At 62.0% G+C, this 111,929-nt stretch carries 110 protein-coding genes and 2 tRNA genes (2 of these 112 cut by a window edge); 65 read left to right on the top strand and 47 right to left on the bottom strand.

What is annotated here, in order from left to right:
• Positions 1-9, top strand: partial view of a hypothetical protein gene (locus ACZ5U1_RS07865; protein WP_464777924.1) — the final stretch only. Its footprint begins 654 nt before the window's first position; the window shows 9 of its 663 coding nt (coding positions 655-663); its start codon lies beyond the left edge, outside the window; its stop codon occupies positions 7-9.
• Between the two features lie 71 nt (positions 10-80).
• Here the strand turns inward: ACZ5U1_RS07865 and ACZ5U1_RS07860 are convergent, their stop codons facing one another.
• Positions 81-497, bottom strand: coding sequence for a hypothetical protein (locus ACZ5U1_RS07860; protein ID WP_464777923.1), 417 nt, complete (start codon positions 495-497; stop codon positions 81-83).
• Here ACZ5U1_RS07860 and ACZ5U1_RS07855 point away from each other — a divergent pair.
• The 4 genes from ACZ5U1_RS07855 to ACZ5U1_RS07840 all read left to right on the top strand — a co-directional run bounded on the left by ACZ5U1_RS07855 (position 484) and on the right by ACZ5U1_RS07840 (position 3,770).
• Positions 484-1,161 (top strand): LuxR family transcriptional regulator, encoded by a 678-nt coding sequence (locus tag ACZ5U1_RS07855; protein WP_464777922.1) that lies wholly within the window; start codon positions 484-486, stop codon positions 1,159-1,161. The genes ACZ5U1_RS07860 and ACZ5U1_RS07855 overlap by 14 nt on opposite strands.
• 327 nt (positions 1,162-1,488) lie before the next feature.
• Complete coding sequence (locus tag ACZ5U1_RS07850; RefSeq protein WP_464777921.1) at positions 1,489-2,100, top strand: acyl-homoserine-lactone synthase; 612 nt, start codon at positions 1,489-1,491, stop codon at positions 2,098-2,100.
• Positions 2,097-2,960, top strand: a complete 864-nt coding sequence (locus tag ACZ5U1_RS07845; protein WP_464777920.1) for a phytanoyl-CoA dioxygenase family protein — start codon at positions 2,097-2,099, stop codon at positions 2,958-2,960. The genes ACZ5U1_RS07850 and ACZ5U1_RS07845 overlap by 4 nt, the downstream gene beginning before the upstream one ends.
• A 21-nt stretch (positions 2,961-2,981) precedes the next feature.
• Positions 2,982-3,770 carry a DNA -binding domain-containing protein gene (locus ACZ5U1_RS07840; RefSeq protein WP_464777919.1) on the top strand — a complete coding sequence of 263 codons (789 nt, stop codon included), beginning with the start codon at positions 2,982-2,984 and terminating at the stop codon, positions 3,768-3,770.
• 39 nt (positions 3,771-3,809) lie between these two features.
• On the opposite strand, the gene ACZ5U1_RS07835 is transcribed toward ACZ5U1_RS07840, so the two are convergent.
• Positions 3,810-4,067 (bottom strand): helix-turn-helix domain-containing protein, encoded by a 258-nt coding sequence (locus ACZ5U1_RS07835; RefSeq protein ID WP_464777918.1) that lies wholly within the window; start codon positions 4,065-4,067, stop codon positions 3,810-3,812.
• 81 nt (positions 4,068-4,148) lie between these two features.
• Between ACZ5U1_RS07835 and ACZ5U1_RS07830 the strand changes: the two genes are divergently transcribed.
• On the top strand, positions 4,149-4,415 hold the full coding sequence (locus ACZ5U1_RS07830; protein WP_464777917.1) for a hypothetical protein: 267 nt from the start codon (positions 4,149-4,151) through the stop codon (positions 4,413-4,415).
• Positions 4,416-4,686: 271 nt separating this feature from the next.
• Here the strand turns inward: ACZ5U1_RS07830 and ACZ5U1_RS07825 are convergent, their stop codons facing one another.
• Both ACZ5U1_RS07825 and ACZ5U1_RS07820 read right to left on the bottom strand, forming a co-directional pair.
• Positions 4,687-5,604, bottom strand: a complete 918-nt coding sequence (locus ACZ5U1_RS07825) for a hypothetical protein (protein ID WP_464777916.1) — start codon at positions 5,602-5,604, stop codon at positions 4,687-4,689.
• Complete coding sequence (locus ACZ5U1_RS07820; protein WP_464777915.1) at positions 5,601-7,034, bottom strand: glycosyltransferase family 2 protein; 1,434 nt, start codon at positions 7,032-7,034, stop codon at positions 5,601-5,603. The genes ACZ5U1_RS07825 and ACZ5U1_RS07820 overlap by 4 nt, the downstream gene beginning before the upstream one ends.
• A gap of 766 nt (positions 7,035-7,800) precedes the next feature.
• On the opposite strand from ACZ5U1_RS07820, the gene ACZ5U1_RS07815 reads away from it, so the two are divergent.
• From ACZ5U1_RS07815 to ACZ5U1_RS07780, 8 genes are all read left to right on the top strand, one after another.
• Positions 7,801-8,769 (top strand): ArdC family protein, encoded by a 969-nt coding sequence (locus ACZ5U1_RS07815; RefSeq protein WP_464777914.1) that lies wholly within the window; start codon positions 7,801-7,803, stop codon positions 8,767-8,769.
• The gene (locus tag ACZ5U1_RS07810; RefSeq protein WP_464777913.1) at positions 8,766-9,194 is read left to right on the top strand and encodes a DUF2958 domain-containing protein; all 429 of its coding nucleotides are present in this window, start codon (positions 8,766-8,768) and stop codon (positions 9,192-9,194) included. Before ACZ5U1_RS07815 ends, ACZ5U1_RS07810 begins: the two co-directional genes overlap by 4 nt.
• Positions 9,195-9,285: 91 nt before the next feature.
• The gene (locus tag ACZ5U1_RS07805) at positions 9,286-11,073 is read left to right on the top strand and encodes a ParB/RepB/Spo0J family partition protein (protein WP_464777912.1); all 1,788 of its coding nucleotides are present in this window, start codon (positions 9,286-9,288) and stop codon (positions 11,071-11,073) included.
• Positions 11,074-11,882: 809 nt separating this feature from the next.
• The gene (locus tag ACZ5U1_RS07800; protein WP_464777911.1) at positions 11,883-12,182 is read left to right on the top strand and encodes a DUF736 domain-containing protein; all 300 of its coding nucleotides are present in this window, start codon (positions 11,883-11,885) and stop codon (positions 12,180-12,182) included.
• Between the two features lie 159 nt (positions 12,183-12,341).
• Positions 12,342-12,572, top strand: a complete 231-nt coding sequence (locus ACZ5U1_RS07795; RefSeq protein WP_464777910.1) for a helix-turn-helix domain-containing protein — start codon at positions 12,342-12,344, stop codon at positions 12,570-12,572.
• Positions 12,569-13,150 (top strand): S26 family signal peptidase, encoded by a 582-nt coding sequence (locus ACZ5U1_RS07790; RefSeq protein ID WP_464777909.1) that lies wholly within the window; start codon positions 12,569-12,571, stop codon positions 13,148-13,150. The genes ACZ5U1_RS07795 and ACZ5U1_RS07790 overlap by 4 nt, the downstream gene beginning before the upstream one ends.
• Entirely contained in the window at positions 13,138-13,749 is a 612-nt protein-coding gene (locus ACZ5U1_RS07785; RefSeq protein WP_464777908.1) for a lytic transglycosylase domain-containing protein, read from the top strand. Before ACZ5U1_RS07790 ends, ACZ5U1_RS07785 begins: the two co-directional genes overlap by 13 nt.
• A 232-nt stretch (positions 13,750-13,981) precedes the next feature.
• Positions 13,982-14,341 (top strand): hypothetical protein, encoded by a 360-nt coding sequence (locus tag ACZ5U1_RS07780; RefSeq protein ID WP_464777907.1) that lies wholly within the window; start codon positions 13,982-13,984, stop codon positions 14,339-14,341.
• Between the two features lie 106 nt (positions 14,342-14,447).
• On the opposite strand, the gene tnpC is transcribed toward ACZ5U1_RS07780, so the two are convergent.
• The 3 genes from tnpC to tnpA are packed head-to-tail and all read right to left on the bottom strand — an operon-like array spanning position 14,448 to position 17,257.
• Positions 14,448-15,977, bottom strand: a complete 1,530-nt coding sequence (gene tnpC / locus ACZ5U1_RS07775; RefSeq protein WP_464779994.1) for an IS66 family transposase — start codon at positions 15,975-15,977, stop codon at positions 14,448-14,450.
• A gap of 60 nt (positions 15,978-16,037) precedes the next feature.
• Positions 16,038-16,391: an IS66 family insertion sequence element accessory protein TnpB gene (tnpB, locus tag ACZ5U1_RS07770; RefSeq protein ID WP_464777906.1), complete on the bottom strand. Its 354-nt coding sequence runs from the start codon at positions 16,389-16,391 to the stop codon at positions 16,038-16,040.
• Positions 16,388-17,257: an IS66 family insertion sequence element accessory protein TnpA gene (tnpA, locus tag ACZ5U1_RS07765; RefSeq protein WP_464777905.1), complete on the bottom strand. Its 870-nt coding sequence runs from the start codon at positions 17,255-17,257 to the stop codon at positions 16,388-16,390. The genes tnpB and tnpA overlap by 4 nt, the downstream gene beginning before the upstream one ends.
• A 254-nt stretch (positions 17,258-17,511) precedes the next feature.
• Between tnpA and rlxS the strand changes: the two genes are divergently transcribed.
• Together rlxS and ACZ5U1_RS07755 are read left to right on the top strand one after the other, a co-directional pair.
• Positions 17,512-19,476: a relaxase/mobilization nuclease RlxS gene (gene rlxS, locus ACZ5U1_RS07760; RefSeq protein WP_464777904.1), complete on the top strand. Its 1,965-nt coding sequence runs from the start codon at positions 17,512-17,514 to the stop codon at positions 19,474-19,476.
• A gap of 183 nt (positions 19,477-19,659) precedes the next feature.
• A complete protein-coding gene (locus ACZ5U1_RS07755) occupies positions 19,660-20,553 on the top strand; it encodes a class I SAM-dependent methyltransferase (protein WP_464777903.1) in 894 nt (297 codons plus the stop codon).
• Between the two features lie 47 nt (positions 20,554-20,600).
• Here the strand turns inward: ACZ5U1_RS07755 and ACZ5U1_RS07750 are convergent, their stop codons facing one another.
• The 18 genes from ACZ5U1_RS07750 to ACZ5U1_RS07665 form a co-directional block, all read right to left on the bottom strand.
• Positions 20,601-21,674, bottom strand: a complete 1,074-nt coding sequence (locus ACZ5U1_RS07750) for an FkbM family methyltransferase (protein ID WP_464777902.1) — start codon at positions 21,672-21,674, stop codon at positions 20,601-20,603.
• Entirely contained in the window at positions 21,661-22,104 is a 444-nt protein-coding gene (locus ACZ5U1_RS07745) for a GtrA family protein (protein ID WP_464777901.1), read from the bottom strand. The genes ACZ5U1_RS07750 and ACZ5U1_RS07745 overlap by 14 nt, the downstream gene beginning before the upstream one ends.
• A 3-nt stretch (positions 22,105-22,107) precedes the next feature.
• Positions 22,108-23,055 carry a glycosyltransferase family 2 protein gene (locus ACZ5U1_RS07740; protein WP_464777900.1) on the bottom strand — a complete coding sequence of 316 codons (948 nt, stop codon included), beginning with the start codon at positions 23,053-23,055 and terminating at the stop codon, positions 22,108-22,110.
• Positions 23,048-24,019, bottom strand: a complete 972-nt coding sequence (locus ACZ5U1_RS07735) for an NAD-dependent epimerase/dehydratase family protein (RefSeq protein ID WP_464777899.1) — start codon at positions 24,017-24,019, stop codon at positions 23,048-23,050. The genes ACZ5U1_RS07740 and ACZ5U1_RS07735 overlap by 8 nt, the downstream gene beginning before the upstream one ends.
• Before the next feature lie 16 nt (positions 24,020-24,035).
• The gene (locus tag ACZ5U1_RS07730) at positions 24,036-24,719 is read right to left on the bottom strand and encodes an HAD family hydrolase (RefSeq protein WP_464777898.1); all 684 of its coding nucleotides are present in this window, start codon (positions 24,717-24,719) and stop codon (positions 24,036-24,038) included.
• Positions 24,719-26,620 carry a thiamine pyrophosphate-binding protein gene (locus ACZ5U1_RS07725; RefSeq protein ID WP_464777897.1) on the bottom strand — a complete coding sequence of 634 codons (1,902 nt, stop codon included), beginning with the start codon at positions 26,618-26,620 and terminating at the stop codon, positions 24,719-24,721. Before ACZ5U1_RS07725 ends, ACZ5U1_RS07730 begins: the two co-directional genes overlap by 1 nt.
• Positions 26,620-27,732, bottom strand: a complete 1,113-nt coding sequence (locus tag ACZ5U1_RS07720) for an N-acetylneuraminate synthase family protein (protein WP_464777896.1) — start codon at positions 27,730-27,732, stop codon at positions 26,620-26,622. The genes ACZ5U1_RS07725 and ACZ5U1_RS07720 overlap by 1 nt, the downstream gene beginning before the upstream one ends.
• A gap of 45 nt (positions 27,733-27,777) precedes the next feature.
• The gene (gene rfbH / locus ACZ5U1_RS07715) at positions 27,778-29,145 is read right to left on the bottom strand and encodes a lipopolysaccharide biosynthesis protein RfbH (protein WP_464777895.1); all 1,368 of its coding nucleotides are present in this window, start codon (positions 29,143-29,145) and stop codon (positions 27,778-27,780) included.
• Positions 29,142-30,221, bottom strand: a complete 1,080-nt coding sequence (gene rfbG / locus ACZ5U1_RS07710; protein ID WP_464777894.1) for a CDP-glucose 4,6-dehydratase — start codon at positions 30,219-30,221, stop codon at positions 29,142-29,144. Before rfbG ends, rfbH begins: the two co-directional genes overlap by 4 nt.
• Positions 30,218-30,985, bottom strand: coding sequence for a glucose-1-phosphate cytidylyltransferase (gene rfbF / locus ACZ5U1_RS07705; protein ID WP_464777893.1), 768 nt, complete (start codon positions 30,983-30,985; stop codon positions 30,218-30,220). Before rfbF ends, rfbG begins: the two co-directional genes overlap by 4 nt.
• Positions 30,986-31,129: 144 nt before the next feature.
• Positions 31,130-32,608 (bottom strand): hypothetical protein, encoded by a 1,479-nt coding sequence (locus ACZ5U1_RS07700; protein ID WP_464777892.1) that lies wholly within the window; start codon positions 32,606-32,608, stop codon positions 31,130-31,132.
• Positions 32,609-32,878: 270 nt separating this feature from the next.
• The gene (locus ACZ5U1_RS07695; protein WP_464777891.1) at positions 32,879-33,034 is read right to left on the bottom strand and encodes a hypothetical protein; all 156 of its coding nucleotides are present in this window, start codon (positions 33,032-33,034) and stop codon (positions 32,879-32,881) included.
• 49 nt (positions 33,035-33,083) lie between these two features.
• Complete coding sequence (locus tag ACZ5U1_RS07690) at positions 33,084-33,464, bottom strand: type II toxin-antitoxin system death-on-curing family toxin (RefSeq protein ID WP_464779993.1); 381 nt, start codon at positions 33,462-33,464, stop codon at positions 33,084-33,086.
• Positions 33,465-33,468: 4 nt separating this feature from the next.
• Complete coding sequence (locus ACZ5U1_RS07685) at positions 33,469-33,696, bottom strand: AbrB/MazE/SpoVT family DNA-binding domain-containing protein (RefSeq protein ID WP_464777890.1); 228 nt, start codon at positions 33,694-33,696, stop codon at positions 33,469-33,471.
• Positions 33,697-33,855: 159 nt separating this feature from the next.
• Complete coding sequence (locus ACZ5U1_RS07680) at positions 33,856-34,353, bottom strand: NIF family HAD-type phosphatase (protein ID WP_464777889.1); 498 nt, start codon at positions 34,351-34,353, stop codon at positions 33,856-33,858.
• A 157-nt stretch (positions 34,354-34,510) separates the two neighbouring features.
• The gene (locus ACZ5U1_RS07675; protein ID WP_464777888.1) at positions 34,511-35,746 is read right to left on the bottom strand and encodes a Fic family protein; all 1,236 of its coding nucleotides are present in this window, start codon (positions 35,744-35,746) and stop codon (positions 34,511-34,513) included.
• A 376-nt stretch (positions 35,747-36,122) separates the two neighbouring features.
• On the bottom strand, positions 36,123-37,160 hold the full coding sequence (locus ACZ5U1_RS07670; protein WP_464777887.1) for a tyrosine-type recombinase/integrase: 1,038 nt from the start codon (positions 37,158-37,160) through the stop codon (positions 36,123-36,125).
• A gap of 545 nt (positions 37,161-37,705) precedes the next feature.
• Positions 37,706-37,780 (bottom strand) — tRNA-Val (locus ACZ5U1_RS07665).
• Positions 37,781-37,907: 127 nt separating this feature from the next.
• Between ACZ5U1_RS07665 and ACZ5U1_RS07660 the strand changes: the two genes are divergently transcribed.
• Positions 37,908-39,242: a dicarboxylate/amino acid:cation symporter gene (locus ACZ5U1_RS07660; protein WP_464777886.1), complete on the top strand. Its 1,335-nt coding sequence runs from the start codon at positions 37,908-37,910 to the stop codon at positions 39,240-39,242.
• A gap of 7 nt (positions 39,243-39,249) precedes the next feature.
• On the opposite strand, the gene cpdR is transcribed toward ACZ5U1_RS07660, so the two are convergent.
• Complete coding sequence (gene cpdR / locus ACZ5U1_RS07655) at positions 39,250-39,627, bottom strand: cell cycle two-component system response regulator CpdR (protein ID WP_449473629.1); 378 nt, start codon at positions 39,625-39,627, stop codon at positions 39,250-39,252.
• A gap of 147 nt (positions 39,628-39,774) precedes the next feature.
• Here cpdR and ACZ5U1_RS07650 point away from each other — a divergent pair, with 147 nt between their 5' ends.
• Positions 39,775-40,668, top strand: coding sequence for an N-formylglutamate amidohydrolase (locus tag ACZ5U1_RS07650; protein ID WP_464777885.1), 894 nt, complete (start codon positions 39,775-39,777; stop codon positions 40,666-40,668).
• Positions 40,669-40,734: 66 nt separating this feature from the next.
• Here the strand turns inward: ACZ5U1_RS07650 and ACZ5U1_RS07645 are convergent, their stop codons facing one another.
• Positions 40,735-42,039 (bottom strand): sugar MFS transporter, encoded by a 1,305-nt coding sequence (locus tag ACZ5U1_RS07645; protein WP_464777884.1) that lies wholly within the window; start codon positions 42,037-42,039, stop codon positions 40,735-40,737.
• 165 nt (positions 42,040-42,204) lie between these two features.
• On the opposite strand from ACZ5U1_RS07645, the gene ACZ5U1_RS07640 reads away from it, so the two are divergent.
• Together ACZ5U1_RS07640 and ACZ5U1_RS07635 are read left to right on the top strand one after the other, a co-directional pair.
• The gene (locus ACZ5U1_RS07640; RefSeq protein ID WP_464777883.1) at positions 42,205-43,299 is read left to right on the top strand and encodes an aldose epimerase family protein; all 1,095 of its coding nucleotides are present in this window, start codon (positions 42,205-42,207) and stop codon (positions 43,297-43,299) included.
• A gap of 3 nt (positions 43,300-43,302) precedes the next feature.
• The gene (locus tag ACZ5U1_RS07635) at positions 43,303-44,160 is read left to right on the top strand and encodes an SMP-30/gluconolactonase/LRE family protein (RefSeq protein WP_464777882.1); all 858 of its coding nucleotides are present in this window, start codon (positions 43,303-43,305) and stop codon (positions 44,158-44,160) included.
• 14 nt (positions 44,161-44,174) lie between these two features.
• Here ACZ5U1_RS07635 and ACZ5U1_RS07630 read toward each other — a convergent pair whose 3' ends face one another.
• Both ACZ5U1_RS07630 and ACZ5U1_RS07625 read right to left on the bottom strand, forming a co-directional pair.
• Positions 44,175-45,116, bottom strand: coding sequence for an IS110 family RNA-guided transposase (locus ACZ5U1_RS07630; protein ID WP_464777874.1), 942 nt, complete (start codon positions 45,114-45,116; stop codon positions 44,175-44,177).
• Positions 45,117-45,420: 304 nt separating this feature from the next.
• On the bottom strand, positions 45,421-46,410 hold the full coding sequence (locus tag ACZ5U1_RS07625) for a LacI family DNA-binding transcriptional regulator (RefSeq protein WP_464777881.1): 990 nt from the start codon (positions 46,408-46,410) through the stop codon (positions 45,421-45,423).
• Between the two features lie 547 nt (positions 46,411-46,957).
• On the opposite strand from ACZ5U1_RS07625, the gene ACZ5U1_RS07620 reads away from it, so the two are divergent.
• Entirely contained in the window at positions 46,958-49,621 is a 2,664-nt protein-coding gene (locus ACZ5U1_RS07620; protein WP_464779992.1) for a GAF domain-containing hybrid sensor histidine kinase/response regulator, read from the top strand.
• Positions 49,622-49,946: 325 nt separating this feature from the next.
• On the opposite strand, the gene ACZ5U1_RS07615 is transcribed toward ACZ5U1_RS07620, so the two are convergent.
• Genes ACZ5U1_RS07615 through ACZ5U1_RS07605 form a run of 3 tightly spaced genes read right to left on the bottom strand, consistent with a single transcriptional unit; the run spans position 49,947 to position 53,472 of the window.
• Complete coding sequence (locus tag ACZ5U1_RS07615) at positions 49,947-50,711, bottom strand: FadR/GntR family transcriptional regulator (RefSeq protein ID WP_464777880.1); 765 nt, start codon at positions 50,709-50,711, stop codon at positions 49,947-49,949.
• A gap of 11 nt (positions 50,712-50,722) precedes the next feature.
• Positions 50,723-51,652, bottom strand: coding sequence for a Gfo/Idh/MocA family protein (locus ACZ5U1_RS07610; RefSeq protein ID WP_464777879.1), 930 nt, complete (start codon positions 51,650-51,652; stop codon positions 50,723-50,725).
• Between the two features lie 17 nt (positions 51,653-51,669).
• Positions 51,670-53,472 (bottom strand): IlvD/Edd family dehydratase, encoded by a 1,803-nt coding sequence (locus ACZ5U1_RS07605; protein ID WP_464777878.1) that lies wholly within the window; start codon positions 53,470-53,472, stop codon positions 51,670-51,672.
• A 99-nt stretch (positions 53,473-53,571) separates the two neighbouring features.
• On the opposite strand from ACZ5U1_RS07605, the gene ACZ5U1_RS07600 reads away from it, so the two are divergent.
• Positions 53,572-54,474: a 2-dehydro-3-deoxygalactonokinase gene (locus ACZ5U1_RS07600; protein ID WP_464777877.1), complete on the top strand. Its 903-nt coding sequence runs from the start codon at positions 53,572-53,574 to the stop codon at positions 54,472-54,474.
• A complete protein-coding gene (locus ACZ5U1_RS07595; RefSeq protein ID WP_464777876.1) occupies positions 54,471-55,100 on the top strand; it encodes a 2-dehydro-3-deoxy-6-phosphogalactonate aldolase in 630 nt (209 codons plus the stop codon). Before ACZ5U1_RS07600 ends, ACZ5U1_RS07595 begins: the two co-directional genes overlap by 4 nt.
• A gap of 12 nt (positions 55,101-55,112) precedes the next feature.
• Here the strand turns inward: ACZ5U1_RS07595 and ACZ5U1_RS07590 are convergent.
• Positions 55,113-56,059, bottom strand: a protein-coding gene (locus ACZ5U1_RS07590; RefSeq protein ID WP_464777875.1) for an IS630 family transposase whose coding sequence is annotated in 2 segments (ribosomal slippage) — positions 55,113-55,723 and positions 55,723-56,059 — 948 coding nt in all. Because the reading frame shifts where the segments join, the coding sequence is not laid out codon by codon here.
• A 297-nt stretch (positions 56,060-56,356) separates the two neighbouring features.
• Between ACZ5U1_RS07590 and ACZ5U1_RS07585 the strand changes: the two genes are divergently transcribed.
• The gene (locus tag ACZ5U1_RS07585; protein WP_464777874.1) at positions 56,357-57,298 is read left to right on the top strand and encodes an IS110 family RNA-guided transposase; all 942 of its coding nucleotides are present in this window, start codon (positions 56,357-56,359) and stop codon (positions 57,296-57,298) included.
• 205 nt (positions 57,299-57,503) lie between these two features.
• Here the strand turns inward: ACZ5U1_RS07585 and ACZ5U1_RS07580 are convergent, their stop codons facing one another.
• A complete protein-coding gene (locus ACZ5U1_RS07580) occupies positions 57,504-59,540 on the bottom strand; it encodes a hybrid sensor histidine kinase/response regulator (protein ID WP_464777873.1) in 2,037 nt (678 codons plus the stop codon).
• Positions 59,541-59,680: 140 nt separating this feature from the next.
• On the opposite strand from ACZ5U1_RS07580, the gene ACZ5U1_RS07575 reads away from it, so the two are divergent.
• The 5 genes from ACZ5U1_RS07575 to ACZ5U1_RS07555 all read left to right on the top strand — a co-directional run bounded on the left by ACZ5U1_RS07575 (position 59,681) and on the right by ACZ5U1_RS07555 (position 62,507).
• The gene (locus ACZ5U1_RS07575; protein ID WP_464777872.1) at positions 59,681-60,724 is read left to right on the top strand and encodes a COX15/CtaA family protein; all 1,044 of its coding nucleotides are present in this window, start codon (positions 59,681-59,683) and stop codon (positions 60,722-60,724) included.
• Positions 60,721-61,041 (top strand): divalent-cation tolerance protein CutA, encoded by a 321-nt coding sequence (cutA, locus tag ACZ5U1_RS07570; RefSeq protein WP_464777871.1) that lies wholly within the window; start codon positions 60,721-60,723, stop codon positions 61,039-61,041. The genes ACZ5U1_RS07575 and cutA overlap by 4 nt, the downstream gene beginning before the upstream one ends.
• A 131-nt stretch (positions 61,042-61,172) precedes the next feature.
• Positions 61,173-61,652: a 50S ribosomal protein L13 gene (rplM, locus tag ACZ5U1_RS07565; protein WP_097092068.1), complete on the top strand. Its 480-nt coding sequence runs from the start codon at positions 61,173-61,175 to the stop codon at positions 61,650-61,652.
• On the top strand, positions 61,652-62,185 hold the full coding sequence (gene rpsI, locus ACZ5U1_RS07560; RefSeq protein WP_464777870.1) for a 30S ribosomal protein S9: 534 nt from the start codon (positions 61,652-61,654) through the stop codon (positions 62,183-62,185). The genes rplM and rpsI overlap by 1 nt, the downstream gene beginning before the upstream one ends.
• A 139-nt stretch (positions 62,186-62,324) precedes the next feature.
• Entirely contained in the window at positions 62,325-62,507 is a 183-nt protein-coding gene (locus ACZ5U1_RS07555) for a CsbD family protein (protein ID WP_464777869.1), read from the top strand.
• A gap of 64 nt (positions 62,508-62,571) precedes the next feature.
• Here the strand turns inward: ACZ5U1_RS07555 and ACZ5U1_RS07550 are convergent, their stop codons facing one another.
• Complete coding sequence (locus tag ACZ5U1_RS07550; RefSeq protein ID WP_464777868.1) at positions 62,572-63,969, bottom strand: alanine/glycine:cation symporter family protein; 1,398 nt, start codon at positions 63,967-63,969, stop codon at positions 62,572-62,574.
• 89 nt (positions 63,970-64,058) lie between these two features.
• Between ACZ5U1_RS07550 and glmM the strand changes: the two genes are divergently transcribed.
• The 5 genes from glmM (at position 64,059) to ACZ5U1_RS07525 (ending at position 67,938) form a co-directional block, all read left to right on the top strand.
• Complete coding sequence (gene glmM / locus ACZ5U1_RS07545) at positions 64,059-65,399, top strand: phosphoglucosamine mutase (RefSeq protein WP_464777867.1); 1,341 nt, start codon at positions 64,059-64,061, stop codon at positions 65,397-65,399.
• Entirely contained in the window at positions 65,399-65,623 is a 225-nt protein-coding gene (locus ACZ5U1_RS07540; protein ID WP_464777866.1) for a DUF1272 domain-containing protein, read from the top strand. Before glmM ends, ACZ5U1_RS07540 begins: the two co-directional genes overlap by 1 nt.
• Positions 65,620-66,381: a bifunctional hydroxymethylpyrimidine kinase/phosphomethylpyrimidine kinase gene (gene thiD, locus ACZ5U1_RS07535; protein WP_464777865.1), complete on the top strand. Its 762-nt coding sequence runs from the start codon at positions 65,620-65,622 to the stop codon at positions 66,379-66,381. The genes ACZ5U1_RS07540 and thiD overlap by 4 nt, the downstream gene beginning before the upstream one ends.
• A complete protein-coding gene (locus tag ACZ5U1_RS07530) occupies positions 66,374-66,973 on the top strand; it encodes a ribonuclease HII (RefSeq protein ID WP_464777864.1) in 600 nt (199 codons plus the stop codon). Before thiD ends, ACZ5U1_RS07530 begins: the two co-directional genes overlap by 8 nt.
• A 347-nt stretch (positions 66,974-67,320) precedes the next feature.
• Entirely contained in the window at positions 67,321-67,938 is a 618-nt protein-coding gene (locus ACZ5U1_RS07525) for a L,D-transpeptidase family protein (RefSeq protein WP_464779991.1), read from the top strand.
• 234 nt (positions 67,939-68,172) lie between these two features.
• Here ACZ5U1_RS07525 and folP read toward each other — a convergent pair whose 3' ends face one another.
• Positions 68,173-69,297, bottom strand: a complete 1,125-nt coding sequence (gene folP / locus ACZ5U1_RS07520; protein ID WP_464777863.1) for a dihydropteroate synthase — start codon at positions 69,295-69,297, stop codon at positions 68,173-68,175.
• A gap of 100 nt (positions 69,298-69,397) precedes the next feature.
• The gene (locus tag ACZ5U1_RS07515; RefSeq protein WP_464777862.1) at positions 69,398-70,537 is read right to left on the bottom strand and encodes a DNA methyltransferase; all 1,140 of its coding nucleotides are present in this window, start codon (positions 70,535-70,537) and stop codon (positions 69,398-69,400) included.
• 287 nt (positions 70,538-70,824) lie between these two features.
• Here ACZ5U1_RS07515 and ACZ5U1_RS07510 point away from each other — a divergent pair, with 287 nt between their 5' ends.
• The 4 genes from ACZ5U1_RS07510 (at position 70,825) to ahpF (ending at position 74,390) form a co-directional block, all read left to right on the top strand.
• On the top strand, positions 70,825-71,169 hold the full coding sequence (locus tag ACZ5U1_RS07510; protein WP_464777861.1) for an ArsR/SmtB family transcription factor: 345 nt from the start codon (positions 70,825-70,827) through the stop codon (positions 71,167-71,169).
• 134 nt (positions 71,170-71,303) lie between these two features.
• Positions 71,304-71,975: a transcriptional regulator BetI gene (gene betI, locus ACZ5U1_RS07505; RefSeq protein ID WP_464777860.1), complete on the top strand. Its 672-nt coding sequence runs from the start codon at positions 71,304-71,306 to the stop codon at positions 71,973-71,975.
• 106 nt (positions 71,976-72,081) lie between these two features.
• Positions 72,082-72,645: an alkyl hydroperoxide reductase subunit C gene (ahpC, locus tag ACZ5U1_RS07500; RefSeq protein WP_449473588.1), complete on the top strand. Its 564-nt coding sequence runs from the start codon at positions 72,082-72,084 to the stop codon at positions 72,643-72,645.
• A gap of 164 nt (positions 72,646-72,809) precedes the next feature.
• Complete coding sequence (gene ahpF / locus ACZ5U1_RS07495) at positions 72,810-74,390, top strand: alkyl hydroperoxide reductase subunit F (protein WP_464777859.1); 1,581 nt, start codon at positions 72,810-72,812, stop codon at positions 74,388-74,390.
• A 309-nt stretch (positions 74,391-74,699) separates the two neighbouring features.
• Here ahpF and ubiG read toward each other — a convergent pair whose 3' ends face one another.
• Together ubiG and ACZ5U1_RS07485 are read right to left on the bottom strand one after the other, a co-directional pair.
• Complete coding sequence (ubiG, locus tag ACZ5U1_RS07490; protein ID WP_464777858.1) at positions 74,700-75,437, bottom strand: bifunctional 2-polyprenyl-6-hydroxyphenol methylase/3-demethylubiquinol 3-O-methyltransferase UbiG; 738 nt, start codon at positions 75,435-75,437, stop codon at positions 74,700-74,702.
• Between the two features lie 42 nt (positions 75,438-75,479).
• On the bottom strand, positions 75,480-75,686 hold the full coding sequence (locus tag ACZ5U1_RS07485) for a hypothetical protein (RefSeq protein ID WP_464777857.1): 207 nt from the start codon (positions 75,684-75,686) through the stop codon (positions 75,480-75,482).
• Between the two features lie 167 nt (positions 75,687-75,853).
• Between ACZ5U1_RS07485 and ACZ5U1_RS07480 the strand changes: the two genes are divergently transcribed.
• The 3 genes from ACZ5U1_RS07480 (at position 75,854) to ACZ5U1_RS07470 (ending at position 79,224) form a co-directional block, all read left to right on the top strand.
• Positions 75,854-77,119, top strand: a complete 1,266-nt coding sequence (locus tag ACZ5U1_RS07480) for an aspartate kinase (protein WP_196224203.1) — start codon at positions 75,854-75,856, stop codon at positions 77,117-77,119.
• 132 nt (positions 77,120-77,251) lie between these two features.
• Complete coding sequence (locus ACZ5U1_RS07475; RefSeq protein ID WP_464777856.1) at positions 77,252-78,265, top strand: NAD(P)H-dependent flavin oxidoreductase; 1,014 nt, start codon at positions 77,252-77,254, stop codon at positions 78,263-78,265.
• A gap of 176 nt (positions 78,266-78,441) precedes the next feature.
• The gene (locus ACZ5U1_RS07470) at positions 78,442-79,224 is read left to right on the top strand and encodes a hypothetical protein (protein WP_464777855.1); all 783 of its coding nucleotides are present in this window, start codon (positions 78,442-78,444) and stop codon (positions 79,222-79,224) included.
• Here the strand turns inward: ACZ5U1_RS07470 and ACZ5U1_RS07465 are convergent.
• Entirely contained in the window at positions 79,221-79,889 is a 669-nt protein-coding gene (locus ACZ5U1_RS07465) for a winged helix-turn-helix transcriptional regulator (protein ID WP_464777854.1), read from the bottom strand. The two genes, ACZ5U1_RS07470 and ACZ5U1_RS07465, sit on opposite strands and share 4 nt — an antisense overlap.
• 123 nt (positions 79,890-80,012) lie before the next feature.
• Between ACZ5U1_RS07465 and ACZ5U1_RS07460 the strand changes: the two genes are divergently transcribed.
• From ACZ5U1_RS07460 to ACZ5U1_RS07390, 15 genes are all read left to right on the top strand, one after another.
• On the top strand, positions 80,013-80,456 hold the full coding sequence (locus ACZ5U1_RS07460) for a VOC family protein (protein WP_464777853.1): 444 nt from the start codon (positions 80,013-80,015) through the stop codon (positions 80,454-80,456).
• Positions 80,457-80,484: 28 nt separating this feature from the next.
• Positions 80,485-80,847, top strand: a complete 363-nt coding sequence (locus ACZ5U1_RS07455; RefSeq protein ID WP_464777852.1) for a DUF1428 domain-containing protein — start codon at positions 80,485-80,487, stop codon at positions 80,845-80,847.
• Positions 80,848-80,860: 13 nt separating this feature from the next.
• Positions 80,861-81,664, top strand: coding sequence for a VOC family protein (locus ACZ5U1_RS07450; protein WP_464777851.1), 804 nt, complete (start codon positions 80,861-80,863; stop codon positions 81,662-81,664).
• Positions 81,665-81,675: 11 nt separating this feature from the next.
• Positions 81,676-82,164, top strand: a complete 489-nt coding sequence (locus ACZ5U1_RS07445) for a VOC family protein (RefSeq protein ID WP_464777850.1) — start codon at positions 81,676-81,678, stop codon at positions 82,162-82,164.
• Positions 82,161-82,628: an SRPBCC domain-containing protein gene (locus tag ACZ5U1_RS07440; protein ID WP_464777849.1), complete on the top strand. Its 468-nt coding sequence runs from the start codon at positions 82,161-82,163 to the stop codon at positions 82,626-82,628. The genes ACZ5U1_RS07445 and ACZ5U1_RS07440 overlap by 4 nt, the downstream gene beginning before the upstream one ends.
• A 210-nt stretch (positions 82,629-82,838) precedes the next feature.
• A complete protein-coding gene (gene ptsP, locus ACZ5U1_RS07435) occupies positions 82,839-85,115 on the top strand; it encodes a phosphoenolpyruvate--protein phosphotransferase (RefSeq protein ID WP_464777848.1) in 2,277 nt (758 codons plus the stop codon).
• A gap of 90 nt (positions 85,116-85,205) precedes the next feature.
• Positions 85,206-86,138 carry a helix-turn-helix domain-containing protein gene (locus tag ACZ5U1_RS07430; RefSeq protein ID WP_464777847.1) on the top strand — a complete coding sequence of 311 codons (933 nt, stop codon included), beginning with the start codon at positions 85,206-85,208 and terminating at the stop codon, positions 86,136-86,138.
• Positions 86,139-86,270: 132 nt separating this feature from the next.
• Positions 86,271-87,176 (top strand): hypothetical protein, encoded by a 906-nt coding sequence (locus tag ACZ5U1_RS07425; RefSeq protein WP_464777846.1) that lies wholly within the window; start codon positions 86,271-86,273, stop codon positions 87,174-87,176.
• 9 nt (positions 87,177-87,185) lie between these two features.
• Positions 87,186-88,136: a tRNA lysidine(34) synthetase TilS gene (gene tilS / locus ACZ5U1_RS07420; protein ID WP_464777845.1), complete on the top strand. Its 951-nt coding sequence runs from the start codon at positions 87,186-87,188 to the stop codon at positions 88,134-88,136.
• A gap of 211 nt (positions 88,137-88,347) precedes the next feature.
• Entirely contained in the window at positions 88,348-88,539 is a 192-nt protein-coding gene (locus tag ACZ5U1_RS07415) for a hypothetical protein (RefSeq protein WP_464777844.1), read from the top strand.
• Between the two features lie 73 nt (positions 88,540-88,612).
• A complete protein-coding gene (gene ftsH, locus ACZ5U1_RS07410; protein WP_464777843.1) occupies positions 88,613-90,562 on the top strand; it encodes an ATP-dependent zinc metalloprotease FtsH in 1,950 nt (649 codons plus the stop codon).
• An 89-nt stretch (positions 90,563-90,651) separates the two neighbouring features.
• On the top strand, positions 90,652-91,002 hold the full coding sequence (locus ACZ5U1_RS07405) for a hypothetical protein (protein WP_464777842.1): 351 nt from the start codon (positions 90,652-90,654) through the stop codon (positions 91,000-91,002).
• 145 nt (positions 91,003-91,147) lie between these two features.
• Positions 91,148-92,605 (top strand): IMP dehydrogenase, encoded by a 1,458-nt coding sequence (gene guaB, locus ACZ5U1_RS07400; protein WP_464777841.1) that lies wholly within the window; start codon positions 91,148-91,150, stop codon positions 92,603-92,605.
• A gap of 12 nt (positions 92,606-92,617) precedes the next feature.
• On the top strand, positions 92,618-93,793 hold the full coding sequence (locus ACZ5U1_RS07395; protein ID WP_464777840.1) for an RsmB/NOP family class I SAM-dependent RNA methyltransferase: 1,176 nt from the start codon (positions 92,618-92,620) through the stop codon (positions 93,791-93,793).
• A gap of 77 nt (positions 93,794-93,870) precedes the next feature.
• Entirely contained in the window at positions 93,871-94,389 is a 519-nt protein-coding gene (locus ACZ5U1_RS07390) for a tetratricopeptide repeat protein (RefSeq protein ID WP_464777839.1), read from the top strand.
• A 390-nt stretch (positions 94,390-94,779) separates the two neighbouring features.
• Here the strand turns inward: ACZ5U1_RS07390 and ACZ5U1_RS07385 are convergent, their stop codons facing one another.
• The 5 genes from ACZ5U1_RS07385 to ACZ5U1_RS07365 form a co-directional block, all read right to left on the bottom strand.
• Positions 94,780-95,853: a hypothetical protein gene (locus ACZ5U1_RS07385; protein ID WP_464777838.1), complete on the bottom strand. Its 1,074-nt coding sequence runs from the start codon at positions 95,851-95,853 to the stop codon at positions 94,780-94,782.
• Positions 95,854-95,904: 51 nt separating this feature from the next.
• A complete protein-coding gene (gene rsmA / locus ACZ5U1_RS07380; protein ID WP_464777837.1) occupies positions 95,905-96,753 on the bottom strand; it encodes a 16S rRNA (adenine(1518)-N(6)/adenine(1519)-N(6))-dimethyltransferase RsmA in 849 nt (282 codons plus the stop codon).
• A complete protein-coding gene (gene pdxA / locus ACZ5U1_RS07375; RefSeq protein ID WP_464779990.1) occupies positions 96,743-97,780 on the bottom strand; it encodes a 4-hydroxythreonine-4-phosphate dehydrogenase PdxA in 1,038 nt (345 codons plus the stop codon). The genes rsmA and pdxA overlap by 11 nt, the downstream gene beginning before the upstream one ends.
• Positions 97,758-99,143, bottom strand: a complete 1,386-nt coding sequence (locus ACZ5U1_RS07370; protein ID WP_449473555.1) for a peptidylprolyl isomerase — start codon at positions 99,141-99,143, stop codon at positions 97,758-97,760. Before ACZ5U1_RS07370 ends, pdxA begins: the two co-directional genes overlap by 23 nt.
• A gap of 100 nt (positions 99,144-99,243) precedes the next feature.
• Positions 99,244-101,478: an LPS-assembly protein LptD gene (locus ACZ5U1_RS07365; protein ID WP_464779989.1), complete on the bottom strand. Its 2,235-nt coding sequence runs from the start codon at positions 101,476-101,478 to the stop codon at positions 99,244-99,246.
• A 225-nt stretch (positions 101,479-101,703) separates the two neighbouring features.
• Here ACZ5U1_RS07365 and ACZ5U1_RS07360 point away from each other — a divergent pair, with 225 nt between their 5' ends.
• The 3 genes from ACZ5U1_RS07360 (at position 101,704) to ndk (ending at position 104,098) form a co-directional block, all read left to right on the top strand.
• Positions 101,704-103,149, top strand: a complete 1,446-nt coding sequence (locus ACZ5U1_RS07360; RefSeq protein WP_464777836.1) for a leucyl aminopeptidase — start codon at positions 101,704-101,706, stop codon at positions 103,147-103,149.
• Positions 103,149-103,586 carry a DNA polymerase III subunit chi gene (locus ACZ5U1_RS07355; RefSeq protein WP_464777835.1) on the top strand — a complete coding sequence of 146 codons (438 nt, stop codon included), beginning with the start codon at positions 103,149-103,151 and terminating at the stop codon, positions 103,584-103,586. Before ACZ5U1_RS07360 ends, ACZ5U1_RS07355 begins: the two co-directional genes overlap by 1 nt.
• 89 nt (positions 103,587-103,675) lie before the next feature.
• Positions 103,676-104,098: a nucleoside-diphosphate kinase gene (gene ndk, locus ACZ5U1_RS07350; RefSeq protein ID WP_037461517.1), complete on the top strand. Its 423-nt coding sequence runs from the start codon at positions 103,676-103,678 to the stop codon at positions 104,096-104,098.
• 180 nt (positions 104,099-104,278) lie between these two features.
• On the opposite strand, the gene ACZ5U1_RS07345 is transcribed toward ndk, so the two are convergent.
• A complete protein-coding gene (locus tag ACZ5U1_RS07345; RefSeq protein WP_196224182.1) occupies positions 104,279-104,953 on the bottom strand; it encodes a glutathione S-transferase family protein in 675 nt (224 codons plus the stop codon).
• A 166-nt stretch (positions 104,954-105,119) separates the two neighbouring features.
• Here ACZ5U1_RS07345 and ACZ5U1_RS07340 point away from each other — a divergent pair, with 166 nt between their 5' ends.
• The gene (locus tag ACZ5U1_RS07340) at positions 105,120-105,914 is read left to right on the top strand and encodes a sulfite exporter TauE/SafE family protein (RefSeq protein ID WP_464777834.1); all 795 of its coding nucleotides are present in this window, start codon (positions 105,120-105,122) and stop codon (positions 105,912-105,914) included.
• An 8-nt stretch (positions 105,915-105,922) separates the two neighbouring features.
• Here ACZ5U1_RS07340 and ACZ5U1_RS07335 read toward each other — a convergent pair.
• Positions 105,923-105,996, bottom strand: a tRNA-Cys gene (locus tag ACZ5U1_RS07335).
• A gap of 189 nt (positions 105,997-106,185) precedes the next feature.
• Here ACZ5U1_RS07335 and ACZ5U1_RS07330 point away from each other — a divergent pair.
• The 5 genes from ACZ5U1_RS07330 to ACZ5U1_RS07310 form a co-directional block, all read left to right on the top strand.
• Positions 106,186-106,818, top strand: coding sequence for a protein-L-isoaspartate O-methyltransferase family protein (locus ACZ5U1_RS07330; protein WP_464777833.1), 633 nt, complete (start codon positions 106,186-106,188; stop codon positions 106,816-106,818).
• Between the two features lie 15 nt (positions 106,819-106,833).
• Positions 106,834-108,294, top strand: coding sequence for a TolC family outer membrane protein (locus ACZ5U1_RS07325; RefSeq protein ID WP_464777832.1), 1,461 nt, complete (start codon positions 106,834-106,836; stop codon positions 108,292-108,294).
• 18 nt (positions 108,295-108,312) lie between these two features.
• On the top strand, positions 108,313-108,789 hold the full coding sequence (locus tag ACZ5U1_RS07320) for a DUF2497 domain-containing protein (protein ID WP_464777831.1): 477 nt from the start codon (positions 108,313-108,315) through the stop codon (positions 108,787-108,789).
• Positions 108,790-108,897: 108 nt separating this feature from the next.
• A complete protein-coding gene (locus tag ACZ5U1_RS07315; RefSeq protein WP_464777830.1) occupies positions 108,898-111,750 on the top strand; it encodes a valine--tRNA ligase in 2,853 nt (950 codons plus the stop codon).
• A gap of 36 nt (positions 111,751-111,786) precedes the next feature.
• Positions 111,787-111,929, top strand: partial view of an MATE family efflux transporter gene (locus tag ACZ5U1_RS07310; protein WP_464777829.1) — the 5' portion only. It continues 1,309 nt past the right edge of the window; 143 of the gene's 1,452 nt are visible here — the first part of the coding sequence; its start codon is at positions 111,787-111,789; its stop codon lies beyond the right edge, outside the window.

The following is a 111,929-nucleotide window of genomic DNA, read 5'->3' as shown; positions in this document are numbered from 1 at the left end:
GCCTGTTGAAGCTAAGACCTGTTTGATCGCTTCAATAGCCATCTGACGACAGGGTGATCCCTGGAGACCTGGCCCGATCCTCAGGACGGGTCAGGTCGACCGGTAACGCCATGGTCGTCCAGCATCCAGAGCCGATCATCATAATGATGGTTTTCCCCGGCTTTCGAAAGCGGATGCAACGCGCCGTGGTTCGGGACAGCATCAGGGATGTTGCGATTCGTTCGCATCAAGGGCATTGTCGCGTCCTGTGCTGTAAGGAGGAATAGCGTCATTGCCCGCCATTGCTGCAGAGTTGCCAGATGACCCCCATGAAAGCGAGGCTTTCCGGCAGCATTGCGCCCGTCATCTAAGCTCACCGGTGAAAGCTGCATGACATCGACTTCCGGACGAAATCGCTTTGGAATCGCCAGTTCCGTGCCGGTTACAGAGGGCATATTGACGGCGCTCGCAAAGTCGGCAAGCCCGCCCGACCTGGCTGCTCTCATGACCGACATCACGCGTGAACTGGGTTTCCGCTACTATGCTCTCATTCATCATGTGGATCTGCGGGGATCGCCTCCTGATCGTGTGAAGCTTCTGGACTATCCCGCGTCGGTCGAGGAACGCATTATCGGGAATGGCACGTGGCGGCGCGATCCGGTCATACGCGCTTGCGCCTTTTCAGACAGGGCGTTCAGCTGGTCCGAGATTTCCGATATCATCGACCTTAACCGCCGCGATCGCGACTGCCTGGATTTTGGCGGGAAGTTAGGACTTACCGAAGGTATCACCGTTCCCTGCAATCTGCTTGGCGATTACACCGCATCCTGCACCTTTGCTGGTTCGGATACGCCGAAATGGGTTGGGCGCCGACTGGGCATGGCGCAAATGATCGGCATCTTCGCCTTTCAGGCTGCCCGACGCCTGTTTTGCGAGGAAAGGCCGAAACCGCAGCAGCCGCGCCTCCACCCGCGGGTTCGTGACTGCGTCATTCTTGTCGGACGCGGCTATTCGAACAAGGAGATCGCGCGCGCACTTTCGATAACCCCGCGGACAGTCGGCGGATATCTCACCCAAGCCGGGCTGCTGCTTGATGCACATGGCCGCACCGAGCTCGTGGTGAGCGCGATATTCGCAGGTGAAATCGGTCTTGGCGAGCTTGCCCGGGATCATTCCGCTTAAACTGACGCATTGGGCCGAATTTCCGGCTAGCTCTGGTAATTAGAGATGTCCTGGTGACGAGCACAGTCTCCACATATCTGTCATGCTCCAGCAAGGGGACAGATCACACCCCTTGAGCGCAGTGCCTGATGTGCCCGTGAAGGGTTGGTGGCCTTCCAGCCAATGTCGCATTTCAGAGGACGCTGGACTGCTGGTCGTGCCTCGGCGGTGCTCAGGAAAAATGCTGCTTGCTTGCCGCTCCGTGTCAACCCGGGCAATTGCCCGGGCTAGCGACCGCTGCGCACCTTGACGCATCCTTCGGGGTAATAGCCGCAAGTGGAGGCCCCCTTGATCCACGTCATTGACAACCCTCTGGCGCCCGACGTCCGGCCGCTCCTCCAGTCCATGTTTGCTGACCGCAAGCGCCTGTTCGTCGACCTGTTCGGCTGGGACGTGCCCGTCGTCGACGGCCAATATGAGATCGACCAGTTCGATACGGCCGACGCCATCTATCTCATCGCCGAGGAGGAAAAGGAGAGCAGCGTGCACGCAGCCTCGCTGCGGCTCCTGCCCACTACCAAACCGCACATGCTGGGCATCGTCTTCCGGCACCTGTGCCCGCTGGGCGTGCCCGAGGGAGAGGGTATATGGGAGAGCACCCGGCTTTGCCTGCCCCAGCGCCATGGAGCCGCACGCCGCAAGGCGCTGCGCAACCAGCTGATCTCGGCCATGGTGGACGTGGCGCTCGCGCGCGGCATCCACCACTATACCGGACTCCTTCCGGAAGCCTTCAGAAAGGAGGTGCTGGCGATGGGCTGGAAGGGCGAGCCGCTCGGCCCGGTGGTGCGGATGCCTGGCGGGCCGGTGGGCGCGTTCATGGTTCAGATCGACCGGGACACGCCACGGCGGCTGTGCTGGACCCAGACCTATGTCGGGAACGGCGGCGAGGTGACGGCATGAACAGCGTGGCGCTTCACACCGCTTCCCTTGGCCGCGATGGATGGTGTGTCGTCGAGCGCGCTTTGCCTGCTTCGGTTCTGCGCGGCCTGGAAGACGATCTTGCTGTCCCCTTTGCTGTCACGCCGCTCTGCCAGGGGCCATTCTATGGCGAGCGGACGTGGCGCTTCGGATCGCTGCTGGTCCGCTCGCCCCGAACGGCCAGCCTGGTTATGCATCCCTTGATCCTCGCCATTGCCGAGCAACTGCTTCTGCCTTGGTGCAAGCGCATCGCCCTCAATCTCACCCAGGCCATCGAAATTGCGCCGGGTGCTTTGCCCCAGTTGCCGCACCGGGACCAGGATATGTGGCAGGGGCCGAAGGGGAGGGTGGAATATCTGGTCAATGTGATGTGGCCACTTACCCCTTTTATGCGGGAGAATGGCGGCACCCGGCTGTGGACCGGCAGCCATATCGACCAGAACGTGTCGACGTTGCCGGAGGAGAACAGCGTCGTTCCCTTGGTCGCTCCGGGCGATGCCCTGATGTTCCTGGGATCGACGCTGCACGGAGGTGGCGGAAACAGCAGCGCGGTCCGCAGGCGCGGTATCATCATCAGCTACTGCCTGGGATGGCTCAAGCCCTTCGAACTCCAGTGGCTCGTCTACCCGCCAGCCGTCGCCCGCCATTTTTCGCCGGAGTTGGCCGCGCTGGTCGGCTATGTTCAGCACCGGCCCAACCTCGGCAATGTCGAGGGTCAGTGTCCGTCAGTCCTCCTGCGGGATGTCGTTCCCGACCTGCTCGGCGCGGTGGATGCTCTCCGGCCGGACCAGGCGGACGCTGCCGAGTTTTTCGTCCGCTCGCAAATGGGCGAGCTGGGATAAGCATGGCTTGGGCCAGCGGCGATGCCGGGTTTTCCGCATCACCGCTGGCCCGTCGATCAGGCCTATCGCTATCTTGAGGACATCTGCCCTGCAGGCGTCGCATGGGAGTGGCTTCGCCGTGATCCGGAGTATCGTCGGCTGAAACCGGCGCGACGTTGCGCGGGTCTCGCTGGCGTCACCCTGATCGAGCATGCGGCGCATGACGTCGTGTCCCGCTGGGGCTGCCTCAATGTTGAGGATCACTCGCTGCCCGCGCCGGAAGGAGCAATACTTTGGTCGAGCGCCCTTGATCCCTCGGTACTGTCCTGTGTTGCGGTGCCTGCTGCCATTGGACAGGCAGAGGCCTTCAATCTTGAGCATTGTCGGGAAAAGGCCGTCGTGGTGGAAGGTGGTGCAGCCGCCGAGCATATCCTGATCGGAGGCAAATCCAGTGGCTTGCGCCTCGATGTCTTGGAGGGGACGCTGCTCCACGGGCCGGTGTCGCTTCGTTACGACTTCTCAGGGGTCGGCGACATCAAGCCGTTGCTCGCGCCGCTGCGGGCCTTTCATAATCTCTGTCGTACGGGCAGATTGTCTCTCCCGCTGCCGCGAAAGCGGCAGCGGGACCGACGGGTCGTCGATGCGCTGCGGACGCATGATGCCCTCCAGGCAGGTGCCAGCATACGCGACGTCGGTATATTGTTGTTCGGCGCGCGGCGGGTGGCTGAGGAGTGGGGCGCGCCGGGAGAGGCGCTCAAGTCACATTGCAGGCGGATGATTGCCTTGGCGCGGCGAATGGCGGGAGGAGCGTGGCGAAGGTTGTTGGGCTGACGTGCTCCTTAAGAAAAAGAACATCGAGCCGTTGCGATATCACTGACTTTTTCGAGCAACGGGCGACGCTCTTTTTGGTTTAGGCGGGCGTCCTTCCTCGAATAGCGCAGCAGGACGAGCACCGAGAGCTTTATAGAGCCTGTCAAAAGTCCCGAAGGTGAGATTTTGCCGACCATTCTCGATGGCGCTGTAGTGTGAATGGCTAACGCCCATGCGCGCCGCGACCTCTTCCTGAGTCAGGCCTGCTTCCTGACGTAACCAGTAGCAGTTGGTGCCGATGAGCTCGAACAGGTTCATCTGAACCGTAGAGCCCTTCGTCTATTTTAATAGTACGCATTATAATAGACGAATGGCGGCAAGTTCAGGTAGGATCGGGTCATGATCTCTCTACTAGATGCCGCTCCGACCGGAGATATCGTCACTGCGTATGACCGGGTGCGGCTGGCGCAGTATGCCGCGCTCTTGGACGCAGCTGAGGCCGGTCAGGATTGGCGCGAGGCGGCATCGACCATCCTGGGACTGGACGTGTCAGATGCCGGGGCGGAGGCCTGCTGGCGTTCGCATCTTGAGCGTGCCCGCTGGATTGTTGGAGAGGGCCTGGGTCAGGCAATCGAAGCCTTTGGCCGTCCTGACCTGGATCCTTGAAGGACTGAACCATCGGCGCCTCGCGGCTTTGCCGCGACCGCGCTCTGGCCTGAAAGCCGGCACCGCCGAACCCTTCGGGCCTCGGCCTTCCGGTAATGATCGCTGGCGTTAAGGGCTGTGGTCGCCGCTGGTTCGCGGCGGAGTCGCGTCCTTGAAGTTTCTTCGCCCAGCCCCTCCAGACGCAAACCGCCATCCTGCTGTGGTGCTTGTAAGCCGTCAGCGTATTTGCGAGTTCCCCCTGGATTGGCCTTTGGTCACGTAATTGCGCCTTTTAGAACCTTTTTCCCACCGACAGCGTCAGTTGACCGTAATCGTAGATTCCGGTGCGTAGCGGCGTGTTGCTGTACTGCGCCGCTGCCTTGATGAACCATCCTCGGCGAAGGGGACTGGTCACCTCTGCGGTTGCAAAGCGAGACTGGGTCCAATCGGTTACGGCATCACGCTGCCCGCCTAAACCGGCCGCGACCATATACCGCCATCCACCTGAAAAGCGGCGCATCTGGAGAACCGGCAGAACCTGGAGATAATATCGCGGCGAATAATAGTCGAACTCGCGCGGTCGCGTACTGTGATAGTAGCGGGACCGAAGCTGAAAGCTCAGACCCCAATCGGATTTGATCGAGTGGGTGAATGTGCCTCGCGCATGAAGACGCACATTCTTGCCCGTGAACTCCTGAACGCCTCCGACCAGCGTGACCCCATTCTCCTCGTCGATCGGCAGATCCAAGGCTGCTCCAAAGAAGGTGAAGTATATGCCTTCATCGACGCCTCGGATGGTCTCCACCACGTCACGCTCAACGAAATATTCCTGACGGAACTTCGCATTGTTGTGAATGCTCGCGGAGCCCAGCACTGTGTGGCCGTCCGTGCCTATCTGACCAGCCCAGGCCCAGTCGCGGCCTTTGTCGGCATAGCGAATGAACGCACGCTCACGCGGTCGAGTGCGCTGGCCTAACGGCTTGTACCATGCCTGTTCATAGCGAACGCCGAGCAGTTGCTCGTCATTTTTGTACCGAAAATCGAGATTGACTCCCGCGCGATACACATCCGTGCTGTCAGCATCCGTTGAAGCGAAGACGTCCGTGGAGATCGCATGCTGGAAGCTCATGTCGCTCACCTCCTGCGCCAGCGCAGGCGTTCCGCAAAAGATGGCGAGACTGACGGCGAGGGTAATCTTGCTTGATGTCATTTCGTGTCCCACGCCTTACGCATTCCAAATAGTTCAACGAGATATCCCCACACGCAGACGGGTTGCATCAGCAGGCTGTACGCGAGGGCATAGAAAAAGAAGCCACCTCGATTTTTCCGAACGGTCATATTCTCGCGCCGGAACACATCGCTTTGGATCCGATAGATGACGGTGTTCCAAAGCGCTGCCAGCGGCAGGACGGCGATTGTGAGCGGTCCTGCGATCCAGAAAATTCCGAATGGTGCCGCCACAAGGCCGGGAATGAAAACGAACGTATAGATCAGGTCCAACGGCAGAAACATGACGTTCCACCATATGAAAAGCGTCGTCATCCGGGGTTTGAACAGCAGCGGCCAGTAGAGCTTGAACGCCTCCATCAGCCCCCGCGACCAGCGTTTGCGCTGAAGCGCGAACTGCCTGAACTTTTCCGGGGCGTTCGTGAAAGCAAAGGCGTTGGCGGCATAACCGATGCGATAGCCGCGCATCAGCATCGCCCAGGACACGACAATATCCTCGCCAACGCGCTCGGGCCAACCTCCAACCTCTTCGAGCGCCTTGCGACGATAGAGAGAGAAGGCGCCTTGAGCGACGAGGGTGCCGTGGTACATGCCCTGCATGCGCTTGACTGCCGCAATCCCGTGAAAATAGTCCCACTCTTGCGCTTTGGTGAGCAGGTTCACGCGGGAATTTCGGACCATCACTGCACCGGCAACCGCTTGCGTGTCGGCGGGGTCGGAAAGCAATCGCTTCACGATGTTGGTCAGACCGTCTTTACGAACCCAGGAGTCGCCATCCACGGTGACGATGAGATCGTGTCGCGCCGCCGTGAGGCCGTCATTCAGAACGGCTGACTTTCCTCGATTCTTGTCAAAATCCATCAGCCTGAACGAGGCGTTGGCGGGCAAGGCAAGGCTACTCAGCTGGTCCCGGACGATATCCGCAGTTCTATCGGTGGACCCGTCGTTCAGGATGATCACCTGATAGGGACCTGCATAATCCTGGCGTGCCAGACTTGTGAGCGTGTCGGCGATCCCCGCCTCTTCATTATACGCGGCGACCAGGACGGTGAGACCGGGAAACTCGATGACGGGTACAAGAGGCGGCTTCCTGTCGAACAGCAGTGTCGAAATGAGGAAGGCATTCATGAAGCCGGGCACATAGGCGATGAATGTGATCGCCACGACAGCTACCACCCAGCCAGCCACCGCCGCGAGGTCACTTAGCCAACGCTGTGAGAGCCAGACGCTCAGCCCGGTCCAGAGCACCGCAACGGCAACCGAGAGTGCGAACTTGGCTTCAACCGTGAGGTAAAGCCGCTTCCACTCGCCCGCCGCCCGGGCGGTTGTGTCACCGTCAACCTCAGACGGAAACCCGTCGTCATTTGACGGCTCGAGTTCGATGAGCTCGCGTGAAGTGAGAGGACCGTGCATAGGCACGCCCCTACCAGTAACAACTTCCATAATGGTTAATGCCCCCCGGCCCCATGAGTGGCCGCCCTTGGCCGGATTGGGCACCGATTGTCCAGGAAATTCAGTATTCTTGGGCGATTTTTGGTGGCTTGCTGCGGTTTCGAGGCAACTGTCGCCCGTTCCTGGCAAACACAAGAGATCTGCGCCGAAATTTACAGGTCCGTGCTGCCGACAGGAAGAGGTGGAGGGCGCTAGCGTAAGTCGGTGACAATGCGGCAGAACGACCGATCCCGGCCGGGGCCGGGGCCGGGGCCTGCTGGCGTTCGCATCTTGAGCGTGCCCGCTGGATTGTCGGGGAGGGGCTGGGTCAGGCAATCGAAGCCTTTGGCCGTCCTGCCCTGGATCCTTGAACGATTGAGCCATTGGTGCCTCGCGGCTTTGCCGCGACCGCGCTCTACGGCTCTGGCCTGAAGGCCGGCGCCGCCTAGCCCCTTCGGGTCTCGGCCTCTCGGTGACGATCGCTGGCGTTAAGGGCTGTGGTCGCCGCTGGTTCGCGGCGGCGTTGCTTGTTGCGTCTCCCGTTACGGCGGGTGCGGGCGGCGCTCCCGGCTAGGCCCGTCGCGGGCGAAGCCAACCCCTGCCGCTGCGCGTCCGGGGTGCTCCACTTGCGTTGCGCCCTTGCGGTGTCTTCGCCCGGCTTTGCCGGGCCTCTTGGTCGCGTCTTGCCGCCCACCCCCGCCTTCGCGGGGAGGCTTTGTACCTTTTTGGGTGGCGTGGAGGACAGACCATGCCGAGGAAGACCAGCCGTTGCGTTCATCGTGAGGGTGGAGCCGGAGAGGCGCGGGAAGCGCGCGCGAACCTCTATGACGAGGTGACCGCCCGGATCATTTCGGAGCTCGAGGCCGGGCGGTTGCCGTGGGTGCAGCCATGGGGAAGGGCCGGAGGGGTCGGTCCCGCGCTGCCGCGCAATGCGCTGACTGGCCGCTCCTATTCCGGGGTGAATATCCTTATCCTGTGGGGCAGGGTCATCGAGCAGGGTTGGCCTTCGCAGAGCTGGCTGACCTTTCGTCAGGCCTTGGAGGCGGGCGGCTGTGTGCGGAAGGGCGAGCGCGGCGTGACGGTCGTCTATGCCGACAGCTTCACCCCCGAGGCGGAGAAGGAGCGGGCCTCGCGCGAGGGCGGCGATGCCCGGTCCATTCCCTTCCTGAAGCGCTTCACGGTCTTCAATGTCGCGCAATGCGAGGGGCTTCGCGAAGGGCTTGCCACTGATCCCGCGCCGCTGCCCGAACGCGAGACCGTGCCGCTTGCCGAGGAAGTGATCGCCGCGTCGGGCGTTGAAGTCCGCATCGGCGGCGATGAGGCCTATTATGCGCCCGGCCCTGATTTCGTGGCTGTGCCGCCGCAGCCCGCCTTCTTCGATCAGGTCAATTATTACCGCACCTGCCTGCACGAGCTGACCCATGCGACAGGCCATGCCAAGCGGCTTGGCCGAAACCTTCGCAATCCTTTCGGCAGCAAGGATTATGCCCGCGAGGAACTGGTCGCCGAGATGGGTTCGGCCTTCCTGTGCGCCGCACTCGGCATCGTCCCGACCGTGCGTCACGCCGATTATATCGGCGCGTGGCTAGGCGTCTTGAGGGAAGATTGTCGCGCGATCTTTCGTGCCGCGAGCGCCGCCAGCAAGGCAGCGGACTGGCTGCTGGCCCGGCATCGGGAGGCGCAGGCGGCGCGCGAACAGAGGAGTTTGGCGGCATGATCCTCCTGACCCCCGAAATCCGCTTCGCCCTGCGCGCCAATGATATCGCGCGCCGTGCCCATGAGGCCATGGGCGAGCGCTTCGACCCACCGCCCGTCGTCAAGCTGTTCAATCCGCTGGGCGCGGCGACATGGTTGGCGAGCGAACTGGCCGAGGATGGCGATGCGCTCTTCGGGCTTGCCGATCTTGGCTTTGGCTGTCCTGAACTCGGCTGGTTCAGCCTGTCCGAGCTGGCCGCCGTCCGGCTTCCCTATGGCCTCTTCATCGAGCGCGACATCGGCTTCGAGAGCGATTTGCCCCTTTCTGCCTGGGCGCAATGGTCCCGCCGCGCGGGATCGATCCTCGGAGCCGAAACACTGATCCGCCGTGCCGCCCAATCGGGCGCGGTCCCCGCTTCTCCTCCGTCCGATCCGGTCGAAGGATGACGTAAAGGCGGCACGTCACGCCGCCACCCCCAGAAACCGGCCCCCCGACGCCGCGAAACGTGAGGGACCGGCACTCCGAAGGAGCAATGCCATGACACTCGTTTTTATCGCGCCTGACAAGCTTTGTGTGAGCAAGACCAATATGCGCTACGGCCGAAAGGCGCCTGATGTCAGCGATATCCTGCCGACCGTCCGCAAGCGCGGCGTCATCCAGAGCCTGCTCGTGCGGCCCAGTTGCGAGGAGGGCCATTTCGAGATCGTCGCGGGTGCGCGGCGCTTCCATGCCGCGCGACTCGTCGCGCAGGAGACGGGCGAGGCCGAACTGCTGCCCTGCCGTGTCCTGTCCGAAACAGATGATGCCGCCGCCATCGAGGCGTCCATGATCGAGAACCTTGCCCGGCTCGATGCCGACGAGGTGACCCAGTGGGAAACCTTCACCCGGCTGGTGAAGGAGGGCCGCGAGGTGGACGACATCGCCGCGACCTTCGGGCTTCCCGACCTCACCATCCGCCGCGTCCTCGCGCTCGGCAATCTTCTGCCGCGCGTCCGCGATCTCTACCGCGCCGAGAAGATCGACCGCGCCACCGTCCGCCACCTGACCCTTGCCAGCAAGAGCCAGCAAAAGGCGTGGCTGGCGCTTCATGACGATCCCGACAGCTATGTGCCGACCGGGCACCAGTTGAAGGCATGGCTATTTGGCGGCCAGTCGATCCCGGCGCGCTTCGCCCTGTTCGATCTGGCGGAATATAAGGGCTCGACGGTTGCCGACCTGTTTGGCGAGGACTGCTATTTCGCGGATGCCGATGCCTTCTGGACCGCGCAGAACGCGGCGATCGAGGCGGCGAAGGAAACCTATCTGGATCAGGGCTGGAGCGATGTCGTCATCGTTCCTCCATCGGATCATTTCCATAGCTGGGAATATGAGAAGGCCGCCAAGCGCAGGGGAGGGCGCGTCTATGTCGATGTCCGGGCGACGGGCGAGGTCAGCTTCCACGAGGGCTATGTGACACGCAAGGAGGCGCGAAAGGTGGAGCGCGGCGAGGTGCCAGGCGGCGGCAAAGTCCAGCGCCCGGAACTTACATCAACGTTGCAGACCTATGTGGACCTGCACCGCCATGCCGCCGTGCGCGCCGCGCTTCTGGGTCATCCGGGCATGGCGCTGCGGCTCATGGTCGCCCACGCCATCGTCGGTTCGCTCCTCTGGACGGTACGGCCCGAACCGCAGTCAACGCGCAACGACGAAGTGCGCGAAAGCGTCGAACTGTCGCGGGGCGAGCCGCTGTTCGACGAGCGCCGCCGCGCCGTGCTGGACCTGCTCGGCTTCTCCCCGGAGGAGCCGACTGTCACGGGCGGCCATGGCGATGCTGTTTGGGAGGCACGCGACGCCCAGCAGGGGGTCGCGGGCGTTTTTCTGCGCCTGATCGCGCTGCCGGACCCGGCTCTCATGGACGTGATCGCGGTGGTAATGGGCGAGACATTGGCGGCGGGCAGCGCCGCCGTCGAGGCGGTCGGTGCCGAGATCGGCATCGACATGGCCGCATGGTGGCAGGCCGACGAGGCGCTCTTTTCCCTGCTGCGCGACCGTGAATTGCTCGGTCACATGGTAGCCGAGGTCGCGGGCGAGACGGTCGCGACAGCCAATGGCCAAGAGAAGGTCAAGACCTTGAAGCAGATCATTGCCGACCATCTTGCGGGTGCGGATGGGCGCACCAAGGTCGAGCGCTGGGTGCCGCGCTGGATGGCTTTTCCCCCGGGCGCCTATACCGAGCGGGGTGGCGTTGGCACCGTGGCTGCCCATGCCAAGGTCGTTGCCGCGCGCGACGTCATGGCCACGGCGACAGCCGGGGCGGGCGAGGAGCCGTTCGCCCAAGCGGCGTGAAGGTTGGCGGGCGGTGGAGCATACTGCCGCCCGCTGGCTGGCTGGCTGGAAATTCGCCGCGCGGCCTCGCCCGAGGGCTCGGCCGCGCGGGTTTTGTGTACTGGAAGCCGCGCTCTACCGGAGGCCCGGGCAGCTGATATTGTCTGTTCCATGGTCCAGGAGCGGCAGCGAACAGGTCTCGACGGGTTGTGCCCGGCCCGAATTCCTGGGCGAACAGGTGCGCAAGGAAGGCACCGACCGCCGTTTCCTCTAAGTTCGCATCGGCCCGTTGGCTGGTGATCCGGACTCGCCTTGATCCGCGCGGCAAGAAGATCGACAGCCATGATATCAGGCAGGAATTGCTGGATCCTGGACCACTGGGCGGCGTGATCATGACCATGGTTCGCGGCACCGGCTGCGATGGCAGCCAGGCTTTCGAAACGGTCGTGCCGATAAGCCGGAAGCGGTCGAGCGCCGGAGGGAGCCGGGGCAGGGCGAGCCGGAACGACCCGGATATTGCTCCCCTATTGTTCATCACTGCGAAGGAATCGCGTTTTTCCGATCCTGTCCGAGCTTCCCCCTGTGCAGGTGCGCATGCCGCACCGGCCTCTCTTTCATGGCAGGTCTGGCGTCGGCACGGCTTGTCCGCGCAACGGCTTCGCCGACTTTCTTCCCCGCCCTTACGGGCTTCCTCGCGAGGCAAGAAAGCCGGCTCCGGCCGTCCTTCGCTGACGCTTCGGCCTTGGGGTGCGCGGCGCCGCGCCGTCGCCTGATCGACTGCCATCGAGGCCGCATCGGGCGGCATTCGAGCAAGCAGAAGGAGACTTTCCATGGCACAGATCGGCAGCTTCACCCGCAACGAGGATGGCGTTTGCACTGGTGAAATCCGCACCCTCACTCTTCGCGTCAAGGCCACGATCCGGCCTGTCGAACGCGAGCATGACAAGGCTCCGGACCATCGCGTCAGCGCCGGTGGCGTCGAGTTCGGCGCGGGCTGGACCAAGGCGGCGCGCGAGACCGGCGCGGAATATCTGAGCCTCAAGCTCGACGATCCGTCCTTCCCCGCGCCCATCTACGCGACCCTCACCCAGGGCGACGAGGGCGAGCACAAGCTCATCTGGTCCCGCTGACATGACGAGGCTCCGCGCCAGATTCGGCGCGGAGCCTCTTTTCTCCCCGGGTGTCGAAAGCGTGGGAGTGGTTTTCGACACTGATGCCGGGATGTCCCTGTCCGCATCCTGGGTGCCGCGATCGCGCCGTTGCGATCCCGACAGACAGGAATGCGCCCCATGGACAGCGACGATGACATTGCCCGCGCGAACCGCGCGAAACGCGGTTCGCCCTTCCTCAACACCGATCAGGCCGCCGCCTACCTCAAAATCTCGAGCCGCCTCCTGAAACGTCTGCGCCGCGACGGCAAGGGACCGGTCTTTCGCCGCCACTGCCGTTTCGTCCAATATCATATCGATGATCTCGACAGCTGGTCCGCCGAGCATTCGGCGCGGGAGCTGGGCGCGTGAGCCGCCGTCGCAGCGCGGCCGGAGACGTTCCGCTGCTTGCCTGGGGCGAGACCCTGCGGACGGAAAAGCGGAAGCGCGTCCGGTTGCGCTGGCGCATCCTGTGCATTGGCGCTGGCACCATCCTCCTCCTCCTTTCCGCCGCGCTTCCGCCCACGCCGCGCCTCGTCTGGAATGCGAGCGCCAGCGCCCCGATCGGCCTTTACAGGGTAGATCCCGGCCCCCTGGTGGAGCCGGGCGACATGGTCATCGCTCGCGTGCCCAGGCGCTATCGACTGCTCGCTGCGTCGCGCCGCTACCTGCCCATGAACGTGCCGCTGGTGAAGCGCGCCGTGGCCTATGCGGGCGATACGGTCTGCGCGCTGGCTGAGGACATCTTCCTCAACGGGCGATGGATTGCGAGCCGCCGCGCGGCCGATGCCGCCGGTCTCCCGATGCCCTGGTGGAGCGGCTGCATGGTGCTGCGGGGGCGGCAGCTGTTCCTGCTGATGGACAGTCCGTCCTCGTTCGACGGCCGCTATTTCGGGCCGACGGAGGGTGGCGATGTCATCGGAAAGGCGACGCTCCTGTGGCGCCGTTGAAGCATGCCGCTATCCTGCTCGCGCTCGCCCTTGCGACGCCTGCCAAAGCTGAATCGGTCGCGACCTGGCAGCCCTATATCCGCGAGGCATCGTTGCGGTTCGGCATTCCCACCGCCTGGATCGAGCGGGTCATGCGCGCCGAAAGCGGTGGACAGACTCGCTGGAACGGCCGACCCATCCGCTCTTCCGCTGGTGCCATGGGCCTCATGCAACTCATGCCTGCAACCTGGACGGACATGCGCGTCCGGCTTGGACTTGGCAACGATCCCGACCAGCCCCGCGACAATATCCTGGCCGGCACATTCTACCTGCGGCTGATGTATGACCGGTTCGGATATCCCGGCCTGTTCGCCGCCTATAATGCGGGGCCTGGGCGTTATGCCGAACATCTTGCAGGCGGTCGGCCGCTGCCAGGCGAGACCATCGGCTATCTCGCAAGCGTGGCGCCGGAGCGGCAGATTGGCGGGGCCGGTGCGACGGCATCACCACTGGTCGAGCCCCTGTTCGCCATACAAAGAGGCGGCGGATTGCCACCGGCCGCCGCCGTCGGCGCGCCATCGCCAAGCCCGATCTTTGTCGCTCTGTCGCAGGGGAAGTGAGGTGATGTCGCATGTCCGGGAGAGGGTGGAGGCTCGTCTCGACAGACCCAGCATGACGGGTGGCGGAGCGCCTATCAAGGCCCGCGGGTGCCCCCCAATTTGCTGCGCAAATCGGTTCCCCCCACGGCCGCTTCGCGGCGCCGCGCTGCGCGCTGCGGCCCTGACAGCCGCCCCGCCACCCGTCTCCCGGACGCCGTTCTCGATGGTGAGGACGAAGCGCAAGGAGGTCATCATGGGCATGGTTCAGTGCATCGGAACGGCGTCGGACAGCGTCGTGGCAACGCTGGTAGCAGGACTTGAAATCGAGCTGGGACGCGGTGCGGGAGAAGCACTGGCGCAACGCTGCCTGGACGCGGAGGAGAGCGATTTCCTCTGGGATGCGCGCGGCGAGGAGCGTTGGCTGGGCTCCTATGAGGGCCTTGGCGAGGATGATCTGGAGCTCGACCGGATCGCGATCTGGGGTCGACTGGATGGCCGCTGGTTCATGGCCATCATGCTCGTGGATGGCGAGGGAATGCCACATGGAACGATCACAAAGCGCATTTGCCACAGCCGCGATATTGCTCGGAAGGCAATGGCCGATGCGCGCTGACGGCAGCATGAACGTCAGGGAGAGGCGGCCTCGGACCGACGTCGTCTCTCCCCTTTTTTCGAGCCGAAAATGGGTGGCGCTAGGGTATGCGTCTGGTCGCTGCACGTCAGGCGGCGGCGCGATGATTGAGCGCCCAGTTCCACGGCAGCAGTTCATTGAGTCGGTTCGCCGGATGGCCCTCGATCATGCGGGTGAGGACATCGCTCAGCCAGGCATAGGGTTCGACGCCGTTGAGCTTGGCCGTCTCGATCAGGGAGCAGATCACAGCCCAGCGATGACCACCGCCGTCGCTGCCCGCGAACAGATGATTCTTCCTTCCCAGAGCCACCGGACGGATCGCCCGTTCGACCGGATTGGTGTCGAGTTCGATACGGCCGTCGTCGATGAACCGCGTCAGAGCCGTCCACCGGCCGAGCGCATAGCGGATGGCATCGGCCAGCGTGCTGCGCGCGGGGACTTGGCCAAGTTGGGTTTCCAGCCAGCCTTTCATGGCGGCGAGATGCGGCTGGGCGAGCGCCCCCCGCCAAGCCATGCGCTGGGCCGGGGACTGGCCGCGCGCCTTCTTCTCCACCTCGTAGAGCGTGGCGATGCGGCGCAACGCCTCGGCCGCGATCGGCGAGCCCGTCTGCTGCTCTACGTCGTAGAACTTGCGCCGCGTATGCGCCCAGCAGGCTGCCAGCATCACGTCGGGTTGCGCGGCAACGCGCTCGAACCCGGCATAGCCATCGACGTGCAGTACGCCCTTGAAGTGCTGGAGATGCGTGATCGGCCGCTCCGCTTTGCGGTCAGGCGCGAACAGATAGACAGCGGCTGGTGGGGCGGGGCCGTTCCATCCGCGCTGCTCACGGGCATAGACCCAGAGGCGCCCGGCCTTGGTCTTTCCACGCCCCGGATCGAGCACTGGAACCGGCGTGTCATCGGCGAACAGATGGTCCGATGCGAACAGGTCCGCACACAGTTTCTCGTGCAAGGCTTCAAGCCACCAGCACGCGCCGCCGACCCATCCCGCGAGCGTCGAGCGGGCCAGATCGACGCCGTGGCGGGAGAAGATCTGAGATTGCCGGTAGAGCGGCGTGTGGTCGCAATATTTGGCGATCAGCACCTGCGCAAGCAGCGCGGGTGTCGCCAGCCCGCCCGCGATCGGGCGCTCTGGTGCGGCGGCTTGGCGCACCGTTCCACACGCCCGGCAGGCATATTTGGGCCGTGTGATCCGCACGACACGAAGCTGCGCGGGCACCCAGTCGAGCATCTCGCTGACGCTCTCACCGATACCGTGCAGCGCGCCGCCGCAGCCCGGACAGGCATCGTGGTTGGTGTCGATCAGCACGTCCTCGCGCGGCAGATGATCGGGCAAGGGCTTGCGATGTGGGCGCGGTTCGGCGGCCGTGTCGAGGATTACCGGACGGCTCTCCTCGATACGGCCGATGTCGGCATCGAGGTCTTCCAGGCCGAGCGCAAGCTGGTCGGGATCGAGGCGTTCGGACCTGCGCCCGAACTGCATCCGCTGAAGCTTCTTGATGATCGCCTGGAGCCGCCCGATCTCATCTTCGCGGTGCTCGACGACGGCCGCCATGTCCCGCACCAGCTGGTGCAGAAGCGCCGTATCGGACGGCAGATTATCGAGATCGAGCCGCATGCCCGATGCTACCAGAACGGACATGTAAGCCCAAGCATTTACGGCGGATTCCAGCGGTTTTTAGCCCGCTTTTATGGGGCGCCACACACGCTCGGGATGGCGCCAGTCGATACCTTCCAGCAGCATCGCAAGCTGCGCCGGCGACAACGGGATCGTCTCGCCCGGTACCGTCATGCGGGGCCATACGAAGCGTCCGCGATCGATTCTCTTGGTGAACAGGCACAGCCCGGTGCCATCCCAGAACAGCAGCTTCACCATGTTCGATCGTCTACCCCGGAAGGCGAAGACATGGCCGCAAAAGGGGTCCTTCTTCAACGTCTCCTGCACCAGCGTCGCCAGACCATCGAGACCTTTGCGCATATCGGTGACGCCGAGCGCCATATGCACTTTCACGTTCGATGGGACGATCATCATGGGCGCGCCTCCCGCTCGGCGACCGTGCGCTGGACGTCATCGGGATCGGCATCAAGGGGCGCGAACACCCGCCGCCCATCGGCCAGATCGACCTCCTTCATACCTGCAGGGCAGGGCAACACGCCTGTCAGCAGCGATGCCTCACGAGCGTTCGACGACATGCGGCTTTCGACCACCTGCACCGGCACCAGCTTCGTCGGCTTCTCATGGCCAAGGCCGAACTGGTCGCGCCAGCGGAACAGCACACTGGTCGAGATTCCATGCCGCCGCCCGACCGAGGAGATGGTCTCGCCATGACGCTCGGCCTCCAGCAGCAGCGCGATCTTTTCCTCCATCGAGAAGCGCCTTCGCCGTGCCCGTCCGGGTGGTTCGGCGGCGGCTTCGATATCAGCTGTCAAGGCCTGGATGCGCTCGGATTCCTTAGTCCTAGTGCTTATATTTGTGCTTATCGGCGGCCGCGCCGACGGGTGCAGAAGCGCGCGCCAGTCGATTATGATCTCCTCCGCCTCGATCAGATTACGCCACCGTTTGAGGCTGTAGGGCGACAGCCGCAGCGCCGACGAATAGTCGCGCAGATGCAGTCCGGACCACTGCCAGGCTTCCACATGCATCGCCCAGAACGCCTGTGTCGCCTGCCGCCGCTTGTCCGGCGAGGCCGGTGTAAATCTACGCTTCCAGCGCTGTCTTTCCTCGGATTTCTGAGCTTCCCACTCTTCGATCTCGAACTGCCAGGCCTTGAAGTCGCTGCGTGTCAGGCCTTGCTGGCGGCAATAGGCAGACGCCGAAAGACCGCTCTCCCGCCATGCCTTGATATGCACCGACCACCAAGCCCGCTTCGCCCTGTTGCTGAATATCCGCCGCGGCATCGACCCACCTCCCAACCGGAAAGACGATCACATGGGACTTCATGGAAGAGGGGAACAACGTGCGAACATCGGACGGTTACCGATAGGGGATAAGGGGAAACAAGATAAAGGCAGTGTCTCGCGACGCGGCTTAAGTGCTTGTCTGCACATCCTTTTTTCACGAGACCGCACCCTGACTTTGAGAAACAGGACGGGCGGGAACGGCGGTAATCCGGCAGTTTCTGGCCGAATTCGCGAGATGGGGCAGCGTTACCATGTCTGACGATGACCTCACCCCCAGGCTCGGCAGGATGCGGAGCAATGATGGCAAGCGCACCGTCAAATATGGCGGGCGCATCCTTGCGGCGACGCGGCTGGCTGGTAACAAGACCGGCAAAAGGTCGCGGCGTTTCGATGGCAGCCGGATCGGCCGGGGCGCAAGCATGGGACGGCTTCTCGCCAGTCGCGACCGGTTGGGCGGCTTCCGTGGACGCCGCGCGGTGGTGAAGGCGAGCCTCATCCGGCTCGGTGGCAAGGCTGGTCAGGCAGCCCGCGCCCATATGCGCTACATCCAGCGCGACGGCGTCACGCGCGAGGGCTTGCCGGGGGAGCTCTATGGTCCGGCGACCGACCGCGCGGATGGCGACGATTTCCTGAAGCGCACGGCTGGTGATCGCCACCAGTTCCGCTTCATAATCTCTGCAGAAGATGGGGCAGAATATCCCGACCTCAAGCCCTATGTCCGGCGGCTCATGACTCAGGTCGAACAGGACCTCGGCACCAAGCTCGACTGGGTCGCGGTCGATCACTTCAACACCGAACGCCCGCACACCCATATCGTGCTGCGCGGCGTCGATGATCGCGGCGACAATCTGATCATTGCGCGGGAGTATATTTCTCATGGGCTACGGGAGCGGGCGTCCGAACTGGTGACGCTCGACCTGGGGCCGCGGACCGATCACGAAATCGAAGCCCGCCTGCGCCATGATGTCGATCAGGAGCGGCTGACCGCGATTGACCGTCGCCTGCTGCGGAGGATGGATGCCGATCGGATCGTATCGCCCGCCCACAACGAGCCTTTCCAGCAATCGGTGGAGGCCGGTCGGCTTCGCAAATTGAAGGCGATGGAACTTGCCGAAGATATCGGCGGCGGGCGCTACCGTCTTGCCGACGGGATGGAAGATACGCTCCGTCGCATGGGCGAACGCGGTGACATTATCCGCCTCATGCAGCGCGAACTCACGGCACGTCGGCTGGACCGACCCGGCGTCGAGCAGGTGATAACGACAGAGGTACGCGAACCCGTTATTGGCCGGTTGATCCATAGAGGCTTCTCCGACGAGCATCGCGACCGTCATTATGCGATGCTCGACGGTGTCGATGGCCGGGTCCATTATATAGACATTGGCCGGGGCGATGGTGTGCCGTCGGTTCCAGAGAATGCGACCGTGCGGATAGAGTCGGCGAGGGCGAGCGTTATGCAGGCGGATCGTACCGTCGATGCTGTCGCTCGCGCCAACGGTGGACGCTATTCGGTCGATCTTCACCTGGCACATGATCGCCAAGCCAGCGAAGCTTATGCCGCGAGCCATGTCCGGCGGCTGGAAGCTATGCGGCGGGCGGGGGCCGGGCCGGAGCGATCGGAGGATGGGAGCTGGGTCATTCCCGACGATCACCTCGCCCGTGCCGAGGCCTATGCCCAGCGGCAGCAACGTGACCGGCCTGTGGCGGTATTGATCCTCTCGCGAACACCTGTTGCCGACCTCCCAATAAAGGAGGCGCCGACCTGGCTCGATCGCGAACTGGCATCAGGTACGCCGAGCGCTGTTCGCGATGCGGGCTTTGGTCGCGAAGTGCGCGACGCAATGTCGGCCAGGCGTCAATGGCTCGTCGAACAGCAATTGGCGATAGGTGAAGGAGCGGCGTTCCGCTTGCGGAGCGAGGCGATGGAAGAATTAGGCCAGCGCGAACTGCGCGATTCCGGAGACAAGCTAGCACGGCAACTCGGCAAGCCCTTCACATCGTCTCGAAACGGAGACCGGATCGAAGGTGTGATCGCCCGGCGCGTTGACCTTGAAAGCGGCTCTCACGCGCTGATCGAACGATCACGGGACTTCACGCTGGTGCCGTGGCGTGACGTACTCGAGCGAAACATCGGCAAGGCGGCCACCGGCATTCTGAGGTCCGACGGCATCAACTGGCAGCTCGGACGTGGTCGGGCCGACCGATCAATTTCGTGATTCAGCCCGAGGTGTTCTCAAGCGCATCGTGGCTATTCCTAGCTGATCTTGCTTTTTAGGCGTCGATGGGCAACTTCATTTATCGCTGGTCGGTGCTGGGACAGTTCCATGCGAAATCGCCAAGTTCGGGCAGATATGCTAAGAAAACCTCAGTATCACAGCGAAATACATGTCGGGGGCACAATGACTTTCAACGATGATATATCACCTACTGAGAAGGCGCGGCAACGGCTGGCTACAGCCTGTGTGTGCTGCGGTGGGGATGATCTGGCAAGTTCGCCGGCTATTCTGATGCCCTTTGTGGCTGACCGGGCCTTCGGTTGGATTCCTGTGGTGATAGACGATAGTTGGGGATTGAAAACTATCCAGAATGGAAATGCTTATTCCATCTGCAAGTCGCTGCGATGCCGTCAGTGTGAACATTTGTTCTGTGATATCCGCTTCTCGGAAGAAGAGATGGACGCCATTTATGCGGGATATCGCGAAGAAGCCTATGTGATGCTACGGGAACATTATGAACCTGGCTATCACGAACGCAACGCCGCGCTGGTAGAAGTCGTCCCATACAAAGCGGAAATGGAGAAATTCTTGGCGCCTCACGTCAGCGATCCCCTGACGGTGCTGGATTGGGGAGGCGACACGGGAGCAAACACGCCTTTCGAAAACCGGCGCGTCAGCCTCGACATCTTTGATATCAGTGGCAAGGAGGTAGATGGCGACGCCAAGGCGGTCACACGGGAACAGGCAACGTCATCCAAATATCGCTTGATCGTTTGTTCGCAGATCTTGGAACATATTCCCTATCCCTCTGACCTTTTACTTGTCGTTCGAGAAGCAATGGACGAGGGATCAGTTCTTTACATAGAAGTGCCTTATGAAGAGATTATGCGGCGTGACGTCGAAGGGCGGGAAAAGGAAAAGCGACATTGGCATGAGCATGTAAATTTCTACTCACCATCGTCAATGGCCGCCCTGCTTAAGAATTGCGGTCTGAAGGTCGTAGATACAAACATTCTTATGACGGAAGTTGCGGGGAGCAAGGTACATATCCTGCAGGCGGCCTGCCGATTGGCCTGAGGTAACAGGTAGCTTGGCGGTATCGAGAGGGCTCTCCCGGAATCCCTTTAGGTGTGCCTGTGCGGGAAGGCGTAAATGACGGTTCCGAATGTGTTGAACTCGTGAACTCTCAAGTGAAATTCATATCCCAGGTCCCATGATTCAATCAGTTCAGCAATACTGAACAGGTGATCTGGTGTATGATACACCGATAGGAGTAGATTAGGTCTCTGCTCTGCAATGATTTTTTTCATGCCCTTCAGAGTCTCGATTTCTGCTCCTTCGACATCCATTTTGATGAGGTTCACCTGTTCGCCGCCAAGAATCTCATCAACGGCCACGCACTGAACAACGGCAGTGCCGGCCTCGCTCAACTGGCTCGCCATTGATCCCTCGCTTGAGAATTTCAGCTGGCGGGTTGTTGACCAAGTACCTAGCGGCAGGCAAATCTGCCGCTCGATTGGGAAATTACGCGATGCGAGCAGGGCGAAATTGTTCGGGTCAGGCTCGAAAGCGATGAAGCTGGCTATGTCGTAACCAGCCTTCAGAAATTTGTGGATAGCGACGCCAGTAAATGCACCGCAGTCGATGATCTTCAACGGCTCTGCAAAACGGGGCAGATCACCGGGGGTATATTCATCTTCCAGGCTCGGCGAGGGGCAGTCGGCAATGTTTCCGCTCTGGCGGTATGCCAGAATGGCGTCGAAGAGGTCGCGGCTGGTCTCGTCCGCAAGCAGGCTGCGCATTCGGGCGAAGTCCGCTTTATGATCCGCATAGCTGAAGTCTGGATCAAGCCAATAGCCCGGCCGCGTTCGTCCGTTAACGATCAGTTGGGGCAAATTGACTGGGGTCAGTATGTGGGCGGCACCGGCACTATCAAGCTCGGCGTGAAGTCGATTGATGTCCACATAATGATTATGCAAACCAACCATGATGGTTTTGCCGAGAAGTCGGCCGTCCACGGCATCCTCAAGAGCCAGAACCGGGATCTCGCGATAGCTTTGACCACGCTTGCCCCGATCAAGTATGAATTCTATGTCCCATCCTCCAGCCAGCAAATCATCGGCGATGGACTGACCTACGGATCCCAGCCCGTAAAGGATGAGACTGCCCTGTCTTTCGGGGTTGTCAGAGCGAGGCATGATCGACGTCCTCTCTGCCTACGGCTGGCTGCGTCAGCGGGGCTTTCAGGGCGCCGGGTGCGAATACATGGCGGCGCAAAACCATGAAATTGATGATCGAGGTGACCAACGTGGCCAGTAACCCTGCGATATAGGGCGACGCGATGACCGTGGCGGCGAGTGCAAGGCTGGTAAGGCCGACGAGATAGTTCAGCAGGTAGGAGAGCAGAAAGCGAAGCTTCGAGGCAGGTGCGGTTTGAAAGACGTGCCGACTGTAGGTAAAATAATTGAAGATCACCCCTATGATGTGCCCAGTGATCTGGGCAACGTACATCTGCAGGCCGATCAACAGCAGCAACGCATAAACGCTGTAACCGAACAGTGTGTTGACTGCCCCAACCATATAATAGCGCCAGACCCGCGGTATCGACGCAGAAGAAAGGGAGGCCATGGGTCAGTCCTGGAGAGCGAAGTTGACGCGCTCCCGCTCGATAACGAGCGGCATTCCCCGGGTTCGATCGGAAATCAGGCGGATCTGAACACCGAGGATGCCGAGGAACAGAAACAGGAGTCCGAATTGAAATTCCAGCAGCGCGGCGAACAGCCACATTCTGGGATTTTGCGCCCAAGCGATCGACCATGCCGCACCCAACATGCTGACCATCGTTGCCGCAAAGGCAATGAAGCTGAAGTATAGGGGCGCTCGGAGCAGACCCTTCGAAGAGTAGGCGAGGGCGGACAGTGCGAAATCGAGAAGCGCGAAAAAGCCGTTTTTGGAGCGGCCGGCGGCACGATCCGGCCGCTTGAATGTCACCGTTTCAATTGAATAGCCTGTTTCCACTAGCAGGCCGCGAACGAAAGGTTCGGGCTCATTCAGCTCTGCGATCGCGCGAATCACCTTCGCATCGTAGATACCGAAGCCCGTGGCATTGGGGATGATCGGGTAATCGCCGAACTTGCGCTGCAGATCGTAGGACAGCTTCCGCAAGCTTGAGTAGACGGGTGAGCTTTTTTTCGTCTCGCTGACGCCCAGAACGATCTCCGTTCCCGCTCGCCAGCGGCTGACGAGTTCGGGAATGAGTTCGGGCGGATCCTGGAAGTCAGCGGCGATGCCGATGATGGCGCGACCTTTGGCTTGGAAAAGCGCGTGGGCAGGGGACCGCAACTGACCGAAGTTGCGTGTGTTGATAATTAGTCGAATCCTGGCATTGCCTGCACACATGGCCCGGACAATGGCTACCGTCCCGTCGGTGGAGCCGTTGTCGATGAAAATGATCTCAAAGCTGTCGGTCAGTGTCTCCAGTTGCTCGATCACGGCGTTCGCAATCGCTGCTGCATTCTCCTCCTCATTCAGGCAGGGAATGACGACCGAAAGCTCAGGTGTCGCGGAGGGCTTAAGCATGAGTATCCTGCAGGGGTTCGGGAAGAGCGTCGCCTTTCAAGAAGGCGATGGTTTCACTGATCTGCTCGGCCAGCGGCACCCCTTCTATGCCGTAGCGGTCGAGCAGGCGCTGGTAGGCGCGGTCGTCGCCAAGATAGATGTCCGCACGACTGACGCCGATAAGAGGACGCTTGACGGAGCAGTGCATTGAGGATGCGATCATGGAGGCAAGTTCTCCCAGTTCGACATCCTGTCCGCCGCTGTCGAATTGCTTCACTCCACGGGCCTGATCGAGCAGCAGTGCGAAGGCCAGCGACATGAGCTCACGTATCGCAACATAGCCACGCCGCACTTCATGACGTGCTTTCATGATCACCGGTCCGCCCGCCAGGGCGTCAAGAATGAACGATGAAAGCGCATAGCTCGGCAGTTTGTTGATGTGCGGACCAGACAGATTAAAGATCCGCGCTATGATGAGCCTTCTGTCCCGGACCTCAGACCAGGTCGTGAAGGCCGCTTCGTCTTCCCGCTTAAGCTCGCCATATAGCCGCATGGCGGGCGTGGCGAGCCGATCATCTGCGAAGTGGGCCGCCCCCGAAGAGGCAAGAAATGCCGCCTGCACGCTGATGGGGTCGAGCGCGTCGAGCACCAATTGGCGGATCGCCTGATTGGCGGAACGGTAATCTGACTCGCGCATGGCCTCAGCACGGTCTTTCGTCAGAAAGGCGAAATGGAGCAGTATCGTTGGATGGCGGGAGAGGTTGGCCAGCTCAACCAGCGGCCGCTGGGTCACAATTCGAGTGCTGGACAGGTGCACATCTGCCTCAGTTGATCCAAAGCAGAAGACCCGCTCAGCAAATTGCTCCCTAAGTGCGTCGTGCAGCAGTTCCAATGTCGAGCGTCCCAGCCATCCGCTTGCGCCGGTCAGGACGACGCGGTGCTCGCTCTGCCGCAATGCCGCTGCAACGTGAGCGGTAAACTTCACCTTCGCCCAGACCTTTCTACGCGGCCCCGCGTTTCGAGAAGAAAGGCGCACGCTCTTCCTTGAGCAACCGCACAAGGTCAGAAAAATGGCTGAACTCCTCATGCGGGTCAGCCGTGAATTGTTCGGTGGCGTAGCCGTAAGTCACAAAGGCGAAACGGATACCCGTTGCCTTAGCCAAGGCATGATCGATTTCGCTGTCGCCGACATAAAGGCACTCGCGGACGCTGGTCCCGAGCTGCGCCATGACAAGTTCCATCAGATCAGGCGCTGGCTTGGCCATGCGATCGGGAGAACTTCCGACAACGACAGGAAAATGCGCGTTGAGGTTCAGATCGGCGATTACCTTCTCGCAAAGCTGCTGTGGCTTGTTGGAACAAATCGCCAACCTGTATCCATGCTCAGTGAGCTCCCGCACGCCCCCGGCAACGCCTTCGTACAGGGATTCCAGAGGCGTAGGGCATAGGGCGTAACGCGCGCGAAAGTCGGCAACTTCCTGTCGCAGATCGCCACATTCCTGCGCGAGAACACCGCCGACAAGGGCAGGGCCGCCCAAACTTGCAAACTGCCGGACCTCGGAAAGCCCTATGGAGCGCGAACTGCCGCGTTCTCGCAGCATGTCGTTCAGAATTTCCACGAATACAGGCGCGCTATCGACGAGCGTGCCATCGAGATCGAAGATGATGTTCTGTACCTGACTCATTATTCGGGTACCCGTAAAGCTTCGGCCAGTTCATCCCTTGGAAGGAAGGGGGCAAGATCGTGCAGCGGGGCGGTCACCATGCTGCCGTCTTCCAGGCGGCGCGATGACACCTTCGGCGCGAAATTCTGACCTTTGTCGATGAAGATTTCGCAGATGGCGGCACCAGGGGCCGCGAAAGTTTCTGCGATGGCTCGGGACATGTCGCTATGTTCGGACGTGCGGGTATAGGCAAAGCCGAAGGCTTGCGCGACCTTGCCGAAATCGGGAAAGGTAACGCCTGAGTCCGGCCCGCAACCGACGGAATGACCGTCAAAATAGGCCTGTTGCGTCTGCCGGATGGAGTGATAGCCGGAATTGTTATAAAGGAAGATCTTCGCTGGAATGCCTTGGCCGATGATCGTCTGCAACTCCTGCAGATTTTGCATGATGCTTCCATCACCCGCCAAGCAGATGATCCGCTTGGAAGAGGGTGGCATCCCATGCCAGGCGCCGATCGTCGCCGGCAAGTCATAGCCCATCGAGGCTGCGCCAGAATTGGAATAAAGCCGCTGGCCCTGTTTGAGCTTCGCAGCCTGCACGGTCACCACGGCCGCAGTCGCATCGGCCATCACGATGACTTCGTCAGGTTCGAGCGCTTCGAACAGCGTTTCCGTGAAGCAATAGGGATTCACTACTCCTTGCGTATCCCAATATTCAGGAAGGACAGCAGGGTAGCGCTGTCGGCGTTCCATGGCCCAGTTGATGTAGGTGCGGTGGGAAGTAGGCGCCTCATATCCGTCCAGCGCCTTGATTAACGCTGGGATGAAAGTCCGCAGATCGGCATGAATGGGCATGTCGATCGACAGGGTCGGCTTGAACAGTTCGGGCGCATCGACATCGACCATGATTTTCTTCGCATCGGGAGCGAAGCCGGCATAGTTGTAGCTGATCTGGCGAATGTTGAGCCGACAGCCCAGCACAAGCAAAAGATCGCTGCACTGGACGGCGAAATTGCCTGATCGATCGCCCACGGTTCCGGGGCGGCCAACATATAGCGGGTGATCGTCCGGCACGAGATCCTGGGCGTTCCAGGCCGGAGCCACGGCGATACCGAGCTTGTCGGCCAGTTCGAGGAAGGGCTCGTACATGCCGGAGATGCGGATACCCGTGCCCGGCATCAGGACTGGACGGCGGGCCTGGCGAATGGCAGCAATCACGTCCTGCGCAGCTCGATCGAGTGCGGCGTCCTTCAGCCACCCATACTCACCAGGAATAGCGTAATCTTGGCCATAGCCCTCGGCGGCCGGATCAAAGCCGCGAAGCTTCGTTGGTTCGATCAGCGACGATTGAATATCGATGGGGATGTCGAGCCACACCGGCCCAGGGCGACCGCTCTCGGCCAGCCAGAGCGCCTTTTCGAGCAGATATCGGATGTCGAGCGGGCTTGAGACCGTTACCGCGAATTTGGTGATCGATTTCACCATGTCGCTGATGTCGGCTTCCTGATCGCCCAGCTGACGCACGAGCACCGTAGCATTGTGCCGAAGCGTCTCTCGCTTCACTTGCCCTGACAGTACGAGCATGGGGATAGAATCGGTATAGGCGCCATGAACACCATTGAGCGCGTTGATTCCGCCTGGGCCCGTCGTCACATTGACTGCTGCCATGCGGCCGGAAAGGCGGGCATAGCTTTCAGCGGCCATGGCTGCCGCCTGCTCATGATGGCAACAGACATATTGCAGGCCCTCGGCCCGACCAAGCGCGTCGTTGAGGTGCATGGCGCCGCCGCCGGTCAGCATGAATACATGGCGGATGCCATGCTCGGCGATGCGTTGGGCGACATAGTCAGCCAGCCGCACGCGGGCCGCGCCGACCGGCTCCTGGCGTAGTTCGAAGTCGGTGGATCGCTCCATGGCGCGCATCAGGACGCGATCGCGGTACGTGCTGTTGAGATATCGAGCCCACGATCAATGATCAGAGCGTTCAGCGCTGGATCGCGAAGTCCCGGTGCATCCACATTCTGGATGTCAAGCGGGGCATTGGCGACGATGGGACCAGTCAGGCGCTCGCCTCCCGCGAATTCACGCGTGGACAGCTGCCCCTTGAGCAAAGGAACGGCGAAAAACACGTCATCCATCGTCAGGACCTCTCCGGCCGCCAGATCGCGCTTGGCATAGACGCCCCGCACCAATGCATCGAGATACCGGCGCTCGCCTTCCGGCACGGCACGCCGCCCAGCGGAGCCGCCACCACACATTTCTTGCGCCTTTTTCATGGCGCGGAACCAGGTGTTGGCCTGTTCGGGCTTGGTGCAATAGGGGCTGACCGGCACGCCCTCATAGTCGATATCGATATGGCGCTCGAAGGTGCGGGCGCCCTTCCCATAGGCGATTAACGTCGAATCCCACCAATCGCGATACTCATGGGTCGAATAGCCGATAGTGATGCCGGGATAGCGCGCTTTCAGAAAATCGATCTGATCGAGCTCGAGGTCGCCATCCTCGGACGGGTAAAGCGAGACGCAGTGATTGAGCGCGAAGGGGATATTCCGCGAGGTGAAGAAGGCGACGAGATCATCGATATGTTCAAGGCTGGCGCCGCCGGTTGATGCAATCACAGGCAGGCCGGTTGAGGCCATTTTAGCCAGCAGGGTCTTGTCGCGGACGTCAGAGCTGGCGATCTTGAGGATCTCGACACCGAATTCGACACATTTGTCCACTGAGACTTCATCAAAGGGCGTGACCATGGTAACCATGCCACAGTCGCGCACAGTCTCTACCATCAGCCGCAGATTCTCCCACGACATCTGTGTATCGAGCGTCTTCTTGACGTAGCGGATATCGGCCCGATCGCGAAAATCCGGGTGGATGAAATTGTCCACATCGCGGAACTGAAGCTTGATGGCGGCGTGTACATTGTTGAACTTCACCACGCGGGAGAAATCGCGGATGATCTTCAGTCCGCGCTCCAGCTTGCCCCAGTGATTATTGGCCAGTTCGAGAACGAACAGGTCGTTGAAAATGGACTCAGTCACGCAAATTTCCCCCGCGCCGAGCGACTGCCTTCACAGTCGCAGGGCCTAGTGATTAACATAGTTCCTTAAAAAACTCTCTAATGTCTCGGCCACATATCCCAGATGGAGTTCGCCCAAGCCGGGATAAAGGCCGATCCAGAAAGTCCTCTCCGTCACGAAGTCGGCGTTGTCCAGCGAACCAGAAACCCGATAGTTGCGTCCGCGCATATAGGGTTGCCTGATCAAGTTACCCCCAAATAAGAGACGCGTACCGACGCGGTGCGTATCGAGGTGCCGCACCAGATCATCACGAGTAAAGGGGGCGCCTTCGCGAATGGAAATGGGATATCCAAACCACGAAGGCTCGCTATTCGGCGTGGATTCCGGGAGGATGAAGGCGTCCTCAAACGGCTTCAGAAGCTGCGTCAGCAGATTAAAATTGCGCTGCCTCGCTGCGATGAAGCCGTCAAGTCGGTCAAGCTGGGCCAAGCCGACGGCAGCCTGCATGTCCGTAATCTTGAGATTATAGCCGCAGTGGCTGTAGGTATATTTGTGATCATAGCCCATCGGCAGATCGCCGAGCTTGCGGCAGAAGCGCTTGCCACACGTGTTATCCATGCCCGGCGCACACCAGCAGTCCCGGCCCCAGTCGCGCATGGATTCGATGACCCGCTTGAGCCGAGGCTTGTCCGTGAAGACCGCGCCACCTTCACCCATGGTGATATGATGGGCGGGGTAGAAGCTCAATGTGCCGATGTCTCCAAACGTACCGACATTCCGCCCGTCATAGGTTGCGCCTAGGGCGTCGCAGCAATCTTCTACCACCCACAGATTATATTTCTCCGCGACCCGCATCACTTCGCCAAGATCGAAGGGATTGCCGAGCGTATGGGCAATCATGATGGCCCGCGTACGGTCGGAAACCGCGGCCTCGATCGCGTCAGGCTTGATGTTGTAGGTTGGGATATCGACATCGACAAACACCGGCACCAGCCCATATTGGAGCGCTGGGTTGACGGTGGTCGGAAAGCCGGTCGCAACCGTGATCACTTCATCACCCGGTTTGAGCGCGTCTCGCCTCAGATAATGGGAGCAGAGGGACGACAGTGCCAGAAGGTTGGCTGAGGATCCCGAATTGGTCGTCAATGCATGTTGCACACCGATCCGAGCCGCCAACCTGTCCTCGAATGCGGCGTTGAAGCGGCCAGTCGTCAGCCAGAAATCCAGAGAGGAATCGACCAGCGCCTGCATGTCCTCTGCGCCGTAAACCTTGCCCGATACAGGCACGGCGCTTTCCCCCGGTACGAAGGTCTTGGGAGCATGGTGGCGGCGGGCATATTCCCCAACGAGATCCAGGATGAGGTGGCGCAGCTGCGCCTCGTCCGATTGTTCGGCAAGAGCCTGTAGCTGTGCGGCGCCAGGAATATCGTTCACGCCCATTGATCCTCGCTTAATTCCGCGGCACAGCGCGCCATATACTCGTCGATTTGCTGCAAACTGATTTCGCGGGCGTCCCCCCCGCGTTCCACATGCTTATGCCAATCTACTATTTTGGTTAACGCTTCGTTTAGCCTGAGCCTGGGCTTCCAGCCCAGTTCGCTACGTGCCTTGCTGGAATCGAGCTTCAACAGGGTGGCCTCGTGCGGTTGAGAAACGGAAGGCTGGCCCCAACCGCTGGATGAGCCCCAAGCTGTGAGCATCTTATCGACGATCCAGCTCACCGGGCGTGTGTCGTCCTCAGAAGGGCCAAAATTCCAAGCTGTCGCTGCCTCGTCCAGGCCTTGAAGCAACTGGGTTCCGATCAACAGATAGCCCGACAATGCCTCCAGAACATGTTGCCAAGGACGGATCGAAGCCGGATTGCGGATCATCGGCTGATCGCCCGCGATAAGGGCGCGTATGATATCGGGAACAAGGCGATCTTCCGCCCAATCCCCCCCGCCGATCACATTGCCTGCACGGGCAGAGGCTATCTTCGAATCCGCGGAATAGGAGCGTCTGTAGGCGGCGATGGCCAGTTCTGCCGCTCCCTTACTGCTGCTATATGGATCGTGACCGCCCATCGGATCATTCTCCCGATAAGGCCACACCCATTCGCGATTCTCATAGCATTTGTCGGTCGTGACGCAGACTATGGCACGGACATTGTCGTTGGTGCGACAGGCCTCGAGCACATGCACCGTCCCCATGACATTGGTCGCATAGGTTTCGACCGGATTGTCGTAGGAATAGCGTACCAAAGGCTGAGCGGCGAGGTGGAACACGACTTCCGGTCGCACGGCTTCGATCGCATCCGACACCGCCTGCATGTTGCGGACGTCGCCCTCAACATGGCCAACCAGACCAGCCAGACACGTCTGTTCGAAGAAGCTAGGTTGCGTCGGCGGGGGCAGTGAAAAGCCTGTGACATGAGCGCCCAGTCGATGCAACCAGAGCGACAGCCAGCCGCCTTTGAACCCGGTATGGCCGGTGACCAGCACGCGCCGACCCGCCCAGGAAGAGGCTTTCACCAGCTTTTCCAAGGCGCACCCTGCTGCCAAAGCGATTCGAGGTAGACCTTGTCACGCAAGGTATCCATCGGGTGCCAAAAGCCTTCGTGGCGATAGGCAACTAGTTCGCCAGCGGCGGCAAGATGCTCGAGCGGTTTCTGTTCCCATATCGTTTCCGGGCCATCTATCAATTCGATGACCGATGGATCCGCGACGAAAAAACCGCCATTGATCAGTCCGCCGTCTCCCGCAGGCTTTTCCCTAAAACTGCGAACGAACTCGCCGTCGAATTCAATCGCACCAAAGCGGCCGGGCGGGGCGACCGCTGTGATCGTTGCGCTTTTTCCATGGCTCCGGTGGAAAGCGATGAGACCGGCGATATCGATATCGGCAACACCATCACCATAGGTCAAGCAGAATGGCTGGCCTTCTGTGAGGTGATTGGCGATCGCCTTGAGGCGCCCCCCTGTTTGGGTATCAGCACCAGTATCGACTAAGGTTATTCGCCAAGGCTCACTCCAATTTTGATGAACCTCGATATTATTATTCTTTAAGTCGATTGTTACGTCGGTAGTATGGAGGAAGTAATTGGCGAAATATTCCTTTATCATATAGCCTTTGTAGCCGAGGCAGACGATGAAATCGTTCACGCCCGCAGCCGAATAGATCTTCATGATGTGCCAGATGATCGGCATCCCGCCGATTTCTACCATGGGCTTCGGACGGACGGAGGTTTCCTCACCCAGCCGCGTGCCCAATCCCCCGGCAAGAATGACTGCCTGCATCAAATTACCCCTAGCGATGCCGCCTCAACATGTGGCCCCATCCCAACCCGTTTAATATTTTTATTAGCGGTGCGTTATGTATTCCGCCACCGGAATTCTTTTGTTGCCCATGCGCCCTGATGCAAGCAGGCCGCCTGCTGCTGGTCAAGATGTTTCAAAGTGTCTGACTCTCCAGGGTTGGTCCCAGCACCGTTTTGTTTCGGGGCCGATAACGCTCGTGGGATGGGGTCTGATAATGGCCGGTAAGGCGTTGAGCAGCGTAAAGTAAGTTGCCCTACTGGAATCCTTCGAAACACCGGGAATCTGATAAATGGAGGTCGCCATGTTGCATTGCACACGAGGAGGAATTTGATTGACAATGGCGCGCACGATTTCAAACTCGCCGGTGACAAAACCTATTATCAACACTCCAGCCAGCACTGCTACGGCTCGATGGTCAGCCGAACTGATTGCCGGTCGGTCAAATGCTCGTGCGACTTGAAAAGACAGGATTGCGAGCGCGGGGATGGAAACCCGCATGGTGAAATCCATGCCGTCGCCCAGTTGTATCCAGGGCAAGAACAGAAGGCAGACGGCGACTAAAAGTAAAGTGCCCCGTTCGCCCGCGCTGACGCGGCCGATAAAGGCAGCGCCAGCCAGAAATGGTACGACTTCAAGCAATTCGAAAACCACATACAACATAGGTGGCAATGACATGAAACGCAGGCCGACCGCGCTGCTGCCGGCACCGAGATAGAGGATTGCGGGCAAAGCTAGCAACGTAGCGATTCCTGGTAGGACTATGTCCTTTACCCTTAGTTCGCGCCTCCACAAAGTCACAATACCGGCATAGGCTGCGAAGGGAAGGGTGCCCATAACGCCGAGCGGCGACATCAACATCAGGAATGGCACCGGCACGTACATCTGGCCCAGCGTAATCCGCTTCTCACGCCAAAGAAGAAACAGGATGGCTCCGCACCAGCCGGACAGTGCGTGCATCGGAACCCAAAAAGCTTGGGTGATGTGTGAGGAATATTGGATCAACGCCCACTGTTCGATGTGGTTAGGAAACGGCTGGCCCAGGATGCGTGAGTGCAACCATTGGCCGATAACATCCATTCCGCTGAAGAATACTATTATCACTAGGGCACGAACGCGGGAGCGCCTGCTCGTGAAAAGCATCGATCCAAGTCCAAGAAGAAGTGCCAAAAGCACGCTGTTCTGGAACAGAAGCGCCAGATTCGCCTCGCTGGCACCAAGCGCCTTGCCAGCGACGGCGGGCAACAGATACATGCCCAGCGGGGCGCGCAGAAGTTCTATCGGACCATCGAACTTATAGGCGAAGGGCCAAGGATAGACGATGAGGTCGCGCAAAAGGGAATCGCGCACCTGCCAGTCGTAATTGGCATAGAAAAATCGCCCTTCGCCACCAAGCACGAAAATTACAAGAGCGACCAACGCCAACAGCGACAACCTGCGTAAGCTGAGAGCCTGCTGATCGACGACCGATGTCGCAAGGGTATGGATTGGCCGATCTTTCGCAACGGACCATGCCGTGATTCCGACCAGCAAGATGGCGAGCGCATAGAGCCACCCAGGCATAACATTCAGAAATCGCCAGAGCAGAAGATTCTGCAGTGCCAATATCGCCAATATGATAGCAATTATAGGCCCAGGGCCAAACCGGACCGAGCTGGCTCCGGCACGCAACTTTGACAGGTGGCTTATAGTTCTGTTCGCGAGGTTTGCCGGATGTGCGGCATGTTTCCCACGCTCATACTCGGCTTGCAAGCTCGTCATTGAGTTACTTGGCCCTCCTGTTACACCGGCCGTTCTTGGCGGATTGGCTGAAGCTGTCAGACGCCGTGATGCGAATCAATTCCATGTCGATATTCACATCGACGCCTTAAGAAATCATACAGAGAATAGCCGCAGCATCTCTATTTGTTGAGTAACTGAAAAGAATGTCAGCACGGCCAGCCATGACTGGTAGCGAAACTGCTCCCACGCCTGCTTCGGCTCGCGCAGGCTGAAGTCGCCGATGAGGTCATTGAGTTTGCCGATGCGCAAGATGTCGGACGCACAAGGGGCTTGGCCTTTGACAGATAAATGTCAGCACCTATTGGATGTGCTGGCGGAACCAATCAGCCATCTCTACCTCTGACAGTTCGCCGCCAGCGAGCGCAACAAAGGCCACCACCAACTCGGCATCCGTGGCGGTCAACTCGTATCCGTTGAGCATGAGGAAAGTTTCGCTCACCACCGCTGCGGTTCTTTTGTTACCGTCCACAAACGGATGGTTTCGCGCGATCCCGAACGCATAGGCTGCGGCTAAGTCTGCGACACCGGGTTCGCCATAACCCGCCAAGTTTACCGGGCGGGCTATAGCGCTATCAAGCAGGCCATGGTCGCGAATACCATCATTTCCGCCATGCTCCGCCACTTGCTCGGCATGTGCTGCTACGGCCACCGCGGCCGTGACCCAAATCCAGTGAAGCATGGAACTATTTGGCGAGTTCACGCAGTGCGCGTTTGCGTCGAAGCATCACTTCGCGAGCAGCGGTCATCTGGGCTTCAAAATCCGGCACAGCTGCACTTAACTCGATTCCCCGGGAAGTAGTCACCAGTGAGAGCGTTTCGCCCACCTGGACATTAAGGTGCGCCAGAACATCGCGGGGCAGGATGACACCTGCGCTGTTTCCAATTTTCGTGATTTTAAGAGCGCTGTTCATACGGTAGTTATAACAGAAGTGGATGTGGGAAAGCAAGTGGCGGCAAATCGGAAATCTCTCCAGTGGCAATGTCTTGATCTGCAGTATCTCGCTTCCCGGCAGGTGCGCTTAGCTCAGCTTGTTGATGGACTCCCGCATATGGTCTACGCTGACGCCGGACTAGCGCTGCACCATCCGTAGCGACTTCCAGCCACCCATGTTCATGATGGTGATGAGGTCGATGCCCGCCATTACGCAGTGGGACGCCGAGTGATGCCGCCAGTCATGGACGGTAAAATCCTCGATCTCCGCGCGTTCGCATGCGGGTTCCTGATCGGGTTCCCGCCGGGAACGCTCGCCTTGCGCGTGTCCGAATAAGGTTTGCCAAACCGATTGAGAAAGACATGGCCAGACGAAACGCAGGGGAAAGCCCGTGCCGAAAAGATGATCGACAACGGTGGTGACATAATTGTCAAAGGCGGACGACCAGACAGCCAGATCGAAATCAGCCCGAACGCTGTTGAGGAAATCGGTGAGATAGGGCCGCCGATAGACATGGTAGCCGAAGACTTGGAAGTCCGCCGGGCGGTCGAGCGCTTCCTCTCTGGCATGGATCAGCGTCTCATCCAGATCGAGGATGAGCAAGGGCCGGTCGAGGTCTGGCGCTTCCCTGTCCATTGAAGTTGCGTAGCCAATTTGACCCAAGGATATAGACTTACCGCCCAGCGTGCGGGCGGTGGTGGCCCGACCCGGCTGCTTCGCGGCGATATGGGTTATCGTTATAGGACGTCCATTCCGCCGCTCATTGGACGCCGCCAGTTCTTATTCTGCAACCTTACATGTAAAGGCGCGGGAACAATATTTCCAACGTGTCACTGGGAAAGCGGAGCGAAACCGGCCCTTTCGGTTTCTCGGAGGCGAGCAGCCCCTCGTCGGTCAGTTGCTTGAGGACCCGGCGGGCAGAACGCTCAGGCAATTGCGTGATCCGTTCCGCCTCGCCCCTGTCAAATTCTCCGCGGATCAGCGCTTCCTGCAGAAGGCGGCTGCTCTCTTTTGGCAGTGTCGGGCTGAGCGCAACATATCGATCGAGCCGTTTCGCCAATACGTCCAGCTCGAACAGGCTCGACATGTAGGTCAATTGATCGAGGCACACTTTGAGGAACCAGGTCGTAAAAAGCTCCAATCCCTTCAGTGACAGATGCCCGCGACCATCACGCTCCCCCTGCCGGACCTCGTCCGCCCAGGCCATATGCCTCTTATATTCGCTGCGCCCATCAAGCCCCGGCTCCAGCCCACGCGCCAATCCGCGAGAAATGGACCACAGGCCATGGGCGCCGATACCAGCCTTATGGGCCATGGCGTGGCTCATAAGGCGGCTGACCCGGCCGTTGCCATCTGGGAAAGGGTGAATCCAGTTGAAGCGATGATGTGCAGTCGCCATGGCAAGGACGCGTTTCGCCTTTCCAGGACCGACTCCCTGTAGAACTCGTCCGGGGGCAGGCTCAAAGGCGAAGCGCAGATTGAAATAATCCATGAAGGCGGGCACGCACCGGCTGCTCGGCGGCAGGTGCCGACCGATCTCGACATCCTGATCAGGCCCCGCCCGCCATTCCCCGGGCGTCATCACGAAGGATTGATCGCCATTGCGTATGGTCAGCATCTCGGCTGATGCATCCGCATAGAATTGCCGGTGTAGTTCGCGAATATAGTAAGGATCGGCAGGGTCGGGGAGAGTGCCCGTGGCCGCCTGCCGGTCGATATGTTCCTGCAGGCGATAGTGGGCTACGGCTTCCTGCTGGAGATCGCGCTGCCCTTCGTCCCTTGCGCCCCCCAGTGCTCGCTCGATGTCGCGCGGACGTGTGTTGTGGCCTTCGATCAGATTGCTGTAATAGGTGTTCATCAGCCGTACGAGGTTGGCCAGGTTAGAAGCGGTCGTAGGATGGAGCGATCGCCCAAGGCGCTCTGCGTTGGCCGCTACCTCGGCAATCAGATCGGGCAAGTCTCCATTTAACGTATCGATCCGCGCAGGCTCGATGCGGCTAGGGCTTTCATCAGGCTGTTCAGCGATCATCTGGCCGATCTTAGCAAGCGTAAGAAATCAAGGCAACTGTCGGGATTTTGGGGTCTAAGGCTTTGCACCCTCCCTTTTTGGCCGATCATTTGGCCGATCTAATGGCCGGCCTACAGCCGGGTCTAGTAACTGGACAGATTCTTGAAATGTTCGTGGCCCTGTCCCGCCCACAGAAAACCTCTCTCATCGAATTTCTAGTCCCGATCGCATGGGTGTGTCAGCGGAAGGTACCTGCGGACCGGCTGTATAACCGCTGGGAATGGAAGGAGTTCGGCTATTCGCAAGGGTGAGATAGGAAGCGAGGGGAGACAGATCGAGAATTCTCTCCGATGGCAATGCCTTGATCTGCGGTATCTCGCTTCCCCAACGGGTGCGCTTAGCTCAACTTGTTGATGGATTCGCGCATATGATCCACGCTGACGCTGGAATAGCGCTGGACCATCCGCAGCGACTTCCAGCCACCCATGTTCATGATGGTGATGAGGTCGATCCCCGCCATCACGCAGTGTGAAGCCCAGTGATGGCGCCAGTCATGGACGGTGAAATCCTCGATCCCGGCGCGCGTGCATGCGGTCGCATGCTGGTTCTTGATCGGGTTGCCACCGGGGATCTTCGCCTTGCGCGTGTCCGAATAGGGTTTGCCAAACCGGTTGAGGAAGACATGGCCATTTGTCGGCTGTCCTCGTTTTTCCCAGATCGGGCGAAGCACATCGAACACGCGAGAATGCATCGGCACCGATTTGATGACAGCGTTCTTGCTGTGGTTGAGCCGGATCGATCTCTCTTTCATATCGACCCCATCGACGCCCCACGGAATCTGCAATGCCGTCTGGATCCGCGGACCCTGGAAAGCCAGCATGGTGATGATTGGCTGGATGTGCGGTGAATAGGCCGCGATCAGTCGATCGCGATCCTCCTTGCTCAGGAAGCGCACCCGCTCATTGTTGAACGGGATCGCCTTGATCCGGAGCGGTGGAAGGTCATGCAGATCGTGATGGACATTGATCGCTGCCTGGAAAACCGAGCGATAGCGGTCCTGACCGCCCGGATCATGGCCGGTCAGGTAAGCCCGGCGAAAATGCTCCCACGCCTGCTTCGGCTCGCGCAGGCTGAAGTCGCCAATGAGACCATTGAGTTTGCCGATGCGCAAGATGTCGGATGCGCAAGGAGGCTTGGCCTTTGACAGATAGCTGTTGAAGGCATCGGCGATAGTTCCTTGAGCGACGAGCGCAGCGGGGCCGAACATGAGTTGGTGGCGCAGCTTCGTTTCATGTTCTGCCATCAGATGAGCTGCGGCGTCGCGGTCGGTTGTCCTTAGGCTGAACTCCTGTACCTCGATATGCTTGTCGCCAAGCGATACCGAGCCTCGCATATGATATATGCCTTTCTTCCCACGGGGACGGATTGAGAGCATGTGGTCTTTTCCAATCGCATGTGATTTCGCGCCTCCGCCGCACGGATTTTATCCGCATTCCTGAACGTGGGGCACGCCATGTTTCGTGAAGGTCTGGCGCATTCCGGTGCATGCCCGGCGGTGGCCATGCCGGGCTGGTATAGAATGTTACGAGACCCGAAGGGCTTGTGTCTGTTTCGGAGGATCGCGGGCTCTATGGGAGGCGGAGCCAGCGTGTCGTCTTTTGGGTGCTGGTGAGATAGGCGGCTCTGCCGCGACACGGCATCCCTTTGCTGGCGAGAGATGCATCTTCTGGGCAACTGCCGTAACGACACGTCCTTGGGTCCGCGACGACGCATTATGAGGCTTCGCGAGACCATGTCGGCGAAGCGCTAGCGAATCGGAATCTCGGTGGGTTCGCCCGCCATTTTCATGCCCAAAATTTGCCGAAAGGAGGGCGGATACACCCCAAATTTGCCCAAAAATGCCCTGGGCACGGCAGCGGATCCCATCTCCGTCAGGCAAACAAAAACCCCGCCAAACCGTTGATTTGACGGGGTTTTCGATGGTGGGCGTGGCAAGGATTGAACTTGCGACCCCTGCGATGTCAACACAGTGCTCTACCACTGAGCTACACGCCCACGGGAGTTGCGCCAATAGCGGGGGGTGGTGGGGTGTGCAAGCGCGAAATTCGCTTAAATGCTAATTCTCTGGACAGGGTGCGCGCAGCCCATATTGTGCGCCGAAAGAGCGGCGGGCCGGAGGCGCATGAAGGACATCCACAACGCAGCGGACGGAGCAGCCGCGCCGCTGCCCTTTTACCGGCAGCTTTACGTGCAGGTGCTCGCCGCCATCGCGATCGGGGTACTGATCGGCCATTTCTTCCCGCAAACGGGCGTTGCGCTCCAGCCCCTCGGCGACGCCTTCATCAAGCTGGTGAAGATGATCATCGCGCCGGTCATCTTCCTTACCATTGTGACGGGCATCGCGGGCATGAAGGAATTGGGCGCGATCGGGCGGGTGGCGGCGAAGGCATTCGCTTACTTCCTCACCTTTTCCACCCTTGCGTTGATCGTCGGCCTGATCGTCGCCAATGTCGTGCATCCGGGCGCGGGGCTGAACATCGACCCGGCGACGCTCGACGCGGGCAAGGTCGCGGAATATCAGCAGCAGGCGCATGACCGGTCGCTCATCGGCTTCCTCATGGACATCATCCCCGCCACGCTGATCTCGGCCGTCGCGGATGGCCACAACATCCTTCAGGTGCTGTTCGTGGCCATATTGTTCGGCATCGCCCTGACCCTGATCGGTGACAAGGCGGACCCGCTGATGCAGGTTCTGGATTCGGCCAGCCACGCGATCTTCAGGCTGGTGGCGATCCTCATGAAGGCCGCCCCCGTTGGGGCACTCGGCGCCATGGCGTTCACCATCGGCAAATATGGCGTAGGCGCTCTTGCGAACCTAGCGGAGCTGGTCGCGACCTTCTATCTCACCTCATTGCTGTTCGTGTTGGTCGTGCTGGGACTTGTCGCCAAACTGGTCGGCTTCAACATCCTGCACCTCATCCGCTATCTGAAGGCCGAACTGCTGCTGGTACTCGGCACCTCCTCATCGGAAGCCGCGCTGCCGAGCCTTATCGAGAAAATGGAGCGGGCAGGGTGCCGCAAGTCCGTGGTCGGGCTGGTCGTGCCGACGGGGTACAGCTTCAACCTCGACGGCACCAACATCTACATGACGCTGGCGGCGCTGTTCATAGCGCAAGCGACCAACGTCCATTTGAGCATCGGCGACCAGATCTTGCTGCTGCTGGTCGCCATGCTGTCGAGCAAGGGCGCGGCGGGCGTCACGGGCGCGGGCTTTATCACGCTCGCCGCCACGCTCTCGATCGTCCCGTCCGTGCCGGTCGCGGGCATGACCCTGATCCTCGGCGTCGATCGGTTCATGAGCGAATGCCGCAGCCTCACCAACTTCATCGGCAATGCAGTCGCGACGGTGGTCGTGTCGGCGTGGGAGAAGGGGCTCGACCGCGATCGATTCGCGGCTGCCATGGCGGGCAGGCCATTGCCTCCGACGCCCGATATGGAAGAAGTCGTCCCCGGCTAAGCGGCGTTCAGTTTAGCTCGCTCATGCTCGTGCTGCCGAAAAGCCGGTCGATCTCCAGCACCAGATCGCGCAGGTGGAAGGGCTTGGACAGCACCTTGGCCTGCGGCACCGCTTTCCCCGCCTTCAACGTCACGGCGGCAAAGCCCGTGATGAACATGATCCGCATGTCCGGCGCGACTGTGGCCGCATGCTGGGCAAGTTCGATGCCGTCCATCTCCGGCATGACGATATCCGTCAGCAGCAGGTCGAAATGATCGTCGTCGATATGCGGCACGGCCTGCGCGCCGGTGGCGACCGCCACCACCTCATATCCCGACCGCTCCAGCGCGCGGGCGAGATAGACGCGCATGCTGTCATCATCCTCGGCCAGCAAAATTCGAACCATCGCTTGGATCAATCTCGTCTCTGGCCGGTGTCGGCCAATCTCGTGCGGCACCCCTCGCGGGTGGCGCTGCATGCCATTATATGCGACAACCAGCATATATATCCAGCCGGGTAACCATTTTTGCCGCGCCCTGTGGAAGGAGATGATTTGAGTTATTCCGCACCGCGCGCTCCGGCCCAATCCACAGCCTCTCATGATCTCTACGGACCGGACCGCCCGATCGCCCCGGTGGTTATTTCGGTGCCCCATGCCGGGCGCGAATATGCTCCGGCTCTGCTGGGCAGCGCCAGAGTCGCGCCGGACATATTGCGACGGCTGGAGGATCGCTGGGCCGACCTGCTGGCCCATCCGTTGATTGAGCGAGGCTATCATGTGCTTGTCGCGCGCACGCCCCGCGCGATGATCGACCTCAATCGCCATGAACGGGAAATCGATCCCGCGATGGTGACGGGCCTGCCCCGTGACGTCCCCCTTCAGAGCAGCGCAAAGCTGCGTGGCGGCCTGGGCCTTCTACCCCGTCGCCTGCCAGGCGCCTATGAACTGTGGCAGCGGCCCATCGGATGGGACGAAGTCCGTCGCCGGATCGACACGATCCACCGGCCCTACCATGACGCATTGACGCGGATGATGCGCGCGGCGCGCGAAGTCCATGGCCACGCCGTGCTGATCGATCTCCATTCGATGCCGCCGCTCCCCGCTGCCGCTGCCGGACAGCCTGCGCCCAGCGTGGTGCTGGGGGATCGCTTCGGCCGGGCTGCGTCGGCGCGGCTCATGACGCTGGCGGCCGATGTGCTGGAGGGGCATGGGCTGACGGTGGCGCAGAACCATCCCTATGCGGGCGACCATATGATCGAACGCCATGGGCATCCGGCCCACGACTTCTACGCCTTGCAGGTGGAGGTCGACCGCAGCCTTTATCTCGATGCCGCATTGGACAACCCCGGCCCCGGCCTGCCAAGGGTTCAGACGGCCATCAGATCCCTGATCGACGCGCTGGCCAGCGAAGCGCCGCGCGCCGCCTATCCACTCGCCGCGGAATAGCCGCATATGCAAAAGGCCGGGGCGCTGCCTGCACCCCGGCCTTCGCTTGATACCGCTATGCGCGCATCATTCCAGATGCTGATCAGGCAACGCGTGCGTGGGCCTTGAACCCCAAAGGGCATAGAAGAGGATGTAGAGTTCGCAGGCGGCCGTCAGCAGGAAGCTGTTCTGCAAGCCGTAATTGTCGGCGAGCCATCCCTGCACCACCACCAGCGACCCGCCAGCGATTGCCATGATCAGCAGGCCCGAACCCTCTTCGGTCAACGGCCCCAGCCCACGGATGCCCAGGGTGAAGATGGTCGGAAACATGATCGAATGGCCCAGGCCCACCAGGATCAGCGCCCACATGGCGACCGCCCCCTGGCTGAAGACCGCGACCAGCATCACGATGAACGACCCCGTGGCGAAGGCGGCAAGAACCTTGCCCGCGTCCACCTTCTGCATGATCGCCGATCCGACGAAGCGACCGACCATCATGCCACCCCACAGGAAAGTGAGATAACGTCCCGCCTGCTCATGGGTCAGGTTGGCGATGTCAGGCTGGCTGACGAAGTTGACGAAAAGGTTGGCGACGCCGATCTCCGCGATCAGGTAAATGAAGATGGCGGGGATGCCGAACACCAGGTTGCGATGCGCCCAGAGCGAGTGGTTCTTGCGCTCCTCCTTCGCCAGACGCGAGGTGGACGAACCCATGGCGGGCAGGGGAAAGCGAGCGATCACGATCGCCAGCACCAGCAGGACCGCAGCAACCAGCCCGTAGGGCAGGATCACCGATTGCGCATCGGCCAACCGTTCCGCCTGGGTCAGGACGACGTCCGCGCTCGCCGTGCCGCCCTTTGATCGGCCAAGGATCAGATAGGCGCCGAACAGCGGAGCGAGCATCGTACCAGCCGAGTTCATCGCCTGCACCAGATTGAGGCGTGACGACGCTGTCTCCGGCTTGCCGACGACCGCCACATAGGGATTGGCAGCAACCTGCAACAGCGTGATGCCGCTGGCGATGATGAACAGCATGGCCAAGGTGACGCCATAGGATGGCAGGCTGGCCGCCAGCATCATGCCCAGCGACCCCGCCGCCATGATCAGCAGGCCGATCACTAGCGCCTTTTGATAGCCGACGCGTTCGATCAGCTTGGCTGAGGGGATGGATGCCACGAAGTAGGCAATGAACCAGACGGACTCGATCAAGGTTGTCTGGGTATAGTTCAGTTCGAACACGCTGCGCAGATGCGGCAGCAACGTGTTGTTGATGACGGTGATGAAGCCCCACATGAAGAACAGGCTGGCCAGCAGCGTCAGGGCAGGCCCGTACCGGGTGGCGGGGTGGTCGCCCGCCGTCAGAGTGGCTGATGATGAGGGAGGTGCAGGCATTCATCTTCTCCAACAGGCGCCAACAGGCTTGTGCTGCTTCAATTTGTCCGAGTATATAGCTGCCGGTCGGGCGTCAATATACCCCGGCGGTAAGGGGATCGTATGCAGAGGGGCTGGATCAGCCATGCTTTTCGAACATCGTCGTCCTATTATTTTGCATGTCTGATGGCAAGCACGTCAGCATGGGCGACCGAAGCCAGCCGCGCTCCCGCAGGCCAGCTTCCAGACGGCACGGCGGTCGAGGCGATCACGCTCTCTAACGACCACGGCGTTTCGGCCCGCATTCTTACCTATGGCGCGACTTTGCAATCGCTGACGGGGCCGGATCGGGACGGCAAGCAGGCCGATATACTGCTCGGTTATGATGATCTGGCCGGCTATCTGGCTCGGCCCGATTACTTTGGCGTGACTGTCGGCCGCTATGCCAACCGCATCGGGCATGGCCGGTTCACTCTGGATGGTCAGACCTACCAGCTGCCCCTCAATGACAAGGGCAATGCGCTGCACGGCGGCGGCAAGGGGTTCGACAAGCAGGTATGGAAGGTCGTGTCGGTTCGCCGCGAACCACGGCCAGAAGTCGTCCTCTCCTACAGCAGCCCGAATGGGGAGGCGGGCTATCCCGGCCAGCTTGACACCCGCATCAGCTACGCACTGGACGAAAGCGGCGGCCTGACCATCAGTTACGAGGCGAAGGCGAGCAAGCCCACGATCGTCAACCTCACTAACCATGCCACATTCAATCTGGCGGGCGAGGGGGCGCCGGGCGGCGCCCTTGGCCATCTGCTGACGATACCGGCCAAAGCCTACACGCCCGTCGATGCGGGACTCATTCCCACCGGCGAGATCAGGCCGGTCGCGGGAACGCCGTTCGACTTCCGCGTCCCCCGCCGCGTGGACGATGCGGTGCGCGACGGCGCCGATCAGCAGATCAGCTTCGGGCGGGGCTATGATCATAATTGGGTATTGGACAAGGGGCAGACGGCAACGCCGGAACTGGCTGCGCGTCTTGAGGACCCTGAGTCAGGACGCGTGCTTGAAGTGCTGAGCACGGAGCCTGGACTTCAATTCTACTCCGGCAATTTTCTCGACGGGACATTCCTTGGTAAAAACAGTCATCTCTATCGCATGGGCGACGGCTTCGCGCTTGAGCCGCAGAATTTCCCCGATGCGCCCAATCATCCGAACTTCCCTTCGGCCCGGGTCGATCCCGGCAAGCCCTATCGCCACGTCATGATCTATCGCCTCTCGGTAAAGCGCTGACCCATGGCGCAGTGGCAACTCATCAAACGCGACATTCGCGATCAGCTGGGCGAGGGCACTCTCTGGTCCGCGCGCGACAATGCCGTTTATTGGACCGACATCATCGCCCCCGCGCTCAATCGCCTGTCGCTGGCGGATGGCCGCATCGACCGCTGGGCCATGCCGGAGCCGATCGGCTGGGTTTCCGAGCGGCAGGGGGGCGGCTTCATCGCCGGATTGCAGAGCGGTTTCGCGCGCCTTTCCCTTGATCCGCTGACGATCGAGCCGTTCGGCGACCCTGAACAGCATTTGCCCGGCAACCGCATGAACGATGGCAAGGCGGATGCTGAAGGACGCATCTGGTGCGGCACGATGGACATGGCGGAGAAGGAGGATAGCGGGGCCTTCTACCGGCTGGATCCGGATGGCCGCTGGACGCAGATGGACAGCGGCTATCGCGTGCCCAATGGTCCCGCCTTTTCGCCCTGCGGCAACTGGCTTTATCACACCGACAGCGCGCGCCGCACCGTCTACCGCTTCGCCCGCACCGAAGGCGGCGGCCTTTCCGCGCGAGAAGTCTTCATCCAGTTCGGCGACGCGGACGGCTATCCCGACGGCATGACGGTGGATGCCGAAGGACATCTCTGGATCGCGCATTGGAGCGGCAGCCGCATCAGCCGCTTCACGCCCGACGGTAAGCTGGACCGTGCCATCGCCTTGCCCGCGCAACAGGTGACGAACATCTGTTTTGCTGGCCCCGCGCTGGATCGCATGTTCGTGAGTTCGGCGGCCGTCGGATTGCCGGACAGCGACTATGACGGCGGCCTGTTTGAAGTCGACGCGGGCGTGAAGGGCATGCCGACGCCGCTCTACGCAGGCTAGAGTATCCGTGATGATCAAGCTGGAGATTGCATCCAGCATCGATCGGCTTTGAGCAGGGCGTTCGCGGTGACGACGAGCTTTCGCATGACGGCGGTGATGGCGATCTTGGCGGGCTTCCCGGCAGTAACGAGCTGCTGATATTTTGCCTTGAGATCGGGATTGTACCGGGCGGCGACGAGGGCCGGCATATAGAGAGCCTGCCGCACGTTGGCGCGTCCGCCACGGATGAAGCTCTTGCCTTTCCATTGTCCGGACTGTCGAGCGACGGGGGCGAGACCGGCGAGGGATGCGGCCTGCTTATTCTCGAGGCTGCCGAGTTCGGGCATGGTGGCGATGAGCTGGTTGGCGGTCAGCGTTCCGACGCCGGCGATGCTGGTGAGGATCTCATGCCGGCGGGCGAGCGCGGCATCCGCGGCGATCAGGTTGGCGATCTCGGTATCGAGCGCCTCGATATGCCGATCGATCTGCTCGAGCCGCTGCCGGCACTGGCGCTTGAGGAAGGCGATGGTGAGGTTCTTCTCGCGATTCTTGAGCGCGGTGCGATCGCGCACGAGGCCGTCTCGGGCATTGATGAGCTCCGCCATCTGCGCCTGCTGTGCGCTTCGAGCGGGTCTGACCGGCGGCTGCAAGGTGGCCGCCATACGGGCCAGCAACATGGCATCGATGCGATCGGTCTTGGCCAGAGTGCCAGTCGCTTGGGCGAAGCGCCGGGCGCGCTCTGGGTTGAGCTTAACGCAGGGCCAGTCGGCCAGAGCCGCCTCCAGCGCTCGATGGTAGGTTGCGGTTGCCTCATAGGCGATCCGCTCGACCGGCCATTGTCGCAGCCAGGCGATCAGCGCCTTGTGGCCCTTGGCGGTGTTGGCGAACTGACGTTCGGCGCCGGCAGGGTGGACATGGCAGTCGAGGCTCGCTTTGGAGATGTCGATGCCGATCGTCTGTGGTAGATTGTCGCTCATCTTTTCCGCTATCCCATGCTTGTCATCCGGGTCCAAAACCCCGGTATCCGTTCGGGCCTGATGGAAAAGAAAGGGGCGATCCTACTCTAGCCCGGTCCCACAACGACCGGCGTTTTCACGATCCGTCCCCTTCCGCCCGGGCCGGGGTGGCCACCCCGGCCCGGGCAATCCAGCATGACCCAAACGGACCGCAATGTCATAAGACAAGCATGATCCGACCAGACCGGATCGGATCATGCTCTATTTGTCTTTTGTTTCCGCATTTTCCGAGCCAGCAGATGATGCCATCTGCTTCGAAAATGCTCTAGGCAGTCGGCGGCGCGGAACTTTCGCGCCGCACCAGCTCGAAATCGAACTGCGGCGCCTTGGCGGGCCGGTTGATCAGCGCGTCGATGACGGCCGCGCCCATCTGCGCCAGCGGTTGCCGCACAGTCGTGAGCGGCGGCCAGGCCGTCGCGCTGGCGGGCGTATCGTCGAACCCCACCACCGAAAGATCGTCCGGCACCCTCAAGCCCCGCTGCCGCGCCAGTTGCAGAACGCCCAGCGCCATGTCGTCGTTGGTCGCAAAGATCGCGGTCGGCCGCTCGGCCAGCCCCAACAGCATCTCACCCGCCGCGATCCCCGACGGATAGTCGAACCTGCCCTCGACGAACAATTCAGGCTCCTCCGCCAGCCCCGCTGCCGCCAGCCCCTCGCGAAACCCGTCCACGCGATGCGTCGCCGCCTCATGGCCGGGCGGGGGCGTGATGACGCCGAGCCGGCGATGGCCGAGGCCAAGCAGATGATCGGCCACCATCCGTCCCGCAGCCCATTCCGGCGTCACGATATTCAGGCTTTGCGCCCCATTCGGCCCCGCGATCCGCGCGCAGGGCAATTTCTTGCCAGCAAGCCATTCCAGCACGGCGGGGTCGTCGGACAGCGGCGGCGCCAGGAATACGCCATCCGGACGCAGCGCCGCCGCCAGCCCCTCCAATATGTCGAACCGCTCCTCACCCGCCAGCGGGATCAGCTCGACCACCAGATGATAGCCCAGTTCCCGGCACCGGTTGACGGCACCCGCCTGGATGCCGCTGATGTAGCTTGCCACCGGATTATTGTAGAGGAAGGCGATCATGAACGACCGACCGCCAGCCAGCCTCCGCGCGGACTGGTTGGGGCGATAGTCCAGTTCCGCTATCGCCGCAGTCACCCGGTCGCGCAGTTCCTCGCTGACATTGGGCGCCTTGTTGACCACGCGCGAGACCGTCTTGATCGAAACGCGTGCCAGTGCCGCCACGTCATTGATGCTGGCCATGAAACTCCCGGCGAATTGCGCCCAATCCTGTGTGACAGCCCCATTGCATCTTTCCGGCCTTGGCACGGAAAGGCCGCCCGGCACAAGGCTGAGGCGCAGGGGCCAAGGATCGCGTCCGGATTTTCGGCTCAAGACAGTAAAAAAGGGACTTGATCGATCATCGCAAATGTCTAAAGAAAGACAGCGTTGTCATTCCCTGAATGGCGATGAGGTCATCCCGGACAGCTACGGGCTACTGCACGAGCACGCGGCTGTCCGGGATGCGCTTTCCCTTCATCATCGAAAACCTCGGCGGGCATCTGGCGCGGGCGATCCATGCCCGCCATGCCGCCTCCCGACCATTTTGCTGAACGACGCGAATCGCTCGTTCTGCCTCGGCTCGATCATATCTGATGGCCCGCGTCACCGCCCTGACCTTCATCAACCTCTGCTAATGCAATCAGGGTTAAGAGTTTTTCACCATCTTGCGGCAATTCGGGCGGTTGGCGGTTCAAAAACAAAGCGTTATGCTGGGCCGTCCCAATTTCCGAAAGCTGCTTTGTTGGACATGGTGCTGCCCGCTCAAGACGCTCCTCACCGATGGACGCCATTGTTCGCGGCGGCGGAGCGTCTGGCGAACGCCCGTTCGCTGGAGGATGTGGTGGAAGTCGTGCGGACGGCGGCGCGTGTCATCGCAGGGGCGCAGGGCATCACGGTGGTGCTGGCGGACGGCGATGACTGCCTCTACGTCGCCGAAGATGCCGTCGAACCGCTGTGGAAGGGGCAAAGGTTCCCGCGTTCAGCCTGTGTTTCCGGTTGGGTAATGGCGCATGGGGAGGCAGCGGTCATCCCCGATATTTTCGCCGACGCGCGCGTTCCCCATCAATTGTATGCGGACACTTTCGTTCGCAGCATGGTGATGACGCCGGTCGAAACCGGATCGCAGCCTATGGCGATCGGCGCATATTGGTCGCGCGCAAATGCGCCGGACGATTTTTCGGTCGAATTGCTCGGTCAGCTTGCCCGGCTTGTCGGGGCCGCCGTGCGCAATGTGTCGTTGCAGACTTCGTTCGAGATCATCAATCGCATAGGCGCCGCCGTCGCGGCCGAGTCCAATCTGGACATAGTCGTTCAGACGATCACCGACGCCGCAGTGGAACTGACCGGCGCTGAATTCGGCGCCTTTTTCTATAATCTGATCGACCAGCAGGGTGAGAGCTACATGCTCTACAGCCTCTCGGGCGTTCCAAGGGAAGCCTTTGCCAACTTCCCCATGCCCCGCAACACGGCCGTTTTCGCGCCCACTTTCCTGGGCGAGGGCATCGTCCGGTCCGATGACATCCGGCAGGACGCCCGTTACGGCCACAATGTCCCGCACAGGGGCATGCCGCCCGGCCACTTGCCGGTCACCAGCTATCTCGCGGTGCCGGTCATCTCGCAAAGCGGTGAAGTGCAGGGCGGCCTCTTCTTCGGTCATCATCTGCCCGGCCGCTTCACGGCTGAACATGAAAAAATCATGGCCGGGGTCGCCGGGCACGCATCGATCGCCATCGATAATGCCCGCCTCCACCATAAGGCGCAGCGGGAAATCGCGGCGCGAACGGTGGCGGAAGGGGAATTGCGCCAGCTGAACGCCACGTTGGAACAGCGTATCGAACAGCGCACCGAGCAGATCCGCGCCGCCTTCCGCGAACTGGAACAAAGCGAGCGGCGCTTCGGCCTGCTGGTTCAGGGCGTGACCGATTACGCCATGTGCATGCTGGATGCGAACGGCACGATTACTAACTGGAATGCCGGGGCGGAACGGATCAAGGGCTATACGGCCCATGAAATCGTCGGGCATCACTTCTCCTGCTTCTACACTGATCCGGACCAGCAAGCGGGCATGCCAGCCCACACCCTTCAGGTCGCGGCCAGCGCCGGGCGGTTTGAGGCTGAAGGCTGGCGGGTGCGTAAGAACGGGTCCGAATTCTGGGCCAGCATCATCGTCGACGCCATTCATGACGATCAGGGTCGTCTGATCGGCTTTGCAAAGGTGACGCGCGACCTCACCGAAAAACGGGCGGTCGAGGATCAGCTACGTCAGGCGCAGAAGATGGAGGCGGTGGGACAACTCACCGGCGGCATCGCGCATGATTTCAACAATCTGCTGACCGTCATTAACGGCAATATCGAATTGGCGCAGCGCAATCTGGAAACGGGATCGGACCCGGCCAAGATCAGCCGCGCGATCGCCAATGCGCGGCAGGGGGCGGAGCGTGCGGCGTCGCTCACCCAGCGGCTGCTCGCCTTTTCCCGGCGGCAACCCTTGTCGCCCAAGCCGCTGTATCTCGACCGGGTGGTGGACGGGCTTTCCGATCTGCTGAAGCGTGCCCTTGGCGAACTCATCCAGTTGGAAACGGTCAGCGGCCCTCATCTATGGCTGGTAGAAGCCGATCCCAACCAGATAGAAAGCGCGCTGCTGAACCTCGCGGTGAATGCGCGCGACGCCATGGCTGATGGCGGCGGGACGCTGACGATCGAAACCGGCAACGCTCATCTGGACAGCGGCTATGCCGCCGCTTGTGGCGACGTGACGCCGGGCAATTATGTGATGATTGCGGTCAGCGACACCGGCACCGGCATGGCGCCGCCGGTGCTGTCGCGTATTTTCGAACCCTTTTTCACCACCAAGGAAATCGGCCGGGGCACGGGGCTCGGCCTCAGTCAGGTCTACGGCTTCGTCAAGCAATCGGGCGGCCATGTCGAAGTGCTGTCGAAACAGGGGCAGGGGACCACGGTAAAAATCTACCTGCCGCGCTTTATCGGAGAGGCGGATGAGGCGCAGGAGGAAAAGGCCGCCCAGCACGACCTGTCAGCCAATGGGGAAACCATATTGGTGGTGGAAGATGACGACGGCGTGCGTGCCTATTCCGTCGAAATCCTGTGCGAACTTGGCTACCGGGCTCTGGAGGCAGCCGACGGCAACGCTGCACTGCGCCTGATCGAAGCGGAGGATCAGCCGATCGACCTGCTGTTCACCGATGTGGTCATGCCGGGAATGTCCGGCAAGGAGTTGAGCGACAAGGCCCGCGCATTAAGGCCCGACCTCAAAATCCTCTATACCAGCGGCTACACCCGCGATGGCTTCCTGCGCGACGGAAAGCTGGACCCCGACATCGCCTTGCTCGCAAAACCCTTCACGCTACAGGAACTGGCAAGCCGCCTACGCGACCTCATCGATCAAAGCTGATCAGGAGCCAAAAAGCTCCCGGTTGCCCCACAACCTCCGTTCGCCCTGAGCCTGTCGAAGGGCTCTACTTCCTATAAGAAGAAAGGTCATGCTTGGCCCGGCATGTGGGGAGCGGGGTTCAGAGGATCAGGATTTTATTGGCGCAGAAGCGTAGGGGTAGGGGGTTGGGCGGTGCCCCGCATCGAAGGCGAGGCTGGCGCGAGAGCGATCGGGGTTTGCCCCCGGCGGGAGGCGCGTGGGTCGAAAGCCCCGAATTCCTCTGCGATCTCTGCGTCTCTGCGCGGACAAAGATGGTTGCTCTCGCCATGCGGCGGCACTCAATGCTCTAAGAACCCACCCCCGGCCCCGAAAGCGCAACATCCATATCCGCCAGAGCCAGCCGCAACAGTTCCGCCATCGCCGATCGCGCCCCGTCCGCATCCCGCAAAGCAATCGCATCGAACACAGCGCGATGATCCGCAAAAGGATCGCGTGGCGACGACTTCTTCCGCTGTTTGAATGTCGTGGTCCAGCTGACCGCCGCGCCCACCGAACTCGCCAGCGCAGCCAAGGCGTCATTTTGCGTCGCGGCAAGGATAGCGTGGTGAAAACGCTGGTCGGCCGCGCGTCCTTCTTCGGACGAAAGGCCATGATCGCGCATGCTCATCAACGCCTGTTCCATCGCCGAAAGCTGCGCATCGGTGCGCCGCCGCGCCGCCAGTTCCGCCGCTGCCGGTTCTATGAGGCCGCGCAGTTCAAACAGATCGCGGACAAAGGCCGGGTCGGGTTCTCCCGCGAACATCCAGGCGAGCATCTCCGGGTCCAGCACATTCCAGCGGATGCGCGGCAGGACGCGCGTGCCCGCCTTGGGTCGGCTTTCCAGCATGCCCTTTGCCACCAGAATGCGCACCGCTTCCCGATAGGCTGTGCGGGATACGCCCAGCCGTTCGGCGGCCTCGATCTCGCCTTCGAAAACATCGCCGGGCTTGTGGACTCCCGCGACGATGGCGGTGCCAAGCTGCCGGGCAATGGCCTGATGGATGCGAAGCCCGCCTTCCTCATGTCCGAACTTGCGTTCGGCTGGATGCCGGTCTTCCCTCCCCAATGCCATGCTCCTTTTGTCTAATCGTCGAACGCCGCCGTAGGGCAATGCTTGCCGCAAAGGAAGGCGTCAGCCACCAGTCGCAGGGGGCTGGTATCCGCCTCGATCGCGCCCCGGCCCACCAGCTCGACGAACAGGCGGTACATATCGGGATATTCATGGTCGGGCGCCTGCACCATGACGTCCCCGTTCAGCGTCAGGCGGTTTCCGCCTTCTGACAGGATCAGCGCGCCATCGTCCGTCTCGACGGCAATGTCCCATGTCTGCGGACCGGTTTGTCGCCAGTCAAACGCTGCATCGATCGGCGCGCCCGATGCGCTCGCCATCTTCAGGGCGGCGGCGATCGGGGCATCCTTATTGGATGGAACCTCCAGGCTGGCGGACAGCATTGTCACCGGCTCCGGCATGATTTCGGTCAGGATCGACAGCGCGTTGATGCCCGGATCGAACACGCCAAAGCCGCCCGCTTCCCAAATCCACGGCTGTCCCGGATGCCAGTGCCGCACATCTTCGCGCCACTCGATCGATACGCGCGTGACCTTGCGCACGGCGAGCCATGCCTTTGCCTGCGCCACGGCGGCGGCATGGCGACTGTGCCAACTCGCATAGAGCGTCACGCCCTGCGCCTTCGCTAGGGCGATCAGCGCCTCTACCTCCGTCACCGTAGCGCCGGGGGGCTTTTCCAGAAATACATGCTTGCCCGCGAGGATCGCCTTGCGCGCGGCCTCATACCGCACCTGCGGCGGCTGGCACAGGATCACCGCATTCATGTCCGGCTCGCCCGCCAGCATCGCGTCGAGCGTGGGATAGTTGTTCACCCCATCCGCCCGCGCATTCCGGCTGGCGACCGCCACCAGATCGATGCCGCTTGTCTGTTCGATAGCGGGCAAATGCTGGTCGCGGGCGATCTTGCCCAGCCCGACCAGCCCCGCCTTGATGATCCCGCTCATGCCGCTTCCCTTATCTCTTAGTGATTGTCGCGCGGCAGGCCCTGAGTCTGGGCAATCCGCTGGAATTTCTCCGCACCCTCCAGGATCGCGCCCTTGTCCAGCTGCCCCACCAGCGCCCGCTGAATCTCCTGCCACGGCGTCTGCGAAGCGGGATAAGGATACCCCCCCTCTGCCCGCAGCGCCGCGCGCCGCGCCTCCAGCTCCTCGTCCGGGATCAGCACATTCACCGTCCGCGCCTCCAGGTCCATCCGCACCCGGTCCCCGGTCTTCAGCAGCGCCAGCCCGCCCATCGCCGCGGCCTCCGGCGAGGCGTTGAGGATCGAAGGGCTACCCGACGTCCCCGACTGCCGCCCGTCGCCGATGCAGGGCAGGGCGGACACGCCTTCGGTGATCAGGTAAGCGGGCGGCCGCATGTTCACGACCTCCGCCGCGCCCGGATACCCGATCGGCCCCGCGCCGCGCATGAACATCAGCGTATCGGGCGTAATGCCCACCGCCGGATCATCGATCCGCGCATGATAATCCTCCGGCCCATCGAACACGACCGCTGGCCCCTCAAAAGCGTTGGGATCAGCGGGGTTGGAAAGGTATCTCTGCCGGAATTCCTCACTGATAACGCTCGTCTTCATGATCGCCGCGTCGAACAGATTGCCCGACAGCACCAGGAAGCCCGCTTCCTCCTTCAAAGGCTGCGCAAAGGGCCGGATGACCTTTTCATCCTCGATCGCCACCCCCCGGCAATTCTCGCCCATCGTCCGCCCGTTGACCGTCATCGCGCCCTCGCGGATCAGGCCCTGCGCGATCAACTGCCCCACCACCGCAGGCACGCCGCCGGCATGATAATAATCCTCGCCCAGATATTCGCCCGCTGGTTGCAGGTTCACCAGCAGCGGCACGTCATGCCCCACCGTCTCCCAATCCTTGAGCGGCAGTTCGACGCCAACATGCCGGGCAATTGCCGCCAGATGGATCGGCGCATTGGTCGATCCCCCGATCGCCGAGTTCACCACGATCGCGTTATGAAAGGCATCCAGCGTCAAGATGTCGGACGGCTTCAAATCCTCCGCCACCATCTCCACGATCCGCTTGCCAGTGCGCCACGCCGCCTCCTGCCGATCACGATAGGGCGCCGGTATAGCCGCCGATCCCGGCAACATCATCCCCAGCGCCTCGGCAAGGCTGTTCATCGTCGTCGCCGTGCCCATCGTGTTGCAATAGCCGGTCGAAGGCGCCGACGAAGCCACCAGCTTGATGAAGCCCTCATCATCGATCTTCCCCGCCGCCAGCAGCTGCCGCGCATGCCAGACGATCGTGCCCGACCCCGTCCGCTGCCCCTTGTACCAGCCGTTCAGCATCGGCCCGACCGATAGCGCGATCGCGGGAATATTCACCGTCGCCGCCGCCATCAGCAGCGCGGGCGTCGTCTTGTCGCACCCCGTCGTTAGCACCACGCCATCGATCGGATAGCCATACAAAGCCTCGACCAACCCCAGATAGGCGAGGTTCCGGTCCAGCCCAGCCGTCGGCCGCTTGCCCGTCTCCTGGATCGGATGCACTGGAAACTCCAGCGCGATCCCGCCCATCTCGCGAATCCCCTCGCGAATGCGCTCGGCCAGCACCAGATGATGCCGGTTGCAGGGGGACAGGTCGCTCCCCGTCTGCGCGATGCCGATGATCGGCTTGCCGCTGCGCAGCTCCTCCAGGCTCAGGCCAAAGTTCAGGTATCGCTCCACATAGAGCGCGGTCATGTCGATATTGTCGGGATTGTCGAACCAGGCGCGGCTGCGCAATTTCCGGTTGGGCTGAGACGAAGCGGCCATGAGAGTTCCTGAAAGACATGAGGTGCGCGACGCATTGACGCTATCGGCCGTTGCATATACTCATACAAATAAGCAGACAAGAACGGAAATGACTTGCGCATGAGCAGCTATGACGTCGTCGGCGACTGGGGCACCAGCCGCCTACGCCTCTTCCGCATGGAGCAGGGGCAAGTCACCGCCCGCCGCGAAGGTCCCGGCATTGCCGAAGCGGGCGCGAACGCCGCGCAAGCCTTCGCGCAAACCATCGCCCCCTGGCTGGAAGACGGCACGCCCGGCAGCATCCGCCTGTGCGGCATGGCGGGCGCGCGCGATGGCTGGGTGGAGGCGCCCTATGCCGACTGCCCCGCCACCGCCCGGCAATGGCGCGCCGCCGCCATGCGCTTCGACTGGCAAGGCACGCCCGTCACGATCCTCGCGGGCCTGGCCTGCACGGACAAGGAGGGCGTTCCCGACGTCATGCGCGGCGAAGAAACCCAAATCTTCGGCGCAATGCATCGCCATCCCGACCTTGCGCAGGGTCGCCACCTCATCGTCCTGCCCGGCACCCACAATAAATGGTCGCTGGTGGAGGATGGCCGCATCGTCAGCTTTCGCACCGTGCCCACTGGCGAACTCTTCGCCCTGCTGCGCGATCACTCCACCCTCGGCCCGAAAGCCGCGCCCGCAGACGCGACCCAAGAGGCGGAAGGTTTCGCTGAAGGTCTCGACGGGGCAGGGCAGGGCCGCCTCCTCACCAACCTCTTCGCCGCCCGCGCCAAGCGTTTGCGCGCCGGACGCTCCCCCGATTGGGCCGCTGGCTATATCTCCGGCCTGCTCATCGGCTGCGAAATAGCCGAAGTGCGCGCCATGCTCGGCGAAGTAAGCGGCATCACCCTCATCGGCGACCAGCGCCTTTGCGCCCGCTATGCAGAGGCGCTGGAGGCGCAGGGCCTCGCTTCCCGATCCTTGAGCGGCGACGACTGCGTCCTCGCTGGCCTCATCCTTCCGGAGAATGCCGCATGACCCTCGATTCCCTTCTTGCAGCCGGAGCACCCCCCATCGCCGCCATCCTGCGCGGCCTTCGCCCCGAAGAGGCGGTGGAGATCGGTGAAGCCCTCATCGACGCGGGCATCCGCATCATCGAAGTGCCGCTGAACTCGCCCGAACCCTTCGAAAGCATCACCGCGCTCCAACAGGCGTTCGGCGCGACAGCGCTGATCGGCGGCGGCACCGTGCTGACGGTCGAAGCGGTGGACGACCTCCGCCGCACCGGTGGCCGCATCATGGTGACGCCCAACACCGACCCGGCCGTCATCGCCCGAGGCGCGCAATATGGCTTCGACATGCTGCCTGGCTTCATGACCCCCAGCGAAGGCTTCGCCGCCGTCCGCGCTGGCGCTCGCCGTCTGAAGCTGTTCCCCGCCGCCAGCCTCGGCCCCGCCTATATAAAGGCCATCAAGGAAGTGCTGCCGCGCCATGTCGGCCTGTGGGCAGTGGGTGGCACCGGCGCGGACACGATCGACCAATGGCTCGGCGCAGGCTGCGAAGGCATCGGCGTGGGCGGCGCGCTATACCGCCCCGGCGACAATGCCGCGACGGTTGCGGAACGCGCGAGGGCGTTGGTCGCCGCGTGGAAAGCCATTGGTTAGAGCGGTTTTCGATCAGTCTGGATCATAGCCGCACGAGCTGAAGTAGTTGGCACATTCGGCGGGCTGGAAGATGTCCACGAGCCTGCCGATGAGGCCCCACAGGCCGCTGACGGTGCGCTCACCTGCTTTTCGGAGCATGGCCTTGAGGCGAGAGAAGGCCTTCTCGATCGGGTTGAAGTCGGGGCTGTAGGGCGGCAGGAAGCGCAGCGCTGCCCCTGCCGCCTCGATCCGGTCGCGGACAGCGGGGCGCTTATGGCTCGACAGATTGTCCATGATGACGACGTCGCCAGGCCGCAGCTCCGGTACGAGAACCTGCGCGACATAGGCTTCGAACCAGTCACCGTTGATCGGACCGTCCAGCACCATCGGTGCGACCATGCCGCTCATGCGGAGGCCCGCGACCAGCGTGGTGGTCTTGCGATGGCCATGCGGGTATCCCATCCGCAACCGCTCGCCTCTGGCACAACGGCCGTGACTGCGGGCCATGTTGGTGGCGGTCCACGTCTCGTCGATAAACACCAAGCGTTCCGGCTCCAGATCGACCTGGTTCTCGAACCAGTCGTGGCGCTGCCTCAGGACGTCGGGGCGGTCTTGCTCGATGGCATGCCCAGTCTTTTTTTGCGCGTCATGCCTCGTCGGGCGAAGAAGCGGTGCAGCCCGGCAACCGACACCGTCAGGCCCGCTTCGGCCAAGGCAATGCGCAGTTCTTCGAGCGAGATGTCCTTGCGCGCCTCCCACAAGGCCAGGATATCGGCGGCTCGCTCCTCCACTCGGCGGGATCGCATGTCGCCGCCTTGCGGCTTGGGAGCGAAGGCGCCGGTTTCCAGACGCTGCGCCTGCCAGCGAATGGCTGTCGATGGCGCAACCCCAAAGCGCGCCGCCGCTCCTCGGCAACTCAGCCCGCCATCAATCGCCGCCAGAAGCCGCGTGCGCAAATCCATCGACAGAGGGTGACCCATCCATGCCGGCCTCCTTCACCAGCACAGATTCTGAATCACAAATCAGACCGGAGGGAAATCCCTCATCGATTCAAAACGGTCGAAAACCGCTTGTCTTATGACATTGCGGTCCGTTTGGGTCATGCTGGATTGCCCGGGCCGGGGTGGCCACCCCGGCCCGGGCGGAAGGGGACGGATCGTGAAAACGCCGGTCGTTGTGGGACCGGGCTAGAGTAGGATCGCCCCTTTCTTTTCCATCAGGCCCGAACGGATACCGGGGTTTTGGACCCGGATGACAAGCATGGGATAGCGGAAAAGATGAGCGACAATCTACCACAGACGATCGGCATCGACATCTCCAAAGCGAGCCTCGACTGCCATGTCCACCCTGCCGGCGCCGAACGTCAGTTCGCCAACACCGCCAAGGGCCACAAGGCGCTGATCGCCTGGCTGCGACAATGGCCGGTCGAGCGGATCGCCTATGAGGCAACCGCAACCTACCATCGAGCGCTGGAGGCGGCTCTGGCCGACTGGCCCTGCGTTAAGCTCAACCCAGAGCGCGCCCGGCGCTTCGCCCAAGCGACTGGCACTCTGGCCAAGACCGATCGCATCGATGCCATGTTGCTGGCCCGTATGGCGGCCACCTTGCAGCCGCCGGTCAGACCCGCTCGAAGCGCACAGCAGGCGCAGATGGCGGAGCTCATCAATGCCCGAGACGGCCTCGTGCGCGATCGCACCGCGCTCAAGAATCGCGAGAAGAACCTCACCATCGCCTTCCTCAAGCGCCAGTGCCGGCAGCGGCTCGAGCAGATCGATCGGCATATCGAGGCGCTCGATACCGAGATCGCCAACCTGATCGCCGCGGATGCCGCGCTCGCCCGCCGGCATGAGATCCTCACCAGCATCGCCGGCGTCGGAACGCTGACCGCCAACCAGCTCATCGCCACCATGCCCGAACTCGGCAGCCTCGAGAATAAGCAGGCCGCATCCCTCGCCGGTCTCGCCCCCGTCGCTCGACAGTCCGGACAATGGAAAGGCAAGAGCTTCATCCGTGGCGGACGCGCCAACGTGCGGCAGGCTCTCTATATGCCGGCCCTCGTCGCCGCCCGGTACAATCCCGATCTCAAGGCAAAATATCAGCAGCTCGTTACTGCCGGGAAGCCCGCCAAGATCGCCATCACCGCCGTCATGCGAAAGCTCGTCGTCACCGCGAACGCCCTGCTCAAAGCCGATCGATGCTGGATGCAATCTCCAGCTTGATCATCACGGATACTCTAGAAAGGGACGGGCCTTAGTTAGGACTGCCCTTTGCCACCGTTCGCCCTGAGCCTGTCGAAGGGCCTTACTTCCTTTAGGGAAGGGCTTCGACAGGCTCAGCCCGAACGGGTCTTGAGTGATCGGGTCGAGGTGAGGTTTTAAGAGGCCGTTCAGGCCGATCGAAGCGAAGCCACTCCAAAGCTCAACCTTACCCCACCCGCTGCTCCTCCCGCCGGTCCAACACCTCACGCACCTTCCCCGCCAGTTCCGCGTAAGTAAAAGGCTTGGTCAGCAACTCCACCCCCGGGTCCAACCGCCCATGGTGGAATATCGCATTGCGCGCATATCCGGTCGCGAACAGGATCTTAAGCTCCGGCCGCCTCGCCGCCGCTTCCCGCGCCACGTCCGCGCCGGTCATCCCACCGGGCAGCACCACATCGGTAAATAGCAGATCGACCGGCACCGGGGCCTGCTCCAGCGCGTCCAGCGCCGCCGCTCCGTTACTGGCCTCGATCACCCGATATCCTAGCTCGTTCAGCACCTCGACCGCATAGGCGCGGACATTATCGTCATCCTCGCACACCAGAACCGTCTCATCGCCCCCGCTTACGGCCGGGCGCGGCGCCTCCTCCACCTGATCATTTGCTGGCACCAGCCCATGATAGCGCGGCAAGTAAATCTTGACGCTCGTCCCTTCGCCGACCTCCGAATAAACCCGGATGTGGCCGCCCGACTGCTTGATGAAACCATAGACCATGGACAGCCCAAGCCCGGTGCCCCGGCCCACCTCCTTGGTGGTGAAGAAAGGCTCGATCGCGTGGCTCAACGTCTCGGCATCCATGCCCTGTCCTGTGTCCGACAGGCTGATCAGCACATATTGCCCAGGCTGCACATCCTCTTCCTGCGCCGCATAATGGTCATCGATATGCGTATTGGCGACCTCGATGGTCAGCTTGCCGCCACCGGGCATCGCATCGCGCGCATTGACCGCCAGGTTCAACAGCGCATTTTCCATTTGATTAAGGTCGACCTCAATGGGCCAGGCGCGCGCGGTCTGAATCGTCTCAACCTCGATCCGCTCGCCCAATGTGCGGCTCAGTAACTCAGACATGCGGCTCACCAGCCGATTGGGGTTCACGCGCTCGGGCGCCAATGGCTGGCGGCGGGAAAAGGCGAGCAGCCGCTGTGTCAGCATGGCTGCACGTTCGGCGCCCGCCATCGCATTGTCCGCCGCACGGCGCATCCGCTCATTATCATTGAGGCCGCGTTGGAGCAGTTCAAGATTGCCCGTCACCACCTGCAACAAATTGTTGAAGTCATGGGCCACGCCGCCGGTCAACTGGCCGAGCGTCTCCATCTTCTGCGCCTGCCGCAACGCGGCCTCCGCTTCGGCAAGCGCGCGGGCATGGGCGCGCTGTTCGGTAACATCCCGCGCCACGCAATAGATCAGCCCATTGTCGGGCACCGCCGTCCAGCTGAAGTTGCGATAATCGCCGTCCTTTGTTCGGAACCTGTTTTCGAAGCGCCGCGTGGGAATGCCTTGCTGGAGCGTATCAACCTCGTTCCGGCCGTGCGCGACATCATCGGGGTGCTCCATCCATTCCGACGTGCGGCCGATCAGTTCCTCCTGGCTCCATCCCAATATGTCCGTCCATGCAGGGCTGGCCGACAGCCATGTGCCGTCCATGTCGGCGATCAGAAAAGGGTCGCGGGCCAGCGTCCATAATCGGTTGCGATCCGCCAGCATCTCCCGCTCGGTTCGGACGCGCTGCGTCGTCTCATTGACGATGCACAACGCCCCGCCGATCGATCCGTCCGCTTCGAACACGGGTGAATAGCTGATGTCGAAATAGACTTCCTCGCCACGGCCACCGTCCCGCTCGATGTAAAAGGGGCGGTCCTTGGCATGCACCGTCTCGCCCTTCTGGAGTACCGACAGCAGCAGCGGCTCCAGATCGTCCCACAGCTCGGCCCAACTCTCCCGCGCCGGACGGCCCAGTGCCCCCGGATGCTTGTCGCCAATCGTCGGCGCATAGGCTTCATTATAGAGCGCGCAGAGGTCCGGTCCCCAGAACAGCACGATCTCCGCCTTGGAAGACAGCATCAGCCGAACTGTGGATATCAGTGCAGGCGACCATTGATCGACCGGCCCCAGAGGGGACCGGTCTCCGATGCGCGCCGTCAGGTCTCCGATTGGACCCTGTGCAGCGATCATCCCGGCAATGTCGGTTGCCGGGGCGCTCATCGATTATCCTCTGTTAAGAAGTGCATAGACGGGATACGCCTGTCCGCTGATTTGTATCCGCTCGTTACGGGGCGTTGCGACCTTTTGTCCTATGGGCGCCCTCTTGCAACAATCCGGGCATCGGCGCATGGATCGGCGCCATGACGGAACTTGCCCTTCGCCCGGCCATGGCTGCATCCCGCCCACTTTCCATTGCCCGCTGGCTGCTCACGGTGGCCGCGCTGGTTTTCTGCATGGTGGTGGTGGGCGGCATCACCCGCCTCACCGAATCGGGTTTGTCGATAACGCAGTGGAAACCTATTACCGGCGCCATACCGCCGTTGACCCATGACCAGTGGATGGACGCGTTTCGCCTCTACCAGCAAATCCCCGAATATCAGCAGTTGCGGCAGGGCATGACCCTGTCCGATTTCCAGTTCATCTTCTTCTGGGAATGGGTGCATCGGTTGCTTGGGCGATTGATAGGCCTCGCCTTTGCCCTGCCGCTCCTGTGGTTCGCCTTTCGCCGCGCGATCCCGTCCGGCTACGGCTGGCGTCTGGTCGCCTTGCTGGCGCTCGGGGGGCTTCAGGGCGCGATTGGCTGGTGGATGGTCGCCTCTGGCCTGTCCGTGCGCACCGATGTCAGCCATTACCGGCTCGCAGTTCATCTGCTGACGGCACTCTTCATCATCGGCGGCCTTGTCTGGACCGCGCTTGATCTGTTTGCCTTGGCGCGCAGCCCGGCCGCACGCCCGGCTGCGCTCAGGCCCTTTGCGCTGGTCGTGTTGCTGGTGCTGCTGGTTCAGTTGATGTTTGGCGCCTTCACGGCGGGGCTCGACGCTGGCTATGTCTCGAACACTTGGCCGCTCATGAACGACCATCTCGTGCCGGAGGGGATTTCGTGGCTGGGATCGCTTTGGGCGACCTTGTCCAGCGACCCTTATCTCGTCCATTTCATCCATCGCTGGTGGGCATGGGTTGCCGCAGCGATGTTGATCCTGCTCGCGCGTAAGGCAAAGAGGGCGGGGCGGCGGGGCGCTTCCGTCGCCATCAATGCCACGCTCGGCACGCAGATCGCGCTTGGCATCGCCACGGTCGTCAGCGGTATCGCCTTGCCCCTCGCCGTGCTTCATCAGGCGGTCGGCGCCCTCGTCGTCGCTTCCGCCGCCTGGGGTGCGCATGCGATCGGGGAGCGCCACGGGTGAGCGGCGTCGCGCTCGTCTACACGCTCTTCGGCTCGGCGGAGGCCGCCGACCGCGTCGCACGCCAGCTTATCGGGGAAGGGCTGGCTGCCTGCGCCAACATGCTCGGGGCTGCGACGTCGCTCTATGAATGGAACGGCGTGCTGGAAAGCGCCGCGGAGGTTCCGGTGCTCTTCAAGACAACGCCCTCGCGCCGCGACGCCCTGATGGCGCGAATAGCGGAGCTTCACGACTATGAAGTGCCCGCGATCCTCGCAATACCGGTGGAAAGCGCCGATTTACGCTACGCAAAATGGGTGGCCGAACAGATCGCAAAGTGACGGGTATTATTTTACCCGTCAGGAAACCCGCCGAATCTCTTGACTTCTCGAACCTCGCCGGTCATTAGCGCCCATCTTTGATCGCCCTCAAAACGCGTTCAATTCACTATTTCATTCTGGAGATTGGCACCATGAAGGCGCTGATGAAGACCACCAAGCCGGCAACCCCGGCAACGGTCGAAAAGAAGTGGATCCTGATCGACGCGGAAGGTCTCGTCGTCGGCCGCCTCGCCTCGACCGTCGCGAACATCCTTCGCGGCAAGCACAAGACCAGCTTCACGCCCCACGTCGATTGCGGTGACAATGTCATCATCATCAACGCTGGCAAGGTGAAGTTCACCGGCCGCAAGCTGACCGACAAGGTCTACTACAAGCACACCGGCTATGCTGGTGGCATCAAGGAAACCACGCCTGCCAAGATCCTGGAAGGCCGTTTCCCCGAGCGCGTGCTTGAAAAGGCCGTTGAGCGCATGATCCCCCGTGGTCCGCTCGGCCGTCAGCAGATGCGCAACCTGCGCATCTTCGCCGGTGCTGAACATCCGCACGAAGCGCAGAACCCCGAAGTGCTCGATTTCGCGTCGCGCAACCGCAAGAACAAGGTGGGTGCATAATGTCCGATAACCGCCAGTCCCTGTCCGACCTCGCGTCGCTGACCGCCAACGCTCCCGCGCCCGCCGCTGGTGAGACCGTCGCCGCCGACGCGCCGATCGCTCCTGTTCAGCCCTCGGCTCCGCTGCGCGCCCAGGAAATCGACAGCCTCGGCCGCGCCTATGCGACCGGCCGTCGTAAGGACGCCGTCGCCCGCGTCTGGGTGAAGCCCGGCACCGGCAAGATCACGGTCAACGGCCGCGATCAGGAAGTCTATTTCGCTCGCCCGACCCTGCGTCTGGTGATCAACCAGCCCTTCGGTGTTACCGAGCGTGAAGGCCAGTATGACGTGATCGCCACCGTCAAGGGCGGCGGTCTGTCCGGCCAGGCCGGTGCGGTCAAGCACGGCATCGCCCAGGCTTTGTCGAAGTATGAACCGGCGCTGCGCAGCGCGGTGAAGGCCGAAGGCTTCCTGACTCGTGACAGCCGTACCGTCGAGCGTAAGAAGTACGGTCGCGCCAAGGCTCGCCGCAGCTTCCAGTTCTCGAAGCGCTAAGCGTCAGCTACCAATATTTTGGAAGGGGCCGGTTTTCCGGCCCCTTTTTCTTTGTCTGCAACCGTTGCGCAATCGTACCGGTGGCAACCTTCGGACACTCCAAGTTGTTGACCCATCGTAGCTTGGATAGGAGGACATTATGGGTGAAATGACTGACAAGGTTAAAGCGGCAGGTAATAAGATTGCTGGAGCGGTCAAGGAAGCTGCGGGCCGGAATCAGAATGATGCCGATCTGGTTGCAGAAGGAAAGGCGCAGAAGGCTAAGGGCACCGCTCAGGACATCAAAGGGTCTGTGAAGGGTGCGCTTGGCGACAAGATCTGACCCAACCCAACCCGATATAATTTAAGAGAGGCCTCGCCAACTGGTGGGGCCTTTCGCTTATCGGTTAGTCGTTAAGACCGCGTGGTGAGACATGTTCTTCCGCTTCGCTTAGATAGGCCCGCACATCTCGCCGCAGCTCTCCCGCGCAGAGATAAAGCGCTATGACGTTGGGGATCGTCATCAGGAAGAAGCTGCTATCGACGATGTCCACGACCCGGCCCAGGTCGATCGCCGCGGCAGGCGGCAGCGCGACGATATAGAGGATTTTGTAGCTCCACTGCGCCTTTGGCCCATGACCGAACAGATACCCCCAAGCCTGAAGGCCGTAAAAGCCCCACGCCACAAGCGTCGAATAGGCGAACAGCACAACGACGACCGCCAGCAGCCACGGAAACCACGGTGATACCTGCGAGAAGGCGGCGGACGTGATGGCGATACCTTCCAGTCCCGACGTCCAGGTGCCCGCGACCACCAACGCCAGGCCACCTAGGGAACAGACGATCATTGTGCCGAGCAGCGGCTCGAGCAGGGCCACCAGCCCTTCTGAGACCGGATGGCGCACCCTTGCGAGGCTATGCGCCATCACCGCGGAGCCGACGCCTGCCTCGCTTGCAAAGACCGCTCGCCTCATCCCCGAGACAAAGGCGCCGACAGCGCCTCCCGTGGCCGCGCTGCCATTCCAGGCGCCGTGCCATATCTGGGCCAATGCGTCGGGTATCGCTGGCGCGTGGATGATGAGGACGGCGGCGACACCAACGAGATAGACGGCCACCTTGAGTGGGGTGAGCCGTTTCGCGACCTCGCCAAGCCATGCCGCGCCGCCCAGTGTCACCAGCGCCACAGCGGCGGCTAACAGCGCGCCATAGGCCCAGCCGTTAGAGAGACCGGTCACGACCTTCACCTGCGCGAAGCTCTGGTTGACCTGCACCATCGGGATCGCGCCGAACAGCGCAAAGAAGGCGTAAAGGCCCCCAAGCGTAAGGCCCAGACGAGGCCAGCCGCGCGTCGCGCCGATGGCTCTGAGCACATACATGGGGCCGCCATGCACATGGCCGCGCTGATCGAATGTCCTGTATTTGAGGCCGAGCGTCACTTCGGCCATCTTCACGGTCATCGCGAACCAGCCGATCACGAACATCCACAAGATCGCGCCCGGCCCGCCCATGGTCAATGCAACCGCGACCCCGGCGATGTTCCCGAGACCGATCGTTCCGGCGAGCGCGGTGGTCAAGGCGCCCCACTGACTGACGTCGCCCGTGGCCTCGTCCGCGCGTGGCTGGGTCCGCAATATCCGTAGCGCCCGACCCACGGCGTGGACATTGGGGAAGCCTAGCCAGATGGTGAAAAACAACATCGGGATCGCAAGATAGAGGACGATCAGTTCGATCCGAACACCCAGAACGGGAACTTTGAAGAAGACCGCGCCTGAAAGCGCGTCCACCGCTGCATTGAAACCATCCATTTGCTATGGGATGACTGCTGGCCAGTGGAAAGTCGAACAAAGATTGCTATGGACGACGGCAACTTACGCCGCGTTGCAGGACAGAAATCATGAGCAAGCGTTATTTCGGCACCGACGGTATCAGGGGCCGCACGAACCAATGGCCGATGACCGCCGAACTCGCGATGAAGGTCGGCATGGCCGCGGGAAAGCATTTTCAGCGCGGGAGCCATAGGCATCGGGTCGTGATCGGCAAGGACACACGCCTGTCAGGCTATATGGTTGAAAACGCGCTGGTCGCGGGATTCACTGCGGTGGGGATGGACGTCGTTCAATTCGGGCCGATTCCAACGCCCGCCGTGGCGCTGCTGGCGCATTCGATGCGCGCCGATCTGGGCGTCATGATTTCGGCCAGTCACAATCCCTATGCCGACAACGGGATCAAGCTGTTCGGACCTGATGGTTACAAGCTTTCCGACGAAGATGAGATGAAGATAGAGGCGATGCTGGAGCAGGACATCCCGCTCGCCGCTTCATCGGAAATCGGACGTGCGCGCCGGGTCGAGGACGCCCGGGGTCGCTACATCCATGCGGTCAAGTCCAGCTTTCCCGCCGACCTTCGCCTCGACGGGCTGAAGATCGTCGTCGATTGCGCGAACGGTGCCGCTTATCAGGTCGCGCCCTCGGCTCTTTGGGAATTGGGTGCTGAGGTCATCGCGATTGGCGTGACGCCAAATGGCATCAATATCAATGATGGTTGCGGATCTACTTCTCCGCTTCTGTGCCAGGAAACAGTCGTGTCGTCCGGTGCGGATATTGGGATCGCTCTTGACGGCGATGCCGACCGGCTGATCGTCGTCGATGAGAAAGGCCAGATCGTTGATGGCGATCAGATCATGGCGCTGATCGCCAGCAATTTCGCACGCGACGGATTGCTGCGGGGGGGCGGATTGGTTGCGACGGTTATGTCCAATCTCGGCCTGGAACGCTATTTGGCTGCGCAAGGCATTAATCTCGAGCGGACCAAGGTTGGGGATCGTTATGTGCTGGAGCGGATGCGTGAGGGTGGCTTCAATGTCGGCGGTGAACAGTCGGGGCATATGATCCTGTCCGACTATGCGACGACCGGCGACGGGACTGTTGCAGCGCTGCAGGTGCTTGCGGCGCTTGTTCGCGCGGGCAAGCCTGCCAGCGAAGTGCTGCATCAGTTCGATCCCGTGCCGCAGTTACTCAAGAATGTCCGCTTTTCCGGTGGCAAGCCACTGGAGCATGAGGAGGTCAAGCGGGTGATCGCGCAGGCGGAGAGTGAACTCAATGGATGCGGCCGATTGGTCATTCGTCCGTCCGGCACGGAGCCTGTAATCCGTGTCATGGCGGAGGGCGATCGGGAAGATCAGGTGAAGGATGTCGTTGAGCGAATCTGTGACGCAGTGGCGCGGGTGGCAGCCTGATGCTGGATATGCGTCCTGATTGCGAGCGCTGCGGCGTGGATCTGCCAGCTGCGGAGCCGGGCGCTTTCATTTGCTCATTCGAATGCACCTTTTGCACGGCGTGTGCCGAGGCGCTTGATGACCGTTGCCCTAATTGTGGCGGGGAACTGATGGACCGGCCGACGCGAGCAGGGGATGCGCTTGCCAGCTATCCGGCTTCTACCGAGCGTCGCTACAAAGCATGAGGCCCGCGCGCATTTTGATCATCGCCGGATCGGACAGTGGCGGAGGGGCTGGCATTCAGGCGGATATCCGCACAGTCACGCTGCTGGGTGGGCATGCGATGACGGCCATCACTGCGATCACTGCGCAGAATACGCTGGGGGTGCAGGGGGTGCATGCGGTGCCCACTGATATGGTGTTGCGGCAGATGGATAGCGTCATCAGTGATATCGGCGTGGATGCGGTGAAAATCGGGATGATCGGTTCGGCTGAGACTGCGCAGGCCGTTGCTGATCGACTGGCGGGATTGGTTGATGTTCCGGTCATATTCGATCCGGTGATGGTCGCTACCAGTGGATCGGTGCTGGCGGACGAGGCGACGATTGCGGCGTTTGAGCGGTTGATGGCGCTGGCGACTTTGGTGACGCCTAATATTCCGGAGCTGGAGGCGCTGGGCGGTGAGGAGATTGCGATCCGCTTCGACACGCATGTGCTGGCGAAGGGTGGGCATGGCGAGGGGGCGATGCTGACCGATCGGCTGATTGGGCCAAAGGGGTTGGTAAAGTCATGGAGCAATGCGCGAATTGAAACGATTCATACGCATGGGACTGGGTGTACCTTGGCCAGTGCTATTGCTGCTCGGTTGGGACAGGGTTCAAATATAGTAGAAGCTATTGAATTTGCTCGTAAATATGTTCGAGAGGCGTTGATGTTGGCGCCGGGGCTGGGGCAGGGTCATGGGCCTATGGGGGCGCCGTTCGGGTTTCACCAGCATGCCTGATTTTGCGCATGAGCGCTTGCATCATCCGGGCCTGGTCGCCGGGGTGGACGAAGCGGGCAGGGGGCCGCTTGCGGGGCCGGTGGTGGCCGCTGCCGTCATCCTGCGCCAGGAGGATTGCCCGGATGGCCTTAACGACAGCAAGCAGCTGACCGCCGCGCGGCGCGCTGTGCTGGAGGTCGAGATCAAGGCGCGGGCGTTGTGCTGGGGGATCGGGGTCGCGTCGGTCGAGGAGATTGACGAGATCAACATCCTATGGGCGACGATGCTGGCGATGACGCGTGCGGTGGAGGCGCTGGCGCATGATTGCGCGCATGTGCTGGTGGACGGCAATCGTTGCCCGAAATGGCGGTGGGCATCGACGGCCGTGGTCGAGGGCGACGCCAAATGCCTGTCGATCGCCGCTGCGTCGATATTGGCCAAGGAAGCGCGCGACCGCATGATGGTGGAGGCGGCGGCGGTGCACCCCCATTATGGCTGGGAAAGCAACAAGGGCTATGGCAGCCCGATGCATCTGGCGGCGCTGCGGGAACATGGTCCGACGCCGCTGCATCGTCGCAGTTTTGCCCCGGTCGCGCAGCTGGTGCTGTTGTAGGACTTCGGCCGAATGGTCGCCGGATAGGCCGACTTTGGCCATTCAAGGGTAAACCCGACGCCGGCTGGTTTCTGCCGTGACAAGATCAATCCGTGGGAGCCGGCTTTCGGGCTTGACCCGGGGTCTCGCTGCCTCGGCAGCATCGGATAAGAAGCGGGACCTCGGAGCAAGTCCGGGGTGACGATCACTCAAACTGATCATGCTCTAACCTGTGCCACCGAGGGATTAAGAAACGCGAGTGGGAGGCCGCTTGTTGGCTGGCGTTTCCGTGCATTATGACTAAGAAAGACTTAATGCGCGTGATGCCGTTCCTGCTGGCGCTGGTCGCCCTAGCTTCTCTTTCGCCGATGCGTGAAGCAGCTGCCGAGGCCGTGATTCCGGATGGTGAGGTGGTGCAGCCGGGCGGCTATCGTTGGTTGGAGGAAGGGCCGTTCGACGGGCCGCTTTACCTGATCATCAGCCTTCAGCGGCAGATGGTGCATGTCTATAACGGCGACCGGCTGGTGGGCCTGGCGAGCGTGTCTACGGGCACGCCGGGGCATCGGACGCCGACCGGCGAGTTCACGATCCTGCAAAAGCGGGAATGGCATCGGTCGAACCTCTACAGCAATGCGCCCATGCCCTTTATGCAAAGGCTGACATGGGATGGCGTGGCGTTGCATGCGGGGCATAATCCCGGTTATCCGGCGAGCCATGGTTGCATAAGATTGCCTACTGCCTTTGCCCGGACATTGTTTGGGATGACGCAGCTTGGAACGCTGGTTCGGGTGAATGCGGATGAGTTGGGGCCTGCGTTGATGCTCGATCGGCTGGTGCTGGATGATCCGGGGACGGCGGTGGTGACTTTCACGCCCGGTGCCAAGCCGCCGGTGGTGGAGCAGGCTAAGGTTGAATTGGCGGCTAGGGATGTGCCTGTGCTGGCGATTGATCCGAGTGTGTTTCGGCCGAGGTTAAGGCGGTGGTAGGGTTGGTGCCTGCTTTCGGGGACGTCTTTGCCTTCGCTTTGCTCTGGTGAGGGCTTCGACTTAGCTCAGTCTGAAACGGGACGGAGGCGGGACGGCTTAGCGCTGATAGTGGGCCTTTGCAGCTTTCCGGGTTGATTGCTGAAGAGAAGGAAGGGGCTTCGACAAGCTCAGCCCGAACGGGGTTGGGTTGTTGGCCTGAAACCCAGTGCGAACGGGGTTAAGAGCTTGCGATCCTTAGACCGCGCTGAGTCCTGCGTCGGCGAGGCCGCGCCACAGGTGGAGGGCCTGGACGCTTTCCTTCACATCATGGACGCGGACCATTTGGGCGCCCGATTGCGCGGCGCGGAAGGCGAGGGCGATGGAGCCGCCTAGGCGGTCTGCGGCCGGAGCTTCGTTGGAGAGGGCGCCGATCAAACGCTTGCGGCTTCCGGCGAAAAGGAGTGGCACGCCGAGGCCCTGGAACACCGACAGGCCGTTGACCAGCGCGAGATTGTCGGCGAGCGATTTGCCGAAGCCCAGGCCCGGATCGACCATGATCCGGTCGCGAGCGATGCCTGCGGCGACGCAGGCTTCGATGCGGGATTCGAGCATGTCGAACACATCGGCGACGACATCGCCATAGCCGCCCGGATTGTGGTGGGGGTCATCGCCGGAGGAAGGCGCATGCATCAGGATGACGGGGCAGGCTGCGCGCGCGGCGACTTCCATCGCGCGGGGGTCGTGGGCGAGGGCGCTGACGTCGTTGATGACCTTTGCGCCTGCTGCGAGAGCCGCTTCCATGACGGACGCCTTGCGCGTGTCGATGGAGACCGGGACGCCTGCGGCGGCCAGCTTTTCGATGACGGGGACGACGCGGGCGATTTCGTCGCCTTCCCAGACTTTGGGCGCTTTGGGGCGGGTGGATTCGCCGCCTATGTCAATGAGCGCTGCGCCTGCTGCCGCCATGGCAAAGCCTGCGTCGGCGGCGGCTTGCGGGTCGTCCATATGTTTGCCGCCATCGGAGAAGCTGTCGGGTGTGGCGTTGAGGATCGCCATGACTTGCGGCGCGTCGAAGCGGATGGTGCGATCGCCTAGTGCGAGCGGCTGCCGTTGGGCGGAAATGTTGGCGGCCAGGCGCTGGGCTCGTTCGGCGAGCGGAGCGGGGAGGGTGGCGATGGTTTCCGTGAACTGGGCGACCGGGATTGTGGTTCGGGCGAGGCGTTGGGAGCCTTGAAGTGCGGTTAGCTCATAGGCCTGGAACCAGAGGAGGCCGTTGGCCATGCGTGCGGCTGATCCATCGGGCAGGCCGATGGGGGAGGGGACGAACCATGTGGGCTTGAGGTAAAGCCGGGCGTCTTGGGGGAGAGTGGAAAGGGTCATGGCTGGTCTCGTTCACGCTGCGCCTGTCGAGGGCTTTTCCTTGTTAAAGGAAAGGAAGGGGCTTCGACAGGCTCAGCCCGAACGGGGATTTAGCTAAATATCAGGGCTCATTTGCCAGCAGGTACGTCTGGCGCAGCGTGTCGATGGGCTTGAGGGCGCCTTCAACCTCATGATGCCAGAAGGTCCAACCATTGCAGCTGGGCGCATTTTGCAGGGTTGCGCCCATCTTGTGGATCGAGCCCGTGTCTGTGCCGACGCTGAGCGAGCCATCCGCGCGCACGGTGGCCTGCCAGCGGCGCTTGGCGTCGGTGAGGATGCATCCGGGCTGAAGATAGCCGGTTTCGACGAGCGTGCCGAAGGCGACCTTGGGCTGGCTCTTCGCGCTCTGCATGATGGTGAGGGCGGATTCGTCGAGCGGCAGGGCGGCTTCGATGCGCTCCATGGCGACTTCGATATAGCTGTCTTCGCGTTCGATGCCGATCCATTTGCGGCCGAGGCGCTTCGCGACCGCGCCGGTGGTGCCGGTGCCGAAGAAGGGATCGAGCACGACGTCGCCGGGCTTGGTGCAGGCCAGAAGCACGCGATAGAGCAGGGATTCGGGCTTTTGCGTCGGGTGGGCCTTCGTCCCGTTGCGCTTTAAGCGTTCCTGTCCGCCGCAGATCGGCAGCACCCAGTCGGAGCGCATTTGCAGCTCGTCATTGAGCGTCTTCATCGCCTTGTAATTGAACGTATATTTGGCGTCCTCACCCTGGCTGGCCCAGATCAGCGTTTCATGCGCGTTGGTGAAGCGGGTGCCCTTGAAATTGGGCATGGGGTTCGACTTGCGCCAGATGATGTCGTTGAGGATCCAGAAGCCTTCGTCCTGGAGCGCCGTGCCGACGCGGAAGATGTTGTGGTAGCTGCCGATGACCCAGATGCTGCCATTGGGTTTCAGGATGCGGCGGGCCTGCGCCAGCCATGCCTTCGTAAAGCGGTCATAGCTGCTGAGCGTATCAAATTTGTCCCAGTCATTGTCGACGGCATCCACCCTTCCGCCTTCGGGGCGGAACAGGTCGCCGCCCAGCTGAAGATTATAGGGCGGATCGGCGAAGATCATGTCGATGCAGGCGTCGGGCAGCTTTGCCATTTCGGCGATGCAGTCGCCGCGCAGCAGGCAGTTTGCCGGGACGTTGACCGCCTCTTTTTCGATCGGCGCAACCGCCCTTTTACGCCGCGGTGCGACGCGTTCCATGACACCCATTATGTGACCCCCATTCGTTTCGAGGACCAGCGTTGAGTCGTCGAGAGTCCGGCGTCAAGATCAACGGCTTAGCCGTAGAGCCTCAGACAAAAGTTAACAGCGTGAGAACGAAAGAGGTAGACACGACATGTTGAGTCCGGATTTAGCTACGGGACTCAATATCAGGTGGTGTGACTCAAAAGACTCAGCTGCTGGACCCCGCCAACTTTTTTTGGTTAACGTCGCTTCGACCCCTCAAAAACGGTCTTCGCTTGATCTATTCATAATCATTTGGTTATGACTTCGCAATGAACGATACATTTTCAGGCGGCGACCGCTCGGCGGCATGTGATGAACTTTTCAAGGCGCTTTCCGACGGGACGCGGCGGGCTCTGCTGGAATATCTGGTGAAGGAGGGGGAGCAGAGCGTCCATGCTCTGACAGCCGTTTCCGATGTTTCGCAACCGATGGTGTCGCGGCATTTGGGGAAGTTGAAGCGGGCGCGGCTGGTGACGGCTCGCCGGGCGGGGCGTGAGACCTATTATGCGGCGCGGGTGAAGGGCCTGGCTCCGGTCGTGCAATGGATGGCGATTTACGGGGCGCTGTGGTCGCAACGCTTTACCGCTTTGGAAGAATTGAGCGAGCCTGCCTGAACCGGGGCTGCGCGCCACATTTTCCCTTGCATTGCGGGCCTAAATGGTGATCGAAGGCGCGGTGATCCATGTTGCGGGAAGGGGGCGGGGTGGGCCGCCCTAAGGGCATGCGGCATGGTGACGGGAAAAGAGACGTGGAGAAGATTGCAGGCCGCCTTGGCAAGATTCAGGGGCGCGCGCGCTTTGTCAGGGAAACACCCGATGTCAGGCGTCAGGCGCTGATCGAAGCGACGGCGCAATGCCTTGCGGAGAAGGGCGTGGCCGCGACTTCCGTTCGGGCGATCTGCGCGCGGGCGGGCGTGTCGGCGGGGTTGCTGACGCATTATTTCGATGGTGTCGATGCCCTGATCCTTGCCACCTATCGCGAGGTTGGAAATAAGGTGGCGGCGGCGCTGGAGCAGGCCGTAGCGGAGGCGGGGTCTGATCCGCTTGACCGGCTATGGGCCTATATAAGGGCGAATTTGCAGCCGCCGGTGCTGGACCCCAATTTGCTGGCGACCTGGATTTCCTTCTGGAGTCTGGTGAAGACCAGTCCCGAGATCGCTGCGACGCATGCGGAGACCTATGGCGGGTCGCGCGAGCGGTTGGAGGTGTTGTTGCGGGAAGCCGCGCCGCAGATTCCGCGTCCGGCGGCGCGGATCGCGGCGATTGGTTTGACGGCCATGCTGGATGGGCTGTGGCTGGAGCTTTGTCTGGATTCCTCGACCTTCACCATCGATGAGGCGCTGGAGATGGCCAGGGAAGCCATGACCTATGTCCTTCAGAAGCCAAGGGATGAGCCGGTCGATCAATCATTAGGGGCTTGATCGCTTTTCTCAATCAGTAGGTTGAAGAAAAGCAATTTCCCCTAAGCTGGCTACCTCCCTACATAGGCCGGGCAACAGCAACCCCTCAGAAGGAACTGGAAAGCCCATGGCTCTCATCAACACCAGCATCAAGCCGTTCAAAGCCACCGCATTCAAGGAAGGCAAGTTCGTCGACGTCACCGACGCAGACGTGAAGGGCAAGTGGGCGATCTTCTTCTTCTACCCCGCTGACTTCACCTTCGTGTGTCCGACCGAGCTGGAAGACCTGGCCGGCATCTACCCGACGCTGCAGAAGCTGAACGTCGAAGTCTACTCGGTTTCGACCGACACGCACTTCAGCCACAAGGCCTGGCATGACACTTCGCCCGCGATCAGCAAGATCAACTATTATATGCTGGGCGACCAGTCGGGCCAGATCACCAACAATTTTGACGTGATGCGTCCGGGCGTCGGCCTCGCTGACCGTGCGACCTTCCTGGTCGATCCCGAAGGCGTGATCCAGTTCATGGAAATCACTTCGGAAGGCGTCGGCCGCAACGCGACTGAGCTGCTCCGCAAGGTCAAGGCTGCGCAATATGTCGCCGCTCACCCCGGCGAAGTGTGCCCGGCCAAGTGGGAAGAGGGTGAAGAAACGCTCGCTCCCTCGCTTGACCTCGTCGGCAAGATCTAAGCAAAACCTGACCTTTCGCCGGGCCGGGTTGAGCAACTCCCCGGCCCGGCGGGGGTTTTACCTGACAATTTGACCGCTGACATGCCGGGCCTTCGGGTCGTATCGTCCGGTAAGCGGATCTGCGTGCCCACGGGCGGTGCGCCAATTCCATGGAGCTACGATAGATGTTGGACGCAAATCTGAAGGGTCAGTTGAAGACCTACATGGCGAACATCACGCAGCCGATCGAGCTGGTGGCGTCGCTGGACGAAGGCGCGAAGTCGCGCGAGCTGGAAGGCTTGCTAAACGAGATTGCCGAGCTGTCGGACAAGGTGACGGTTGTCGCTGGCAATGACAAGCGCAAGCCGAGCTTCATGATCCGGCGCGTCGGGACCGATATCGGCGTGACCTTTGCGGGCATTCCGATGGGGCATGAGTTCACGTCGCTGGTGCTGGCGCTGCTTCAGGTGGGCGGGCATCCGTCCAAGGCGGCGCAGGAGCTGATCGAGCAGATCAAGGATCTGGACGGCGACTTCAGTTTCGAAACCTATTTTTCGCTGTCGTGCCAGAACTGCCCCGACGTGGTGCAGGCGCTGAACCTGATGAGCGTGCTCAACCCCCGGATCAAGCATGTCGCCATCGACGGCGCGCTGTTCAAGGAAGAGGTGGATGCGCGTCAGGTGATGGCGGTGCCGACCGTGTTCCTGAATGGCGAGCCTTTCGCCTCGGGCCGGATGGAACTGGAGCAGATCGTTGCGAAGATCGACAGCGGCGCAGCGGATCGCGCGGCGGAGAAGATCAAGGCGCAGGAGCCGTTCGAGGTGCTGGTGGTCGGCGGTGGCCCCGCTGGCGCGGCGGCGGCCATCTATGCGGCGCGCAAGGGCATCCGCACGGGTGTCGCGGCCGAACGCTTTGGCGGGCAGGTGCTCGATACGATGGCGATCGAGAATTTCATCTCGGTAAGCCACACGGAGGGACCAAAGCTCGCCGCGCAGCTGGAAGCGCATGTGAAGGATTATGATGTCGAGATCATGAACCTGCAAAAGGCGGCCAAGCTGATCCCGGCCAAGAGCGAAGGCGGCTATCATGAGGTGGTGCTGGAAAATGGCGCGTCGCTGAAAGGGCGCACCGTCATCCTGTCCACCGGCGCGCGCTGGCGGCAGATGGGCGTGCCGGGTGAGGATGAATATCGCAACAAGGGCGTGGCCTATTGCCCGCACTGCGATGGTCCCTTGTTCAAGGGCAAGCGCGTGGCGGTGATCGGCGGCGGCAATAGCGGCGTCGAAGCGGCGATCGATCTCGCGGGCATTGTCGCCCATGTGACCCTCATCGAGTTCGATAGCCAGTTGCGCGCGGACGCGGTGTTGCAGCGCAAGCTCGCCAGCCTGCCCAATGTGCGGATCATCACTTCGGCGCTCACCACCAAGGTAGACGGCGACGGCAGTCGGGTTACGGGCCTTTCCTACAAGGACCGCAACAACGGCACAGAGCATGATGTCGAGCTGGAGGGCATTTTCGTGCAGATCGGTCTGGTCCCGAACACCGAATGGCTGAAGGACGCGATTGCCCTGTCGCCACGGGGCGAAATCGAGATTGACGCCAGGGGCGAAACGAGTCAGCCAGGGATATTCGCTGCGGGCGACTGCACGACCGTGCCCTACAAGCAGATCGTGATCGCCATGGGAGCGGGATCGACTGCGGCGCTGTCTGCCTTCGACTATCTTATCCGCCTGCCCGCTTCGGAAGAGGCGGCGCAAGCAGCCTGACGAGACAACCCTCCGAGCGGGGGGTTGGGAAGCGGTCGCCCCCAGGCCCGGTGGCGGCCGCTTCTTATTGTGGTGGGTTGAGGGGATTATCCGTGCGCTTATGATGAGATACGGCGTACTTTGAGGGGGGCGCCAGTTCCAACCTAGCGACTACAGTTGACGCTTAAGTCAGCAGAGTATCCTAACGCCGTTCGGGCTATCCGAACGGGTCACTTGCCTCGCTCGAATGTCAAACCCACTACTTAAGAAAGTAGAGCCCTTCGACAGGCTCAGGGCGAACGGTATTTAGGGGGTGCCGAACGCCAACCTTTAACCGCCAGCGTGGCGGGCGGTCAGCAGATAGTTGATCGCCTTGTTCGATGAGAGCGTGAAGCCCTTGCGCGGGTCGAAAGAGAGGCCGGTTACATCGGTCACCTCCAGCCCGGCCTTGGCGAGCATCTCGGTCAGTTCATCGGGTGTGAGGAACTTGTCCCAGTCGTGCGTTCCCTTTGGAATGCCGCCGATACCTTCGCCGATGCGGATCATGGCGAGGCGTGAGAGTGGTGTGCGGTTTGGCGTGGACATGATGAGCAGGCCGTTGGGGCTGAGCTTGCCCGCCAGCGCACGGACGAAAGCGGCGGGATCGGTGACATGTTCCACGACTTCCATGGAGGTGACGAGATCGAAGCTTCCGGCGTTGAGCTGTTCGACCGGCGTTGCGCGATAGTCGATCATGAGACCCTGGCCGTCCGCATGGGCGCGGGCGATGGCGATATTCTCTTCCGCTGCGTCGAGCGCGGTGACGGCAGCCCCCAACCGCGCCAGAGGTTCGGACAACAGGCCCGCGCCGCATCCCACATCCAGCGCAGATTTGCCTTCAAGCGGGTGGAAGCTGCTTTCTTCGCACAGCCAGTGCCGATCGATGGCGCTGCGGATATAGCGCAGCCTTACCGGATTGAGTTTGTGCAGCATCGCGCTGCTGCCCGCAGGGTCCCACCAGTCGGCTGCCATCGCGCCGAAGTGGGCGGCTTCGCGGGGGTCGATCGTGCTTGTCGCTGAATTGGCCATGCGCCCTGATTATCAAGCTCCGCAACGGCGCGCCACGGGCATTTATTTCTTGCGCGGCGGCGGCCCTTCGCCGTCGAGATATTTATCCTCGGCATCCAGCTGGCGGTGCAGCTCGCGCGTCGCTGCTTCCGTCCTAGCCAATTCTTCGGGGCTTCTATGCCGTCGATTGCTCATCATCACGTAGATCAACACGGCCGCCAGCAGGATCGGCCCTCCGATCGTGATGAGCCCGTACAGGATTCCGTCCATGGCTTCCTCCTCTCCATTCTTTGAGTGAAAGGAATGAATGGTGACGCCGCGCGGTTCCCCCGGCCGATGGCTTGCTTGCCATATCCGCCGCTGCTGCTATAGCGGCGCCGTTTTTCCCCGGAGGGGGACAGACGCTTTCCAGATCAGCAGACAGGTTTGACAGGCAAATGGCGCGCATCGTGATGAAATTCGGCGGCACCTCCATGGCGGGGATGGAGCGAATTCGCAACGTGGCCGCGCGCGTCAAGCATGTCGTCGAGCAGGGCCATGAAGTCGCCGTCGTCGTGTCGGCCATGGCAGGCGAGACGGATCGGCTGGTGGGCTTCTGCAAGGAGGCTTCCGCGCTTTACGATCCGGCCGAATATGACGTCGTGGTCGCGAGCGGCGAACAGGTTACTAGCGGTCTGCTGGCCATGACTTTGAAGGCCATGGGCGTGGACGCGCGCAGCTGGCTTGGTTGGCAGCTGCCCATTCGCACCAATGAAGCCCATGCCAAGGCGCGCATTGGCGAGATCGATACGATCGACCTGCTTTCGTCCATGCGCGGCGGCACCGTGGCGGTTATCCCCGGCTTTCAGGGCATGATGGAAGATGGGCGCATCTCGACCCTGGGTCGCGGCGGGTCGGATACCTCCGCTGTGGCAGTGGCGGCGGCGCTGAAGGCCGATCGTTGCGACATTTATACCGACGTCGACGGCGTCTACACCACCGACCCCCGCATCGTGGCGCGGGCGCGCAAGCTGGACCTCGTCACCTATGAGGAAATGCTGGAGCTGGCCTCGGTAGGGGCCAAGGTGCTCCAGACGCGCTCGGTCGGCCTCGCCATGAAGGAAGGCGTGGTCGTGCAGGTGCTTTCCTCCTTCGATGATCCCACCCAGACCGACCTCCCCGGTACGCTGATCGTCAGCGAAGAGGAACTGGAAGCCAAGCTCAAGGAAGACAAGATGGAACGTCAGCTCATCACCGGCATCGCCCATGACAAGAATGAGGCGAAGATCACCCTGACCCGCGTGCCGGATCGTCCGGGCGCCGTGGCGCACATCTTTGGCCCGCTGGCCGATGCCGCGATCAACGTCGATATGATCATCCAGAATGTCGGCCGCGACAAGGGTGAGACGGACGTCACCTTCACTGTGCCGGGCGCTGATCTGGCGCGTGCGCTGGACGTGTTGGAAAGCCAGAAGGAAGAGATCGGCTTTAATCGCGTGATCCCTGACACGAAGGTCGCGAAGATCAGCGTCGTGGGCGTGGGCATGAAGAGCCATGCGGGCGTCGCTTCGACCATGTTCAAGTCGCTGGCGGAGCGTGGGATCAATATCCTCGCCATCTCGACCAGCGAGATCAAGGTTTCGGTGCTGATCGACGAGGATGAGACGGAGCTGGCGGTGCGTGTGTTGCACACGGCTTATGGGCTGGACGCGCCGGTAGCGTAAAGATTAACTCCCCTCCCCTTCAGGGGAGGGGCCGGGGGTGGGGCCGTGCCCCATAGAACAATGCGTGGGGAAGCCCCCCACCCCAACCCCTCCCCTGAAGGGGAGGGGCTTTGTGATTCTAGGAATATGCATATGACCAACGCCAAACTCACTTCCCTGATGGCTCGCGGCACCGAATTTCTTGGGTCTCAGGTTGCGATCATGTGCGGGGCGATGAGTTGGGTGTCGGAGCGGAACCTGGTAGCGGCCATCTCCAACGCGGGCGGCTTCGGTGTGATCGCTTGTGGTGCGATGACGCCCGCGCTGCTCGACAAGGAAATTGCGGCGACCAAGGCGCTGACCTCCAAGCCCTTTGGCGTGAACCTGATCACCATGCATCCGCAGCTGTTCGACCTGATCGAAGTGTGCGCGCGCCATGAAGTCAGCCATGTCGTGCTGGCGGGCGGGTTGCCGCCCAAGGGCAGCATCGAGGCGATCAAGGCGAAGGGCGCGAAGCTGATCTGCTTCGCCCCGGCGTTGAGCCTGGCGAAGAAGCTGGCGCGGTCGGGTGTTGATGCGTTGGTGATCGAGGGGATGGAAGCGGGCGGCCATATCGGCCCGGTATCGACCAGCGTGCTGGCGCAGGAGATTCTGCCGGAAATGGCGGCGCAGCTTCCCGTGTTTGTGGCTGGCGGGATCGGTCGAGGTGAGCTGATCGCGGGCTATCTGGAAATGGGTGCGGCGGGAGTGCAGCTGGGCACCCGCTTTGCCTGCGCCAGTGAGAGCATAGCGCATCCGAACTTCAAGAAATCCTTCTTCCGCGCGTCCGCTCGCGACGCGATCGCAAGTGTCCAGATCGACCCGCGCCTGCCGGTCATCCCCGTCCGTGCGCTCAAGAATGAAGGCACCGAGGCATTCACCGCCAAGCAGCGTGAAGTCGCTAACCTGCTCGACAGCGGTTCTGTCGACATGATGGAGGCGCAGTTGCAGATCGAACATTATTGGGCAGGCGCCCTGCGCCGTGCGGTGATCGATGGTGATGTCGAGGGTGGGTCGCTGATGGCGGGTCAGTCGGTCGGCATGGTTACCAAGGAAGAGCCGGTCGCGGAGATCATCGCGCAATTGATGGCTGAAGCCGCAGTTGCTCTGGAGCGCCGTGCCGCCTGAAACATATCCGGACCCGATATCGGGACGAACCGAATCTCTTGAGGGGTGAAGTGATCCGGGCGGTCATCGTCAGGAACGCGCGGCTTTGCCATGAGTTTTTGCGCTGACAGTTCATCATAAGGGATATCGGGTTGCCGTTGCGTGCTGCTTCATGTCGCGTCTGGACAATCGCCTCTGTGACCGCCTTGGCGCTGGTTGCAGGCTGTTCGACTCCCAAGGCGCCGCCGACGCCTCCGCCGCCGGTCGTCCGGACGATCAAGCCGCTGCCGCCTATGGGCGCAGTGGAGGATATGAGCATTCCCGAGGTTGACCCGCAGGGCAAATATCTGACGCCCAATCGCGGGGTGACGGCCAATACGGCGCTTTGGCATGTTCGGATGGCGCTGAATGTGGCCGCGTTGTCCTGCCATGGCGTGAACGAACCGGCGCGGGTGCAATATAATCAGATATTGCGGGTGCATAAGGACGTTCTTCGGGAGGCTAACGCGGCGGTCGATCGCAACTATACCGCCGCTTATGGGAGCGGTGGCCTTCAGTCGCGTGAGTTGCTGAATACGGTCGTCTATAATTTCTTTTCGCTGCCGCCGGTTCAGCCGACCTTCTGCAAGGCGGCGATTGAGGTCGGGGCGAAGGTGCTTGCGCTGCCGTCGAACCAGTTGTTGACCTATGCTCCGGAGGCTTTGACCGCGCTTGAGCAGCCGTTCCAGGAATTTTACGAGGCCTATGCAGACTATCTGCGGCGGCTGGCGGAGTGGCAGTCCCGCTTTGGCGGGACGGTGACGGTGATCGTGTCTCCGACACCTTTACCACCGCCGCCCAAGCCGCCTGCGGAGATCGGGGCGGGCTTTGTGCCGCCGCCTGCGCTGCCAAGGTTGCGCGAGGAAAGCGGGCAGGCGCTGGTGCCGGGCGCAACGTCTGCGCCGCGTGTGAATGTGCCGACTTTTCCGGTGACGCGCTAAGCGGAGGGGTAGGTCGCGGGAGCCTTGGCGGGCAGGGGGAACAGGTGCACGAAGCGTTCCGCCAGGGCGTGGTCGCCCTCGACCTGAAGCGCTCCGGCGACGTCGTTGAAGCTGGCTCCACCATAGACGACGGCGGCCAGGGCGTTCTGGTCTCCGCTGAGGACGACGTCTGCACCCTCGACGAAGCCGCGATCGATGGTGAAGTCGCCACCCTTTAATAGCGCGCGAAATTCTTCCTCGCCGAAGCGGAAGCCGATTATGGCGTTCATGTCGCCGATGCGGTTGCGATCGATCATCGTGCGCATGGAGAGGACGACCGAGACGTTACTCATCGGCTGGCCGGGCTGCATCGTGGGTGAGCGGCTGGCCCAGCGGCCGAGCACCTGGAACAGGATTTCCGACTCGCGGCCCCATTGCGTCAGCTCGTAAATCTGGCTGGCGGCGGGTGGGGGCAGGCGGCGGCGGATGAGGACGCTGGCGGCTTCCAGTTCCTCCAGCCGTTGGGTCAGCACATTGGCGCTGATTCCGGGCAGGCTGGCGCGCAGATCGGTGAAGCGCTTGGGTCCTAGCATCAATTCCCGCATTATAGGCATGGCCCAGCGGTCACCGATAAGGTCCAGCGCATGGGCGACTGCACAGCCATCCTGATAGGCGCGCTTTTTCAATTGCGAGTCCTTAGTTATTTTTTCTAACTTAGATGTTGCATAAGATAATCTATGGGTCCACAAAGTTCAAGGCGGTGAGTCGAGAGCGATAGCTCCTTGCCGCGAAGTTCAAGGAGATGCGTGATGCCCGATGTCCCCGCACCCAAGATGATTTTCGTCAACCTGCCGGTGAAAGACTTGTCCGCTTCAATCGCTTTTTACGAGGCGGTCGGTGCGGTGCGGAACAACGACTTTGCCGATGACAGCACGCAGATGGTCAGCTTTTCCAACGCGATCCATGTGATGCTGCTGACGCATGAGCGTTTTTCCAGCTTCACTACGCGGCGCATTCCCAACGCGCATGAAACGGCGCAGGTGTTGCTGGCATTGAGCGAAGCAAGCCGCGCCGATGTTGATGCGACCACGGAAAAGGCGCTGGCGGCGGGCGGCAGCGAGCCCAATCCGCGGCAGGACCATGGCTTCATGTACGGCCGCAGCTTTGCCGATCTAGACGGCCATATCTGGGAAGTTGCCTGGATGGACATGGAAGCCGCGCTGGCGGTGAATGGGCAGGAAACGGCGGCCTGACCGGCCCTCAAAAGCAAGGAGAGAGACGATGAGCTATATGGATGGATTCGTAATCCCCGTGCCCAAGGGCAACAAGGAGCGGTACAAGGAGGTTGCGGCCTATGCCGCGCCGATCTTCATCGAACATGGCGCGCTGCGGGTGGTGGAATGCTGGGCCAATGATGTGAAGCCGGGCAAGGTCAATGATTTCCGCACCGCCGTGATTGCGGAAGAGGATGAGGACGTCGTCTTCTCCTGGATCGAATGGCCCGACAAGGCGACCCGCGACGCTGGCGCTGAAAAGGTGATGAACGATCCCCGGATGCAGCCCAAGGAAGGGGAAGGCATGCCCTTTTCCGGCGCACGGCTGATCTATGGCGGCTTTGAAGTGCTGCTGGACCAGAAAGCTTGAAGGGAAGAGAGCAATGACGGACCTGACCGGCAAATTCTTCTGGTATGAACTGATGACCAGCGATCCGGAGGGCGCGATCGCCTTCTATGGCGATGTGGTGGGATGGACGGCGCAACCCTTTGGGGGCGAGCGGACGGACGATCCCTATAATGTCGTGTCCGGCAGCGCCGGTCCGGTGGGCGGCATCATGCGCATCCCAGCAGAGGCGAAGGATTGTGGCATGTCCCCCTGGTGGGGCGGCTATATTGGATCGGCTGATGTCGATGCGGATGCGGAGCGGCTGAGCGGCGCGGGCGCTGAGATCAAGCGGGCGCCTGAGGATATTCCCGGCGTCGGCCGCTTTGCCGTGATGAGCGATCCGGGCGGCGCGATCTTCATGCTGCTCAAGGGGTCGAGCCCCGATGGCATGGACGCCGCGCCGCCGATGGCGAAGGGTCATGTCGGCTGGCACGAGCTTTACAGCGGCAATTTCGACGCGGACCTTGCCTTTTACACGTCCCAGTTCGGCTGGGGGAAGGGCGAGGCGATGGATATGGGGCCGATGGGAAGCTATCAGCTTTTCTCCATGTCCGGCGGAACCGCGTTCAACGCAATGGAGGGCGGCATGATGCGCAAGCCCGAGCAAATGCCGGTGCCGCAATGGCTGTTCTACTTCGTGGTGCCCGACATTGATGTGGGCGTGGAGAAGGTGAAGGCGGGCGGCGGCACTGTGCTCAATGGTCCTGCCGAAGTGCCGGGCGGCGCTTGGATCATCCAGGCTACCGACCCGCAAGGCGCGATGTTCGCGCTGGTCGGCATGCGCACCGCCACAGCGTAAGGAGAGGAACGATGTCGAAGATTTCACCCTGTCTGTGGTTCAACGGACAGGCAGAGGAAGCTGCGCGCTTCTATGCCTCGGTCTTTGGCGGATCGGTGGATTCGATCAGCCGCTATCCCCATGATGTTCCTGGCCCTGCTCCTTTTAAGGAAGGCGATGTGCTGTTGGTGGAGTTCACCTTGTTCGGCCAGAGTTATCAGGGGCTGAACGGCGGGCCGGAATTCGGCTTTACCGAAGCGGTGTCGCTGTCGATCTCTTGCAAGGATCAGGCGGAGGTGGACCGCTATTTCGACGCGCTGACGGCGGATGGCGGCGCGCCCGGTCCCTGTGGTTGGGTGAAGGACAAATATGGCCTGTCCTGGCAGTTGGTGCCTGAAGAGGTGATGGAGATGCACCGGAAGGGCGGTCCTGGCATTCAGCCCATGATGGCGGTGATGATGACCATGCAAAAGCTGGACCTTGCCCGGATGAAGGCGGCCTATGAAGGAGCGACGGTATGAGCAGCGCGCAACATGAGCTGTCGGTCAGCTGTCATATAGCCGCCCCGCGCGATATAGTGTGGAAGGTGTGGACCGACCTGAAAGACCAATGGTTCTGCCCCAAGCCGTGGCGGGCCGAGGTGATCGAGGAAGATTTACGCGCCGGTGGTCGCAGTGCCGTGCGGATGTACGGCCCCGATGGCGAGGATACCGGGCCGATGGAGGGCATCTTCCTGGAGGTCGTTCCGGGAGAGCGGGTTGTATCGACCGATGCTTATGCGTCCGGCTGGATACCGCAGGAGCCGTTCCTGACGTCGATCTGGAGCTTTGCGGAGGAAGGTGAGGGGACCCGTTTTACCGCGACGGCGCGGCATTGGAGCGACGAAGCGCTGAAGCGGCATGAGGAAATGGGGTTTCATCCTGGGTGGGACCAGATGGCGCAGCAGTTCAAGGAATTGTGTGAGACTTCGGCGGCGACGGCTTGATGGGGTAATTCCTTCCTGTCGGGAGATGGGGAGGTGGGCTGACGTTGCGCATTTTCCCCTCCACCGCCTTTGGCGGTCCCCCTCCCCATCTCGCGATGGGGGGGATTTTTTGGGGCTGGTACTCGTCTTTTGACGATTTGATGGGGTTCTCTCCAGATTAACCCTGACTTCCTCTTGGAAAGGGGGGCTGCGATCTGTTAGCGCTTGACCATGCCTACGACGCCCGCCGCCGCCGCCCGCCAGATCCTCACCCGATTACAGGAGGTGATGGCTGCGCGAACGAGCGCGCAGGCGAAGCTGAACAAGGTCGTGGACATTATCGGCAAGGCGCTGTCGAGCGAGGTTTGCTCCATCTATCTGGTGCGCGAGGGTCTGCTGGAACTGTTCGCGACGCGCGGTTTGAAGCAGGAGGCCGTCCACGTCACCCGCATGGCCATGGGGGAGGGGCTTGTCGGCTTGATCGCCACCAATGTGGAAACGCTGAACCTGGACGAGGCCGCGGCGCATCCTGACTATAGCTATCGGCCGGAAACGGGCGAAGAACTGTTCCACAGCTTTGCGGGCGTGCCGATCGTGCGGCGGGAGCGGGCGATCGGCGTATTGTGCGTCCAGCATGTCGAGCCCCGCCGATATGAAGAGGTCGAGATCGAGGCGCTTCAGACCGTGGCCATGGTGCTGTCGGAATTGATCGCCAATGCCGAATTGGCGGACGATGGCCCGGCGGATTCGCGGGTGCAGGATACGGGTACGATCATGTTGCAGGGCTTGCAACTGGTCATGGGGATGGCGCGTGGCCACGCGGTATTCCACCAGCCGCGTGTTCATGTCGAACATACGGTCGCGGAAGATACCGAGGCGGAGCGCCAGCGCGTCATTTCCGCCTTCACCAAGATGCGCGAACAGATCGACCGCATGACGGGTGCGGTCGAGTTCGGGATGGAGGGCGAGCATCAGGAGGTGCTCGAGACCTACAAGATGTTCGCCTATGACGAAGGCTGGATCCGGCGCATCAATGAGGCGATCGACAGCGGCCTGACCGCCGAGGCGGCGATCGAGCGCGTGCAGCAGCGCACCCGTATGCGCATGCGGCAGATCGACGACGCGCTGTTGCAGGATCGCATGCATGATCTGGAGGACATGGCCAACCGCCTGTTGCGGATCGTGTCGGGGCAGTTGGGCACGGCGGCGACGATGGGCCTGAGGCAGGACGCCATCCTGATCGCGCGCAATCTGGGTCCGGCGGAACTGCTGGAATATGACCGGCGGCGGTTGAAAGGCGTGATCCTGGAGGAAGGGTCGCTGACCGCGCATGTCACCATCGTCGCCCGCGCCATGGGCGTGCCGGTGCTGGGGCGCGTTCGTGAAATCCGGCATAAGGTGAATGAGGGCGACCTCATCCTGATGGACGTCGTGTCGAACAACCTGTTGATCCGCCCGACGGCGGACATGGACGAGGCGTTCGAGAACAAGCTGCACGTTACGCAGAAGCGTCGGGCTGAATTTGCCGCGATGCGTGACCTGCCGTCCGTGACGGCGGATGGGCAGCGTATCGAGTTGATGGTGAATGCGGGGCTGCGTGAGGATGCGCAGGCGCTGGACCTGGTTGGGGCGGACGGCATCGGGTTGTTCCGCACGGAGTTCCAGTTCCTCGTGTCCGCGACTTTGCCGCAGCGGGAAAAGCAGCAGCGGCTTTACAAGGATGTGCTGGACGCGGCGGGCGACCGGCCGGTTATCTTCCGCACCGTCGATATCGGTGGCGACAAGGCGCTGCCCTATATGCAGCGCGACGATGACGAGGAGCTGGAGGACAATCCGGCGATGGGCTGGCGCGCGCTGCGGCTGGCGCTGGACCGCGATGGGTTGATGAAGGCGCAGGCGCGGGCGTTGCTGGAAGCGTCGGCGGGGAAGGTGTTGAACATCATGTTCCCGATGGTGTCGGAACCGTGGGAATATGAGCAGGCGCGCGCTCTGGTGGAGCATCAGCGCGAATGGCTGCTGTCCCAGCGCAAGAAGGTGCCGACGGCGGTGCGCTATGGCGCGATGCTGGAGGTGCCTGCGCTGGCGGAGGTGCTGGACCTGCTGCTGCCCAAGCTCGATTTCCTGTCGATCGGCACCAATGATTTGACGCAATTTCTCTTTGCGGCCGATCGGGCGCATCCCAAGCTGGCGGAGCGCTATGACTGGCTGAGCATCGCCATCTTGCGCTTCCTTAGCCGGGTGGTGCGGACTTGCGAGGAATATCAGGTGCCGGTTGGCGTCTGTGGGGAAATGGGCGGGCGGACGCTGGAAGCCATGGCGCTGGTTGGCCTGGGCGTTCGGCGATTGTCGATTACGCCTGCGTCGGTTGGTCCGGTCAAGGCCATGATCCGGGCTATCGATGCCGCCGAATTGCAGGCGGTGATGCGCAAGCTGCTGGACGATGGGGTCGTGGATATTCGTGGCGCGCTAACGCAATGGGCGGACGAGCGGGGCATCGAACTGAATTGAACCGGAAAATGGGTCAGGCACGACCCCGGCGGCGTTGACAATCCCTGTGCCGGAATGAGACAAGACCGGCTTATAAGATCGCGGAGCAGCATGGCAGAACAACCCGAAGTGGAAAGCGGCGCGACTGCGCCGGACGTGCAATTGGGTACTCCGGGCGCAAAGCTGCGCGCGGCGCGTGAGGCGCATGGCCTGTCGATCCAGGACGTCGCGACGCGCACGCGCATCGCGCAACGTCAGTTGGAGGCGATCGAGCGGGACGACTATTCGGCGCTTCCGGGAATTCCCTATGCGGTCGGCTTTGCCCGCGCCTATGCCCGCGCGGTCGATCTGGACGAGGTGGCCATTGCCGCCGATGTGCGCCATGCCGTCCATAATTCCGAACTGGGCGCCAATCGATACGAGGCGTTCGAACCGGCCGATCCGGCCCGCGTGCCGTCGCGCGTGCTGGCCTGGACGGCTGCGGCTATCGTGATTGTGCTGGTGGCTGGCTTCACCATCTGGCGTACGCAGATGCTGACCCCGCCGACGGGGCAGGAGATCGCCGCCGAACAGGCCAAGCCCGCCGTTGCCGCGAAACCGGCGCCGGGCGCGCGTCCCGCCGCGCCGGTGGTGCAGACGGTGGTTTTCACCGCTAACGATGATGTGTGGCTGCGCATTTATGACGAGGCTGGCGACCGGCTGAAGGATGGCCTGATGAAGAAGGGTGAGAGCTTCACCCTGCCAGCCACGGCCCGCAACCCCATGATCCTGACCGGCCGTCCGCAAGCGTTGACGGTTACTGTTGGTGGCAAGCCTATTGCGCCGCTTGGCGCACCTGATCGCACGATTTCCGATGTGCCTGTTTCGGCGGCGGCGTTGCTGGCGCGGGCTGCTCCGGCGCCGGCCGCTTCGCCTGCCCCTGCGCCTGCCCCATCGGTTACCCCCTCGGCGGTGCAAACGCCTGCCGCGCGGCCCGTGACCGGGAGCGTGGCGCCTGCGATCCCTGCGGAGCCCGCACCAGCGGCCCCACCCACGGCGGATTAAGGCGTCGCCAATCCCTGTTTGAGCCGCACGTCCTGCTTTACGGCGGCGAATATGGCCTTATGGTTAAGAGCGGGGAGCGCGGCCTTTGCGGGCCGTATCGTCGGTGAATTTAAGTTTTAGTCGGGGATCATCATGCGTTACGCCTTGTTTGCGACAACCGCCCTGCTGCTGGGGGCGCCCGCTATGGTTGCGCTGGCGCCAGCAGCGGGCGCCCAGAATGTGGCGCTGGATGTGCGTGTTGACCGGCTGGAAAAGGAAATGCGCGCGGTACAGCGCAAGGTCTTTCCCGCAGGCGCTCCGTTGCAGGCGGAGATTAATCGCCCGGTGACGCCCACTGTCCCGCCCGGCACGCCATCATCTTCGCCTGTCGCCGATCTGACGGCGCGTGTGGGTGCACTGGAATCGCAGCTCGCTTCGATGACCGGGCAGGTTGAGGAAAACAGCTTCAAGATCCGTCAGCTGGAAGAGGCGTTCAACAAATATAAGGCTGAGGCGCAGAGCCGCGCTGAAGTGGTTGCTCCGCCGCCCGTGCGCCCTGTGGCTCCCGCAGATAATGCAGCCCAGGCGGCGCCAAAGCCGGGTACTAATGGCGGCGCAACCGAGGCGCGCAAGGCGGCCGTGGCGGCGATCGAGCGGCCATCGACCGGCGATGCGGCGGCCGACGCCTATAGCTATGGCTATCGTCTGTGGGACGCCAAATTCTATCCCGAGGCGCAGGCGCAACTGAAGGCGACGGTGGATAAATATGGTACTGCGCCGGTCGCGAGCCGCGCGTCCAATCTGCTGGGGCGGGCCTATCTGGATGATGGCAAGCCTGCATTGGCATCCGTCGCTTTTTACGACAATTATCAGAAGCGCCCCAAGGGGGATCGCGCCGCCGACAGCCTGGCCTATCTGGGTGAGGCGCTGATCCAGCTCAAGAAGCCTGCCGACGCGTGCAAGGTCTATGCGGAGCTGGAACAGGTCTATGGCGCCACCATGTCGGCCAGCCAGCGCGGCATGATGGACAAGGGCCGCGCCAAGGCGAAGTGCAGCTGAGGCACTCACATGGCCGCGCCGCATCCGGCCCAGCCTGACCTGGAAGCCCTGCTGACGCGGTCGGTCGGTGCGCTGGTGGGGGACGATGCCTCACTGCGTTTTGGCGTGGCTGTGTCGGGCGGTCCCGATAGCATGGCGTTGCTCGCCATGGCTGCGCATGCCTTCGCGGGCAGGGTGGAAGCGGCCACCGTCGATCATGGATTGAGGCCAGAGTCTGTGGAAGAGGCCGCCATGGTGGGGCAGTGGTGCCGTGGCAACGGTGTCGCGCATGCCGTTCTGCATCCGCCCCAGCCCCTTACCGGCAATGTCCAGCAATGGGCGAGGACCCAACGCTATGCGGCGCTGGAGCAATGGAGGGCCGATTGCGGGATCGATTGGATCTTCACCGCGCATCATGCCGATGATCAGCTGGAGACCGTGCTGATGCGGCTTAACAGGGGCGCCGGGGTCAATGGTCTGGCCGGAATCCGGGCGCGGCAGGGGCATATATTGCGGCCCCTGCTAGGCGTGCGGCGCGCGCAACTGTTCGACTATGCGAGTGAGCACGGGCTTCCCTTCGTCAACGATCCTTCCAATGTCGATCTGCGATTTGATCGGGCGGTGATTCGACGGCATCTGAAGGAAGCCGAATGGCTCGACCCGCAAAGTGCCGTCCGCAGTGCGGCGGCGCTGGCGGAGTGCGAGGAAGCGTTGGATTGGACGGTCGAGGATATCGCGGCGGCGCATGTTCGCAGGGAAGGGGAGGCGTGGCTGCTTACCCGCACGGATTTGCCCCGTGAGCTGCTGCGGCGCTTGTTGCTGCGCATCATCGCCGAGGCGGAACCCGGCGCGGAACCGCGAGGCGAGACGCTCGACCGGGCGATCGCGGTTGCGATGCGGGGCGGACAGGCGAGCCTCGGCGGATTACTGCTGAAAGGGGGCGCTGTCTGGAAAGTCCGCGTAGCACCGCCGCGACGTTGAGGTAGAATCGATCTTAGGCGCGAAGGCCCACTGATGACCGCGATGATGAGTCTCGTCCGAAACGACGTCGGGCATTGAATTGATCGTTACGGAAAGGTTCCACGGATTAACGCGCCGACGCCTCGCTCCGTCGAATTGTTGCAGCGCAATGACCTTTCCTTAATAGCCTTCAGGCGTATTGGGGTCGGCACTCAGGCATGGAAAGTCATTTATGTTCGAATTTGCGGCGTTGACCTATGGTGTGCTCGCCAGTGTGATCCTTTCGGCGGCGCAACGTAACCGGAAGCTCGCGCGCCCGCATCCGCCGTTGCTGCTGTATGTCGGATATTTGCTGTGTGGCGTGTCGGCGGGCTTGGCCGTCATCCTGGCCTATATCGCCCTGTCGCAGTTCGCGGGCGGATAACGTCAGCAGACCCGTTGACCCAACTTGCGATTTTGCCGGAGCATCCTATCTTGCCCGGTGAAAGAGAGTGATGATGAACGACGAGAAGGACCCTCAGGGTAACCCCTGGATCAAGAGCGCGATGATTTGGGCGGGGGTGATTGTCGCTCTGCTGCTATTCGTCTCGATGTTCGACAGCCGTTCCGCTTCGCAGGCGGGCAGCGGCATCGCCTATTCCGAATTCCGGTCGAAGGTTCAGGAAGGGCAGGTCAAGGACGTCGCGATCGCGACCGACAAGATTACCGGCACACTGACCAGCGGGCAGCGGTTCAACACCGTTCCCGTGAATGATCCGGGACTGACCGGGCTGCTGGACGATTATAACGTCAAATATTCCGGACAGACTGAGGAGCAGCCGAGCTTCTGGCAGATCATGCTCTATCAGTCGCTGCCATTCCTGCTGATCCTGGGCATCGCCTTCTTCGTGCTGCGGCAGATGCAGAAGGGCGGCGGCGCGGGCGGTGCGATGGGCTTTGGCAAGTCCAAGGCGAAGCTGCTGACCGAAAAGCATGGCAAGGTGACGTTTGATGACGTTGCGGGCATCGATGAGGCGCGCGAGGAATTGCAGGAAATCGTCGAGTTCCTGAAGGACCCGACCAAGTTCGCAAGGCTGGGCGGCAAGATTCCCAAGGGCGCATTGCTGGTCGGTTCGCCGGGCACCGGCAAGACGCTGCTGGCCCGCGCGATTGCGGGTGAGGCGGGGGTTCCCTTCTTCACCATTTCGGGTTCGGACTTTGTCGAAATGTTCGTCGGCGTGGGTGCTTCCCGTGTGCGTGACATGTTTGAGCAGGCGAAGAAGAACGCGCCATGCATCGTCTTCATCGACGAAATCGACGCGGTCGGCCGCCATCGTGGCGCGGGCCTCGGCAACGGCAATGACGAGCGCGAGCAGACGCTGAACCAGCTTCTGGTCGAAATGGACGGTTTCGAGGCGAACGAGGGCATCATCATCGTTGCGGCGACCAACCGCCCCGACGTGCTGGACCCTGCGCTGCTGCGTCCGGGCCGCTTCGACCGTCAGGTCGTGGTGCCGCGTCCTGACATTGAGGGCCGTGAGAAAATTCTGGCCGTCCATATGAAGAAGGTGCCGCTGGCGCCGGACGTCAATCCGCGTACGATTGCGCGCGGCACGCCGGGCTTTTCCGGTGCTGACCTTGCGAACCTTGTCAACGAAGCGGCGCTGATGGCGGCGCGGCGGGGCAAGCGTCTGGTCGCGATGGACGAGTTTGAGGCGGCCAAGGACAAGGTCATGATGGGCAGCGAGCGCCGCTCCATGGTCATGACCGAGGACGAGAAGAAGATGACCGCCTATCATGAGGCGGGCCATGCCATCGTCGCGGTTCATGAACCGGCGTCCGACCCCATCCACAAGGCGACGATCATCCCGCGCGGCCGTGCGCTGGGCATGGTGATGCGCTTGCCGGAGCGGGACAGCTACAGCTATCACCGTGACAAGATGCACGCGAACATGGCCGTCGCCATGGGTGGCCGCGTCGCCGAGGAGATCATCTTCGGTTACGACAAGGTGTCGTCGGGTGCTTCGGGTGACATTCAATATGCCACCAAGCTCGCGCGCGACATGGTCACGCAATGGGGCATGTCCGACAAGCTCGGCCCGCTGCAATATGAAGAGCAGCAGGGCGAGACCTTCCTCGGCTATTCGCAGAGCCAGCGCGTCCATATGTCGGACGAGACGGCGAAGCTGATCGACAAGGAAATTCGTGGGCTGGTCGAGCAGGGCTATGCGCGGGCGCAGGAAGTGCTGAAGGGTCATGAGGACCAGCTGCATCTGCTGGCCAACGCGATGCTGGAATATGAGACGTTGTCAGGCGAGGAGATCAAGACGCTGCTCGACAAGGGTGAGATTACCCGTGACGACGGCACGACGATCAAGCCATCGGTGGTTCCGGCGGCGGGTTCGTCCATCCCCAAGACGCGCAAGCGCAAGGGGCCGTTCGGCGATCCTTCGCCTGCCGGGATCTGATCGGCGGTCAAGGGTTTGAAGAGGGCGCTGCCGTCGGGCGGCGCCCTTTTTGTTTGCGGCTATCTCATCGTGGTGAGATAGGGATTGTCATGGCAAAAGCTGACCGACTGGAACGCCTGGACACCCGCCGCCTGGAACTGGAGGCGGAATATACGGAAGCGCTGTTGGACGCATTGCGCGTCACCGCTTCCGGGAAATGGGGCCTGTTCGGGCATAAGGAGGACCGGGCAAGCCGCGCCGCGATCGCTCCGATCATCGAACAGTTGGCGGAAATCGGGGAAGCTGTCGATAAGGCGCGGGAACAACTGTTGATGCCCCCGTTCGAGTTGCAGCAGGAGTTTCTTGCGTCGCGCGGGCCGGTCAGTTCACAGGCTGTTGGGGAGCCGAAGCAGGCGCAGGCATGGCTGGATCGGCTTGTGGGTGCCGCCGCCAAATCCTGAAAAGCGCCTGTCCTCTTGTGCCGTGAGGCGCCCAGCAACAAAATGCGCCTAAGGTCTGGCCGTTTCGCTGGTTAATGGTTACATGGGCCGCCACGAATCCCCAGCGATCCCCCGCCAGGTCGCGCAAATAGAAAGTGGCTTTCACATGGACATCCGCCTCGGCCTCACCTTTGACGACGTGCTGTTGCAGCCCGGCGAGTCCGATGTGCTGCCCAGCCAGGCGGACACCAGCACCTATGTGACCAAGCAGATCAAGCTGAACATCCCGGTCCTGTCCTCTGCGATGGACACTGTGACGGAAGCCGACATGGCGATCGTGATGGCGCAGCTGGGCGGCATCGGCGTCCTGCATCGCAATTTGTCTATCGAAGAGCAGGCGGATGCGGTGCGTGCGGTCAAGCGCTTTGAGAGCGGCATGGTGGTGAACCCTATCACGATCACGCCGCGCGCTACCCTGGCTGACGCGCAGATGTTGATGGAGCGGCACCGGATCAGCGGCATTCCGGTCGTTGAGAACAGCGGCAAGCTGGTCGGCATCCTTACCCACCGCGATACGCGCTTCGCGGAAAACCCCAATCAGCCCGTCAGCGAACTGATGACCAAGGATAATCTTGCCACGGTCAAGGCGGGCGTGGGCCAGGATGAAGCGCAGCGTCTGCTGCACCAGCGGCGGATCGAGAAGCTGCTGGTGGTCGATGATGATTATCATTGCGTCGGCCTCATCACGGTCAAGGATATCGAGAAGGCGGTCACCTATCCGCAGGCGACCAAAGACGGTTCGGGCCGCCTGCGTGTGGCTGCGGCGACGACAGTGGGCGACAAGGGGCTGGAGCGTAGCGAGGCGCTGATCGACGCCGAATGCGACCTGATCGTCATCGATACCGCGCACGGCCATAGCAAGCAGGTCGCGGTTGCGGTCGAGGCGGTGAAGCGTCTGTCCAACCATGTTCAGGTCGTGGCGGGTAATGTTGCGACCGCTGAAGCGACCAAGGCTTTGATCGACGCCGGGGCCGACTGCGTGAAGGTCGGGATCGGGCCTGGCTCCATCTGCACCACGCGCGTGGTTGCGGGCGTGGGCGTGCCGCAGCTGACCGCCGTCATGGACGCCGCCAACGAAGCGGCAAAGCATGGCGTTCCGGTGATCGCTGACGGCGGGCTTCGCACCTCGGGTGACGTTGCAAAGGCGCTGGCGGCGGGCGCGGGCTGCGTCATGGTCGGATCGCTGCTGGCGGGTACGGCCGAAGCGCCGGGCGAAACCTTCCTCTATCAGGGCCGCGCCTACAAGAGCTATCGCGGCATGGGCAGCGTGGGCGCGATGGCGCGGGGCTCTGCCGACCGGTATTTCCAGGCGGATATCAAGGACCAGATGAAGCTGGTGCCCGAAGGGATCGAGGGACAGGTGCCGTTCAAGGGGCCTGCGAAGGACGTCATCCACCAGCTGGTCGGGGGCGTGAAGGCGGCGATGGGCTACACCGGCAGCCGCACGATCAAGGACCTTCAGGAGCGCGCTCGCTTCGTCCAGATCACCAATGCGGGCCTGTCCGAAAGCCATGTCCATGATGTGACCATCACGCGGGAAGCGCCCAACTATCCCACCCGCTGAGGGTAGGGCGGGGTGACCCCCTCCGCTCGTGTTCAGGCCGCGATCGAGCTGCTGGATGCCATCATCGCTTCGGCGCGCGATGGTGGACCGGCTGCCGATACGCTGATTGCACGTTACTTCAAGGAACGGCGCTATGCCGGTTCGCGCGACCGGCGAGCGGTGCGCGATCATGTTTATGACGCGGTGCGCCGGGCTGCGGAACGGCCAGGAAATGGCCGCGCGGCGATGATCGGACTGGCGCGGGAAAGGCCGGATATCGCGGCTTTGTTCGATGGATCGCCGCATGGGCCTGCGCCTATCCTTGCTGAGGAGGGGGGTGCGATAGCCGGGGCGGTTCCTGCCTGGCTCAAGCCGCTGTTTGCGGCGCCTGTCGAGCAGGAGGAGTTGCTGGGCCGGGCGCCTGTCGATTTGCGGGTGAACCGGCTGAAAGCGACGGCGGAGAAGGTCGCGTCGCTATTTCCCGAAGCGGTGCCTATCCACGGCTTGCCTGACGCGCTGCGCCTGCCGGAGGGTTGGCCGGTTGAGCAGAGCGATGCGTGGAAGCAGGGGCTGGTCGAGGTGCAGGATGCGGGCAGCCAGCTCATCTCTGCGGCTTGCGGCGCTGCGCCCGGCATGACTGTCATCGACCTTTGCGCGGGAGCTGGCGGCAAGACGCTGGCGCTTGCGGCGTCGATGGCCGGACAAGGGACGCTGATCGCGGCGGACACGATCCGCTCGCGCCTCTCACGCCTTGACCCGCGCGCCGAGCGGGCGGGGGCGACCTTCATCCAGACATTGCTGCTTGATCAGGGGCATGAGGCGCGGGGGCTGGAGAGCCTGCAGGGGCAAGCGGACGTCGTGCTTGTCGATGCGCCATGTTCCGGGACCGGGACCTGGCGGCGCAATCCCGAGGCTCGCTGGCGCCTGACACCCGCGCGGCTGGAACGGCTGGTGGGCGAACAGGCGCGCATATTGGACTTCGCGGCGCCGCTGGTGGCGCCCGGTGGGGCGCTTGTGTACGCCACCTGCGCCCTGACCGATCAGGAAGGTGCGGGGCAGGTGCAGGCGTTTCTCGATCGCCACGAGGGATGGACGGCTGAGGCGATCCCGATCGCGGCCGGGCGGGTGCATGGGCATGGCCGTTTGCTGACGCCGGGGCATGACGCGACGGACGGTTTCTATTTCGCCCGGCTTCGGCGCGGTGCATGAAAGAGGCGATGGACAAGCCCCGCCAAAATGACGACACTCGGGTAGAATCAACGCCTGAAACATGGCTGGAGTTGTGCATGCGTTTTACCCCTGCTTCGATCGCCCTTGCCGTCCTGCTGACCAGCGTGTCGAGCGCCGGTTTGACGCAGCGCCCGGATGCCCAGATTTCGCCTTTGTCTATCGAATGGCAGCAGGCGGGCGTCACTGCGCGCCGGGCAGGGAATTTCAGTGCGGCGAACGATGCGCTGGAAACGGCGCTTGCGGTCGATCCGCGTAATCGCTCGGCCTATATTGAACTGGCCGAAGTAGCCCGTGCGCAGGGCCTTCAGGGCAAGGCCATCCGCCTCTATCGCGAGGCGCTGCTGCTCGACCCGAATGATGTACATGCACTGGTGGGGCAGGGCGAGGCGATGGTCGAGAAGGGTGCGATCGCCAAGGCAAAGGAAAATCTCGCCCAGGCGCAGAGCGCGTGCAAGTCCGACTGCGCGGCTGTCGGCAAACTCGCCGCCGCGATCCAGAAGGGGCCGCCTGCGACGGTGCTGAGTGCGAAGGATGCTGTCGTGGTGCCGAAGGTGGTGGAGACGGAGACGCCTTGAGGCTGTCGGTTAGAGTTAGGTCCAGGCTTCTGAGATTGTCTTGAACGGGGTAACCCAAGAAATTCCCCTCCCGCAGGCGGGAGGGGTTAGGGGTGGGCGCGAGCGAAGCGAGCCCTGCGGGTGTGCCGTTGCTGAATAAGGTCGGGCGTTGCTCTGGCCCACCCCCTAGCCCCCTCCCGCTTGCGGGAGGGGGGATGACTGAAATCCACCCTCGCCAGCCATCGACGGCGCTAATCGTGAGGCTCTGCGCTCCATAGGTGGCCTTCCAGATAGAGGCGGGCAAGCTGCCCGGCGGCAAGCGACATTTGTGCCGTACACGCGACCGATTTCTTTGGCCGAGAGTGGACATTGCACCGGCTTAGCGGTTCTACTATCCCTGCGGCAATCACCTTATGTCGCTTCCGACGCTGCTTTTTGTTCCGCAACAGCTGTACGTTGTAGGAACCTGTTCGCAAATTCCGGCCTTACCACGCTGTTCCACACCAGCCGGGAACCGAAACGCAACTCTCCTGCTGGAAGAGCCGCCACGCTCGTGTCAAACATGTCGTTGAAAGACGTTGCATTGATATTGCAGAGGCAACTGAGGACGGTTTCAAACGCATGCCCCATGCTGTTCGATTGGTTTTTAAGGAACTGCACCGAGTCCTGTCTATCTAGCGGGAACTCTGGATGAACAATTTCGAGACTCGGTGCCCAAATCGCTCCGTCAGGTCGCATAGCATAATCATGTGAGGTGACGTTGTGCGTGGCCTTAGGGTGGATGATCGCGTTGCGATGCTCCACGACCGAGCGGAGGAAAGTGAAGACACTTTCCAAATACTCGGTTTCCTCTGACTTCTGGTGCTTAGTAGCGATAGCGACGCGAAAGCCCTTCTGCCACTGATCATTAGGAACCGCTTTTGGATGGAACATTAACGACAGCTTCGCTAGCGATGTTTCCACCTCGCGTAAGTGCGATATGCAGCCGTGCAGTTTGCCCCTGAGATTTGCCGTTCGAGGTAGATGTCCAACCTCCAATGAACCAGCCCGCAGTTGTGCTCGCGTCCAGTCTTGGTGAGCCTGCATCTCGTCCGCAACGTCGACGATCGCAGCTAGCGCAATCGCCGCATCAAGAGCGTGAGCGCGCGCTTCATCTTCATCTACCGTATCCGGTAGGTAAGTATGGTCGAGCAATTGAAAAGCAACGCCGAGCGTCTGTTGAATGAAGGTATGATCAACGCCGTAGGAAAGCTCAGTGCGCTGCACGAATGGGGGAATAGCCTCGTTCGTTCGCTCCGGGTCGATACTGTCGGCCATCTCGCCCGACACAACGCCCCGTTGAGCAAGAAGATAGAGACGGTCGCCAATCGACTTCATGCAAACGATGTTGCCATGCTCGGGTGCGATCTGTGACTTGCCGCCACCATCCCTGATCCGGTCTACCCGGCGGTTGCCGCGCAGCTTCCTCTGGAACCTCATTTTCATGCCGCAATAGTATCTGGAACATGACCCGTCCGCTAGCCACCCACAGCAGACCTACGGCCGACGCCCGCCCATCACCCGGGCCACTTCAACAAACTCTTCGACGCTGACCGTTTCAGCCCGTCGTTGGGGGTCTATGCCGACTTGATCCAGCGCCTCCAACGCTCCCGGTAGACCTTTGAGGCTTTGGCGCAGCATCTTGCGGCGTTGGCCGAAGGCGGCGGCGGTGAGGCGTTCGAGATGCTTTAGTTGCACGCCCTCTGGCGCTGCTTTGGGCGTGATGTGCACCACGGCGGACATGACCTTGGGTGGCGGGGTGAAGGCGCTGCGGTGGACCTTCATGGCGATCCGGGCGTCGCTGCGCCACTGGGACAGGACGGCGAGACGGCCATAATGGTCGCCGCCCGGTTTTGCGACGATGCGTTCGGCGACTTCCATCTGGAACATGAGCGTCAGGGAGGACCACCAGGGCAGCGGCTTCCATTCCGTAGACAGCCAGCCGATCAGCAGGGCGGTGCCGACGTTATAAGGCAGGTTGGCTATGATGTGGGCATGTTCGCCAGCTTCGGCGTGCGCGTCCACCTGCATGGCGTCGCCGGATATGACGCGCAACTGGCCGGGGAAGGCATCGGACAATTCAGCAAGGGCGGGCAGGCAACGGCGATCCCGTTCGACAGCGACCAGCCGTGCTCCGGCTCGCAGGATCGCGCGGGTCAGGCCGCCGGGGCCGGGTCCGACCTCGAACGCGGGCTGATCCGTCAGTGATCCGGGGATGGCGGCAATGCGATCGAGCAGCTGTTCGTCGAGCAGGAAGTTCTGGCCGAGCGCCTTGCTCGCTTGCAGGCCGTGCGCCGCGATGACTTCACGCAACGGCGGCAGGACCGGCCGCGTATCAGCCCCCATGGCTTAACCGCGATCGCGCAGCTTCCGCCGCCATCTTGAGCGCGGCCATCATCGCGCCGGGGTTTGCGCTGTCCGTTCCGGCAATGCCGAAGGCGGTGCCATGGTCGGGCGAGGTGCGCACGATCGGCAGGCCGAGCGTGATGTTGACGCCCTCATCGAAATGCAGGGTCTTGAGCGGGATCAGCGCCTGGTCATGATACATGCACAGCACCGCGTCGTAGGTTTCGCGGGCACGGGCGTGGAACAGGCCATCGGCGGAAAGGGGGCCGACAATGTCCATGCCTTCCGCCCGCAGCGATTCGATCGCGGGGCTGATGATGTCGATTTCTTCCCGGCCCAGCGCGCCGCCCTCACCCGCATGGGGGTTGAGTCCGGCGACGACGATGCGCGGGCGGGGGATGCCGAAATTGCGCTGCAATCCCTTGACCGTGGTCGTGGCGCGGGCGCGGATCAGGTCGATGGTCAGGGCCGAGGCGACCTCTGCCAGCGGGATATGGATGGTGATGGGCACCACCTTCAATGAAGGACCGGCGAGCATCATCACCGCATTGTGGGGGGCTACGCCGCAACGTTCGGCAATGAACTCGGTCTGGCCGGGATGGGTGAAGCCGACGCCGTAAAGCTGTTCCTTGCCGACAGGGGCGGTGACGATCCCGGCGGCCGATCCGGTGCGGGCGAGGCCGACCGCCACTTCGAGTGCCTGAAACGCAGTGCGCGCGCCGTCTATGCTGGGGGAGCCGGGCACGATGTCACCGGCGTCGGCAACCTGGAGGCAGGGAAGCGCGGTGTCGAACAGCGCCGCTGCCTCTTGCGGCGTGGCGATGGGGGCGATAGGGCCGGACCAGACCCGGCGCAACGATGCAGCATCACCCACGGCGAAAAAGGTGGGCAATCCGCGTGCTTCGCGCATCACCCAGCTTTTCGCTACGATTTCCGGCCCGATCCCCGCCGGGTCGCCCAGCGGGACGGCAAAGGGCGCCAGCTCCGGTCGAGCCGAGGCTGGATCAGTTATAGTCGATGATGGCATCGCGGCGAAGGTCACGCAGATAGATGCGGGCGCGCTTGTTGACCCGTTCTTCCTCCAGCTGAGCCATGATCTGTTCGGCGTTCGGCGCGGCGGCGCTGTTGGCTTCATCGCGGCCGCAAACGACGAGAACGCGCACGCCGTCATTGACCGAGCCAAAGGGAGGGGTCGCTTCGCCAACCTGCAGGCCGAGGAGGATTTCCTGCAACTGCGGCGGCAGGTCGCGCACCTTCACATTGTCATTGTCCACGACATCGGCGCCGATCTTGCCACCCAGTTCGTTCGCCTGGCCGCATCCCTTGATCGTCTTGATCTGCGCGGCGAAGCTGGCCGCCTTGGCACTCGCCTGCTCCTTGGTGGTGCCGGGCGGGAAGCTGATCGACAATTGCTTGAGGCTGAGCAGAGAGTCGCGCGGGTCAGCGGTCAGCACCTTGCGCTTGTCCATGACATAGATGACGGAGATGCCGCCCGGAACGGGGATGGGGCCAGCGAGCTGCCCGACCTGCATCTCATTGGCGGCCTTGGCCAGTTCATCGGGCAACTGCGCCGGGCGAACCCACCCAAGGTCGCCGCCGACCGCAGCCGTCGATGCTTCGGAAAACTGGCGGGCGTAGGCGGCGAAGCTGCCGCCCTGCTTGATCTGTTCGATGATGTTGCGGGCATTCGAGACGATCTGCGCCTCATTTTCGGGCGTTGCCGACAGGTAGATCTCACCGATGCGATATTCGTCGCTGCCCTTGGCCGCGTTCATGCGATCGACGACCGACTTCACCTCGTCTGCGGAGACGTTGACGAAGGGCTGAATGTTGCGGCGGAGCAGGCGGCTCCATGCCAGCTCGCCCTCGATCTGACGCCTGATGCTGGCGGGCGCGCTACCCTGAGCGCGCAGATATTGGTCGAACTGGGCGGGCGACTGCTTGAAGTTCGCCGCGACACGCTCATAGCTCTGGTCGATTTCTGACTTGTCGATCTTGATGTCGTGGGCGGCGGCTTCCTGAATCTGAAGCGTCTCGTCGATGAGGTTGCGCAGCACCTGCACGCGCAGCCGCTCCCGTTCCTCTGGCGACACCTTGCCACCATTTGCCGCGAGGATGAGCGCCAGGCGCTGATCCACGTCGGTGCCGGTGATGATGCGGCCGTTGACGATGGCCGTAGCCTTGCGGACATTAGGATCGCTTTTGCCAAAGACGGTCACGTCCTTGGGCAGGTTCAACTGCTGCGCGGCGACCCCTTCATCGTCATTGACGGTCTGGGCGGCGACAGGGCTGCCGATCGATCCCAGCAGGATGGAGGACAGGAGCAGGGCGCGCGCGCTGGTCCGAAGCGATTGTCCAAGGCGGGAAGGCGGGGAAACGACAGGCTGCATCGTCGACAAAACTCTCCATTACGGTCCAGCGCGTGATGCGCCAGTCCGCCTTAACCGGTCCTGAGCGGCCAGAACCGGTCCTGAACGGGAAGGCTGATCCTTATATGCCGATATTCCGAAAAGCCAGCCGTAGTTGGAAGCTATTGCCCTTTCGCGCGTCACCGGCGGCCAGATAATCGCGACGCCACGTCAGGCCCAGCGTCAGACAGTCATCCTGATAGGCAATGCCGAGCCGGTGACGGACGGGTTCGTAGCCATCCGCGGCGCTGCTTAGGTCTTCCTTCTTGTCAGTCAGATCGACGACGGTGGACCCGAAAACGGACCAGAAGCGAGCAAATTGCACACGGCCACCGAAACGCAGTTCCTCGCGGTCCTGCAAATCCTCAAGCCCGGGCGCGGCGTTCCGGTTGAGCCGGAGATAACCGACCATGGCATAGGTCTTGCGGCTGCCGATCGTCGCGTCGATTTCATTGCGGCGCACGTCCAGCCCGTCCTTGTCCAGTCGGAAACGGTGGATGAGGCTTACGAAATCCCGGAAGCGCACGGTCGTGCGGCCGACAATGTCGGACATGCGATCGGAAAGGCCGGTGCCGTCGGGCAGGATGCTCTCGCGACTGTTGAGGCGATAGCTCTGGCCGATCACGCTTTCCAGCGAAAAGCCGGGTAAGGACAGGCCATATTCCAGGCCATAGGTGATGCGGGTCGAATCTTCGAACCGGTCATAGCCTGCGAAGCGATTGAGCGCGAAGAGGTTGCTGTCCTCCAGATCGATGGCGCGCGCGTCTTCATTGGGGACGGAAAGATTTGCCAGCCGGGGCGCTGCTACGATCTGCACCCGGGGGGCGATCCGCTGAACCCCGCCGAATGCCTCACCCATGAAGGGCCAGCGAACATCGATCGCGGCTGCGGCGATGCCGCGCGCCTGCCAGCCTGGATCGCCGGCATAACGGGCGATGTTGTTCTGCAGATTGTCGCTGCTGTGATAGACGTCGCCGCGTAGATAGGTGGTGAAATTCACCTCCTGACCCATGCCCGTCAGCTTGCGCAGGTTCCATTCAAAGGCAGCGAAGGCGCGCTGCGTATCCTGGCCGTGGGTGCGGGTGATCGCGAGGCTGTTCGCCTGAAGCTGGATGCGGCCGCCAAGCAGCGGATCGAGGAGGCGGAGGCGATAGTCGATGACGGGCAGCGCGATCGGCGTTTGCCCCTGCGGATCGCCGAGGCGCAGCGTCTGTACGGCCCAGCCAGCGATGGAGAAATAGCTGTTCTCGCCGATGCGCTGGGCGCCCAGGGTCGAACGCAGCCGGTCGTCGCGGCTGATGTCGTAGCGGCGAAGGAAGGTGCGGTCACTCGCCACGCGGAGCGATCCGTTGACGCTCCATTCCGGCGTCAACTGCATGGCGCCGCTGGCGTCCAGATAGCCGCGGAAATCCTTTTCCGATCCTGCAGGCCCGGTGGAGCTGGGCAGGGAACTGCTGCCGTCGATGCGCCGCGCATGGGTGGCGTAGCCGGTAATCTGATAGGCGCCACGGTCCCAGCGATGGCGGAAATTCGCCTCCAGCATCGGCAGCGTCTTGGAATAGACATGCGGCGTGATTGTCAGGTCGCGATTTGGCGCCAACTTGATGTAATAGGGCAGGGCGACTTCAACGCCGTTATTCCGGTCGTAGCGAAGATTTGGCACCAACAGCCCCGTGCCGCCCGTATCACCAACCGGGTGCGAAAAGCCGGGCAGCGGAATGAGCGGAAGGCCGAATATTTCCACGCTGGCGTTGCGGTATCGCACGCGAGCGGCGACTGGGTCGTAGACGACCTTTACCGCCTTGATCTGCCAAGTGGGTTCCTTGGGGCAGCCGTCGCTGTCCACTACGTTGCAGCCCGTATAAGCGGCCTTGTGCAGCGTATAGACGCCGTTCACCCGAACGCCCTGCACCGCCGCCAATCGGCCGCCCGACTGAAGCACCAGCAGCATGTTTTCGACCGTGCCGTCCTCCAGCGTGTCGGTCACCTGGAAGCGGTCGCCATAAGCGATATTGCCTTCAGGATCGGTCGCCGAGACATTTCCGCGCGCTTCCACCTGGCCGGTCGTCCGGTTCCACACCACCTTGTCCGCGCGCAGGCGGTTGCCCTGCCGCAGCAATTGGACATTGCCGGTGGCTGTCACGATTTCCGTATTATTGTCATATTCCAGGGCGTCCGCCGCAAAGCCGATTTCTTTGTCGGTCGCGGGTACAGGCGCGTCCGGCGCGCTGACGGGCACCTGCGGCGATTGCAGCTCCTGCGCGAAGGCATGCGGCATCCCGCCCATGTAGGCGAGTGCCGCGCTTGCGGCCAGCATATGTTTCAGACGCGAGGAATGGGAAAAATTCTGCAAGGGGATCGTGCCTCTTCAGGGGCGCTTCGTTGCCCGCCTATCGCATTGCTTTGCGCGCGCCGCAATCTTTCGTCACGCTTCTTTTACCGGAAATCGGTCGAACGGCTTTGCCAGATGGGGCAAGCGACATTATCTGGCATGGAGCGTTCATAGCGCCACACGATCAGAAAAGCAGAAGAAGGACCCTTGATGGAAATCGCATTCACCCCGGTGCGTCCCGACGCCGACACGCTGGTCTTTGCCGTTCCCAAGGGCGGTTTCGATGCCTTGCCGATCGCGGCGGCGCCTACTTTGGCGGCGGGTGCTGCGGCGGCGCGCTTCACGGGCGAGGCGGGCGGAAGCTTTGAAAGCTTCGTCGAAGAGGGTGGTAAGGTGCTGCGCATCGTTCTCGTCGGCACCGGCAGCGGGAGCGAGGCGGATTATGAACGGGCGGGCGCGGCGCTGACTGCACGCTTGCTTACGAGCGGGGCGAGCCATGCCGCAGTGGAGTTTTTCGGCGGCGCGGCTGGTGATAAGGCGGCTCATTTTGCCTTTGGGGCATCTCTGCGCGCCTGGCGGATCGATACCTATCGCACCCGGCAGCCGGAAAAGACAAAGCCGACATTGATGAAGCTGTCGGTCGTTGCGAATGACGCGGATGCGCATTGGCAAAGGCTGTCGGCGGTGGCCGATGGCGTCACCTTCACGCGCGAGCTGGTCTCTGAACCGGCGAACATCCTGTATCCGGAAAGCTTCGTCGAACGCTGCCGTCATCTGGAGCAGCTGGGCGTCAAGGTCACCGTTCTCGACAAGGCGGCGATGGCGGAACTGGGCATGGGCGCGCTGCTCGGCGTTGCGCAGGGGTCGGTACGCGAACCCCGCCTGTTGGCGATGGAGTGGGATGGCACGGGCGACGCGGGCGACAAGCCCATCGTCTTTGTCGGCAAGGGTGTCACCTTTGATACCGGCGGCATTTCGTTGAAGCCCGGCGCGGGCATGGAAGACATGAAGTGGGACATGGGCGGCGCAGGCGCGGTCGCGGGCGCGATGAAGGCGCTCGCGGGGCGCAAGGCGAAAGCGCGCGTCATCGGCGTTTGCGGCCTTGTGGAAAACATGCCGGACGGTAACGCGCAGCGTCCCGGTGACATCGTGACCTCCATGTCGGGCCAGACGATCGAGGTCATCAACACCGATGCCGAAGGGCGCCTGGTGCTGTGCGACGTGATCACCTGGGCGCAGAAAACCTATTCTCCCGAGGTTGTCATTGATCTTGCCACCCTGACCGGCGCGATGATCGTGGCGTTGGGCGATCAATATGCCGGACTGTTCGCCAATGACGAAGGGCTTGCCGAGGATCTGCTCGCTGCTGGCAAGGCGGCGGGGGACCAGCTTTGGCGCTTTCCGCTGGGCGACGCCTATAACAAGCTGATCGACAGCCCGATCGCGGACATGAAGAATATGGGCGCGCGCTATGCCGGATCGATCACCGCAGCGCAGTTTATCAAGCGATTCGTTGATGATGGGGTCAAATGGGCTCATCTCGACATTGCGGGCATGGTGTGGGCCGACAAGCCCGGCGCAACCTGGGACAAGGGCGCGACCGGCTATGGTGTGCGCCTGATCGATCGTCTGGTGGCGGACAAGTTTGAGCGCTGATGCAGGTCGATTTCTACCAGCTTAGCCGTGATCCTGTGGACCGGGTGCTGCCCGCCATTGCGGCGCGCATACTCGGCCTGGGTGAGCGGTTGCTGGTGGTCGCGCAGGACGAGGAACAGCTGGAACGCATTTCGGCTGGGCTGTGGAACGGGCCGCCGGAAAGCTTCCTTGCCCATGGCCGGGCGGGGGAGGGCGGCGAGGCGATGCAGCCGGTACTTTTGGCGCAGGATTGCAGCCCTGCGAACGGTGCCCGGCACGTCGCGATTGCCGATGGCCTATGGCGTGAAGAGGCGCTCGATTTCGAGCGCGCTTTCTACTTTTTCGACACGCTGACCGTCGATGGCGCGCGCGAAAGCTGGCGTGCCCTGTCGAAGCGGGAGGGGGTGACGCCCCGCTTCTGGCGGCAGGAGCAGGGGAAATGGGTGCAGGGTCCGTGAGCAAGCGGGGCGGCCACGCCCCCTTGCGGTGCGAAGCGGCGCGGTCTAAAGGGCGCGCCAATTCCAACAATCCGGAGCTTTTGAGCCTTATGGCCGTGACCCGCACCTTTTCGATCATCAAGCCTGACGCCACGCGCCGCAACCTGACCGGCGCCGTGACCAAGAAGCTGGAAGAAGCAGGCCTGCGCGTCGTCGCGTCCAAGCGCATCCGCATGAGCCGCGAACAGGCCGAAGGCTTCTATGCCGTTCACAAGGAACGCCCTTTCTTCGCTGATCTGGTTGCCTTCATGATTTCCGGCCCGGTCGTGGTCCAGGTCCTGGAAGGCGAAGATGCCGTGAAGCGCAACCGCGACATCATGGGCGCCACCAACCCGGCCAACGCCGACGAAGGCACCATCCGCAAGGAATATGCCGAGTCGATCGAAGCCAACTCGGTCCATGGTTCGGACAGCGAGGAAAATGCCGCGATCGAGATCGCCTATTTCTTCAAGCCCGAAGAAATCGTCGGCTGATCTAATCGATCAGGATGAAAGAGGGGCCGGGGACGCAAGTCTGCCGGCCCTTTTTTTGTTTTGGGAGGGAGAAGGTGAGCGATTTCGCCTTTCAGGCCCCTCTCCCGCCTTCGCTGCGCTCGGCACCCTCTCCCCTGAAGGGGAGAGGGAATGGCCCCCAAGACCGAATCCGCCGCAAGCTCAATTCGAAACGGGCGGTGCTTCGAATCGATCGATCACCCATTCCTCAGCCTGTGCGCCGCCGATCCATTCCTGCATCCAGGGATGATTGACGACCGCCTGCATATAGGCTTCGGCAAAACGTGCGACGGGCAGCTGATAGGTTATGAAGCGCGTCACGACCGGGGCGAACATCACGTCCACCGCGCCAAATTCGCCGAACAGGAAATCGCCCACGCCACCATAGCGAGCCCGGGCCTGTGCCCATAGCTGCATGATGCGGGCGATGTCCTGCGCGACAGCTTCGGATGGCGGCACTGCGTCGTAAATCTGGCGGATGTTCATGCTGTGCTCGCGCCGCAGCGCCGCGAAGCTGGAATGCATTTCCGCCGCCATTGACCGGGCCATCGCCCGCGCCGCCGTGTCGGTGGGCCAGAACTTGTCGCCGCCAGCCTTCTCGTTCAGATATTCGATGATTGCCAGACTGTCCCAGACAACGGTGTCGTCGCCGTCCCACAATATGGGCACCTTGCCCGAAGAAGGGGCGAATTCATCGCCTTCGCGCCGCCTTTCCCAGGCTTCATCATAAAGCGGGACCACGACTTCCTCGAACGGCAACCCGCTGAGCTTGCAGGCGAGCCAGCCCCGCAGAGACCAGCTGGAATATGCCTTGTTGCCTATGAATAGCTTCATCATCGCCCTTCTTTAGACGGGCGAAGGAAGGGGTGTCGAGAGCAACCGGACGGCGCATTCGAGTCACTTTCTATATTATTTTGGTAGAAAATACTTTGTGCGGGGCTTGGCGGCATCATGGGCGTCGTCGTATGGCGCGACGGCGAACTGACGCCGAGTGGGGGGAATTATGGACTGGCTGCATGGAATAGCGGGCCTGTTCGTCGGAATCATGGTCGGAATGACGGGCGTTGGCGGCGGGTCGCTGATGGCGCCAATCCTAATCCTGCTGTTCGGCGTCGCACCGGCGACGGCGGTCGGCACCGACCTCTGGTTCGCGGCCATCACCAAGTCCGTGGGCGGTGCGATTCATCACCGTCACGGCGGGCCAGATGGTGGCCCGGATTATCAGGTGGTGAAGCGCCTGTGCCTGGGCAGCCTCCCCGCCGCGCTGATCACGCTGTTGATCCTTTCCCAGACGCATATGCAGCAGATCAAGAGCGGCGTCGTCACGAGCGCGCTGGGTGGCGTCCTGATCATGACGGCGATTGCGACCATGCTACGCGGGCGATTCCACCGTTGGGCCTTGGCTCGCCGCGTTGGTACCGCCGATCGCTTTACGCGTTGGCAGCCTCCACTGACGGTTGCGGCAGGTGCGCTGCTGGGGGCGATGGTAACACTGACCTCCGTGGGCGCGGGGGCGATCGGCGCGACATTGCTCCTTGCGCTCTATCCGCTCCGCATGCGGCTGCAACGGTTGGTGGCGACGGATATTGTTCATGCCGTGCCGTTGACCTTGGCAGCGGGGCTGGGCCATCTGTGGATTGGCCATGTGAACGGCATGCTGCTCGCCAACCTGTTGATCGGATCGATCCCGGGCATCATTATCGGATCGCTGCTGGCGACGCGCGCATCAGACCGCGTGCTTCAGCCGTTGCTGGCGATCATCCTGGTTCTGGTGGGCTGGCGCCTTATCGCAGGATAAGGCAGCTTTGGAGGCCCGAGCCGGAATCGAACCGGCGTGCAAGGATTTGCAGTCCTCTGCGTAACCACTCCGCCATCGGGCCTCGGCGTGGGTGGCCGCAAATGTGCGGCTTTTGATGTAAAGTCAAGCGCGGCCATGTTCGCTGATCCCAAGATTATCGTTCACGGGCGTGGAAAGCCGCTTGGCGTTGCTTGTCGCGTGATCTAGAGGTCCCGATAATGTCAGCGCTGTATTGCCATACCAATACAGTTATGCCAATCGAGGTAGTATCGTGACCGAGCAGAATTTTTCATCGATGCGGGCCGCCATGGTCGAAAGCCAGCTTCGCACCAGCGATGTCGATGACCCACGGGTGATCGCCGTGATGGCGCGCCTGCCACGGGAAGATTTCGTGCCTGCTGAACGGCGCGCCATGGCCTATGTCGATCGTTCGATTCCGCTTTCCTCCGGCCGCGCGCTTAATCCGCCGCTGGCCACCGGACGGCTGCTGAAGGAAGCGCAGGTGGAGGAGGGTGATCGCGTTCTGCTCATCGGCGCGGCCACGGGGTATAGCGCGGCACTTCTTGCCGCTCTTGGCGCCCAGGTGACAGCGGTCGAGACCGAGGATGGCCCGCAATTGTCGGGCAATAGCGCCACGGTCGTACGCGGCCCGTTGGAAGCGGGCGCTCCGCAGGGTGCGCCCTACGACATCCTCTTTATAGATGGCGCGGTGCAGGAAGTGCCCGCGACGCTTGTCGAGCAGCTTGCGGATGGCGCGCGCGTGGTGACGGGTCTTGTCGAGCGCGGCGTCACACGCCTGTGCAGCGGGCGGGTGGTTTCCGGCATTCTGGGTCTTGTCAGCCTGACCGATCTTGAGATGGTCGTCCTGCCCGGTTTTGCTGCGCCGGAGCGTTTCGTCTTTTAATTGGCTGGGGGGGTCATGACCGCAAAGCAGGTGTTTCTTCGGCACTCCGCCGCCACGGTTCTGCTGCTCCTTACCCCCGGGATCGCGCAGGCTGAAACCTTGCAGGGCGCGCTGGCAAAGGCTTACCATTCCAACCCGACGCTTACCGGCACCCGGGCTCAGCAGCGGGCGACGGACGAGAATGTGCCGATCCGCAAGGCGGATGGACGGCCCAATATCGCGACCACCGGCGAATATCAGGAATTGCTGGTAAAGCCTGCACGGTCCTTTCTCGCGCCTGATCGCTCGCTCGTCGGCTCCGCCACGGTCAATGTCCCTATTTATCAGGGTGGCGCAGTCCGCAACGGGGTAAAGGCGGCCAAGGTCCGCGTGCAGGCGGGTCAGGCCAATCTGCGCGGGACCGAGGCATCGATCTTCTCCCAAGTTGTCGCGGCCTATATGGATGTGATCCGTGATAGCGCGATCGTGTCTCTGAATTTGGCGAATGTCAGCGCGCTTGGCGTCAACCTGCAGGCAACGAACGACCGATTTGAAGTGGGCGATCTTACGCGGACGGACGTTGCCCAGTCCGAGTCGCGGCTCGCGTTGGCCCGATCCGACCTGCAAACGGCGCAGGCGAACCTGATCGCCAGCCGAGAGAATTATATCGCCCTGGTCGGCGCGACGCCTGATGATTTGCAGCCGCCGCCGCCGCTCCCCGGCCTTCCTGCTACCCCGGAAACGGCGGTTCAGGTGGCGCTTGCCGACAATCCTGACCTCATCGCCGCGAAAAAGGCGCGTGAAGCTGCTCGCTATGACGTGCGGGTGGCAAAGGCAGGCGTCCTCCCGACGCTGTCCGGTTTCGCGCAGGGCAGCTACACCCATTATCTGGGATCGCTCGACGACCCGAGCGATCCGTCGCAGATCAACAAGCAGGTGGTCGCAGGAGCGACGTTGCGCCTTCCGCTTTATCAGGGCGGCCGACCCGGAGCGCAGGTGCGCCAGAACCAGGCGCTCGAATCGCAGGCGATGGAGCAGGAAATAGAGGTCGAGCGTAGCGTGATTGCTCAAACGCGCTCTGCCTATGCGAGCTGGCAGGCATCGCTGCAAAGCATCGAATCCAACCAGAAGGCGGTCGAGGCGGCCAACCTTTCGCTGGAAGGCGTGCGGGCGGAAAATTCTGTCGGCAGCCGCACCATATTGGACATATTGAACGCGGAACAGGAAGCGCTCAACGCCAAGGTGCAATTGGTGTCGGCCCGGCGCAACGCCTATGTCGCGGGCTTCAGCCTGTTGGCCGCGATGGGACATGCGGAAGCGGACGACCTCAGTCTGGAAACAGGCACGCTCTATAATCCCATGGTTAATTATGAGCGGGTGAAGGGCAAGTGGTTCGATTGGGATTTCGATCCCGCGCCCCAGCCTGAAGCGACCAGAACCGTTGACACGCCTGCACAAAATGCCAATGTGCCTGCTGGTTTGGCGCAACAACCTTAAGGTTAACAGGGGGTATTCATGGGCGACATGAGCAAGGAACCCTCGATGGAGGACATTCTTTCGTCCATCAAGCGCATCATCGCTGAGGAAGGTGAGGAGGCTGCGCAGGCGGTGTCGCGCCGTGGTAAAGCCGATGCCGGACCCAAGCAGGCAGCCGAACCCGCCGACCCTGCGGTCGAGGAAGTGCTGGAACTGACTGACGAGGTTGGAGCGGAGGAGCCGATGCCTGCCCACAAGACTGGCCGTGCAACGCAGATCGAAGTGCCGGGCGAGGAAAGCTCAATCCTCTCGGTTGAAAGCGAAGTGGCCGCGCGACATTCGCTTTCGGCGCTTTCGTCCATGCTGGTAACGCCCAAGGATGGCGAGGATAACACGCTGGATGGTCTGGTTCGGTCCATGTTGAAGCCGATGCTGAAGGAATGGCTGGACGCCCGCCTTCCCGCGCTGGTGGAAGACATGGTGGCAAAGGAAATTGCGCGCATCACTGGCCGCTGATCTGGCGGGTTCTCCGCGTTCCGACTTATGGCGCATTGGCTCGGTTGACCCCTGCAAGGCGGTAAAAGCGCTGGAATGGTCAGGGAAGGGGCTTTAAGGCGCCTTTCCATGACCGAACTGCCCAAGACCTTCGACCCCGCTGAAATCGAATCCCGCTGGTATGCCCATTGGGAGCAGAAGGGGCTGTTCCGCCCTGAACGGCCGGACGCCGAACCCTTCACCATCGTCAATCCGCCGCCGAATGTGACCGGCAGCCTGCATATCGGCCATGCGCTCGATAACACGTTGCAGGACATCGTCATCCGGTACGAGCGGCTGCGGGGCAAGGACGCGCTGTGGGTCGTGGGCACCGACCATGCGGGCATCGCGACGCAGATGGTGGTCGAGCGGCAGATGGAGGCGCGGCAGGACAAGCGCACCAACTATACGCGCGAGCAGTTCATTGAGAAGGTCTGGGAGTGGAAGGCCGAAAGCGGCGGCGCGATTACGCGTCAGCTACGACGGCTTGGTTGCTCGATGGACTGGGCCAATGAACGCTTCACCATGGATGAGGGCTTTTCGAAGGCCGTCATCAAGGTGTTTGTGGAGTTGCACAAGCGCGGGCTTCTGTACCGCGACAAGCGGCTGGTGAACTGGGACCCGCGTTTCCGCTCGGCGATTTCTGACCTTGAGGTCGAGACGCAGGAAGTGAAGGGCGGCTTTTGGCATTTCCGCTATCCGCTGGCGGATGGCGTGAAGCTGGCCAATGGTGCGGATCATATCGTCGTGGCGACCACGCGGCCCGAGACGATGCTGGCCGACATGGCGGTGGCGGTGCATCCCGAAGACCCGCGCTATAAGGATGTCATCGGCAAGGATATCCTCCAGCCGATCACCGGGCGGCGGTTCAAGGTGGTCGCGGACGACTATGCCGATCCCAAACTAGGGTCTGGCGCGGTCAAGATCACGCCGGGTCACGACTTCAACGACTTTGAGGTGGGCAAGCGGGCCGGCTTCCGCGCGGCCGAGATGCTCAACATGTTCGATGCCGATGCCAATGTTGTGCAGACGGCGGATGGGCTGATCCCGGAACGCTTCCTGGGGCTGCATCGCTTTAAGCGGGATGGCGTCGATGGCGCGCGCGAGTTGGTCGTTGCCGAGATGAAGGCGCTGGGTATGCTGGTGCCGCATGTCTCGAAGAATAAGGATGGCGAGGAGGTCGAAGCGGACTTCGAACCGCGCACCATCCAGACGCCCTTTGGCGATCGTTCGGGCGTGGTGATCGAACCCTGGCTGACCGACCAATGGTATGTCGATGCCGAGAAGCTGGCGGTCGCGCCGATGCAGGCCGTGCGTGACGGGCGGATCGAGATCGTGCCCAAGACGTGGGAAAAGACGTTCTTCAACTGGATGGAGAATATCCAGCCCTGGTGCGTCTCGCGCCAGCTTTGGTGGGGGCATCAGATTCCGGCGTGGTTTGGCTTTCCTTTATGGGGAGCTGATTTTCCTAAGCTCCACCCCGATCGCATTGGTAACCCATCCTCAGCTTTGCCAACCTTTGTCGCAGAAAACGATGAGGACGCAATTGCGCAAGCGGAGACCTTCTATCGAGAGAATTGGGATTTAGAAGGCAAGACCTTTAATGTCGTCATAGGAGACGAAGCGGGCCTCAATGTTGATGGCAACAATGTAACAGCTTCTATTCGTCGCGATCCCGACGTGCTCGACACATGGTTTTCCTCGGCGCTCTGGCCCTTCGGCACGCTCGGCTGGCCAGAACAGAGCGATACGCTGAGCCGCCATTATCCCAATGATCTGCTGATTTCCGGCTTCGATATCCTGTTCTTCTGGGATGCGCGCATGGCGATGCAGGGGATGGAGTTCATGGGTGATGTGCCGTGGCGCAAGCTCTACCTCCACGGGCTGGTACGCGCGGCCGACGGGCAGAAAATGTCCAAGTCCAAGGGCAATGTCGTGGATCCGCTAGGCCTGATCGACAAGTTCGGCGCGGACGCGCTGCGTTTCTTCATGTCTGCCATGGAAAGCCAGGGCCGCGACGTGAAGATGGATGAGAAGCGGGTCGAGGGGTATCGCAACTTCGCGACGAAGCTGTGGAACGCGGCGCGCTTCCTGCAATCCAACGGCGTCACCGCATCGACCAGTCATGAGGCGCCTGCCGCCGCCGCGCCGGTTAATCGCTGGATCATTGCCGAGACGGTCGCGACGGTGCAGGCGATCGACACCGCCATGGCGGAGCTGCGCTTCGACGCAGCCGCGAACGCCATCTATCATTTCGTCTGGGACCAGTTTTGCGACTGGTACATCGAACTCACCAAGGGTTCGATGGACGATGAGACAAAGGCTGTCGCGGGCTGGGCGTTCGACCAGATCCTCGTTATGCTCCACCCCTTCATGCCCTTTATCACCGAAGAGCTGTGGAACCTGACCGGCACACGCGAGACGGAATTGATCGTCGCTCGCTGGCCGCAGGCGCTCTATGCCGTCGATAGCGAGGCGCAGGCAGAGATTGATTGGCTGATCCGCTTGATCAGCGCGATGCGCACGGCGCGGACGGAACTGAACGTGCCGCCGGGCGCGAAGCTGAAGGTCGTGGTGAGCGAAGCGTCGGAAGAAACGCGACGCCGCATCGATCGGCAGGGCGCGGCCCTGGCGCGCTTGGGACGGGTGGAGAGCCTGTCCTTTGGCGATAGCGTGGCTGGTGGCGCCGCGCAGATCGTTATCGATGAGGCGACCTTCATCCTCCCGCTGGAGGGCGTGATCGACATCGCGGCGGAAAAGGCGAGGCTGGCAAAAGCCCTTGCCGCTGCGGAGAAGGAACGGGATTCGCTTTCCGGGCGTCTTTCCAATCCGAGTTTCGTGGAAAAGGCCAAGCCCGAGGCGGTGGCCAAGGCACGTGAAGATCATGCCGAGAAAACCGCGGAGGCGGAAAGGTTGGCGGCAGCGCTGGATCGTCTGGCCTGATCGGTTAATGATGCAGCGCTTAGGGGGAGGGCGAGAATGGCGGCAGGGAAGCGTGAAACAAGGGACCTGGTAAACGGGCCTATCGCGTCGTCCTTGCTGGTCTTTGCCGTGCCCACGCTGGCGTCCAACGTGCTTCAGTCGTTGAATGGATCGATCAACGCCATCTGGGTCGGCCGCTT

This window comes from Sphingobium sp. TomTYG72, assembly GCF_055394715.1.
Note: the sequence above shows the minus strand (reverse complement) of the source record. Positions and strands in the feature narration are given on the sequence as shown.

Excerpts from the sequence above, each read along its gene's own strand:
- ACZ5U1_RS07855 (WP_464777922.1), top strand. The coding sequence starts at position 484 with ATGACCGACATCACGCGTGAACTGGGTTTCCGCTACTATGCTCTCATT.
- ACZ5U1_RS07845 (WP_464777920.1), top strand. The coding sequence starts at position 2,097 with ATGAACAGCGTGGCGCTTCACACCGCTTCCCTTGGCCGCGATGGATGG.
- ACZ5U1_RS07840 (WP_464777919.1), top strand. The coding sequence starts at position 2,982 with ATGCCGGGTTTTCCGCATCACCGCTGGCCCGTCGATCAGGCCTATCGC.
- ACZ5U1_RS07835 (WP_464777918.1), bottom strand. The coding sequence starts at position 4,067 with ATGAACCTGTTCGAGCTCATCGGCACCAACTGCTACTGGTTACGTCAG.
- ACZ5U1_RS07830 (WP_464777917.1), top strand. The coding sequence starts at position 4,149 with ATGATCTCTCTACTAGATGCCGCTCCGACCGGAGATATCGTCACTGCG.
- ACZ5U1_RS07825 (WP_464777916.1), bottom strand. The coding sequence starts at position 5,604 with ATGACATCAAGCAAGATTACCCTCGCCGTCAGTCTCGCCATCTTTTGC.
- ACZ5U1_RS07820 (WP_464777915.1), bottom strand. The coding sequence starts at position 7,034 with ATGCACGGTCCTCTCACTTCACGCGAGCTCATCGAACTCGAGCCGTCA.
- ACZ5U1_RS07815 (WP_464777914.1), top strand. The coding sequence starts at position 7,801 with ATGCCGAGGAAGACCAGCCGTTGCGTTCATCGTGAGGGTGGAGCCGGA.
- ACZ5U1_RS07810 (WP_464777913.1), top strand. The coding sequence starts at position 8,766 with ATGATCCTCCTGACCCCCGAAATCCGCTTCGCCCTGCGCGCCAATGAT.
- ACZ5U1_RS07805 (WP_464777912.1), top strand. The coding sequence starts at position 9,286 with ATGACACTCGTTTTTATCGCGCCTGACAAGCTTTGTGTGAGCAAGACC.
- ACZ5U1_RS07800 (WP_464777911.1), top strand. The coding sequence starts at position 11,883 with ATGGCACAGATCGGCAGCTTCACCCGCAACGAGGATGGCGTTTGCACT.
- ACZ5U1_RS07795 (WP_464777910.1), top strand. The coding sequence starts at position 12,342 with ATGGACAGCGACGATGACATTGCCCGCGCGAACCGCGCGAAACGCGGT.
- ACZ5U1_RS07780 (WP_464777907.1), top strand. The coding sequence starts at position 13,982 with ATGGGCATGGTTCAGTGCATCGGAACGGCGTCGGACAGCGTCGTGGCA.
- tnpC (WP_464779994.1), bottom strand. The coding sequence starts at position 15,977 with ATGCGGCTCGATCTCGATAATCTGCCGTCCGATACGGCGCTTCTGCAC.
- tnpB (WP_464777906.1), bottom strand. The coding sequence starts at position 16,391 with ATGATGATCGTCCCATCGAACGTGAAAGTGCATATGGCGCTCGGCGTC.
- tnpA (WP_464777905.1), bottom strand. The coding sequence starts at position 17,257 with ATGCCGCGGCGGATATTCAGCAACAGGGCGAAGCGGGCTTGGTGGTCG.
- rlxS (WP_464777904.1), top strand. The coding sequence starts at position 17,512 with ATGTCTGACGATGACCTCACCCCCAGGCTCGGCAGGATGCGGAGCAAT.
- ACZ5U1_RS07755 (WP_464777903.1), top strand. The coding sequence starts at position 19,660 with ATGACTTTCAACGATGATATATCACCTACTGAGAAGGCGCGGCAACGG.
- ACZ5U1_RS07750 (WP_464777902.1), bottom strand. The coding sequence starts at position 21,674 with ATGCCTCGCTCTGACAACCCCGAAAGACAGGGCAGTCTCATCCTTTAC.
- ACZ5U1_RS07745 (WP_464777901.1), bottom strand. The coding sequence starts at position 22,104 with ATGGCCTCCCTTTCTTCTGCGTCGATACCGCGGGTCTGGCGCTATTAT.
- ACZ5U1_RS07740 (WP_464777900.1), bottom strand. The coding sequence starts at position 23,055 with ATGCTTAAGCCCTCCGCGACACCTGAGCTTTCGGTCGTCATTCCCTGC.
- ACZ5U1_RS07730 (WP_464777898.1), bottom strand. The coding sequence starts at position 24,719 with ATGAGTCAGGTACAGAACATCATCTTCGATCTCGATGGCACGCTCGTC.
- ACZ5U1_RS07725 (WP_464777897.1), bottom strand. The coding sequence starts at position 26,620 with ATGCGCGCCATGGAGCGATCCACCGACTTCGAACTACGCCAGGAGCCG.
- rfbF (WP_464777893.1), bottom strand. The coding sequence starts at position 30,985 with ATGCAGGCAGTCATTCTTGCCGGGGGATTGGGCACGCGGCTGGGTGAG.
- ACZ5U1_RS07690 (WP_464779993.1), bottom strand. The coding sequence starts at position 33,464 with ATGCTTCACTGGATTTGGGTCACGGCCGCGGTGGCCGTAGCAGCACAT.
- ACZ5U1_RS07685 (WP_464777890.1), bottom strand. The coding sequence starts at position 33,696 with ATGAACAGCGCTCTTAAAATCACGAAAATTGGAAACAGCGCAGGTGTC.
- ACZ5U1_RS07680 (WP_464777889.1), bottom strand. The coding sequence starts at position 34,353 with ATGGACAGGGAAGCGCCAGACCTCGACCGGCCCTTGCTCATCCTCGAT.
- ACZ5U1_RS07675 (WP_464777888.1), bottom strand. The coding sequence starts at position 35,746 with ATGATCGCTGAACAGCCTGATGAAAGCCCTAGCCGCATCGAGCCTGCG.
- ACZ5U1_RS07670 (WP_464777887.1), bottom strand. The coding sequence starts at position 37,160 with ATGCTCTCAATCCGTCCCCGTGGGAAGAAAGGCATATATCATATGCGA.
- ACZ5U1_RS07660 (WP_464777886.1), top strand. The coding sequence starts at position 37,908 with ATGAAGGACATCCACAACGCAGCGGACGGAGCAGCCGCGCCGCTGCCC.
- cpdR (WP_449473629.1), bottom strand. The coding sequence starts at position 39,627 with ATGGTTCGAATTTTGCTGGCCGAGGATGATGACAGCATGCGCGTCTAT.
- ACZ5U1_RS07645 (WP_464777884.1), bottom strand. The coding sequence starts at position 42,039 with ATGCCTGCACCTCCCTCATCATCAGCCACTCTGACGGCGGGCGACCAC.
- ACZ5U1_RS07640 (WP_464777883.1), top strand. The coding sequence starts at position 42,205 with ATGGCAAGCACGTCAGCATGGGCGACCGAAGCCAGCCGCGCTCCCGCA.
- ACZ5U1_RS07635 (WP_464777882.1), top strand. The coding sequence starts at position 43,303 with ATGGCGCAGTGGCAACTCATCAAACGCGACATTCGCGATCAGCTGGGC.
- ACZ5U1_RS07630 (WP_464777874.1), bottom strand. The coding sequence starts at position 45,116 with ATGAGCGACAATCTACCACAGACGATCGGCATCGACATCTCCAAAGCG.
- ACZ5U1_RS07625 (WP_464777881.1), bottom strand. The coding sequence starts at position 46,410 with ATGGCCAGCATCAATGACGTGGCGGCACTGGCACGCGTTTCGATCAAG.
- ACZ5U1_RS07620 (WP_464779992.1), top strand. The coding sequence starts at position 46,958 with ATGGTGCTGCCCGCTCAAGACGCTCCTCACCGATGGACGCCATTGTTC.
- ACZ5U1_RS07615 (WP_464777880.1), bottom strand. The coding sequence starts at position 50,711 with ATGGCATTGGGGAGGGAAGACCGGCATCCAGCCGAACGCAAGTTCGGA.
- ACZ5U1_RS07610 (WP_464777879.1), bottom strand. The coding sequence starts at position 51,652 with ATGAGCGGGATCATCAAGGCGGGGCTGGTCGGGCTGGGCAAGATCGCC.
- ACZ5U1_RS07605 (WP_464777878.1), bottom strand. The coding sequence starts at position 53,472 with ATGGCCGCTTCGTCTCAGCCCAACCGGAAATTGCGCAGCCGCGCCTGG.
- ACZ5U1_RS07600 (WP_464777877.1), top strand. The coding sequence starts at position 53,572 with ATGAGCAGCTATGACGTCGTCGGCGACTGGGGCACCAGCCGCCTACGC.
- ACZ5U1_RS07595 (WP_464777876.1), top strand. The coding sequence starts at position 54,471 with ATGACCCTCGATTCCCTTCTTGCAGCCGGAGCACCCCCCATCGCCGCC.
- ACZ5U1_RS07585 (WP_464777874.1), top strand. The coding sequence starts at position 56,357 with ATGAGCGACAATCTACCACAGACGATCGGCATCGACATCTCCAAAGCG.
- ACZ5U1_RS07580 (WP_464777873.1), bottom strand. The coding sequence starts at position 59,540 with ATGAGCGCCCCGGCAACCGACATTGCCGGGATGATCGCTGCACAGGGT.
- ACZ5U1_RS07575 (WP_464777872.1), top strand. The coding sequence starts at position 59,681 with ATGACGGAACTTGCCCTTCGCCCGGCCATGGCTGCATCCCGCCCACTT.
- rplM (WP_097092068.1), top strand. The coding sequence starts at position 61,173 with ATGAAGGCGCTGATGAAGACCACCAAGCCGGCAACCCCGGCAACGGTC.
- rpsI (WP_464777870.1), top strand. The coding sequence starts at position 61,652 with ATGTCCGATAACCGCCAGTCCCTGTCCGACCTCGCGTCGCTGACCGCC.
- ACZ5U1_RS07555 (WP_464777869.1), top strand. The coding sequence starts at position 62,325 with ATGGGTGAAATGACTGACAAGGTTAAAGCGGCAGGTAATAAGATTGCT.
- ACZ5U1_RS07550 (WP_464777868.1), bottom strand. The coding sequence starts at position 63,969 with ATGGATGGTTTCAATGCAGCGGTGGACGCGCTTTCAGGCGCGGTCTTC.
- glmM (WP_464777867.1), top strand. The coding sequence starts at position 64,059 with ATGAGCAAGCGTTATTTCGGCACCGACGGTATCAGGGGCCGCACGAAC.
- ACZ5U1_RS07540 (WP_464777866.1), top strand. The coding sequence starts at position 65,399 with ATGCTGGATATGCGTCCTGATTGCGAGCGCTGCGGCGTGGATCTGCCA.
- thiD (WP_464777865.1), top strand. The coding sequence starts at position 65,620 with ATGAGGCCCGCGCGCATTTTGATCATCGCCGGATCGGACAGTGGCGGA.
- ACZ5U1_RS07530 (WP_464777864.1), top strand. The coding sequence starts at position 66,374 with ATGCCTGATTTTGCGCATGAGCGCTTGCATCATCCGGGCCTGGTCGCC.
- ACZ5U1_RS07525 (WP_464779991.1), top strand. The coding sequence starts at position 67,321 with ATGCGTGAAGCAGCTGCCGAGGCCGTGATTCCGGATGGTGAGGTGGTG.
- folP (WP_464777863.1), bottom strand. The coding sequence starts at position 69,297 with ATGACCCTTTCCACTCTCCCCCAAGACGCCCGGCTTTACCTCAAGCCC.
- ACZ5U1_RS07515 (WP_464777862.1), bottom strand. The coding sequence starts at position 70,537 with ATGGGTGTCATGGAACGCGTCGCACCGCGGCGTAAAAGGGCGGTTGCG.
- ACZ5U1_RS07510 (WP_464777861.1), top strand. The coding sequence starts at position 70,825 with ATGAACGATACATTTTCAGGCGGCGACCGCTCGGCGGCATGTGATGAA.
- ahpC (WP_449473588.1), top strand. The coding sequence starts at position 72,082 with ATGGCTCTCATCAACACCAGCATCAAGCCGTTCAAAGCCACCGCATTC.
- ahpF (WP_464777859.1), top strand. The coding sequence starts at position 72,810 with ATGTTGGACGCAAATCTGAAGGGTCAGTTGAAGACCTACATGGCGAAC.
- ubiG (WP_464777858.1), bottom strand. The coding sequence starts at position 75,437 with ATGGCCAATTCAGCGACAAGCACGATCGACCCCCGCGAAGCCGCCCAC.
- ACZ5U1_RS07485 (WP_464777857.1), bottom strand. The coding sequence starts at position 75,686 with ATGGACGGAATCCTGTACGGGCTCATCACGATCGGAGGGCCGATCCTG.
- ACZ5U1_RS07480 (WP_196224203.1), top strand. The coding sequence starts at position 75,854 with ATGGCGCGCATCGTGATGAAATTCGGCGGCACCTCCATGGCGGGGATG.
- ACZ5U1_RS07475 (WP_464777856.1), top strand. The coding sequence starts at position 77,252 with ATGACCAACGCCAAACTCACTTCCCTGATGGCTCGCGGCACCGAATTT.
- ACZ5U1_RS07460 (WP_464777853.1), top strand. The coding sequence starts at position 80,013 with ATGCCCGATGTCCCCGCACCCAAGATGATTTTCGTCAACCTGCCGGTG.
- ACZ5U1_RS07455 (WP_464777852.1), top strand. The coding sequence starts at position 80,485 with ATGAGCTATATGGATGGATTCGTAATCCCCGTGCCCAAGGGCAACAAG.
- ACZ5U1_RS07450 (WP_464777851.1), top strand. The coding sequence starts at position 80,861 with ATGACGGACCTGACCGGCAAATTCTTCTGGTATGAACTGATGACCAGC.
- ACZ5U1_RS07445 (WP_464777850.1), top strand. The coding sequence starts at position 81,676 with ATGTCGAAGATTTCACCCTGTCTGTGGTTCAACGGACAGGCAGAGGAA.
- ACZ5U1_RS07440 (WP_464777849.1), top strand. The coding sequence starts at position 82,161 with ATGAGCAGCGCGCAACATGAGCTGTCGGTCAGCTGTCATATAGCCGCC.
- ptsP (WP_464777848.1), top strand. The coding sequence starts at position 82,839 with ATGCCTACGACGCCCGCCGCCGCCGCCCGCCAGATCCTCACCCGATTA.
- ACZ5U1_RS07430 (WP_464777847.1), top strand. The coding sequence starts at position 85,206 with ATGGCAGAACAACCCGAAGTGGAAAGCGGCGCGACTGCGCCGGACGTG.
- ACZ5U1_RS07425 (WP_464777846.1), top strand. The coding sequence starts at position 86,271 with ATGCGTTACGCCTTGTTTGCGACAACCGCCCTGCTGCTGGGGGCGCCC.
- tilS (WP_464777845.1), top strand. The coding sequence starts at position 87,186 with ATGGCCGCGCCGCATCCGGCCCAGCCTGACCTGGAAGCCCTGCTGACG.
- ACZ5U1_RS07415 (WP_464777844.1), top strand. The coding sequence starts at position 88,348 with ATGTTCGAATTTGCGGCGTTGACCTATGGTGTGCTCGCCAGTGTGATC.
- ftsH (WP_464777843.1), top strand. The coding sequence starts at position 88,613 with ATGAACGACGAGAAGGACCCTCAGGGTAACCCCTGGATCAAGAGCGCG.
- ACZ5U1_RS07405 (WP_464777842.1), top strand. The coding sequence starts at position 90,652 with ATGGCAAAAGCTGACCGACTGGAACGCCTGGACACCCGCCGCCTGGAA.
- guaB (WP_464777841.1), top strand. The coding sequence starts at position 91,148 with ATGGACATCCGCCTCGGCCTCACCTTTGACGACGTGCTGTTGCAGCCC.
- ACZ5U1_RS07390 (WP_464777839.1), top strand. The coding sequence starts at position 93,871 with ATGCGTTTTACCCCTGCTTCGATCGCCCTTGCCGTCCTGCTGACCAGC.
- ACZ5U1_RS07385 (WP_464777838.1), bottom strand. The coding sequence starts at position 95,853 with ATGAAAATGAGGTTCCAGAGGAAGCTGCGCGGCAACCGCCGGGTAGAC.
- rsmA (WP_464777837.1), bottom strand. The coding sequence starts at position 96,753 with ATGGGGGCTGATACGCGGCCGGTCCTGCCGCCGTTGCGTGAAGTCATC.
- pdxA (WP_464779990.1), bottom strand. The coding sequence starts at position 97,780 with ATGCCATCATCGACTATAACTGATCCAGCCTCGGCTCGACCGGAGCTG.
- ACZ5U1_RS07370 (WP_449473555.1), bottom strand. The coding sequence starts at position 99,143 with ATGCAGCCTGTCGTTTCCCCGCCTTCCCGCCTTGGACAATCGCTTCGG.
- ACZ5U1_RS07365 (WP_464779989.1), bottom strand. The coding sequence starts at position 101,478 with ATGCTGGCCGCAAGCGCGGCACTCGCCTACATGGGCGGGATGCCGCAT.
- ACZ5U1_RS07360 (WP_464777836.1), top strand. The coding sequence starts at position 101,704 with ATGGAAATCGCATTCACCCCGGTGCGTCCCGACGCCGACACGCTGGTC.
- ACZ5U1_RS07355 (WP_464777835.1), top strand. The coding sequence starts at position 103,149 with ATGCAGGTCGATTTCTACCAGCTTAGCCGTGATCCTGTGGACCGGGTG.
- ndk (WP_037461517.1), top strand. The coding sequence starts at position 103,676 with ATGGCCGTGACCCGCACCTTTTCGATCATCAAGCCTGACGCCACGCGC.
- ACZ5U1_RS07345 (WP_196224182.1), bottom strand. The coding sequence starts at position 104,953 with ATGATGAAGCTATTCATAGGCAACAAGGCATATTCCAGCTGGTCTCTG.
- ACZ5U1_RS07340 (WP_464777834.1), top strand. The coding sequence starts at position 105,120 with ATGGACTGGCTGCATGGAATAGCGGGCCTGTTCGTCGGAATCATGGTC.
- ACZ5U1_RS07325 (WP_464777832.1), top strand. The coding sequence starts at position 106,834 with ATGACCGCAAAGCAGGTGTTTCTTCGGCACTCCGCCGCCACGGTTCTG.
- ACZ5U1_RS07320 (WP_464777831.1), top strand. The coding sequence starts at position 108,313 with ATGGGCGACATGAGCAAGGAACCCTCGATGGAGGACATTCTTTCGTCC.
- ACZ5U1_RS07315 (WP_464777830.1), top strand. The coding sequence starts at position 108,898 with ATGACCGAACTGCCCAAGACCTTCGACCCCGCTGAAATCGAATCCCGC.